The organism is Ornithinibacillus massiliensis, from assembly GCF_018310345.1.
GTDB classification, from domain to species: domain Bacteria; phylum Bacillota; class Bacilli; order Bacillales; family Amphibacillaceae; genus Ornithinibacillus; species Ornithinibacillus massiliensis.
The window spans coordinates 461,372-576,714 of sequence record NZ_JAGXBY010000003.1 but is presented as its reverse complement, the minus strand read 5'-3'; the positions used below and the strand labels follow the sequence as shown (position 1 = coordinate 576,714).

Sequence of the window (115,343 nt, the reverse complement as noted above, 5' to 3'; positions counted from 1 at the left end):
TTCACTTGATATGTTCGGTCACGTGGTAACCATAAATCTATAAATCCATTGGCAAATGATGTAAAGGTATCATCCACCACGACATTGCCTTCTTCATCTTCAATATAAACATTAAATTCTTTTTCCACTAACTCTCCCTGGCAGCTTGTTAAGCTATGGATCGCACATTCATGAGTTGACTCTTCAAATGGAGCAATAGAAACAAAAAACTCGTCTTCTGGAAGAGGATATGTTTCTTTCTTTTGATTATGATCTGTCACAATCAGTTCTTGTGAATTGATAGAAGCAGATACATCTTCATGACTTCCTACACTATACTCATGGACTAATTCCTTAATATCCTTCTTATCTTCCTGCGATGTATCACCACAAGCTGCTAGTATAAGAACAAGTAATATACTGCTTATGCCGATTAGAGCTTTTTTCATATTTTTCAACTCCTGCTTATCATCTAATACGTATTTTACTATATTAAGGCTCCGTGTACTGCCCAATTCACGAAAAGTTCATACTTATTTCAGCTTTATGGTACTATTATTATCGAAAGAGATAGAGTCTCATACAGGTAAAGGAGAAATGATCATGCGTATAGGAATTATAGGTCTTGGTGCAATTGGACAACGACTCATTAAGCGCTTTGCAGAACATAAGGAAGTTGAAATTGTTGCGGTATGTGATCAAATGGAACCATTAGCAATGAAAACAGCAAATGATTTAGGTGGAATTAACGCTTATACAGAATACCAACAGTTAATTGCAGATGAGAAAGTAGAGCTAGTTTATGTGGCAGTACCACCAAAACTTCACCATTCCATCGTTATGGAGGCATTGAAAGCAGGAAAGCATCTCCTCTGTGAAAAACCTTTAGCTAATTCGTTAGAAGAGGCAGAAGAAATGTTCCATACTGCCAAACAGGCGAATGTTGTACATGCGATGAATTTCCCATTAAATTACGAGCCAGCAACCAATAAATTTGCGGAAATGATGCAAGAAAGATACATTGGAAAGTTACGTCGATTACAGCTTTCTATGCACTTTCCACAATGGCCACGAGCATGGCAGCAAAACAACTGGGTAGGCGGCCGTGAACAAGGTGGGTTTGTATTGGAGGTTGGCGTTCATTTTATCCAGCAAATAGTAAAGATGTTTGGCGATGTTAATGATATCCGAACACAACTAGAACTACCAGAGGATCCTTCTAAATGTGAAACAGGTATTATAGCAACCGCAAAACTTGCAGATGGTACCCCAGTCCTCATTGAGGGGTTAAGCCAAATCCCAGGTAAGGAATATATTGGATTCACAGCCTATGGTACAGAAGGTTCATTATCCTTAGATAACTGGGGTATTATTAGAGCCGGGAAAAACGGTGAAGAGCCGAAAGAAATTTCCTTTGAACATCAACCATATAACAATCTAATAGATGAGTTAGTAAAAGCAACAAAAGGGGAAGAAGCAGAGATTTATGATTTTGAAATCGGCTTTAAGGCACAGCGTGTGTTAGAGCAATTAAGGAAAATGTAAAAATCAGTCCTACCTACCAAGTGTTTCGTTAACATTTGGTAGTTTTTTGTGATGAAAATGAAATACCATAATTACTCTAGAGAGTAAGTAGAACGTTAAAATTTATTATGTCGTGTTTAAATTTTTCTATATTGGATAAACATATAATAGATATAATTCTATTTTGACATAGGAGGAATTCATCATGGGTTTCATTTGGAGTTTAATTGTTGGAGGTATTCTTGGTTGGATTGGTAGCCTTATCGTCGGCAGGGATGTACCAGGTGGAGTATTTGGTAATATTATTGCTGGAATTATTGGAGCATGGATTGGATCGTTTTTACTTGGTGATTGGGGTCCAGAAATAGGTGGATATAACATTATCCCGGCACTAATTGGAGCCATTATCCTAATCTTTGTGATTAGTTTAATTATGAGAGCAATGCGTAAGGCTGATTAATATAAGAACACCCACGCTACAGGGCTGGGTGTTCTTTCAATTATTCAAGGAATACAGTAAAAAAAATCCTAGTTGACATATTCTTCAGGATTTCACACTATAACTTCAGGATTTGAAGGGGGTCTTTCAGGATTTCTCCCCTTATCTTCAGGATTTACAATTTATGAAGCAGAGATATTGCAAAGCCTCTCCATTCTATATAAGATAAACCTATTAGTAAATTACTTGGAGGAATGGTAATCGTGAAAGAAATTACAGCAAAGGAACTAGAACAAAAGCTAACGGCAGGGGAAGCATTGAATATCATTGATGTTCGTGAGGATGAAGAGGTAGCAATGGGGAAAATTCCAGGAGCAAAACATATCCCACTAGGTCAAATTCCTGAACGTCTTGAAGAATTAGATAAAAATGACCATTATTATATGGTATGTCGTTCTGGCGCAAGAAGTGGAAACGCAACAGTTTTTTTAACAGAGCGTGGCTATAATGTTACGAATATGGTTGGTGGAATGCTGGATTGGGAAGGAGAAGTCGAGTAAGCACTCTGCTTCTTTATAAATACGGTTTTTTCTCCTTTCGAATAGGAAATGGTAAAAAATAAGCAGTTCAATTTGTTATAAATTGAACTGCTTTTGTATATCCCCACAATAAGTATGGGAATCACCATATATAAACACTCTCACATGTATCAGCCTGTGGCTCATAATAGCAATGCTGTTTAAACTGGCCAGCAAATGGCTGATCATACCAGGTAGGAGGGCATGGAGCATACGGATTAAAGTACCAAAGCGCATACTTAGAAGGATGCTCTCTCCAATAGTCTAGTGTTTGTTTGGCCAATCTTTTTTCTGATTCTCGTGCTCTATTATAGAAAACATTCCCTTTTTGTACTGCTTCAAATGAGTAGTTTCCACCCTGCACTTGATAAATGACATCCGGTATTGATCGTAAATCTACAAAGTCTAAACAATTCGCTTTTAATCGATTGACAATAACATTTCCAACCATTAGCATGCCAAGCTTTCCTTCGCCTTCTGCCTCCGCACGCATCATTCTAGCCATTAAATCAATATCATTATCGTTATACTTCACTCTTGCCATTTTCATCACCTCTTAAAATAGTATGAAAAATATTGGCAATGGTTCATTTGGACGAAAGGATATTTTTAAAAAATTATAAAGTCAAGGATTAATCAATCCCGATCAAACCAAAGCAGTTCTTGATCATCTGCCTCTCCGTTGTAATTGATTAAAATTTCATCACCGGCTTTGATATCTTTGTATGCATAAAAGTCAAATGTATGATTATCAAAGTTAATTTCATAAATTGCATTTGGTTCATAGGAATGATTAAATAGCATGCCATATCCAAGAAGAATGGCTGTATGATTTATGCCGTATTCAAAGGCATAATCGGCGAGTAATGTTTTTTCAATAAATTGATGCTGGTCATTAGGATAAGCGATAACAGGTGCCTCATGTAATAGCTCTCCCTTTTTAATTGCACGTGTAGCAAATACTCCTCTATTAAACTCTCCATCACTAACAGAAGATGTTTTGATTTCAATCATATTTGTTCTCCTCAAGATTTTGTCTTCTTTTATACTGTAACATTAATCCAGCACTTGGACCTATAGTTTAGGTAAACTAAATGTAGCAAACTTTGTAATCTTTAGTGTACCCGTTTCGAACTTATCCTATTGCGTCAAAGCAAAATCGATTGAAAAATAAGTCCTTTGGTTGAAGTACATAAAATGAAAAGTGCATCGGATACAGTTTATTCATAGCATTCACTAGTGATGAACATAAGTTTACATTGCTCATGTGAACTACACAGTGGAGTTATGCTACACTAGAACTATATGGATGTTTTAGAGAGGGGTCCAGAGCTTGGATTTACAGAAGGAAGTATCAAAGCTAACCAAAAAGGAATTAGTTGAATTAATTATGGAGCTTGTTGAGGGCGATCAGGATATTGCGAAGAAAATCGAATTTAAATTAGTTACGCCTAATGATGAAGTAAAAGCAAGTAAACAATTAATTCGTAAATATATAAATGAAAATAAACGGCAAGGTTTTATTTCCAGACGTAATGTACATGCTGCTCTACAAGGTGCTGAGATGGTGCTTGATAAAGGACGGGATAAGCTGGTAAATGGGGAAGAGGAGCTAGCTGTTGAACTAGGAATTACGGTATTATCAATCGTGATTGATATGCTTCAATATACGGATGATTCTAATGGAGAGATTGGCTTTGTTATAAATGAAGGTATCACCCTACTTCAGGATGCCTCATCCCTCGTACTGCTTTCCTTAAATCATCGTGGACAGGAAAGGGCTTTTGATCTAATTCTAAAGGAAGCGATGCACAAACGTTATGATGGATGGAACGATACTCGTTATGAGCTATTAGATGTTTGTACAATCTATTCTGCTCGTTCTTCAGAAAGAAGGAAGCTGGAGGAAACATTAGAAAAGCTGTTAAGCCAAGTTTGTGATATGTCTTCTCTTTCATCTGATTATGATAAACAAGCCATCCTACAGCTTCAGTTAAAGATAATGGAACGGAATGGTGAAATGGAACAGGCTAGCCAGTTTGTTCATCACCACATAGAATATGATGAATTTCGGAAAATGGCTATTGAAAAAGCAATTGAAAATGAAAATTATGAAACAGCCTTACAGCTTTGTGAAGAGGGCGAAGAGAATGACAGTAAATATCCAGGTCTAGTAAAGCAATGGAAAGAATATCGACTACAAGTCTATGAGATTATAGAAGATATGGAAAAGCAAAAAGATATACTGATAGAATTTGTATTAGATAATGAATATGAGGCATATGGAAAGCTAAAGGATTTGTATTCTCCAAGTGAATGGCAGACTGCCCTAGAGAAGATATTTGAATTATTGGAAGGGAAATCGTCCAATTACCTTCCCCATGTATATGAGTACATCGCAAAGCTTGAGAATCGTAGTGATAAAATATTAAAGTATGTGGAGCAAGCGCCATCTACCATTATGGAGCTTTATCCATATTTAATTGCCGATTATCGGGATAGAGTGGAAGAGATTTTTATGCAACATATTTTATTGGAAGCAGAGGATGCAGCTGATAGAAAGAAATACCGTCAGGTATGTAGGAGGCTAGTCGTCTATAAAGAAGCTTGTGGAGACGAAAAGTTTACTAGCATAGTTCAGCAATTAAAAGATACTTATGAGCGAAAACCAGCATTTGTGAATGAACTGGAGAAAGTAGAAAAATAAATTACAAGATAAATCCCCCCTGTATGTACCGTCCAGGGGGGATGAATGATTAATAGCGTTGGAGCATCTTGGATGATGTAGGGTTAGCTAATTTAAGTCTTGCATACCCAACTAAAATCAGTACGACCATTCCAATTAAAAACGCAACAAAATAAGGAGAAATAACATCACGAGTAGCCCCCGTAATGAACGAGCTTGTTATCATACCAAGTGAATTGACTGCAGACATAATGCCAAAAGCCCGACCATGTCCTTCACTTGAGACCGCATTAGTAATGGCGGTTGCCATTGCTGGCATCATCACTCCTAAAAAGAACCCTAGTAAGAATAACGATAACGGAAGGGCAACTAAGGCATTTAATATGGTAAAAATACTCAAAGCCATGCCAAATAATCCAAACAGCATCCGTTTCGTCGGATCAAAGCGATTAAGGAAAAATAATACTGATGAGGCAAAGGTTCCCACCCCCATAAAACTAAATAATACACCTGTCGTTGCAGTAGAAAGCCCTTGTTCAACTGTTAAATACGGAACCTCATAAATTATTACCCCATGAATATACATCACAGCAAAAGCAGTAAGAAATACCATCTGTAAACTCGGCATCTGTAGTACTTGTCTAAAACCTAGTTGTTGTTCATGATTAACCCTAATAATACTCTGCTTTTCCTTTAAAAATCGAGCAGTATAAAGAGCTGTTAGTAAGAGGGAGGTCCCGATTACATAGTACGTATTCGCATAGCCAATTTGAGCTCCTAACTGTCCACCGATAATAGGTGCGATAATACTAGCAATCGTACCAAGAATCCCCATAATCGCGATGTTTTTCCCTTGTTGGTGACTATTTTTTGCATACCCTGATAGCAAGGCCAAAGCAGAAGGAATTAAAAAGGCTAAGGATAGCCCATTGAGCGTTCGAACAACTAGTAAACTAGTAGAGTCGGAAACAAGTGCATGTCCGAGAAAGAGGCAGCCAGATAGAAATAAAGACAAAGCAATAAATCCTTTCTTACCAAACCGATCGGATAATGGACCTGCTATTAAATTCCCTGTTAAATTAGCAAATGCTGCAATACTCAACATGACGCCGATTAGCACACCGGATGCTCCCATACTCGCTGCATAAGGTGCAAAGATAGGGGATTGCACACTCATCACCAAGCTAACGAAAAACATAATAACAAAGATGTGTAGTTTATCTACTGATGTTCTCAATTTTCTTCACCTCAAGAAAAATATATGCTGGACAAAGCATATTAAGACGAGCTTTTCCGTGAAGTGAATGTAAAATTCGTATGATTGATATGTATATAAACGTAAAAAAGCCAGAAATCATTGTTTGATTTCTGGCTTTAACTATCATTTCTAAAGTAGGTAAGCCTCTATCTACATGATACAAAAAATTAAATTATAAGTCTATAATTAATTTTTTGTCTATGGGAGAATGAAGTTGTGCACAGGAACGTAACGTTACGGAAATTATTTGACTTAAGGAGGTCCTATGATGAAACGGACAATGCCAACAGAGGAAGCCATTAAGCGGTGGAATCTGCATGCAGAAAGGTTTACTGCTGGATATAGTGAATTTGGTGACCGCAGTCGTGTATTATTCTTAAATCCTACTATCTTTTCCTTGTTAGGGGACGTAGATGGGAAGTTGATATTGGATGCAGGCTGTGGAGAAGGTTATCTTAGCAGAATTTTAGCAGATAAAGGGGCAAGGATAACGGCAATTGATTACTCAGAAAAAATGTTAGAACTGGCTAAAGCACGAACCCGAGAAGATTTGGAAATCGGCTATTATCACGGAAATTGTGAAAATCTTAGTTTTCTAGATGATGAGCAATTTGATACCAGTGTTTCGAATATGGTCATTCAAGATCTAGAGGATTATGAAAGCTGCTTACAAGAAATGTACCGCTTGTTAAAACCAGGTGCAAGCTTCGTCTTCTCCATCCTTCACCCTTGTTTTATCACGCCGGATAGTGGTTGGATTCGTAATGAACAAGGAGTGAAAGAATACTGGAAGGTGTGCAGGTACTTTTATGAAGGGGTATATGATCAGCGTTTACCAATTCAGTCCAATAAGCCAATCGTATATTATCATCGAACACTTTCAAGCTATGTGAAAGCTATAATAAGTGCCGGATTTACGATTGAGGATATAGTGGAACCGAAGCCATCAAAGGAGGTATTAAAGGAGTATCCTGGATATGAAGAGGATTTGAATTGTGCTACCTTTATGGTGTTTAAGTTGAGAAAGTAGTCATAACTAGGGGCTGGGATATAACGAAAAGATTGTAAAACCGAATGATACACGATACTTGCTCACCATTCGGTTTTCCTTTAAGAAAAATTTCTTTTGTCCCAGCCTCCATTTCATCATACAATCCTCATGTGTAATACCTTTTTATCGCTAGAGGCATGGTATACACAAACCATAAATAGGAAAATGGAGGGGAAGTGTTGTTATGCAGTATGGAACAGTAATCACAGGAGTATTACATAGAAAAGTAAATCGATTCATTGCCGAAGTCATCATTGATGGTGTGATGGAGCATGTCCATATTAAAAATACAGGTCGTTTGAAAGAACTGCTTGTACCTGGAGCGGAAGTAGTCATGGAATTAAGTACGAATCCCAATCGAAAAACAAAATTCTCTCTTATTGCGGTTTGGAAGTATAGTCGGTTAGTTAACATTGACTCCCAAGCACCAAATAGAGTTGTCTTGGAGGCAATTAGGAAGGGAAGAATGAAGGAGCTTGGAAAGGTAGACGTACTGAAGCGAGAAGTATCCTATGGCGCTTCTCGGTTTGATTTTTATTATGAAAAGGGCAGTGAGAAAGGGTTTATCGAAGTAAAGGGAGTAACATTAGAAGAGCGGTGATTAGCCATGTTTCCAGATGCACCAACAGTTAGAGGGACAAAGCATGTACAGGAGCTGATAAAAGCAAAGAAGGAAGGATATCAGGCGACTATTTTATCATCAATAGGCGAGAAGACTCCCACCTCAAGGAATGGGAAATGCGTAGGTGGGAGATAAATCGCCTTCGGACAAGAGATGGCTCACTTGCCATCTCGATTGTTCGACTATTCAAGTGCTTACATTCTTCCCTGAAATGACCTATCCACCATGCAACATATGGTATAATAGAGGTATCGTGATACAGAAAGAGGTGAAAGCAATGCTCGTCAAAAAAGCCTACAAATTCCGTATCTATCCAACGAGAGAACAGAAAAGACAGATTGTGAAAACCCTTGGCTGTTCTCGTTTTGTCTTCAACCATTTTTTAGTAAAGTGGAACGACACCTACAAACAAACCGGAAAAGGACTGACGTATAACGCTTGTTCTGCTCAACTACCTCAGTTGAAAAAAGAAGCAAGCTGGTTAAAAGAAGTAGACAGCATTGCCCTCCAATCTTCACTCCAAAACCTCTCCGATGCCTTCTCCAGATTCTTCAAAAAGCAAAACAAAGCCCCGCGATTTAAGTCCAAAAAGCATCTGGTTCAATCCTACACAACGAAGCAGACCAACGGAAATATCTCCATGGAAGGGAACAAAATCAAACTACCTAAATTAGGACTCGTTCGCTTTACCAAAAGCCGTGAAGTACATGGTCGTATCATCAATGTTACCATTAGACGTAATCCAAGCGGAAAATATTTCATTTCTATTCTTGCAGAAACAGACGTACAACCATTAGTAAAAACAGAATCCGCTATCGGAATCGACTTAGGCATCACGGACTTTGCGATTCTTTCTGATGGTCACAAGATTGACAATAACAAGTTCACTTCCAACATGGAAAAGAAGTTAAAACGAGAACAACGCAAACTATCCAGACGTGCTTTGCATGCGAAAAACAACGGAATCAACTTACTCGGTGCCAAAAACTATCAAAAACAAAAACGAAAAGTAGCAAGATTGTATGAAAAAGTGCTGAATCAACGTGCCGACTTCCTGAATAAGTTAAGTACAGCCATCATCAAAAACCACGATGTCATCTGTATCGAAGACTTGAACACGAAAGGAATGTTGCGCAATCATAAACTAGCGAAATCTATCTCTGACGTATCATGGTCTAGTTTTGTGACGAAATTACAGTACAAAGCGGATTGGTATGGTAAAACCCTGGTGAAAATAAGTAGAGGCTTTCCATCCAGTCAACTATGTTCTGCTTGTGGACATCACACTGGCAAGAAGTCGCTTGAGGTAAGGGAATGGACTTGTCCAGCTTGTCACATGCATCATGATCGAGATATCAATGCGAGTAACAATATTCTAGCTGAAGGATTACGAATCGTAGCTTCAGCTTAAGCAACCTATAAAACCGTAGGGACTACGGGGATAGCTTGGTAAAGAAGAGAAACCGCTGTTAGTTAAGAAAGACCACGAACAAGTACGCTCTGTTCCCAAGAATCCCCCACTTCAAACATCCTGAAAGGAGGTTAAGTGGGGGTAGTTCAATTGTTGTACAAATGAAAGGATGTGACCGACTGATCCCTCATTTTAAGATGGATGAAGCATTTGCCAACGTATTAGTAAGCGCAGCTGAATGTGGAGTACAAGTTTTAGCGTATGATACGGTGGTGAAGGAGGACGAATTAACTATAGATCAAGCTGTTCTAGTTTCATTGTGAAACTCCTATTAGAGCTAGTATTAATTTTCTAAAATATATAAATTTAATATTTTGCAAATGAATATAATGATAAGATAAATGAAGAGATTATATTCGTAAAGGAGAATGGCCATGAAGGAAATTCTATATAAGTATATGGCTAAGCATACGAATCTGCGTGAAGCGGAGCAAGAAGCTATTATCAATGAAATCGTGGTGGAGCGCTTTTTGAAAGGAACGGACTTAACGAAGCAAGGATATCGACTAGACACCACTACGGATTGTTATTTCGTACTAGCAGGCTGTGTGAGGCAATTCTATATTGATGAAGACGGTAAAGAAATCACCTCCAATTTCTACACAGAGGAACAGGCAATATTATTAGCGAACTTTGGCGATTCTAGCCAAGTTTCTAACTACTCGTTAACTTGTGTAGAGGATTCCGTGTTAGTTGTTTCTGACATGGTGAGAGAAGAAGAGATGTATCTTGACTTTCCGGAGCTTGAAACGATGACCCGGCGTATGATGGAAGGATATCTTGGTCAGACTCAAAATGAACTTGCTCAATTCTTTCGTTTATCCCCAGAAGAGCGCTACAAATCTGTCATCACAAACAGGCCAGACCTCATAACCCGTGTTCCCCAGCATCAACTGGCAAGCTATCTAGGAATTACACCAGAGTCATTAAGTAGAATTAAAAAACGAATTCAATAATATTTTATCCATATCACCCTCATCTTAACTTAAGTCAATGCCTGAAGGATGAGTGTCCATTATGATAATCTAAAAAGGACTGAGGGTGGATGAAGATGAAGGCAATTATTACTTCGAAATATGGAGCACCAGATACGCTAGAATTAAAGGAAGTGGAAAAACCGGCGCCGAAAGCGGATGAGGTACTGGTGAAAATTCATGCGGCATCCGTGAATTATGGCAATATTGTATTACTGAGAGGAAAGCCTTATATCGCTAGGCTTGCATTTGGACTTCGTAAGCCAAAATTCCCAATTCCAGGAGGGGATATGGCAGGAACGATAGAGGCCATAGGGGAAAAGGTAACAGAGTTTAAGATTGGCGACGAGGTGTATGGTGACCTGTCTAGCTGTGGATGGGGGACTTTTGCAGAGTACGCAACAGCGCCTGAGAAGGCTGTTGCACATAAACCTCGTAATCTATCATTTCAAGATGCTGCAGCAGTACCTATGGCGGCGACTACCGCATTACAGGCAATCCGTGATATTGGCAACGTAACAGCTGGACAGAAGGTGCTTATTCACGGGGGATCAGGTGGTGTTGGAACATTCGCGGTTCAAATTGCAAAAGCTTTGGGTGCAGAGGTGACAACGGTTGTCAGTACAAGAAATGTGGCCATTGCACATGCACTAGGTGCTGATCATGTAATAGATTACAAGAAGGAAAAACTGGACGATAAGGAACAGTTATATGATTTGGTCATTGGAGTCAATGGTTCTCAGCGTCTTTTAACCTATAAACAAATACTTCAGTCCGGTGGTCGATTTATTCATGTAGGTGGTACGGAAAGCCAAATGTATAAAACAATGCTTTTCGGACCATTTATTTCGATGACTGGGAATAAAAAAATAGCTACTTTTTTGCAACGACCGAACCAGGGGGATTTAATCAGGATGAAGGAGCTAATTGAAGCGGGGCAAGTAAAGCCAGTTATCGATAGAAGCTTTTCACTACAAGAAGTCCCAGAGGCGCTCATGTATTTTGAAGAAGGTCATAGTCAAGGTAAGGTTGTCATTACGATTTGTTAAGGAAGAGCAGTCCCGGGTGACTGCCCTTAGCTATAGGCCTATTCTATTTTTCTCCTCCTGACTCAATATCCATGCCAACTTATAAGCATATACATATCCTAATTGGAATAATGTGTATGTAGGTGGCAATCATGTCACCCTGAAAATTTTAGAATGGATTCAAGAAGGGACTTTTACTAGACGCCTTCAAGGAGGATTATGATGAGTCAGGTGATTACAGATTATTTCCAGGAAACAAGAGGAGCGCTACTGCGATTGATTGAAGGATTAAGCTTTGAGCAATTTAATGCGACACCTAATGAAGAAAAGTGGAGCGTTGCTCAGGTTTGCCATCATCTAGCATTATTCGAACTTGCAACGATAAAAGCGGTGAAGTATGGGTTACGGGAGGATAACAGTACGAAGAGTGATCCGAAAGATATTAAGCTAATTTTAGATCGGTCGAAGAAGGCACATGCACCAAAGGTAGTAGAGCCAGGTGGTGGCCCGTTTGAGTTGCAAGAGATGGTTGACATGTTGAGAAATACTAGGAAAAAATTACATGAAACGATGGATAGCTTGGAAGATTGTACTGTACTAAATGAAAAATCAGTTGTCCATCCTAGGTTTGGTTTACTTTCCTTACACCAGTGGGTTGAGACAGTACCATTGCATGAACAACGGCATATTGAACAAATTAAAGAGATTATGGGAAGATGGGCTTACGGAACACGCTAGAATTTCGTTGTAGCGTGTTTTTAAATGGAAATGGAAAGAAAAGCTACCCTCAGGGATTATATATCTGCTTCTACTCTGAGGGTAAGTCTTAAATTATTGCTAAAATATCATCTGGCGTTTTGGCTTGAAAGTCGGGCTTTAGCTTTTCAATCGCTTCAATGGAATCATATCCCCAGCCAACCCAGATAATTTTAATCCCTGATTTTTTACAGGCAAGGATGTCTCTTTGTTCATCCCCGATATAAATTACTTCAGACGGATGTAACTTATGTTCACTAAGATATTTATCGATGAGCTTATCTTTACCAAGGATACTACTAGAACATAAGACACGTTCGATCGTTGTGACCTCATTGCGTTTTAAGAAACGGATAATATTATCTCTTGAATTAGAGGAGATGATACTAGTTTTATAGCCTTTACGATCAAGCTGTTGTAAGGTAGACTTCATTCCATCAAATAAACGTAGCTCGTGTAACGATTCTTGATATAATTTATATAATTTCGGTGCGATAATAGGTAGTTTAAACATCGAAAAATTTACATGCTTCATCCTTTGCTTAAGTGAAAGTTGTTTGAGGACAGGTATTTCATGATGCTTTATTTCTTTTAGATTATGTTTCTTACAAAGACTATTCCAGCTGGATATTAATACTTCAAGTGAATCGACAAGTGTTCCGTCAAAGTCAAAAATTACATGTTTGATCACCATTTACACTCCATTCCAAAACGGTAGAAGGAGAACAACGTATTTACCTACCTTCCTCTAGACTATAGCATATGCTCCATCATATTAAAAATAATGCCCAAAATAGCTTAAGCGGCAATTTACTTTAGGTTGAAAGAAGAGCCATCAACCACTTCAACATCATCCCGATTTTTAATTTCCTCCATTAGCTTAAACAGCGCTTTATCCTTTTGCTTTGCTTCAATCATACAATCAATTTGGGGGATGGACCCCTTTATTTCATGTAAAAAGTCAAAAAAGAGCTTGCTATCGATGTAATCAGCATGGTGACGAAAACTTTTCTCACTTTTTGGACTAGATATGTGCATCTTAATAGGCAGTGGAGAATGTTCCCATGACTGTACGATACTATCCCAGTGCCGCTGCCAATTCGAATCTTGATGTAGGGCTAGATGGTGGTGGTAGTCAAAGACAAGTGGGATATTAAGCTTCTGACAAAGGTAAAGCATATCCTCTAATGTAAATGAGGTATCATCATTTTCTAACATAATTAGCTTCTGGATACCTGTTGGAACATCCATCCAGGTTTCTATAAACTGCTCCAAAGATTTTTCCTTATCCATATATTTGCCCCCAACGTGTATAACACAGCGATGGGTACGGTCTATTTTCATTGCCTTTAAAATCAAATAATGCATTTTCAAGGTTAGGATTGATTGGTGAAACACATCTTTATTAGGGGAGTTAAGTAACACAAAGTGATCTGGGTGGAAATCGACCCGTAACTGGTGCTCTTGAATATATGTACCAATTTCCTTTAATAAATCTTTTATTGGCATGATAAAATCCCAGTCCAAAAGCTCCCGATGATATGCTAGTGGAATCAGTCTTGAAGTTAATCGGTAAAAGTGGATTTCGGATGCAACAGTATGTTTTAGTAATCGCAATGTATTCGTTAGGTTTGAGCGTGCAATTCGTTCTAATTTTCGAATGGCTGCATCTCGGTCCGCTATTTTTTGAAATTGCGTAAAAGTCATTGTTTGAGATGGAGATGCGTTTTTCAATTCCATGCTCATGGCTACATAACCAAGTCGTACAAGTGTCATGATGTGTCACCTCTTGTAAAAATATATTGTTAAAAGAGAACGAATGTTCTATAATGAATGTGGAGGTGCATAGTTTGAGACCGAAATTATCAAAAAAATTGCATGTGGATAGGTATAAAGATTTTTATTGGCTAAAGGAAGAGTTACAAGTATTCTGTAGAGAACATGGGATAAGCGCAACTGGTTCTAAGCTCGAGATTTCCAATCGAATCGAAACTTTCCTTCGTACAGGGGAGATACTAAAGCCTGATAGAAAGTCGAGACAAAAGGCAGAGGGAGTCCTCAGTTCCCAGCTATCTCTAGAAACAGTTATTACAGAAAATCACCGTTGTAGTCAAACTGTCAGAGCATTCTTTAAGACGATTATTCCCAATTTTCATTTCTCTACTCATATTCAAAACTATTTTAAGACGAATGTCGGTAATACATATCGTGATGCAGTAGAAGCTTGGTATGAAGAGGAAGAACGAAAGAAAGACCCTTCCTATAAAAAGGAAATTGCACCTCAATTTGAATATAATCGGTTTATTCGTGATTATTATGCTGATCCAAAAAATCAAGGGAAAAGTCGCGAAAAGGCGATTGAGGCCTGGAATGAAATAAAAAAACGCCCAGGAAGTAACCAATATAATCCCAGTTAAATTAGATATATTACCAAACTATCGAGGCTCCTGAGGTTCGCTTTACTCCACGGATTTTGGCAATATCATCAACTAATTGAAGCATAGCAAGATTCTTTTGTTTTGCTTCGATCATGATGTCAAAGTCTCGATTTAGGGCCTTTGCGATTTTTAAAAATGGAAGTATAAATTCAACATCAACATAATCAGCATGTGAACGAAAGGCTGATTCTGATTTTGGTGAAGAGATATGTACTTTTGGCGGAATGTCTCGGTGATTCCAAGTATTAAAAACCCGAGTTAAATAGTCTTCCAGTTCGGCGTCCCCTTTATTGGCCATGTAATGATGGTAATCCAGGATCATCGGAATCTCTTCTTTTTCACAAGCATCTAATGTTTCCTTGATATTATAGGTTTTGTCATCGTTCTCTAGTGTCATGAAATATTTAATGTCATCAGGCAGACTCCTTAAATTTTTGTGAAATCTCACTAAACTATGCTCTTTATCTCCATATGCACCACCAATATGAATATTCATAATGGATGTTTCTAGGATATCCATTGCTTCAAGCATTTTATAATGATACTCTATATCCGCCGCTGCATTTAACGTAACCTCCTTTCTTGGACTGGTAAAGAGGGTATATTGTCCGGGATGGAAGCTTGTTCGTATCTTGTATCTCTTGATTAGTTGACCTAATTCTTCCCACTCATTCTTAAAGGGCGTAATGAAGTCCCAGCGTACATCGGGATGTGTAGCCAAAGGGACAAGCATACTTGAGAAACGATAGAGCTCAATTTCGTGTGCAATATTATAGTATAGAATTCGCTTCGTGTGCTGTAAATTCTGTGCTGTGACTGCTTGTAATGTAGCTAGCCGTTCATGCTTAGGAAGAGCAGAATATCGTTTAAAGGTCAGTGTTTTAGAAGGGCTAGCATCCCATAAGCCAAGTGCGTTTGCAACATAACCAAACCGGATTTTCATGTAAGACTCCCCTTGATTGACAATATATAGTTTATGCTTTGTTATAAGGTTTCTGTCTATACAGCAAAATTTACTTGGATAGAGAAAAAGAGGAAGTTCCCATAGACATGGAACCTTCCCGTTTGCTGTTCAATTAGCTATGCTTATATTTAAGATTATTAATCCATACATAAATACCTATCCCAACTATTAAGATAATGTTACTTGCGATTAGTTGCATTTCAGCATCTAATGCCGTTTTACTAAGTAAATAATCTGGTAAAACAAGTAAGGCAACAATTGCAATTAGAATTGCTGTTTTAGCCCAAATGGAAAGGCAAATGATAAATAACACCATTATTCCTGTTATAATCATTGTCCCAGTTTGTCCAATTTCCATAACTGGAGTTTCTACTGAGCGATTAAGAAAAATTAACCCAACATACAATCCGATAGGGACTAACGTTACAATCAGTAACAAGAGAAACTGGTTCAGGTTTGAAAGATAATGACTAGCGATATATCGAAATGCTAGAAAAAGAGTGACAATAAAAATTCCTGCAATTACGATATGACCAATTATTTCTAGTATGGAATAGGATAACGAACCTGCCCCTGCTAATGCATCTTTAAAAATAGTAAAAGAGAATGAGCCAACGATGATCATAAAGATGTATTTTAGCCATGACCGTAAGTCGATCTTCATTTCATCGGCAATCATCTGCATATATTCCTTCGGGGAGTTACCAACTATTTTTTCAATAGGTTTTCCTCTTTTTTCTGCTTCAATTAAATGTGTTTCCAATTCCTCTATAATCGCTTCGATTTCTTTGGACTTCTTTCCACTAGAAAATAAATAAACCCGTAGATCTTCTATGAAGGTCTTGCTTTTGTTTGATAGTTCATGCATGGTTATCTTCTCCTTTGAATTCATGTTTAAGTACTCTGTTTACATTGGACTGTAAGTAGTCCCAACGCTCCATAAACTCTGCCAGTTCCAGTTCGCCCTTAGGCGTCAAAGAATAATATTTCCTGCGAGGTCCAGCTGTAGATTTTCTTAATGTGGAGGTGACCAGCTTTTCTTTCTGCATACGCATTAATAATGGATATATGGTACCTTCACCGAAGGATTGAAAGCCGTATTCCTCAAGCTTTTCGGCTAGTTCGTAACCATATACCTCCTTATCTTTTATGATTGCAAGAATACAACCATCTAAAATGCCTTTTAGCATTTGGGTTGTTGACATATTACGTGACCTCCTTTGCTATATTGTAATACAAGGGTTGTAGGATTTAAAAAAATACCTTGCAATACAAAGTATATGTGTAGAATAACATATGCTATCTTGTAATGCAAGGGTAAAAAATCTTCTTATTACATGGAGGTCATCTAGTTAAGTGAAGACAAACCTCCCAAGCTACTATTTAATTGGCACGCATATTTCACAGTAATGGTTTTTCAATAGGTCCGCTTTGTATCGTTCCATAATCGGTTTGTTATCCATCTGATATCCACTTTTTTGTATCCAAGTATGCAGCTTAGTATATGCCTCTTGTATTGCTTCCGTTGTATGCCTGATTTTAAACATAAGGTATCTTCCACCAAGGAGGTCACGTTCGCTAATTGTATTATCTAATGGGTAATTGTTATCGATTACGATGCAAGCATCAAATCGACAGTCTTCAGGTTTTGTAGACTCTGGATTGTCTAATGGGACTGCATACAGAATAGATGATTGAAGAAGATTTCTCGCACTAGCCCAACCTTTTAATTCAGTCATCACGTTAATATTTTCGGGTCCATATGGACCAATCCGCCTCTTATAAGCAATCCGATAATTGGGGAGGGTTTCTATTTTATATTCCATTACTAATTCTTCCTTTCCTCATATATTATTTGGTACATTTCGAATGTAACATGCTTTAAAATTTTTTTCATAATATTTTTTAAAATTATCAGGAAGTTTTTAATAGAGCGTAATACGAAAGCAATATCTTTGATAAAACTGCCTTCTTTTGAAACAATATAACTATCCATAGTGAAGGGAGTTTTCAAACATGAAAGTATTTCTTATCGGTTCAAATGGTCAGGTTGGAAAACATATTGTGAAGTTCCTTCAAGAAAGTAATAAGCACGAGTTAACTGCTATGGTTCGTAGCGAGGAGCAGGCAGAGCAATTGAAAGCATCTGGTGTGAAGGCGGCTATAGCGAATTTGGAAGAGAGTGTAGAGGAGCTTGCAGAAGTGATGCGAGGTTCTGAAGCGGTAATCTTTTCGGCTGGATCTGGTGGACACACTGGTCCAGATAAAACATTGCTCGTTGATTTAGATGGTGCGGTGAAGTCGATGGAAGCAGCTGAAAAGGCTGGAATCAATCGATATATTATGGTTAGTGCTTATAAAGCATATGACCGTGAATCGTGGAAAGATAGTCCGATTAAACCATACATGGTGGCTAAACATTATGCAGACAGAATGCTTGTAGCAAGCGATTTAAACTATACCATCCTAGGTCCAGGACTGCTACTCAATGAACCTGGTACAGGGAAAATTGCAGTTGGCGAGGAAATTCAAAAAACATCAATACCGCGTGAGGATGTAGCAAGGACAGTGGTCGCAGCATTAGATGAGGAAAAGACGTACCGGAAGACATTAGAAATTATGTCTGGGCATACACCAGTTGAAGATGCATTAAAGCGACTATAGTGGTAATAAAAATAGGGCGAACAAATGGTTTTGTTCGCTCTACATACTTTAATCTAGCTATTATAAAAAATCTGAAGGCGTATCGAATGGCTTATACATTTTTTCGATAAAATTGATATTATACGTATCATACCAGTTCTCTGGTAGCTCTAACTCCGTTAACAAATGAATGAACATTTCTACTAAATTCCCGTCAAATTGAGTCCATGCGCATCTTGTTAATTCTTCAAAAGCCTCATCATGGGACATTTTCGTTAGCTTGTAATTTCTCTCATCGTAAGTCATCGTATCAAAGGAATCACAGATTCTAATAATTCTCCCTTGAATCGAGATTTCTTCTCCAACTAATCTTCTCGGATATCCTGTCCCATCCCAATTTTCATGATGGTCTCGAATAAATGCAGCTGCTCGCGTTTTACCTAGCTCTTTTCGAATGATCAGGTTACCAATATGGCTATGACTTTCAATTATGGTTCTCTCAATTGGATTTAACTTTCCAGGTTTCAATAATATTTCTTTTGCTATACCAATTTTTCCGATGTCATGTAAAAATGCTGCAACTCGCAAATCATCATCATAACAACCAGCTTCTTTTGCAAGCATGGCTGATAGATACATAACCCGTAAAGAGTGATGCTTAAACAATTGCAATACTTCATGATCCTGAGCGATGTTTTCAAATAGGGATTCCGGAGTTCGAATCATTTTATAGCTCCTTTATCAGCTTATTTGTATGTTTAGTATAACAGACTATTGTAAGTTTTTTGTTTATTTTGACTGAACATACTATACTAGAGTTCAACATATTCTATTTATTAAACTGATAGATTAATAAAATGGGGGTATTACCAACTATGGACAAGACTGAGCGGAAGGCTTGGAATGCAAACCACAAAACGCTAAAAGAAATGCTAAGAAGACCTGAAAAGCATGAGGAGGCAGTTCAACTATTTCTTACCCAACATTCGCTTTTACATACAATTTCCAATCAGGAAAGCCTAGCAGCTGCGTTATTAGATGATTTAACAGAGTCAACATTTCGGAAGTACCCTGTGAAAAGACCAGATACAAAAAATTCCATTGCGTGGCATTTATGGCATGTTACCCGTATTGAAGATATGACGATGAATATTTTAGTGGCAGGTAGAAAGCAAGTACTCAGCACAGCAAATTGGCTGGAGCAACTTCATATCCCATTTGAACATTCGGGAAATGATATGAGTGAAGCGGATATTGCAAAATTAAGTAAGGAAATCGATTTTAAGGCCCTACTATTATATAGACAAGCTGTAGGCAAACATACCCAAGAAATCATATCGCAATTGGAAGCCGGACAATTCAGGTTGAAGGTTGAATCAGATCGAATCAACCGGTTGTTTACGGAAAAAGCAGTAACAGAGGATTCTACCTGGTTGGCGGAGTACTGGAGTAAAAAAACAATAGCAGGGTTGGTATTAATGCCTGCTACGAGACATATCTTTTTGCACTTAAATAAATGCATCCGCATTAAGGAAAGGCATCAAAAAATGGTGGATTTAAGGGATGGAAAGGAAGCGGTAAAAAGAATATAATAGGTTATCATATCTACCAAATGATTAGGTTACTAGTGAACATGGAGGAATGAATATGGAAAGCAGTGTAACCTTATGGAACTTCGATGGGACTTATCGTAGACAATCTTTCTATCTAAGAAGCAATTATACATCGATCGATTTGGAATATATGCGGAATATTAGTTTGTTCTGTGAAAAAGCTGTCTTATGGGAACTGCGGATAGGATAAGGAATCATCCAAGCAGCAACATTCATTATTTAGGTAGTGGAAACTATCATTATATCTCGTATATTCTACAATCCCAGATCAATGAGCCCTATACATTGGTGTTATTTGATCATCATACAGATACACTTCCAGCTCCAAGCGAGAGCCTGATTTCTTGTGGCTCATGGGTTCTGGAGTCCATTCATAATCTTCCCATGCTGAAGAAGGTATTTATCATTGGTGTGAGTGAAGACGCCTATCTCCATATCCCGAAAGACGTACAGAACAAAGTAGCAGTCTATACGGAACACTCACTCCAATCTAACCTACCAACGATTATCAAATCTATCTTAACTAATCTACCAACTAAATCTATTTATATCAGCATGGATAAGGATGTTCTTCTTCAGGAGGAGGCTTTGACTGCATGGGATCATGGGACACTCCGACTAAAGCAAATGATGGGCATGGTAAAGGCACTCTATCGCACTAAATCTATTATCGGTGTTGATATTTGTGGTGAGTATCCTGTAAATCCTTCTACTGAATATCATAAAAGGACAAAAGAGGCATTGGAGAAAAATGATCGTGCTAATGGCTTTATTCTCCAATCCATCCAACATTGGAACGCTAAACGTCACAAGCCTTCGAGATTATTGCACGCATAACATTTGGTAACTTTTTACCAATTATTTGATATACTATTTGGGAATCAATGAATTGGAGGCAGCATGACATGCGAAAATTATTGTTACTAATGATACCATTACTCATTCTAGTAGGTTGTTCTAATTCAACTGTAGAACAATCAGAATCAGATATGGTGAAGGATAATCCTTTATCAGATGATGCGGATGTGGAAACGAAGGAAGAACAAGAACCAGAAGGGAATGCTGATACGAATGAGGAGCAAGGGAATGGATCTGTAAGTGCTCAAGAAGAGAAGGTAGTAACGAAAGCAGAATACGTCAGAAAACTAGCAGTAGTAGAAGCTAGCCTAGCAGCGCAGCGTGAAATCATAGAGACGGGTACACAAGTCGATATGGAGGAAGCAGCAGGAGAAATGTATAAAGCATGGGATAATACCTTAAATGAATTATACGGTATCTTACAAAGTCAGCTTTCTGATGAAGTAATGCAAACCTTAAGAGAAGAACAGCGTAATTGGATTGTTTTACGTGATGAAGTGGCAGAAGCGGAGGCAGCTAACTACAAAGGTGGCTCAATGGAATCCTTTGCTTATACATCTAAGCTTATGGAGATGACAAAGAATAGATGTATAGAATTAGTTGAAATGTATATGTGATAAGGATGGAACGTAATGCAAAGAAGAAAGCGGAAGAGTGTCAACAGTATAAAACGGTTCCTATGGATTTTCCATCTATTATTATTCTTTGGGGCACTGGGGAAGGCCTATTTCGATACGAATGTATTTAAAGTAAATAGAGTCCAATTTCGAACGAAAAAAGTTCCGGTGAAAACGAAAGTATCGATTTTACAAATAACAGACCTTCACAATAAGGTTTATCCAGATCAGTATGAAAAGTTGATAACGACAGTAAAAAACGCAAATGCTGATATGATAGTATTGACCGGAGATTTTATCAGTCGGAATACAGATGATTTTACAAATGTGTATGTCTTTATGGAGAAAATAAAACGAGCTCATCCCCATGTGTTTTTCGTAACTGGAAACCATGAATTGGCTAACGAAAATGTAGGGAGATTTTTGTGCGGAGTTCGTGATCGGGGCATTACTATCTTAGATAATCAAAACATCACATTTACAAAGGATAACACCGTAATTAATGTAGTGGGCGTTGATAATGCATCCACCGATCATGAAAATCTAAGCCAGGCATTTGCTGGTATAAAGGATAATCAGTATACGATATTACTTTCCCATTCACCGAGTATTGTCGATAAGTACAATAGGATACCAGCTGATCTAATCTTGAGTGGGCATACACACGGAGGTCAAATTAGGCTCCCTATCATTGGGGCTGTTGTAGGCCCAGAAAGAAGTCTTTTTCCAAGGTGGGAGAAAGGAATATTCGACTTGGGCCAGGGGCAGTTTTTGTACGTCGATAGCGGTCTCGGTACAAGTGGATATCCAGTACGTTTTTTGAATCAGAGTCAAATTAGTTTAATAGAGATAGTTGGGGATGGTTTAGGAGAGAGTTAGATCCCCCTTTAGCCCCAAATAGTTTTATTTGGGGCTTTGTTTTAATGGGAAGTTTATGAATTTTTGTTTCGGGAGAGAAGAGAAAAGACTGTTTTATGCCAAGGAGAAAGAAGAAAAAGTTTACAAATGTATTAGAGGCAATTCTAAAGGTTCACATCTTTAGGGTTGCCTCTTCTTGTTTATAAGCCCTATACCAAAATAAGCCCCTAGACCTAGTTCAAAATATAGCTGAGGCTCATTATCCAAAATCCTTTTTCTCGGTAAACTTAACTCATGATAAAGAAAGGAGGCAATCAGATGAGAAAATTTATGTTGTTTGTAGGAGGGCTAGTTGCCCTACTTGTATTATTAGTTAACCTAGGTCCAATGGTTTTATTAGGTCTTAGTGTTTGGTTGCTATATATCGTCTTCAAAAAGTTCGTGAAGAGTGATTCAGTTGCAGCTAAAATTGGTTGGATTATTCTAGGGCTCATTATTCTAGGAATCGGCTTTACCAATATTTACTCTGTCATTGGAATTGCAGCTGCATTTGCATTGTATTGGATAGTGAAAAACTGGAAAAAAGATGGAGATTCCCCCGTTATTCCTACTGATGACGGTGATCCATTTACAAACTTTGAACGCCAATGGGCAGATTTGAATAATTAAGATTTATGGATAAGTGGTGGAGCTTGGAGCATGAGCCCGAAAGCAAGAAAGATATCCCGGAAAACCAGCACATACGCCCTCAGACTACAATTCAAAAATAAAAGGAGAGAACTTATTATGACAAATGTTTTCACACGGATTAAAGATTCTATAGAAGCGGATTTACATGATTTACTGGACAAAAAGGAGAAGAAAAACCCAGTTTCAACGTTAAATCAATATTTACGCCAAGCAGAACAAGAGGTAGAGAAGGTGCGTAAATTAATTGAGCGTCAATATAAGTTGAAGGATGAGTTTTCAAGGGAATATTTGAAAGCAGCGGAAATGGCTGAGAAACGTGAAAAGCAGGCTTTTATTGCTGAAAAAGCGGGCGAGGAGCAAATGCATGCTTTTGCACAAAAGGAAAAGGAAGAATATCAAGCGCGTGCGGAAAGAATGAAGGCATCTCGCCAGGAAGCAATGGAGCAATTAGAAGAGCTGGAGCAAAAATATGAAGAAATGAAGCACCGGGTTAAAGATATGCGCCTTCGTCGGATGGAATTGATGGGACGTGAGAATGTTCTTCATGCCAATCATCAAATTAATCGCGTGATGGAAGAGGTATCTGATAAACCATTCTCTAAGTTCGCTGAAATGGAACGTTACATTGACAACCTGGAATACATGGTCAATAGTGCTTATTATAAGAGCACATTTGATAGTAAGATTGCTAAATTAGAAAAAGAAATGCAGGAAAAGGAAAAAGCGAATTAATTGAAATGCGCAAAAACGCATTAAAAATGGTATACTCATGACACAGGCCCAAGCAATTGGGCCTGTGTGAGTTGATAGGGGGGATTCCTGCTATGTTCAAGAAATTAAAAACAGATACACTCAACTGGATTATGATCGTAGGAGTAATCCTCCTTATTTTGGAAATTATCTTCCATTTTGGTGGGGCTGTTATACCTGCTATATTTTCCGCTATATTTGCTTATATAGGATGGAAAAACTTCCAGCATTTATGGGGGAAGGTTCTATTTTGGATTTTTATCGTCTCGTTTGTTTTCTGTATTTTAAACCTATGGGCAGTTCGTTTTCTGATTGTCGTGGTAATTGTACTGTGGCTTAAAGATTATTATGAGTCAAAAAATAGTAAAAGCTTAAAACCGACTCTCCCTAACCATGTCATTAATAATGATAAGCTCATTAAAATGAAGCCACTTTTTCAAAATAAGCTCTTTGATGATATGCAAACAGAAGATATGGCTTATCAATGGCGAGATGTTAATATTCATGGTGGGATTGGAGATCGGGTGATCGACCTGAGTAATACGGTACTTCCTAATGATACAGCGGTAATCTCTATCCGTCATTTAGTTGGCAATATCGAGATTTATGTTCCTTATGAAGTAGAGGTTAGTATTCATCATAGCTCGGTATTTGGTAGGGCACACATCTTTGATGAGAAAGATATGAAACTGGTGAATAAGTCACTCTTATTCCAAACAGAACATTATGATTCCACCTATCCTAGAGTGAAAATTATAACCTCTATATTTTCCGGTGATATCGAGGTGAAGCGCATATGATGACAGTACTTCGCCATATGATGATCGGGATTATGTATAGTTTAGTATTAGTAGTACTCTCGGTAGGGTTAACCTTTTTCTTACAGGATGAATTTAGTTGGTCCATGCTTTGGGAAAAGCAAATTGGTGATGTGTCCTTTCTTCTGACCGTCCTTGGAATTGCAACAATCTCTGGGGCGATTTTGGGAATCTCGATTGGTTGGTATTGGAAGCAACGAATTCAATATGTTGAGCGAAAGCTGGATAACGTAATCAAAGGTCAACATACTGATATAGATACGGATTCGTACAAGGAATTAAAAAGATTAGAACAGAAAATAAAGCAATTACAAGAAAAGATAAATAAGCAAGCGGAGCATTTCCAAACCCTTGCGACAAAGCGCGCGGAAGAGAGAGAACAAAGCTTACAAGAAATTGTTGTCCAAGAGCGTAATCGTTTAGCAAGGGAGCTACATGATTCAGTTAGTCAGGAATTATTTGCTGCCTCGATGATGATGTCTGCCATAAATGATACGGCAATCGAATTAGATAGCAAAATAAAAAAGCAACTTAGACTAGTTGAAAACATGATTCAACAATCCCAGCTAGAAATGCGGGCATTGCTGCTCCATTTACGACCTGTAGCACTAAAAGGAAAATCACTTCTGGAAGGTGTAGAAGAACTGTTAAAGGAGCTTATACAAAAGGTTCCGATGGACATCTCCTGGAAGGCAGAGGATTTCCAGCTTGATAAAGGGGTGGAGGATCAATTATTCCGTATTTTACAAGAATCGGTATCCAATACATTAAGACATGCAAAGGCAACAACTCTTTACGTGATGCTAATAAAGCGAGATAATATAGCGATTCTGCGGGTAAAGGATAATGGTGTTGGATTTGATATGAATACAGTAAAAACAGGGTCATATGGCCTACAGAATATGAAAGAACGTGCATTAGAAGTCGGTGGAACGATTAAAATTATTTCATTACCAAACCAAGGAACACAGTTAGAAGTGAAGGTTCCTATTATACGGAAGGAAGGTGAACATGGTGATTAAAGTCTTATTCGCAGATGATCATGAAATGGTAAGAATTGGTGTAACATCTTATCTCTCTGCTCAGCCAGATATTGAAGTGATTGCTGAGGCGAGCGACGGTGCCCCTGCTGTTAAGCTTGCGTTAGAGCTTAGGCCAGATATCATCCTAATGGATCTAGTAATGAAGGAAATGGACGGAATTGAAGCAACGAAACAAATTATAGAACAATGGCCAGAAGCAAAAATTATCATCGTCACTAGTTTTCTTGATGATGAGAAAGTATATCCGGCATTAGAAGCGGGTGCGACAAGCTATATGCTAAAAACATCGAGAGCGGAGGAAATAGCTAAAGCGATTCGCTCGACTTACCAAGGACAATCCGTCCTAGAGCCAGAAGTAACGGGAAAGATTATGACTAAAATGCGTGAAAAGCCTGTCACACATCTTCATGATCAATTAACCGATCGGGAAATGGAAATTCTTCTGCTAGTCGCGCAAGGTAAATCCAATCAAGAAATTGCCGATGAACTATTTATTGCACTAAAGACGGTGAAGGTGCATGTAAGTAATATTCTTGGCAAGCTTGGGGTTCAGGACCGGACACAGGCAGTAATTTATGCCTTTAAGCATGATCTAGTTAAGTAGGGATAGTGCCTTAGTGGCAAATAACTATTACCCTTTGTTCTCGAGTTATCTTATGATATAAATAGGCTGTTTTATCAAAAGCATGTAGGGGGGATTATGAATGAGGAAAAGGGAAATTATTATCTTGTCATCTTTACTATTTTTAATTGGTGCACTGGTTGGATTTTTAGCTTCTCCAATTAAGAAAGGTGTTCGTATCCATATTGCAGGTGTCACTACTACTAATCATCATCGTTTGAGAGAAAATGAATCAAAGGATACGTAGAGAAACAGGTTATGGATTGAATTCTAACTTTGGCGTGCTATAATAAACAATTAATTGTACCTATTTACTCATATAGTAGCAAGAATATGGCTTGTTTTTCTACTAGTTTACCGCAAATAAACTGACTATGAGTAGCATTATATCGTCACTCTATTATTATCTTTTCAGGCATGAAAGGCTCGGAAAAATGGTTATACTCGTAGAATTTAGAGTGTAGTCATTCTTCCCGAGCTTTTTTATTCTGTACACTAGAAGTTAGGGTACTGTGGAAAATAGAATAATAATTCGATTTAATAGCCGTATGTTAACTAATCCGTCCCAACAAATCGAACGGAAGCTATATGCGTCTGTGCTAACCGGATAACCTCCTCAATAAACTCTTCCTGAGAAGCCTCAAATTCTGTATTTATCCAGTGGGATATTAGCCCATAAAATCCATACGCCGTATAACGTGTAAAGTAATCCATATCTACTGGTAAATGGTCTATAGTTTCGAATTGGAACTGGTCTTGATAGATTTTTAGAATGGTTTGCGGAAATCTTGTATGCAATTCTGGAATCGTATCTTGATAGGTAATCAATTCAAAGAAGTTACCATTCTCATAAATATAGGAAATAATATTAAAAGAACTTTTAGTGAGATGAACGGTACTTATCTTTTGTTTAGATTGAAACGGTTTCCCGACTGCTTCTTCTAATCCGAGAAGCATTGTCTCTAGTAAATCCTCTGCCAACTCATATTTATCACGATAATGGGTGTAGAAGGTGCTTCGGTTATATTTGGCGTATTCCACAATATCTTTGATTGTGACATGCTGGAAGCCCTTTTCTTTGATTAACGCAATAAGTGCTAATTGGAAATGTTCTTTAGTTCGGTTTTTACGTGGAGTGGAGAGCAGTTCAGTCATTACGATACCCCCTGTAATAAACAGTTTACTAATATCTGTATAACTAATAGACAGTTACGTATAATATGTCTGCCTAATAGACAATAAGGACAGTATTGATGGTTGGATAGCAAAAAGTTACGTACTACAATTAAATTGTAAGCATTTAAATAAATAATTGTCTAAATACATTATAACAGGAGGAATGGATTATGGGGAAACTACAAGATAAAGTAGCAATCATCACTGGTGGCGTATCTGGAATTGGGGCTGCAACAGCGCGCTTGTTTGCTGCTGAAGGGGCAAAATTAGTGTTAGTAGATTTTAATGAAGAAAAAGGAACTACGTTTGAAGCAGAATTAAAATCGGAAGGCACTGAGGCTATCTTCGTAAAAGCGGATGTAACGAGTGAAGACGATGTAAAAAATATCTATGATAAAACATTATCAACCTTTGGTAAAGTAGATATTCTCTTTAATAATGCTGGTATCGGTGCTGTAAAACCTACAGAAGAATTAACGTATGCTGAATGGAGAAAAACAGTAGAAGTTGATTTAGACGGTGTATTTTTAGTTGCACAAGCAGCAATTAAAGAGTTCTTGAAGGCAGGTAGTGGTGTTATCGTCAATACAGCTTCTATGTATGGTTGGGTTGGATCGCCTGGTAGTGCAGCATATAATGCGGCAAAAGGTGGAGTGGTTAACTTAACTCGTTCTCTTGGATTAGAATATGCAGATCGTAATATCCGTGTCAATGCATTATGCCCAGGATTTATTGATACACCAATCTTAGGTGAAACAGATAGAGGCTTTTTAACTAATTCAACACCAATGAAGCGTTTAGGTAAACCAGAAGAAATGGCAAAAGCTGTATTATACTTGGCAAGTGATGATTCTAGTTTCATGACTGGTAATAGCTTAATTGTTGATGGTGGCTATACAGCTCAATAATAAATTTATCAACTTAAAAAATCCATGCTGAAATTCGTTCGGTATGGTTTTTTTATATATCCGTGGAATTAGTTATCGAAAGAATTTTTCTATTGAAATCTAATTACGGAGTGCTATAATACTAATAATTGCATACATCTATTCACTCATATAATAGCAAGAATATGGCTTGCGAGTTTCTACCAGTTTACCGTAAATGAACTGACTATGAGTAGCATTACATAGTAACAGATTTACATATCTATTACTATCTTTTCAGGCATAAAAGGCTCGGAGGTATTGCTATACTCGTAGATTATAGAGTGTAGTAGTCTTCCGAGCTTTTTTTGTAGATAGGAAAGTACAAAATTTTTCTTGAAAGCATAAGAAACACTACTACGCCCGTTAAAAGAAGAGTGAATGCTAGTTTTTCTAATTTTTTCTAAAGACAGATTGGATCCAAATTCAGAGATGGGGGAAGAAAAATTGAAAAAAAGTGAGCTAACAAAATTGATAAATGTTGCAGCAGGTCGCGAGGTTGCGGATCTTGTGTTAAAAAATGGGAAAATTATCGATGTTTATCAAGGCAGTATCCTACATGGTGACGTCGCGATTATAGATGGAAAGATTGCCGGGATTGGTGAAGCATATGAGGGGAAGGAAACGGTTGATTTAGAAGGGAAGTACATTGCACCTGGTTTTATTGACCCGCACATCCATGTAGAATCGTCTTATGTGACCCCAGAAGAGTTTGGCCGATTACTTGTACCACATGGAACAACTACCGTAATGGCAGACCCTCATGAAATCGTGAATGTAGCGGGGCTAAAAGGATTGGATTATATGATTGAGGCGGCAAAGCATACTGCATTAGATATTCAATATATGCTACCTTCCTGTGTACCTGCTACCAATATGGAAAACGCTGGTGCTGTGTTAACAGCATCGGATATGGTGGCTCCTTTGGAGGAGGGGAAAGCAGCAGGACTTGCTGAATTTATGGACTTTCCTGGGGTGATTCAAGCCCAAGATAGTGTTATCGATAAATTATTAGTTGCTAGAAATTTAAATAAACGAATTGATGGACATAGTCCAATGGTGAGTGGTAAGGAACTAAATGCATATGTCGCTGCTGGTGTTGAAAATGACCATGAATGCTCCACTGTAGAGGAATTACAAGCTCGTATTTCAAGAGGGATGTATGTTTTCTTAAGAGAAGGGACTATTACCCATAATTTGCGTACATTGTTAAAAGGAGTTACACCGCAGAATGCGCATCGCTGCTGTTTATGCGGAGATGATGTACAAGCAAAGACGATTTTAGAAAAGGGGCACCTAGACAATTCCATCCGTATTTGTATCGAAGAAAACATGGATTCAATTACTGCAATTCAGATGGCGACGATCAATACGGCAACATGCTGCCAGTTACATGATCGTGGAGCAGTAGCACCAGGATTGAGAGCAGATTTGGTTATTTTTCAAGATCTTGACAATTTGGTAGTAGAACAGACGTATATTAATGGGGAACTAGTAGCAAATCAAGGAGAATATGTACTTCCATATACGAAAGCAGTTACTTCTTCTGTGCAATCTAGTGTCCATATCGGTGATTTTTCGATTGAAAAGCTACGTTTGCAATTAACTTCTAATAAAGCAAGAGCGATTCAATATGTCCCAACAGAGGCATTGACGAATGAAGCAATTGTAGAGGTTGAACGGGATGAGACGGGAGAGTTTATATACAATCCTGCAAAACCAGTCGCAAAAATCGCTGTTGTGGAGAGACATAACAATACGGGAAATGTGTTTGTTGGTTTATTTAAGGATTACGGTATTCAAAGAGGTGCTATTGGAATTTCTATTGCCCATGATTCCCATAATTTGATTGTCACAGGAACGAATGATGCGGATATGGCCATCGTCATTGAGAATTTAAAACAACAAGATGGTGGTGTCGTCTTAGTTAACAATGGTGAAGTCATCTCCAGAATGGCACTTCCAGTAGGTGGATTGATGAGTAATTTATCAGGTGAAGAAGTAGCAGCGGAGCAAACCATAGTAAACAAAGCAGCACGAGAAGTTCTAGGCATATCGGATGATGTAGATCCAATCATGACGTTAGGCTTTATGTCTTTAGCTGTTATTCCAACATTAAAGATAACAGACATGGGGCTTGTTGACGTGACAAAGTTTGAGTTTGTACCGGTTTCGGTTGAGGAGAACTAGTATAAAGAAAGAACTGATTTGATTACATGGCCTACTACTTCTTGAGGTGATTTTTAGCTCCACTAGTGATTATTTTTAAAGCGTAATAATAGGTTGATATGGAATCCATTTTGATGAGAGTCACTATGGATTCTTTTTAATTAATTACTTTGTATCCCATTCATTCTGTTATTAGTGTTGGCTCTACCATTATTTCATAACGGGGAATTTTGCATATCGGTAACCATATGATGGGAGGAGAAGAAAGAAGTACCTTTTAAAAATAATTGATGAAACAAGAAGTAACCGCTAATCTTATGTAGTGGTTATTTATTATATACAAAAATAAATGCAACGATTTCTCCCCCCTCATTCGTCATGTATAGGAAAGGAGGACGACATGTACACCATACGCGATGTAAATAAAGCCAAAAAGGGAAACAAAAAAGCTTTTGCAAAAATAATTCAAGCTGAAAAACAAAGGCTATACCGTATTGCTTTCCTTTACGTTAAAAATGAAAATGATGCTGTTGATATCGTTCAGGAGGCAACCTATAAAGCGCTCCTATCTATTGGGAATATGAAAGAAATTAATCAAGTAGCGGCATGGCTAAAACGGATTACCATCAATTGTGCGATAGACTTTCTTAGACGCCAGAAGAAAGTTATCCCATTTGAAGATGGAAGTGTAGAAATTGTGGAACAACGAATGGTTCATACCGAGGAAAAACTAGATTTATATGACCTATTAGATTACTTAAATGAAAGAGACAAGACAATTATTATTCTAAAATACTATGAGGATTTGACTAGTCGCGAAATTGCAGAATTCCTAGATTGTCCGGAGGGGACTGTGAAATCATCTTTACATCGGTCATTAAAATTATTAAAAGGAAAAATAGAGGAGGACTATATGAATGGATAATGAGATACATAACTTTAAGCGTAAAGTTCATGCAATTCCTATTCCTGAAGATAAACTGGATACGGCCATAACTAAAACTATTTCCACCTCTAGAAAGAAGAATAGAAAGCTCTATTATCTAATTGCTACGGCAGCCACCTTAATGATTATTTTATTTAGTTCTGCATTTGTTTCTCCTGTTATGGCGAAGATTTTAAGTCAGGTACCATTGATTGGGAGTGTACTATCCTATTTTGATACTGGGTTGGAACATGCCTCTAATGAAGGCTTCGTAACAAAAATAGGAGAAACATATGTCAGTCAAGATATTCCAGTAACGATTACGGAAGTTTACTATGATGATTTTCGATTAGTAGTAGGATACACGATACCAAATGTTGATGATTTGGGAGTATTCGAAGCATTAGATACTGAGGTGAAATTGGGAATTGATAATCAAACTGTTACTAGCATGAGTAGCCATAGTACATTGAAAGGTGACCAAGTGATTGGAACAATAGAAACTACTGCCACATTGCCGAATAGTTTTGCATTAGATGTGAGTTTTAGTGAGATTTTTCATACGAAGGGAGATTGGAACTTCCGAATCCCTGTTACTAAGAATACCAATACTTTAGCTTATGAAGTTGGTAAAACAAAAGAAGCGAATAACTATAAATTTGAAGTGTTTACTATTCAACTAGGACCAAGTGGGACAAAAATCCATATGGAATTGGATATGCCGTTGGGGGATGATACAGCTTATGATTTTCTTGTTTATAACCATTATGGCAATAGGTTGGAGAGCATTGATTATACGAAGAAAATTATCCCTCTCTTAAAATTTGATAAGCAGGTTCTGAAGATGAATGCTTTATTTGAGCCATTACAAGATAACCTGATAACTATTGTACCAGTCATAGACGAAAAAGGGACTATAATTGAACTGGAAGAATTAGCGATTGAAGTTGATCTGAGTACGATAAAGGGACAAGAGGTCTCTAACAAAATTATGGGTTTTGGATTAAGAGAGGATAAGGTGGACAAAAAAACCTACTTTATGGATTATATGGTAGAGGAAGTCGCTAGTGAAATGGGACTACAACTAGGAGAATATTTCAAAGCAGAATTACCAATATTTAATCTTGATTTAGCAATGGACTTCCAAAAAGAACAAGAAATTAATAATCAGACTGTGGTGAATCCTATTGTAATTATAGAGAAAAAATCAGGTGAGAAAGGTTATGTTGTTTATAAAACAGAAGATGGAGTAAACCATATTTTCCAAGTGCAGCTAAAGGATGAAAACTGGATAATAGAGGATTCGTTTACATTGCAAGGGAAAATGATAGGTGATTTAGAAATGAGTTATAACAAAGAGTAATAATAGGATTATGTTATGCTAGGACATCTTTTTGTTCTCCCATTCTTATTGTAACTAGGGGAACTTATTCTGATATCAATAAAGGAAATACTTTTTCTTGGAATCAAAAAAATCACATTAGTAATGCCTCCTCAAATGATAGAATCGCAACTATCTTTTGGGAGGCATTACTTTACGTGAGTAATCTAAAATAAACCTTTTAGATTTTGGGTAGCTTTATTCGTCTCTTGAATTAATTCAGTAAGCTGTTCCTTATAATTAGTCTGTGATTGAACAGTAGCTGAAATCTCTTCTAGAGAAGCTGATGCTTGCTGTAATAAGGATGCAAATTCATTTACAGCACTCTCAATGGATACAGTCTCTTGGTCGATATTTTTAGCAAGTGTCCCAAAGGAATTCACTTCTTCTTTTAATTGGACAATGGATGCTTGAATAGAATCAAAGATAGATTGGTTTTTCCTTGTTCCTTCGATATTTTCATCCATTTTTCTTGCAACGGTATTCATTTGATCCTGTGTTTCTACATTGTTACTATGTATTTCATGTAATGTAGTAGAAATTTGAACAGCCGTTTTATCAGAAGTCTCTGCTAGTTTGCGGATTTCATCTGCTACGACGGAGAAGCCTTTTCCTGCTTCACCAGCTCTTGCTGCTTCGATGGAAGCATTGAGTGCAAGTAAATTGGTTTGGGAGGTAATTCCTTGAATAGCTTGAATGGAGCTTAAGGACGATTCAATTTTCTCACTTAATTGTTTCATATTCTCTTCAGTAAGTTCAAGAAACTCCTTGAACTCATTCATTTGCTCATTCAATACATGTGATTGTGTACGACCTTCATTAATCTGATCCGTGATTTGTGTCGTGAATTCACTGATTTGCTCAACTTGACTATTCATGGAAACAGCTTGCTTAGCAGTGGTTTCTACGGCTTCCGTGATATCGTTGATAGCATTTCCTTGTGACTGTGCCCCAGCAGCAATTTCTTGGATAGCAGAATTAAGTTCTTGGGTTGCTACTTTCTCAGCTTCTGACTGCTTTTCAATTGTGTACATATTATCTGCTATTACTTTAGAGTTTTCTGCTAATACAATACGTTGATTGGATTCTGCTTCTAATTTTTCCTGCATGGCCACTTGGCTAGAAGCAAGGTTTTTTTCCAAGCTACCCATAATTTTTTGCTGGAAAAATAATACAATAATAGCTAAGGAAAATAGTAGTAAATACGTGCCAAGATCAGATGAATAAATATCACCATTTAATGTGAAAGCAAAGATTAGTAATCCTAATCCAAAACATGTTCCGATTACATATAGAATTAAATTCATATATAGGGCAGAACAAATTAATAAAAAGTAAATTAATGATAGGTTATTCTCCGAAGGGCTAATTAAAATAATGGCACCTAACAGAATGACTAAACCGATTATAGACATATAAGAAATTAATTTTGTTAGGCGGTTCGTTATATGTAAGAAGGCAATAATAGCACACAATATTCCTCCACCAATGGCAATTGTCCATATGAGCAATAACGGTTTATTTAGGCTCATCTCCACTACTGTACCGAGAATAACGGAAAGTATTAACATAATGAGTATAATTTTATTCTTTTTCCGCAATGTTTCGTTGTTTAATTGTTCAAGTGTCATGTGAAATCTCCTTTATTTTATCATTTCCATTCATTATCTTAGCATAAAAAGTAGGTAAATGTATCTATATTTGAATGCTAGATAGTAAACTAATAATGCGGTCAATGCAGATGATTTAAGGAATGTTCAATCATTCCGGGTAAAAATCGATAGCATGTCTACATAGGATAAAAGTCCTTATTGAATTAACTTCTCTCACCAAACCTTCCTGAAACTGTGAAATCACTCTTAATTAAGTACCTATTTTAGCAAAAGCTCATTGAAACAAATCCGTTAATACTGACGTCCTATAGATAAAAAAGGAGGACTTCAATTGAAAAGGTTGTTATTTTACTTTGTCGTGTTAGCTTTTGTACTAACAGGTTGTAATACTAGTGCCGCTACTAAAGAGGGAGAGGAGGTCGATAAACCGCCTAAAATGTGGGTTGAAATTTCAGGTCAACAATATGAAACAGTACTTGGTGCCTATTGCTGGAAGTCGAATTCAACTGCTGAATGTGTGGATGTTGCTGGATCTGAAGTATTGCTAAAAGATAAGGAACCAATTGAGATAGAGGCAGGTGAAACCGTGACATTCGGAATGGACTACGAACCGCTACCGAATGAAGTTCATCTTACACAAACGAGTAATAAGGAAATTAAAGATGTCGCTGTAACGAATTTTACTTTTACAGCACCGGAAGAAGAAGGAGTCTACTATTATGATATTGGTGTTTGGTGGATGGATGAAAGTAATGAAGATGTTTCCGATGGTAATGCAATCTATGCAATTGCCTTAAAGGTGAAGTAGTGTAAAACACTTACCATTCAGCATTTTAATCCAAACTTTTGACCAACTTGATTATTCACGAGATAATAGCTGAAAAGGTGGGAGTTACATGAAATGTGGTACTAAAAGGTATGTAGTCGAAGCGGAACTTAATGGAACCAAATGGTTAAAAACGGTTATGGCAAGATCGCCTGCAGAAGCTAGGAAGAAGTTCCGTTTTTCCTATGGAAGTGATGCCTCAATAATCGCTGTTAAGCAAGTAAAGGGGCAGTTAGAATACCTGTAATAAATTGATAGCAATTACGCCATGACGAGGCTGGGACAAAACAAAAAGAATTAAATGTAAAACCGAATGATACACGATACTAGCTCCGGAAATATACGTAGACTCCTGCGGGAGGCTCACCAGCCGCCCGCGGAAAGCGAAGTATATTTCCGAAGCGGGGTCCTTGCTCATCATTCGGTTTTTCCTTTCAAATAAATTCTTTTGTCCCAACCTGTTTTTTTATTTTTGTATTGCACCTACAGTTACGTGAGGTCTTATAATGAAAGTACGAACTTTAGAGAGGGATTATAATGGGAAAACAATCATACCTAATAGGGGAATTCTCTAAGCGTACTGGAATTTCAATTAGAACTCTACATTATTATGATGAGCTTGGACTGCTTCGGCCCGAGAAACATCCGAGTTCTGGACATCGCTTGTATAAGGATGAAGATGTGGTTACCTTGCAAAAAATTGTAAGTCTGAAGTTCCTAGGGTATAGTTTGGATACAATAGGTGAGATGTTAAATCAGAAGAGCTTTACAGTTAGCCTTAATAGCACCCTAAACCTCCATGTGAAAAAGTTAGAAGAAGAAAAAGAAAATATAGAAAGATCACTAGCAGCGATCAAGAGAACGATTATGATTTTGGAGGAGGAAGGAGAAGTAGAAAGTTCTGTATTACTATCATTAATTAGTAGTATACAAACAGAACCACACCAGAAGGAATGGTTGGAAAAATATCAGTTGGAATCCGTGGCAGAGCTTATAGAAAGTAAGACAGAGGATGAAAAATTAGCGATCGATAAAGAGTATATCAAAGTGTCAAAAGGTCTCAAACGCTTATATGGGAGACCGTTTGAGGATAAGGAAGTAAAAGAGCTAGTTGAATCGTATATGGAAGCAGTTTTCAAATTTTTAGGAGAAGATGTTGTGACAGAATTAGGGGAAATAGATTTAGAGGAAGAAAAGATAATGGAATTAGAGACAATGGTTCCATCTCCTTTTTCAAAAGAAGAAGAGGAATGGCTTGCCAAAGCGATGGAATATTATATGGAAAGATCAACGTAAAAACGTAGAATATAGGAGATAAAAACGATGGAAAAAAATAATGGTTTTAAACCTTTTCTTACACTCATAAAATCGACTAATGTCCCGAAATTAGCTCTCACGATAGGGTTAATTGGGAGCGTCATTACGACGCTAATCGGATTGACAATCCCGATGTTAACGGGTGGATTAGTCGACGGCTTTTCGTTAGAATCCTTGAGCATATGGATTATTATCGCGATTGTTGTGGTGTTTATTTTGCAGGCTGTCGTGGACGGGGTGTCTACCTATTTACTTGCAGCAGTTGGGCAGAGGATTGTTGCTCGGATGCGTGAGATGATGTGGAATAAAATGATTCGTCTCCCGGTTCGCTACTTTGATAAGCAGGCAAGTGGGGAATCGGTGAGTCGGGTAGTGAATGATACTGGTATTGTAAAAGATTTAATTTCCCAGCATTTCCCTCAATTTATTGGGGGCATTATTTCCATTATTGGAGCCGTTACGATTTTACTTATCTTGGATTGGAAAATGACGTTAATGATGCTACTGGCGGTGCCAATTACAGCCGCAATCATGATTCCGTTAGGGACTAAAATGGCTAAGGTATCTAAAGGATTACAGGATGAAACGGCTACATTTTCTGGGATGATACAACATACTATCAGTGAAATTCGCTTAATGAAAGCATCGACAGCAGAATCCGTTGAGAAACAAAAAGGCGTAACAGGAATTGGTAAGCTCCTACGATTTGGATTAAGAGAGGCGCGCATTTTTGCTTTGATTGGTCCTCTGATGTACACGGTAATGATGCTTGTTATTGTGGTGATTATTGGGTACGGTGGTATTCGCGTAGCAGAGGGATCGATGACAACAGGATCATTAGTAGCATTTTTACTGTATTTATTTCAGATTATCTTTCCGATTACGTCGTTCGCGATGTTTTTCACACAGTTACAAAAGGCAAAAGGGGCGACAGAGAGAATTATTACGATTCTGGATTCGGATGACGAAGCCGGGCAAAAAGGAATTGAAATGGATATAACGGATAAATCAATTGAAGTATCGGATGTTTCCTTTGCCTATGAAGATGGAGAACCCGTTCTTCATCATGTATCATTTCAAGCTAACCCTGGTGAGATGATTGCTTTTGCGGGTCCAAGTGGTGGTGGGAAGTCTACCATGTTTGCTTTGTTAGAGCGATATTATGAGCCGACCACAGGTGAAATCAGAGTTGGCAATACATCCATTCACCAATTATCATTAGCGTCATGGCGCAGTCAGATTGGATATGTATCCCAAGAAAATGCGATGATGGCTGGAACGATTCGAGAAAATTTAACCTATGGGTTACCTGAAGCCGAAAGCATTCCGGATGATCGCTTATGGGAAGTGGCGAAAATGGCTTATGCTGACGGATTTATCCAGGAATTCAGTAATGGAATGGATACAGAAGTCGGCGAGCGGGGAGTAAAGCTTTCCGGTGGACAACGGCAGCGGATTAATATAGCACGTGCATTTTTACGAAATCCAAAAATTTTAATGATGGATGAAGCCACTGCAAGCTTGGATAGTCAATCAGAGGGAATTGTTCAAGCGGCATTAACAAGGCTAATGGAAGGTAGAACAACCTTTGTTATTGCCCATCGACTATCCACGATTGTTGATGCAGATAAGATTATTTTTATTGAAAAAGGGACTGTCACTGGAGTTGGTACACATCAGGAGTTAGTGGAAAACCATGAACTGTATCGAGAGTTTGCCGAACAGCAGCTAACGTAAAAGAAAAGGAGAGCTCTTCTAGCGCTACCCAAGCGTATAGGAGCTCTCCTTTAGTTATATTAAATCAAGATTATTACTAAAAAGAATGACAATTACTAATAGCAGAATGACTAAGCTAACAAACAGGATTGATCGTTTTCGTGAAGTTTTCGCTTTCTCTACTTCACTCCACCTAACCGGACGAATGCCACTTAAAGAAAATACAATGATACCTGCCAAAATAACGGAGGTAATATTCCCTACTAGTAATAGAAGTGATCCATAGGCTTCCTTCCACAATCCAGATCCTATGGACATCCCCAAGACAACATTAGGTGGTATAAGAGCTACAGCGACCATGACACCTACTAATGATCCTGGAAGTCGATTCAAAATGGATAAAGCACCAGCAATTCCGGTGACAAAGGCTAATACCATGTCGGCAATGTTCACATGAGTTCTCGTTGCAAATTCACTGCTGTCTAATGGTACTGGGAAAAAGAAGGTAAACCCTATGGATATTGCTATAACAATTGCAACTGCATATAACAAGGTAAAGGAGGCACTCCGTAGTAAGGAGAAATCCCCCAGTATAGATGAAAAGGCAATGGATATTACTGGCCCAAGCATTGGGGCAATTACCATCGCCCCAATAATCACGGCAGGACTATTTTGAATAAACCCAATTGTGACAACAACGGCTGCAATCATCATCATTAACGTATAATTTAGCGTAATATGGCTTGATTTAGTAATGGTACCTAGTAATTCCTGTCTGCTGACACGTTGTAATTTTCTCGTGTTTTCCTCGGTTTCTTGCTGTCTCTGTTCTTTTTCCTCCTTAGATAATTGCTTCATATATGTATGAACGGGAAAAAGCAGCACTTCAAATCCTTCCGTAAGCTGTGCTTGTTTTTCCAGATAGTTTAATATTTCTTCGGTATCCTTTGTTCGTACGAGCACACGGATTAATGTACGATCCGCTGTTTCCTTTGATATCCAATAAGAAACATGGGGATAGTTTTTCAAAGCTTCATCTGTCCGGCCAAAAATTTGTTCTGGGACATATGCCTCAATTAACTGTAATTCCATCGTTAGTTCTCCTATGCGTAATGTTTAGTAGTATCTTTTCCATAAATAGCTTGTATTAGAATAGATTGGGGTTTTATAGGTGTGTGGTAAAAAATTCTAAATATTATGTTATGATGAGTGTGAGTATATATTAGAATAGTAGAGGTCTAATGGAAGGATTGACTCGAATCGGCTAATGATGTGGTCATCGGAATAAAGTTAGTAAACTGAAAATAGATGATAGAGAAGAGGAAAAAATATGATTTCAGAGTTAACTAGAGATGGGTTTTATATGTGTAGGGATCTCTTATATGAAGACGGGCAAATAGAAGCGAAAGCAATAATAGAAGGGATCAATCCCGGTCGTGTATTTGTGGATGATCGTAATTCTCCTACTACTGGACTTATTTGGTTAGGCAATAATGATGGATTTATTTTTATTGGTAATGAGAAAAATGATAGCTTTAATTCCGAATTAAACCAATTCATTGATTCGGTAATTCGGATAGAGGCAATGAAAGTGGGCTTGGACTTTTTTGAAGGAATTGGTAATCATCCGAAGTGGAATGAGACAATTCAAAAGCTGTTTGAACATCGGCAAGTAGGTAACTGGAAGCAAAGAGTTTATATTCTGGAACCAAAGCACTACAGGAAAATCTATGAGCCCGATATGGAACCAGGATATGATATGGTGAAAATAGATGAATCTCTCTTTGAAAATAAAGATGGTTCGATTCAAAATATAACGGAAATACAAAATAAAGTGAGTGAAAATTGGGCATCAAGAGAGATTTTTTTTCAAGAAGGAATTGGTTATGGCATTGTCCATGAGAATAACATAGTTAGTACATGTCTTTCTGGTTTTGTTGCAGAGAAAACACATAGTATCAATATTGAAACGCTAGAAAAGCATCGAGGAAAAAAGTTAGCGCAAAAATTAGCTCATGCCTTTGTTCAAGCGTGTTTGGAGAGGGAGTATACACCTTATTGGGATTGTATGGAATCAAATAAGCCTTCTATTGCCATTGCTGAAAATGTAGGATTTAAAAAGGCATTCACTTATCTAGGGTATGATTTTTACTTTTAATTGACCTTATCTAACGGAGAAGACAAAGTATTTAAGTGTTCTATGAAGGAGCGGCGTAATGATATGACGATAACGATAATTAAATGCACCATGGAAGATTTACACATGCTTCAAGAAATTAGTTATGAAACGTTTAATGAAACATTTAAACATCAAAACACAGCAGAAAATATGAAAGCCTATTTGGAAAAGGCATTTAATTTAAAGCAATTAAAAAAAGAATTATCTACGATTTCCTCTCGATTCTATTTTGTCTATGTAGATGGAAAATTAGCTGGATATTTAAAGGTTAATACAGAGAATGCTCAATCAGAAGATATGGGTGCTGAGTCACTAGAAATTGAGAGAATTTATATTAAGCAGGATTATCAAAAACATGGTCTTGGTAAATATTTAGTAAACAAAGCAATCGAAATTGCAATGGAACAGAACAAAAAGAAAATTTGGCTAGGTGTTTGGGAGAAAAATGAAAATGCAATTGCATTTTATAAAAAGATGGGGTTTGTTCAAACGGGATCCCACTCCTTTTATATGGGAGATGAAGAACAAATAGACTTTATTATGACCAAAACGCTTATATGATGATTTATAAAACAAAAGTTTATGATGGACTAACTTAGAAAATTATACTACAAGGACTCGACGTAAGGGATTGATTCGGAATGAAACAGGACTTGCTAAAAAAGGGAAAAGATAGAACGGTGAATGCTGAAAATCTGTACAATTTTATAAAACAACATGCTATTTCTTATTGGCCAAGATTTGAAATAGTAGCTTTTGCGCTATATGATAAAGACGGTGTTTACCTCTATAATCATCCCAAGTTTGATTGCGATAATGAGCCGTATTGTTATGTCGAATGGGATGAACAATTCAGGCGGTGCAGATACACTTATTTTGTATGAGGATTATCCGACAGCGATCGTGAATGTAGAACATTACAGCGATATGGAGCGTATTTATTCGATTGTCGTGCATGAGTTATTCCATGGATTCCAACACCTTCAAGGAGAAAAACGATTCCCTAATGAGTTACTAGGAATGAACTATCCATTACTAAAAGAAAATATAGAATTACGTAATAGAGAAAGGCAGTATCTTTATCATGCAATGATGGCTACTACGAAGGAAGAACAATATCGTTCATTAACACAATTTATTGCTGCTAGGGAAAGTAGAAGAACGGTGATGGGGCAGTATTTAGATTATGAGCTTTCTATTGAAACAGTAGAGGATCCTGCTTTTTATGTAGAATCACAGGCTTATCGTCATATGAGCCATAAGGCATATGCGGATAGTTTAACGACATATCGTAGTAGTTTACTAAATAATAGCGAGTCGTCGAGGATGCTGCGCAAGAGTTGTTATAGCTCTGGGTTGTTTCTCTGCTTGTTGCTAGATGAGATTGCTCCTAACTGGAAAGAAACGTTTTTTGAGTCGGATAATATGTTATATGACATGTTAAAGGAACTGGTGGAATGGGAACCTTATCGTATCCATGACTTAGAAATTAGTGACGAGAGCATTTCAATTATAGAAAGTATTACAAAAGAAAAAGAAGAAATCTTTCTTCAATTTGAGCAAACAAAGGGGTACCATGTTTATTTAAAAGGTGACATGGTTTCAAAAGGGTTCGACCCGATGAATGTGATAGTTAAGGACAATAAACGTTTACATAAGCATTTTATTTCGGTTGCGATTAACGACAAGGTTTTTCAAATTAGTCAGCCTGTTATTGTTGATAGTGGTGATACGTTTAGTGCGATAGAACAGCTACACCTAGTGCTAGATGAAAAACCGATTATACGTGATGGGGTAATCTTTATGGAAGGAATTAGGGAAGTGAAAGGGAACCTGGTGGAGAAAGATCATATGTATTATATTGTTTTAGAATAGAGCGTGCTTCCTATTCGTCTTTGGACATGCTCAGGGATTCCCTGAGCATGTGAGGCTTTTTCGTGTTGTCTAAAGATTTTCCGTATCAATTCGAGGGTATTCTTTTTCAACTGCTGACTCCATGGCATTTCTGCTATGCCTTTCTTCGCTCGAGGTTTGATCATTATCTTGATAATTATTGATTTTATTAGGTGTAAAACGATGATTACGGTGGGATTGCTTATTGCCTTGCTTCACAATACAAACACCTCCTTCTACTACTATGTCCAAATCAAACAAAAAAACCAACACTCCAGGTGAGGTTGGTTTTCCTTTAGTTAAGGAACACATGCTTATCATATAGATCTATCTTTTCTTCTAATAGTGTTTCATCATTCATGTCGTACCAGTTTATAATCAAATAAATAGTGTTCATTTTATCTGGTAAGATAGTTGTTTCCCCAGAGCTTTCTGTAATTCCAGTCGATATTTTTGCTATATTTTTATCAACATTATATTTAAATGTATCATTTTGAAGCAAATACTTCTTTACCATCTATTTCAGCAAATACCTGAATCTGGTATGAATTAGTTAGGAATTCTGAAGTATCCTTCATTGTTAAGACTGCATTTCCTGCTTTTACCAGTTGATAGGAATTAATGCTCCAACTTTCACCTTCACCTGTTAAGGAATAGTAATAATGATTATTTACTACCTGTTCATTGCTACAACCGACTAATGTTATGACCAATAAAACAATCCCTAATACTTGCTTCATTTTCTATTGTCCTCACTTCAGCGATCATTGGTTTTTATTGGAATTTTCTATTTCATCATACCATATTGTTCAAGTCGGTGGGGGTTAATTATTCTCCGCTAATCTTCCTAATGGACCATCTTCCTTGATAATATCTTGAATATCGTAAATAGATATAGGAAACATTGGGAAACCAAACACATATGGCGTAATGTCGTATAGCTGGAAATAAATGACCAGAGTTTTATCAGCTAAATAGAAATCCTGGTTAGGGCTTATTACGGTAAAATCATCGATTAATTGGATATCGCGTTGCTTAATTTGTACATGGATGATCTCGGAGAGCCTTGTGATATAATCGCTACCTGGTTTAAAGAGGTCTTTTAGTTCAAGCCTTTTCCCAGTTTTTAAATCAAAGGATAGGGATCGTTTAAATGTCATCCCATGTGCCGCTCGATCATGGTAGGTATAATTGGTTAAAAAGATACTGAGAATATCGCGTTGGTTGTTTTTGATTTCATATGTCCCAAGCATTTCTACCACGGTTTGTGGGTTATCGCCGGTTTGTAGATTGATTAAGGATTGCGTTTCTTGAATAATGGATTGATTGATAAAGTGTTGTAGATGTAGATTGTTCATTTGTACTACTTGAGGATAATAGACTATTTTTTTCGGACCTGCACTTATTTGTCGCGTTCTTATTTGAACGGGGAATGAATTAGGCATATATCTCACACCTTTTTGATTAGTTTATTCATAGGTGGTTGCGATGTGATAATAAAGATGTTGAGAGAAGTGAGAATAAAAACTTTATCGGAGTAGATTAGCGGAGTAAAATAGAATAAATAGTGGATTTTGGGAGGTGGATCAAGTGAACATTCAGTTGCAGGAAATCGTTTCCAAGTCAATATTGACTGAAGCAAAAGGCTACTTAGATGTTGGATTTACCCATTCATTAAATCCTTATAGTGGCTGTGGCTTTGCGTGTTTATATTGTTATGTTCGAGAAATGCCCATCCAACGATTTAAAGACATTCCATGGGGAGAATGGGTCAATATTAAAAAGAATGCGGCGGAGAATTACCGGAAAGAGATGCAAAAATTGCGTAAAAAGGATACAGCTGTCAATATATTTATGGCGTCTGCTACAGACCCATATCAGCCTATAGAGCGGGATGCCCAAATTACACGAGGAATATTGGCAGAGATGATAGAACATCCACCTGACTTCCTACAAATCCAAACACGAGGACCGCTTATTGAACGGGATATGGATTTGCTTTTACAACTTAAAGAAAGATGTGATGTCCTTGTATCGATGACGATTGAAACGGATCGAGAGGATATGAAGCGGATTTTTGCCCCCTATGCCCCTGGTGTAACATTGCGCTTAAAGGTATTAAAAAGATTGCATGATGCAGGGATACCAACCCAGGCATCTGTTTCACCAGTGTTACCATTTACTCCAAACTTTGCAAAGGTTTTGGAAGATAGGGTTGATCATGTTTGGATTGATACATTACGTATTGGGGATGGTTCGATGGGGCGACGATCAGCTAGGTTAGGGATGCCGGAATTGTTTGAGAAGCATGGCTTGTCCGAGTGGTATCGTCAGGATATTCATGTTGCGGTTGAGAAATATTTTAAGAAGTATTTTCCTGATGATAGGGTGCGTGTTTCGAAGGACGAAGCTTTTCTGAAGTGAAGAAGGCTAATAAAAACACTTATAACGGCTAAGATTAGCGCGGTTATAAGTGTTTTTTTATCATCTATGGGCTTTGTTTTTCTCGTTTAAGATTTCCATTGCACAACACATATCGATATCTTTTCGTATATGCTCTGGTGTCCATGGAATGTAAATTTCTGATTTAATTCCAGGTTCTGCACCAGGCTTCCGTTTATCGAGCTGATTTAATCTGGATGTTGGATACATCAATTGGAATTGGTTGTTCCACTTTATATCAATTAAATTAGAGTAATCATTGACCCCCATCGTTGGTCTACCGAGTACGGTAATCTTCGGTGACTTCTTACACAGCCAGACAAATATGTCCCCAGCACTTCCACAATAATTATCAGTTAATACAACGATATGCTTTGGGGATTTCGTTCCGGTTATTTCGTATTCTTCCTCGTCCTCAATGGAAACTAAACCTTTCCCCCTATGTTTAACCCAGACTTCTTCTTTCCAGCGGGTTAAACTATTACGATATTCCTCGTTATCTATCTTCGTAAGCTCCTCATTAATGGATTGAATCATGAAGTCTGCATTTCTATCTGTAATGTTGAAATTCATGAAGTAATCTTGCATATCTATCGTTATTTTATGGTCAGGGAAAAGATATTTTTCTAGAGATTGGTATGCAAGTGTACTTCCGCCATAATTAATTCTAACATCAATAATGAGATTTTTCGTAGCTGCCAGTTCCTGCTCATGCTTTGAAAGGAGTGTTGTCAGTGTATCTGGTTCATTGAAATCGGTTAGTGTCATGCATAATGTATCTTCAGCTACTTTCGTTATGGTGTGTTGTGGCACATATTCAGGCTTCTCATACTCTTTTAATTCCATGAACTCCGTAGAGCCATCTAGGTGGATAATTTCAGCTACATCATAGTTTCGGATAATTTTTCGCCAATCCTCACGTTCTGCTTTCATTTCCATTAATTCACGTTGATGTTTTCTTACTAGCTCCGGAATGGGCGTGTTGTTAAGGGATAGGATTGCATCGCCAGGCTTTAAACGTTTCTCTCCCGATAGTGTGGTGACATACAATTTATCTTGGTATCGCCTAACACGAAATCCATTATCCAATTTCTTTTGTGTTTCAGCTTGGATGAGGTTGAAAAAGATATGTGGGTCCTGAAAATCTAGTAAATAGTCTTCCACGATTTTTAGAAAGGAGTGAGGCGTTAGGTTAGAATTTCTTTCTAGTTCCATAATCTTACTTTCAAATTCTTCTGGGTTATGCCAGCCTTTTTTATCAAGATAACCAGCATAATCATGATGCATAATATCGACTAGTTCACGAAATATATCTGTATACAATGGTTTGTCCCCCTTGACCGTGTTGGTTTACAATAATCGTAGTATAGTTAGAAAATTATTACAATATGTCATAGGACGGACTTTTGCCTCAGTCTTAGGGTGGAGGGGGGTGTTAATGTAATCTTGCCTAAGAAATCAATTTAAATTCAATAATAAAGTACCATCCAACACAAACAATTAATCTATTCAACCCCAGGTAGCGTAGTCATTGGTGATGCTGACCATCCTTTAATCAATGAAAGTACGTCAATAATTGGGATGCTGAATCCAATGGTTCCAACTTCGGAGGCAGCGGAGTTAATGCCGATGACTTCTCCTGTTTCACTTAAGAGGAGGGGACCACCGCTATTTCCGGGAGCAATGGGGGCGGAGATTTGGTAGGCATCGGAGTACGTATATGGTGGGAGCTCAAAGTCTCTTCCAACCCCGCTGATGATGCCGGTTGTTACAGTGTTGTCTAAACCAAGGGGATTGCCAAGTGCTAGTACGTCCTCACCGACTTCTACCTTATCCATTCGTATGGATAAGGGTTCAAGACCTTGTAACCCTTCGACTCTTACTAAGGCGATATCGATATCACTACTAATGCCGATGACAGTTCCGGTAAATTGTTGTTCATCGGAAGTAACGATCGTCACCTCCTTCACACCATGAACAACATGGGCGTTGGTAATCACATCGCCCATGTCGTTATATAAGAACCCAGAACCGATGGAGCCATCGGCGAGTTCAATTTTTACTACTTTCGTTTGTGCTTCTTGAATAATATCCTTTAACGCGGTTTCACCTGCTTTATCTTCTTCAATTGAAGCGTTATTCTCTAAGAGAATGCTAGACGGTTGGTCAAGCTGACCAGGTATTGTGCCCTTGATCATGAAAAAACCGGTGATTCCAATTCCCAAAACGACAGCGGTTAGGACTAGACTAATAATCCAATGTTTATTCATTTGCTCCACTTCCCTTCATTACAAATCGAAGTACCAGGTAATATTAGTGATTTCAATATAAGCCTCATGGTTCACATCCTCAATGACACCTTCGAATATTCCTTCATCACCTGGGTTTAATTCATATGGCTCAACAAATAATATGTCTTCAAAGAGAAAGTTCCCTTCTTCATCAAAGATAGCTAAATAAACGGTTAACGAATAGATTGGAACGGTGGCTGTACTAATAAGAGTACCGGAAATGGTGATGTCACCATTCTCTTCAAGCACTGCATCGAAGTAGGTAACTTCTACAGCTGCAGTGCGATTATGCAGGTCGTCTTGTACCGCCTGTTCTTCAAAGGCAGTGATTGCCTGTTCTATTTCATCTTTAAAGGCTAATAATTGCTCGTTATTGGAGCTATAATTTAATCCTTTATTCAACATAGCGAGTGCTTCTTCAAAATATCCATCCGTATAAAGTGTACTTGCCTCCTCGAAAGCAATTTGAACAATTTTATCCATAATCTCTGTTTTTACAGCTTCCGCTTCGGTATTGGATAATGCCTCTAGCGTATTGAGTTTATTGGCTAGCTCATCGATGTTCGTTATGGTAGGGAGCTCCAATTTTATTTTTTCAATCGTGATAGTTTCCTCTTCTGCCGTTATAAGGACTTCAAAGGAAGTGAAAAGCGGACTATTTTCGGCTGCAAGTTGATTGGTTAATGTAGTCAGCTCTTGTTCAGCCTGATCAAACTGTTGATTCGCTGACAGTGTCAAGGCAGCATCAAGCTGATCGGCAAATGTTTGGGCACGATTAACTTCGTCTAGGTTTTGTTGTAATACGTCATAATCTGGTCTGATTTCGATTGCATCTTCTAGCAGTTTAGTGGCTTCTGTAAAATTTCCTTCTAAGGCATTTGCCTCTGCCGTTTGTTGTAATTCTAGTACCTGATCATTTTTCCTTTGCTCTGATAAATAAGTGAAGATAAGGAAAACAGAAATTAATACGAGACTTATAAGGGGGATAACGTAAGGGAATAGCGAATGAGTGATTAATGTTTTTTTACCATTTGTTTCAACCTGGGGTGGGCTAGTTTCATGAGAGTGTATCGAAGTATTCGGTGTTTCCGGTGACTGGATTTGTTCTGTAATTTGATTATCTTGGTCAACCTTTGCCCCACAATTTATACAAAAAGTAGATTCGTCCACTAATTTATCGCCGCATTGATGACAAAACATGTGATTCCTCCTAACTGGTAACAGTAATAGCAATTATCCTATCCTATTAGAAATTCCCGGAGAAGGTGCTTGGGTAGCTTGGTTTTTTATTTGCATGATACGTAAATTATGCTTGTGGGATGTACCTTGTTTGATGGGAAAAGTATCGTTTGTTTGTTATGATAGATGTAATTGTTTTATAGATTTTTTTAGCAGACAGACCTTAAATACTCTACATAGACGAATACATTTGGTATCATAATACATATTCGTTAGGTATGGAGGACAAACATGGAGGATTTTATTACGAATTGGGTTGCAGATTTTGACTTGGAACCAGCGACTACAAAATATCTTACTATTAGTCTTAAGGTTTTAGCTATCGCTTTAATCTGTATCATTGCAAATTTTATTACGAAGAAGATTGTTGTAAGGATCATTACAAGGGTCATTAGAAACAATAAATATACATGGGATAATGTGTTTATAGAACGAAAAGTCTTTCACAGGCTATCACACATTGTACCGGCAATCATCATTTATCAATTTGCGACGAGTTTTCCAAACTATGTAACATTGATTCAAAAGGCGTCTAATACATATATCATTCTGATTATGTTATTGGTAATTAATAGTACATTACATGCAATTAATGATATTTATCGTACTTTTGAAGTCTCTAAAACTCGACCAATTAAAGGATATATTCAAGTAGCTAATATTATTTTCGTCATAATTGGAGCTATATTAATCATTGCGAATTTAATTGGAGAAAGCCCGCTAGTTTTATTAGGTGGTATTGGTGCGTTATCAGCGGTTATTATGTTAGTATTCCAGGATTCCATTTTAGGGCTTGTTGCTGGGGTTCAGCTAACTACGAACGATATGGTCCGTGTTGGGGACTGGATTGAAATGCCGAAGTATGATGCAGATGGTGATGTAATAGATATTACGTTAAATACGGTAAAGGTGCAAAACTGGGATAAAACGATTTCGATGATCCCTGCTTATGCGTTAGTTTCGAATTCCTTTAAAAACTGGAGAGGAATGCAGGATGCAGGGGGAAGAAGGATTAAGCGTTCACTATATTTGGATACGACAAGTATTGGGTTCTGCTCTCCAGAGATGATGGAACGTTTAAAACAGATTCAGATTCTTTCTGATTATATAACGGAGCGAGAAGCAGAAATTGAAGAATACAACCGGAAACATAAGGTCCGTCGAGAAAATCCGGTGAATGGAAGAGCAATGACAAACATCGGTGTGTTCCGTGCTTATGTTGAAAATTATTTAAAACGCCACCCTGGAATTCGTCAGGACATGACCTTAATGGTAAGGCAATTAGATCCGACAGAAAATGGGCTGCCACTGGAGATTTATGCGTTCACGAATACGACAGAATGGGCGGCTTATGAATCGATTCAATCCGATATCTTTGACCACCTATTCGCTATAGCGAAAGAATTCGGATTACGCTTATTCCAAAATCCAACAGGGAATGATTTAAAATATTTCCGCGCAATGGAGAATGAAGAAGTACACACTAGAGCTCCTGGACAAGAATAGAGATATTAGAGGGAGCAGCACGTCAGAAAAATAGCGATTCTGAGGTGCTGCTCCTATTTATTTTACAAGGTTTATCTGCCTAGGCGAACCCTAGTCCAGCTATTCAATCTCAGAATAGTCGACTGGAAGTTTTACAGTACTTTCCGTTGTTGTCCTATTTACTCCTAAATAACGTGCTCATATTTCGGTTCAGAAATCTTTCATTATATTCAAAATCATACTATGATAAGGACAGAAAGAAGGGAAAATATGATACGTTTTATTCGTTGGTCATTTTATATGCTAGGATTGTTAATTTTTAGTTATGGGATTACCATAGCCTTGAAAATGCAGTATTTAGGAATTCATCCATGGGATGTGTTAAATGTAGCGCTCTTTGATAAATTTGGCTTGTCTATCGGTTCCTGGGCGATTATTATTTCGGTATTATTAATTATTGTCTCGTTAATCTTGGATAAGAGCTATGTGAAATTAGGGACCTTTTTAAATGGAATTCTCGTAGGTGTATTTGTTGATATGTTTCTATGGATTGATTTCCTTCCGAATGCGACACATACATGGACGGATTATCTAGTAATGGTTGTGGCGATAATTACGATGGGCTTCGGTGGCGGACTATACAATTCAGCTGAAGTAGGGGCAGGGCCGCGGGATGGATTTATGTTATCGATTTCCGATAAACTGGGTAAGTCAATTGGAACCATCCGTATCCTAGTGGAGACACTTGTATTGGTGATTGGTTTCCTTTTAGGAGGACCTGTATTTATCTTTACGTTTATTTTTACATTTGTTCAAAGTCCTGTATTTGCTTTTACGTTTAAAAAATTTAAAGCATTCCTAGGGATTATAGACCAAAGGTACCAACAAAAGCATATTACGAAATCTAGTGCATAAATAAGAAGACAGGTACCCATAAGGGAGCACCTGTCTTTATTTATAATTTTTCTGGCGGGAGAGGTCTGGCGAAATAGTATCCTTGTCCTATAGCGTTAAAATCCTTTAAAACTTGAAATTCTTCTTCCGTTTCAATACCTTCTATGACAACGGGTCTGTCCATGGACTGGATAATCGCCTTTAATACATGCATCTTTCTTTTATTATGAATATCGACAAGTGTTTTATCGATTTTCAGTGTTTCAAAATCGAGACTAGTAATAAGGTGTAAGGATGAATAGCCTGTTCCGAAATCATCAATTGCGATTTTTAAACCAAGTGCATGTAATTCTTCTACTATAGAGGTTGAGTCTTCTATGTCCATCATGACACTTTCGGTTATTTCTAGCTTCAGATATTTAGGGTCAATGCTTTCTTCCATTAATATTTGATAGATTCTTTTAGTAAAGCTTGGCTCGACTAATTGTCTAGCAGATACATTGACAGAAACAGGGACATGAAGATAAGGATGATCCTTCCACCTGCTAATTTGGCGACAAGCCTCCCGGAGAATCCACTCTCCGATAGGGACTATTAGGCCAGTCTTTTCGGCAATTGGAATAAATTCAGCTGGAGAGACGTGTTCATCTTCCAGGTTCCATCTAAGCAATGCCTCTAATCCAACTAGCTTTCTAGTGCTTAATTCTACTTGTGGCTGATAATATAATGTAAGCTCATTATTTTCGATCGATTTTCTTAAGGCGTTTTCTAAATAAAGTCGTCTCTTCACCTTTTCATTTAACTGGTCATTGTAAAATTGATAGTTATTTTTTCCTTTTTGTTTGGCTAAGTACATTGCTAAATCTGCTTGTTTGATTAATGTCTCTACTTGGATGGAACAGTTGTGATGGATACTAATGCCGATAGAGAGCGTTATGATTAAGTCGTTACCTGCTAAGTCAACCGGTTGATTCATTACGTCGAGTATTCTTTCTGCAACTTGCTCCGCTTCTTCTCTAGTCACATTTTCTAAAGTAATGATAAATTCATCTCCGCCAATCCTTGCTATTTGATCCTGTTCTCTAACACTGTTTTGTAGCTTTTTAGCAACATGCTTGAGGAAGGTATCACCCATATGATGACCTAATAAGTCGTTAATATCTTTAAAATCATCAAAATCGATTACTAGAATGGCTAATGAATTCGGGTATTCTTCAGAGCGGTTAATCACTTCTGACAAGTGCTGATAAAACCATCTACGATTTGGGAGTCCTGTCAATTGGTCGGTATATGCTAGATGCTTGATTTGACGTAGGGCTTCCTTCTCTTTCGTAAGATCCTTTGAAATACCAAATATACCAGTAATCTCGCCTTCAATCGTAATTGGAATGGTAGTAATGTTAACGGGAATGATACTACCATTTCTCGCCTTCACATCTAATTCAAATGCTTGTGGCTTACCTGATATGGTTTTTTTAAATTTATCTATTGCGACATCTAAATTTGCTGTATCAACTACTTCTTGATATGACATTTGAAGTAGCTCTTCTTTTGTATAGTCTATTAAATTCCCACCAGAAGCATTTACATCCTGGAAAATGCCATTCGAATTTAGTAAAAATACGGGGTCTGGATTATTATCAAACAAAGAGGAATAGCGTTGTTGTTTATCCTCCAATTCTCGTTTTACTTTTTTTTGTTCTGTAATATCCCGGACGATTAATTGAATCGCTGGTTTATGCTCAAACACAATTGGAAAACTTTTCATTTCAACATCAATTAATGAACCATCCAGTGCGACGAACTTCATTTCGGTAAAATCTACCTGCTTTTGATCGGATAGATTTTTTACATGCAGCTTTGCAATTCGGTGGTAATCGGGATGAATGAAATCTTCCATTGGTTTACCTATGATTTCGTATTTATCCGATGCTCGTAAGCATTTTATACAAATATCATTAACGAATAGTATTCGTTTTCCATCATGAACAAGTAAGGGCTCAGGGGAATATTCAACTAAATCGCGGTAACGCATTTCACTATGCTTAATTTGATTGATTAGCTGCTTCTGTTTTTGTAAGGAACGATAATCAAACCAGGCGATGAACAAGGTGATAATAATAATCAAAGAAGATGTACTCGATAAAATGATACCTAATGTAAATGTGTCAATATCTGTAGGGCCTCTTTCATAATGATCATGAGGGAGAATTTCGATTGCTCCCATTCCAACATATTGTAGGGCAAATATCGTAATTCCTAATAGGATTGCATTGCCTCCTGCCCGTGTAAACGTATGAGCGGTCCGATCTCTTATTTGCTTGAACATCATAACCGTTAAGATGGCAAATACGGAAGCCAAGACAATCGTTAATCCAAAGGATAACGAGCTAAATTGAATAATAAGTGGTTCATCCATCGCAAGTATTGCAGAATAATGTAATAGAAATATGCCGGAAGCAATAATAAACACACAAAGGCAAGTTTTTGCCTTTGTCAGTTGCGAAACATAAAGTGTTAGAAAAGCAGCAAACGATGACATTAGGGCAAATAGAAAGGACATGATTAGTATTTCTAAATTATAGTTTAGTGGAAATGCAATGTGATGGGCGATGATGGCAATAAAATGAAAAGAAAAAAGACCAGTTGCCATCACAAATGCCCCTGTTATGATCCAAAATATTTTGTGTGAACGAAGTCCATCAAGGATTCTTTCTACTAAAATGAATGAGGTGTAGATAGATAGAATAAATATAATCACTGAAAAAGTGATTAAGATAGGGCTATAAGATGAATGCATCATGTTGCTGTCACTCCTAAATATACATGTTCCATTATTGTTAGTATTTCCAACATAGTACCACTTAATCTTATAGCAGACTATCTTAAAATGAAATGGAATAACAAGGTGGATTTGGCTATTATTGGAATAAGAAGAAAGAAGTGGAACGATTTGTTAGAGCGTCCCACTTCTTTCTATCTTTTTCGAAAAGTCATTTTCCAGAGAACGATGGTTAGAATTGCAACTAATGCTAAGTAGATATAGATCCCAATCGTTATTAGGGAAACGAGGAAATGAATGAGTGCCAAGACCCCAACTATAAGCATTAATACGATGATAATCCCGGCAGTAGCACCGCCCTGCTGTGCAGATTCAAAAGGCCGCGTAAATGGAAACTTTCCAGTATTAAATACTTTATAGGAAAGGAGTACTTGTAAAATCGCCGTAAAAAGGATAACGAGAATGTCTGGTATAATACGGATTGAAAAAATCCAACAATACACTACCGATAATATAAGAAAAATCGGTAAATATAATTTTACGAGAAAGGCTTTTAAGGTCGCACTGTATACACTAGATTCACTATGTATTGGTGTTGTTTGGAAAATCCAGGCACCTTTATACTTACTAGAAAATTGTAGCATATAGACGACAGCACCGATAATAATATTGGCGAAATAAAGTGTTAAATAGGCTTTGCTATTTCCCCAGTCGACAGAATCCATTAAACTGATATTATTGTAAAGAAAGATAAATGGAAAAACCAATGCCATTCCTAAGGAAGGATACACTTTTAATTTAAAATCTCTCTCCCGACTAATCATGATGGAGGCAAACCGATAAAAGGTACGTTCTTCTTTGTTGAAGCAAATTAGCCTTTCAAACAGTCTGTCTAGACTCCATGTTTTCTTTTTCTTCTTACTCGATTCCTCCATTAATTTCTGTAGGTTCTTCTCAAATGAAGGCATTAACCAGTAATAAAGCATAATAGACAGTAACGGAACAATGATAGCCATTGCCGATAGAAGGATAATTTCTGGCGTATAATTATGATTTAAGAGAAGCTCAAATGGTGCACTGAACCATAATGGTGGCATGAAGACGTGCCACCAGCTAAAGGCATAGGTAACATTCATATCCATGAAGTCAAATACACGAATGATGACTTGATAGCCAATAACAATACCGACCGCGAGGAAAATCTGTACATAGTTAATAATATCCTTTAATTTTTCCCCATCAAAAAAACGCAGAATCAGAATGTAGGCTAATGCTGTTAAGGCCATAATGAATAAATCTAGTAAAATAATCTCTAGAATAAAAATGAGAAAATACCAGGCACCATGTACAAAGAGCATAACGATGGCTGGTATGCCGATAAAGGCACCGGTCAGTATAGATAGATAAATGGCAATATGTACTAGCTTAGCTGCATTGATGGTCCTTGTGTTGATTGGTTTCGAATTCAATATGACCTTATCACGAACATCTAATAGTACGGAGGAATAGTCGGAAATCATTGAAGTCATCAGAATAAACATTGCAATGGCTAGCATGATGCTCGATTGAAGCATGTAGCTATTCCCCATAAATAGAAATGGGATAAGCAGAATACCATATAAGGCATATATCCAGAGAGATTTTAAAAACTGATTCCCTTCCTTTTTCTTCGTATCATTCAATATTGTTGGAACACGTCTAGAATCCATGGTAAGCTTGATTTCTACGATTTTTCGCATGACAGGGTAATCAATATCAAGCTTATTAAAGACAATTTGGAAGCGATCAAGTAGCTTTAATGTACGAAAGTTACTCATGAGGACCATCCTCTGTCACGATGGATACAATGTTCTCCGCTGTTACTTTATGTACATCAAATCCAGTTAGCTGATTGAATATCCCCTCTAGTGAGCCTTCATGGCTTTGCGCTTTCAATTCATCGAAGGAGCCATCGGCTGCAATTTTGCCATTGACTAGTAAAACAATTCGGTTACTGATTTTCTCTACCACATCCATGATATGGGAGGAGTAGAAGATGGTTTTTCCTTGGTTAGCTAAGTCTTCTAGCATATCCTTAATGACCATAACACTGTTGGCATCGAGTCCACTCAGTGGCTCATCAAGGAAAATAATATCGGGATTATGTAATAGACTGGAGATGATTAATACCTTTTGCCGCATTCCTTTGGAAAAGGAGGAGATTCTAGCGTGAAAGACTTCTTCCATATCGAATTGTTGAAGTAATCGTAATGCTTTATCCTCTGCCTTTTGTCGTTCTAATCCGTAGAGCTCTCCGATGAAGGTTAGGTATTCGGCTGCAGTTAACGTATCATAAATCTCTGCATTTTCTGGGACATAGCCGATTTTTTGTTTATAAGAGTCATTATTAGAAGCAATATTTTTACCAAGTATTTCTACTGTACCACCATATCCTTCAATTAGGCCGAGGATGATTTTCAATGTCGTGCTTTTCCCAGCACCATTTGGCCCAATATAGCCGATTATTTGTCCCCGATAGACATCTAGATTGATGCCGTTTAACACAGTTTTTCCTGAGTAACTCATGGTTAAGTCGTTTAGTGATAATACTTTCTCATTCATCCCGAAAATCCTTTCTATTAATCTGGTTACTTTTACCATATCAATGTGGGGAAAGGAATGCAATAGGTGAAAAAAGCTCCCTACTTTTGTAGAGAGCATGATTACAGATTAAAATTCTTCATATACAGCTGGGTCTTGTCCTTTAAGGCGACCATCAGGACGGGTAAAGCTAGCGATGGTTTGCATATCATCTGCATCTAAGCTGAAATCAAAGATGGAGATGTTCTCGAGCTGACGAGTAGGATTAGCTGATTTAGGAATTGCAACAGCTCCTAATTGATAATGCCAGCGTAGGACGACTTGGGAAACGGTTTTGTTGTGTTTTTCTGCGATTTTCTTCAACGTTTCATGTTCAAATACATCATTAGCACGAGCTAATGGACTCCAAGATTCGGTCACAATACCATGTTCCCCATGCCATTTACGTTGTTCTTCTTGGTTGAAGAATGGATGAAGTTCAATTTGGTTAATTGCTGGTAATACACCAGTCTCTTTTTCAAGCTTCGTTAGGTGCTCAGGTAAGAAGTTACATACGCCAATAGTACGGATTAAGCCCCATTTTTTCGCATCGATTAATGCTTGCCAAGCTTCCACATATAATTCACGATTCGGATTTGGCCAGTGAATCAAGTAAATATCATAGTAATCTAAATTGGCGCGATAAAGGGATTCCTGTACAGTTGTCACCGCATCCTTATAATTATGATATCTTCCAGGAAGCTTTGATGTGATCTGTAGTTGTTCTCGAGGGACTGAAGTTCTAGGTATTGCCTCCCCGACAGTTCCTTCATTTTCATAATTATAAGCAGAGTCAAGCAGGCGGTAGCCATGATTAATCGCACTTTCAATTGCTGATACGCCTTCATTTCCTTTCAGTTTGTATGTACCAAAACCAACAGCAGGAATGCGATTACCATCATTTAATGTGATTTCTGGGATCATTGTGTTTGTCATGAACATCACTCCTATGTAGTTATTATTAAAGCTCTAGTGAAAGCTTATCATAGGAGTGGGAATTAATCGATTCTGTTGCTTGGTTTAACGAGAAGTGAGGAAGCATAATAGCAGAATGAGGGGGATGAATATGAAATCAAGCTAATATGAAAAGCAGCTATATCAATTGAATAAGCTGCTTCTCGTCATGCCTATTTCGGACTAAATTCTGCAATTCCAAATGCTAAACGATCTCGTAAAATGCTAATCACATCCTTTTTTTGATGCTCTTCACATTCTACGACAAGTATTACTTCAGAATTCTTTCCTCTTAATTGCCTTTGTTTCTTTTTTATCACTTTTTTCATCAATAAATCGTAACCAAACCCGATAATCATCCCGATACCAGCACCGATTATACCCCAGATTATCGGTCCCCATTCCCAGGCAAATCCTTTTGCTGCTGCTAAGGTTGAAATGAGAAATGCCAATATCATTGCTTTCGATATCATGGATACGCCATCAGATTGGTGAAGATTATCGAATAGCTTTCTTTCTTCTGTGCGATTCTTTAATGGTAATGCCAATATATTTTTAACACCTTGTTCCTCCAATTCAGCTATAGCTAATTCTAGATAGGTTGAATGTTCGAATGTAGCAAATATTTGCATGTTACCCACCTTACCTGTGTTAGTTAATTTAAATGTATAATCTTGATAATGACTTTTTAAATACTTTCTTTGTTCATCTTCAAACAGTTTATTATTCTCAACAGTACTTGTGTACGAATCATAAATAGAAAAAAAGTAAAAAGAAGGAATATATAAGAACCACTGGGCATCTAATACAGCATTTGATTTACTCAAATCCCCGTTTACCAAGTAAATGGCTGCCTCAAGAAAATGGGAATTGTATACAAAAATAGCGGTCCATATTAGGGTAAAGCTAGCAAGGATAATCCGATGAACATAAAGCTGACCGACACTCGGGATAGCCATAGCCCATAAGGTAGCTAATATTGGGCTTCGTTTATCCAAGTAATTAATCTCAAAGTTACCGATAGTAAATGAATTAAACGGACTATCCTCTTTTTTTGCTAGTATATAAATGTTGTTTATGTCGACAGTAGTACGATAACTATCCCAAATTGCAAAAAGGTAAACAGGAAGATACATTAGAATCATTCTCAAATCTAGGACTTCCTTGGCTAATTCAAATTGACCTGTAAAGGAATAGACAATGGCTAAGTTAATACTTGCTGTTTGGTTGATAAATATTTCCCAAAAAAATAAAGCAAATCCCCTAAAGTATTTATTTAAAAGAAAGTGGCCAAAGCCTGGGAAGGCAAAAGACCACATGGCAATGGTCCAAGGGTTTCGTAAATGTAATTGGGTTGTCCCAAAAATACTGACATGCGCCTTGTAGCGTCTTGTCTTGTTTGTATTTTGGTAGTTCTCCATTTTCTTCCTCCAATAAATTCTATATTAACGTTATTATTACCCATTGGAATTATTTAACTACAACTTCTGAAAGTTATTTAGGAGGAAAAGAATAATCGGAGGAGTGTGGTTGGAATATAAGATAAAGGAAGTATCTACCACTTGTCAGTAACTTCGTATGGAGGTTAAGGAATTATTAGGTTGCACTAGAATGATCTGACAAAGGCAAAAAGGAGCCTGAATAATTTCAGTACTCCTTATAATGTAGCTCGACCTCCGTTTGCAATTAAATCCAAAACCCCATTTTCTTCGCTTCATATGTTAGCTCATCACGGAACTTTGGATGGGCAATATCGATTAAAGCTTTTGTACGGGCAAAAATGGACTTACCTTGTAGTTGGGCAATTCCATATTCGGTTACGATATAGTCGACATCATTTTTGGATGTGGTCACAACTGAAGCCGGGCTTAATATCGGTTTAATCCGAGAAATGGTGTCATTTTTGGCGGCTGAATAAAGACAGATAAATCCTTTTCCGTTCTTCGCAAAACGAACACCAGAGCCAAAATCAGTTTGTCCACCTGTAGAGCTATAGTACTTGCCAGCGACTGTCTCAGAAGCACATTGGCCATAAAAATCAATCTCCGTCGTAGCGTTTATCGCTACCATATTATCCTCTTTGGCTATGACTCGTGGATCATTCACTTGATTGACAGGTAATATTTCGATTTGCTTATTGTTGTTCATGAAGTCATAAAGTCGTTGGGTCCCAAAAGCAAATGTTGCGATTATTTTTTCTGGGTGAGTATGTTTCTTCGTACCAGTAATGACACCGTTTGTCGCTAGGTCATAAACACCGTCGGTCAGCATTTCAGTATGAATTCCTAAATCACGATGGTCTTTTAATAGACTTACTACAGCGTTCGGAATCCCACCGATCCCAACTTGAAGTGTGGAACCATTCTCAATTCGCTCTGCAACATATTCCGCTATTTGTTGGTCAATATCACAGATGGGAGCGTTCGGTAGTTCTTGTAGTGATTGGTCATATTGGATAAATCCAGCTACTTGAGAGATGTGGATTCTATTTTTTCCATGTGTTTTTGGGACATGGTTATTTACTTGTAGAACAAATGGCGCTTTCCCAATAAAATGTGCTGTATAATCACCTGACGTACCTAATGAAAAATAGCCTTCTTCGTCCATTGGAGAGGCTTGACTTATGACCAATGGGTTGGGACAACGTTTTTCTAATAGGCGTGGCATTTGGTGAAAATGATTAGGAATTAAGTCACATGTTCCATTTAAAAAGGATTTTCTTGCATGTTTACTTAGAAAATAGGATACATAACGGATATTCGGGTATTCTCCTTGAATATAACGGCGATCCTTCAATTCTAGCATTTGGTGAATGGTGAGGTTAGTAAAGGCCTCTGGATGCTCATCAATCAAGTTAAGAATATAATCGGGTTCTCCATTTGCCATAGAGACGATGATATGTTGATAGTTTGATAGAAGTGATAATATTTCTGATTGTGTATTGTCTAATGCTATTATTTCGTGAGGAAGCATGGTAGGTTCCATCCCTTCTTGATGTGTGAACAGTAGTAGTTTACTAATAGGAATTATAACAACAGGGGAAACAGCGAGTCAATCAATATTAAAGCGTTTCCAAATAGAGGCATCTAATTACTATCGAAATAAGAAAATTAATATTGAAAATATTAATAAATTTTAGTTGTAATAATGGTAAAATATTGGATAGGAAATTTTTTACTTTATAGGGGGATTCGATATGAATGTGGTAACCCGGGTCAGTGAAATTGTACTGGGGTTGATTTTTCTTGGAGCGGGTTTGAATGGTTACTTTGTATTAGTTGGATTAGAACCATTTGCCCCAACAAGTCCTGCAGCTATGGAGTTTCTAGGTGATGGGTATCTCTTGGCCATGGAAAAAGGTGTTGAGATTATTGCTGGCATATTACTTCTAATTCGCCGCTTTGTGCCACTAGCAATCGTTGTATTGGCAGGCATTATTGTGAATATCTTGGCATTTCATATTTTCGTCGACTCAGAGTTATTATTCTTGGCGGTGTTAGTTGTCCTATTAGAAGGTTTATTAATGTGGCAATACCGTCATAGTTTTAAAGGGTTAATGGAAAGTAGACCTGAGGGAATGTAGGGCGGATAGTGCCGATAAGGAGGTTGTGAATGAAAGAGAAGAAGCCTATTAAATACGCCTGTATCTTCGGTATTTCAGCGCTTTTCATTAGCTTGTTCCTGAACATATATTTGCTAACTAAAGTAAATGAGTTAGGGAATAGGATAGGTCAAGTTATGTCGGACCAACAATATATGTCGAATGAATTAGAAAATCAGACCAGTGAGATAATGAGTTTATTAGATGACATTCAACAACAACAAAGCTGGCTTGAGAATATCGATACAGAGGTTATTTTAACTAGTGCTGGTGATGGTGAATTACGGTTTAAATGGCTTATAAAAGAGTTGGCGGGTGAATCTGATGTGAGGTTTCATTATGCACTTAGAGAGGATGAGCAATTCACGAGTATTCCTGCAACCGAAAGAGAACGAGGACTATTTGAGGCTTCTATTCCACTTGAAACAGGTATGGGGCCCATTTGGCAACCTACTGAAATATATGGTGTAACAAGTCATGTAGAGGAATTGGACGATGTACCAATTAATGAAATAACAGATGATCTATACGATAGCACTCAATTTCAATATTATGTTTCCGTAGTAAAAGAGGATGGTTCATACAAGAGTGGTGATATTCAAACTGGATACTTATATGATTTCTTAACCGAATTGTATGGCTATATGGAAACTGGTGTTTATTTAGAGGATAAAGTGTTTCAGGTGTATCTACACCATTATGTAGCAGAAGGCTTGGACAATGTCATTGAAAACGTATCGCTCCTAAAATACCAACAAGGAAAGCTTATTGGTGAGGATGAGTTGGATAGGATTGAAGAAGGACCGAGCAATAGCTCTTTTGAGAAACATAATATCGATATCTATGACGATATGAGGCTTGTGTTAAAGGTTGTTTACCGAAAAGGAGAAACGTTTGAGAGAGAGATAATAAATGAAGAATAAAGGGGGAGCAATAACATGGTAGCACCGAAGCATATAGTATCAGCGGCGGCAATTGTGCTGAATGATAAACAGGAAATCTTATTGATTAAAGGACCACGAAGAGGATGGGAAATGCCAGGAGGTCAAGTAGAAGAGGGGGAATCGATAAAGGCGGCCGCGATTCGCGAGACAAAAGAGGAATCTGGTATTGATATAGAAATTATCAAGTTCTGCGGAATATTTCAAAATGTAGAACGATCCATCTGTAATACGTTATTTTTAGGAAGGCCTATTGGAGGGGTACCAACTACTAGTCCGGAAAGTTTGGAGGTTGGTTTCTTTCCGATTGAAGAGGCGCTTGAGATGGTGACGGTTTTAAACTTTAGACAGCGAATTGAATATTGCTTGGACGAAACGATGCAGCCGTTTTATGTGGATTTTTAATCGGGATAAAAGCTAATTGCTAGTTCCCTTGTGGCGCACAACTCTCTAATCTGCTAAAGGGGGTTATCAACAAATGGAATTTGATTTCGGGTTTGTAACGATTATGTTACCGCCTTTGCACATTACCTTAATCATCATACTAATGATTTTTCTTTTAGTTAGGTGGAGTAAGAATTTAGAAACGAGACGCATTACGGTTTTCTACTATTTTCTTATTAGTATTATTATTTATCCTATTTTTTCATACGGTACAAGAGAGGGTATGTTTCAATTATGGGTTCCACTGGGGTTTATCGTCGTTTTTCTATATATGTTACTGTATAAAAAGTATCATCCTTCTAAAATGAAGGCGAGTCTACTAGGCCTGTGCATCGCGATTTATTTAATGGTGTTAGAGTATGTCGGGTAGCTAATGAGCTTGGTAGAATATAACTATGAAAACAAGTTAGGTGAGACAATGAAACGAATGGAATTAGGCTCTTGGATTATTGAGGTAGACGTCATGAAAACAAAAGAATTCTATAATCATTATCATCTGATCACGGAGGACTGTGATTGCGAGGACTGTGCTAATTATGTTTTAGCATGTGAAACCTTCCCACATGAGATAAAGGCTTTATTTCATTCACTTGGAATTGATCCGCGCAAAGAAGGGGAAATATCTCATTACATAGCCAATCAGGATGGAACACATGTATATGGTATTTTTTATCATATTGTTGGTCGAATCATCGATGGTCCAGAAAACTGGCCGTCGAATGTAATAAGTACTGAGGTACTAACCCCATATTCAATCGAACAGTGTGAGGCTGACGTATGGTTTACACAGGATTTGGCATTAGTACCTGAGGGGTTCCCTAAGCCAATTATTCAGGTTGAGATAAAGATGAATGTTCCATGGCTATTAAAGTAGAGGCAACTGGACTGGATAGGGTGAAGATTTTTTGCACGTGATTTTTGTGAATTCAAGAACATAGATATTGAACGTTTACAAAGGAGAGGACATGGATGGAAACAAGTGAAAAAGCAATGTTAATACAGAATAGCGAGCATCATTTTCAATTATTATTCGAAATCATTGAATCGGTACCTAGTAGAAAAAGGAGTATTTCAATTGAAACGAACGAAAGAGATAAGAATTTTCGTGATGTGATCATGCATCTGTATGAATGGCATGCCATGCTAGAGAGATGGTATCGAGAAGGGATGGATGGCGATACTCCTTCGATGCCAGCACCGGGGTTTAAATGGAGAACGCTCAAGCAGCTTAATATGCGTATATGGGAAAACTATCAAGAGGTTACATTAAATCAAGCTATCAAAAAGTTGAAGTTAAGCCATGAGAGAGTAATGAAGCTCATTAAAGCCCATACCAACGAAGAAATCATGACGAAAAAATACTATAAGTGGACGAAAACAAGTAATCTATACAGCTATTTTGCGGCAAACACTACGAATCATTATGTTTGGGCTATAAAGAAGTGTGAAGTTATAGCGGATTCTATACGTGAAGCAGAGGAGAAGGTTGTATAGGAAGGATTGTTTCAGGAAAAGATTTCAGAGCAATAGATTTGATCGTTGGATAGGTCATACGATTTAATGGGATTCTTATATGTCCACTGAAAACGGCATAAGCTTTGGAGATAGGTTGAGATAGTATTCTCTTCCCTTTCTGTGCTATCTTTGGTTGAGACATTCTATCGTACACATTAGAGTATCTAAACATGACAAAAGGATGAACAAGATGAAAAATAGATTTTCTATTGGAGAAATGGCTAAACTTCATAATACTACTATAAAGACTCTAAGATACTATGATGAAATTGATCTATTGAAACCAGTAGAGATCGATAAGAACAATGGATATAGATACTATTCCACGGAGCAGTTCGAACAATTAAACACTATCCAGTATTTAAAGGAGATAGGATTTACCTTAAAAGAAATTAAGAGCCACTTATATCATCGGGACATTGACGACTTCTTGGCATTATTAGAAAAACAAAAAGAATTAACAGAAACAAAAATAAAGGAATTAGAACGCGTTCAGCGCCGATTTCAAAACCGAATAAATGATATTAAACTGGCTCGAAATATAATGGAGTTAGGTGTACCAACTATAAAGGAAGTTAGTGAAAGAAAAGTAGTAAGATTAATGGAAAAAATAAGCTCAGAACCAGAATTGGAGCTAACACTTAGACAGCTAGAGAACTCGGCGAATATGAAATCTTCCATATTTATTGGCGGTGTTGGACTTACCGTGAGCATAAATAATGTAGACGATAATAAGTTTGATGAATACAACTCCATTTTTATCTTAATCGAAGAAGGAGATATTGAAAGTCCCCTTGTTAAAACGTTTCAGAAGGGGATGTATGCCTGTATTTATTTTAGAGGAGAAGAATTTGATTCAGCTCCGTATTACCATATTTTATTACAATACATAAAGGATAACGGTTTTCGTATAATAGGCGATGCTATAGAAAGAAGTATAGTTGACCATTATATCTCAAATAATAGAGAAGATCATCTTTACGAAATACAAATACCTGTTTCCTATTGACCCTCCCCTTACAGGAGGGTTTATTATTTGTAAGTGGTTTTCAGCATGAATGTTTATAAAGGAGAGAAAACGTATGACACATACAAATAATAAAATCTGGTCTTTATCTTTTATTTTTGTACTAGTATCAAATGCTTTAGTTTTTATGATTTTTGAAATGTTATTACCTACCCTTCCGTTATTTGTTACGTCTTTAGGGGGGGAAGCAAATCAGGTTGGTTTAGTCACAGGAATTTTCATGTTATCTGCAATATTAATACGCCCATTTGCAGGAAGTCTTGCAGCTAAATTTGATAAAAAAGTGCTTTTAATTTTAGGGATTATAATAATTGCATTATCCACAGGTGCTTATTACCTTTCCACGAATATAAGTGTGTTATTAATCATTCGTTTGATTCATGGGGCTGGATTTGGACTAGCTACAACGTATTTTGCAACTCTTGCAGCTGAAATAATCCCTAAGGATCGTCGAGGAGAAGGGATAGGTTACTTTGGCGTCGGGGAAACAATAGCTATATCGGTAGGTCCTATGATTGGAATTATGACATTAGAATTATTTGACTTTCAACGCTTATTCCTAGGAGGAATGTCCGTTCTTTTTCTAGCTGTAATTATGGCGATATTTATCAAAAGAGCACCAAAAGGAAAAGTGTTAGATAAACAAGAGAAACATAACGTGAAAATACTCGAAAAACGAGTCCTATTCCCATCCTTGCTTATTTTGTTAATTGGAGGGGCTGCGGGGGGAATTATGTCCTTCTTTTCTCTATACGCAATTGAAAAGGATTTTACTAACGTTGGACTGTTTTTCTTATTGATTGCAGTAGCAAGTTTTGCTATTCGATTAATATCGGGAAAATTGTTTGATTTATATGGGCCGTCTATTATTCTAATACCAGGTTCTATACTAGCGATTATTGGAATGATTATGCTATATGCTGCCAACAGCAACGGCATGATTTTAACAGCAGCTATATTCTATGGGTTTGGATTCGGGGCGATATTCCCAGCAGTGCAGACATGGTGTATGAACTTAGTCGAGGAACATGAACATGAGGATGCGATGGCTTCATTCTTTAACTTCTTTGATTTAGGTATTGGTGGAGGTTCTTTACTATTAGGGTTAGTCGCTACAGCTGCCTCTTATCAAGCAATTTACCTTGTTGGAACAGCTGTTTATGGTGTGTTTCTAGTTATATACCTTGTCCATTTAAGCATGAAAAAGCGGTTGATGGATAAGAGAAAGGTAAATAACATTGCCTAGTATTGTTAGATGAAGTATAAATAGTGGGGTATTACAAGATAGTTAGGAGAAGGTATTCCCATTCCACATTAAAACGCCAGTTAAAGATAAAGGGAACCAATTCTATTTGTGATGATTAACAACAAGGTAATTTATTCTAGTAGATTACCTTGTTTTTTTATAAATGAAAATATATTGGAACATTATGGTAGTATTAATGTTGAAGCAAATTAGTAGGATAGTTTTTTCCGACGCAAGGATGTGAAAAGGATGTTTCAGCACGGATTTCCCGAGCATTTACAGGATGATGTCATAAAAGTAAGTAGGCTAATAGCGAAAAAAACGTATCATCATGCTGCAATAGATGTGTCCCAGGATCGGGTTCAATATGTTCAAAATAACCAGGTGATTTGGTTTCCATATCGTATGTACAACGTGGATAAATCGGATAGGATAATAGATCAGTTAAGTTTGCAGCAAAAAATGATTTTGCATTGTATATATTCCAGAAGCTGTGATGGATTTGTTCGTCAAAAGCATATCGACTTGTTGCTGCAATTGGATTATGAGGCATGGGCTATCCCTTATATTGTTAAAGTATGTGATGAATATGTGGTTGAAATACTAGAAATGACTTACGAGAAGTTAAAAAATCAGGACACTAAGCAATTTGAAAATTTTTGTCTTGAAAATGTAGAAGCCTTTTGCAAAAGCTATAATAGAATGATTAGCTATTGGAATGAATATTACCGAGATAGATATAACCAATTTCACCATTATATTGGTAGGAAGTTATTTAGAGAGTGTTTCGGATACTCCAGATCATTGGAAAGAAGGAAATAATTTTATCTGTGTTATAACAGAAAAACAAACCAAATGCTTCTATATGCTCCCCATAAGGTAGACAGGTAAAAAAACTGTTTGTACTTAGGGGGAGTTTTTTTGACTTCAATCCAATTTGAATGAAAGATTGGTAGGAACTTGAGAAAAAATAAAATGTGTTACTGTTTGTGCGATTGGGCTTACTTCATCGATGAACTTTTCTGCATTAGTGAAGCTGTCAAACTGAATTTTAATCATATAACAGGCGCTTCCTGCAATTCGATAACAAAATTCTATGTTTGGAAGCTTCTCTATGAACCGTTTAAAAGATTGATAGTCTCCATTTTTTACAGTTGCTTCAATAATACACTGAATCGGTAAGCCTAATTTCTCATAATCTACCTCTACTGTATATTTTTTTATGATTCCAAAGGATTCCATTTGTCTTACTCGTTCTGTTACAGATGGTGAGGAAAGATTGACCCTTCTTCCAAGCTCGCTCATCGATAAACGACTATTTTTATGGAGTTCGTCGATTATTTTTAAGTCAATATCATCTATTTTCATGTTTTAAAGTTATCCTCCTTTAATAGTTAAATTTATAAATAGATTTGTCAATAATCATTTTGGATTTAATGTTACTTGTCGAATATATTTTATATAATTTTACCATATTGATAGAACATGGAGGAACTGATATGGCAAGAATTGTAGAATCAACATTCGGGGGAACACCATTTCAACGATTATTAGGACATAATAAGGATGTAATGGAAAAGTGGAGTCAGTTAGGTGATGTGTTAGAAAAAGATGGGAAGCTAACGGCTGCATTAAAGGAACAAGTAAGAAGAACACTAGCTCAGCGTAATGGATGTGCCTATTGTAAGGCTAAAGGAAAACCAGATCCAGCTAGCTTTGATGAAAAAACATCTATTGCGGTAGGATTTGCAGAAGTCTTCTTAAAACAAAAAGGGGATATAGCCGATTCAACGTTTGAGGTATTGAAAGAATACATGACAGTAGAGGAAATAAGTGAATTATGTGCATTTGTCACCTTTACTACTGCCTCTCAATATTTTGGGGCAATGATGAAATTAGAACCAGGTGAGAGTGTATAGTAGTAAGTGAATATATGGGATAACGTATAGGAGCAACGCATAGGTAATGCCCTTCGGAAGGTAGAGTAGAAAATCTAGCTTTTGGGGTATCACTGCTGCGTTGCTCTTTGCTGTTACTTTCTCCGAACAGGGATCCAAACTTCGCTGTACGCATAATCTTTTTGATGCTCATCCATTTTTGTAAAGGAAAAGGTTGGTGCTTGAATTAGTTCATAATCGGAGGACGGAAGCCATTCTGAATATGTTTTTGCCATGGTTTCTTGTAATGTCGATGGAAATGGTCCTTCATTTGGAAATATTGCCCAGGTACAGGCTTCGACTGGTACTTTTTCTAATAGTGGACTTACGTCATTTTCAGTAGTTAAAATCCCGATCATGTGCGTTAAATCGCCTTCTTCTTTTTTGAAATTAGCATCAGCGTTGCAGGAAGCATTGATGATTTCATACGGTTCTATATTTTGAAGGGAACGCATTTCTTTTCTTTGCTCGTCTGTTATACTTTCTGCAAGCTTCACAATCTCCTGATTAACCCCTTCGAATTGTATAGGAACGCGTTTACTTACACCAACCAAATTAAAGGCTGGTTTTTCCTCGATTCTAAATTCCATACTATTTCCTCCTTTAACCGTTATGACAAAAGAAATTTTCGGAAATGATTTGCTTAATCCTTTTCTTATTACATCGGAAGGTAAAAATCCACTCCACCGCTTAAATGCTCTAGTAAAGCCATCCACTGACTGATAACCATAGTGAAACGCAACCTCGGTAACGGTTGCTCCTTGCAATAAATCCCTATTTGCTTCTGACAATCTTCTGTTTTTTAAATATTCATTTAGTGTAATTCCTGAGAGATAAAAAAATATTTTTCGAAAGTGATAATCGGAAACCCCAGCAAATTCAGAAACCTTTTCTAAAGATAAATCATCAGTTAAACGCTCCTCTATATAATCCATCACTTGATTTAATTCTTTTAACAATATATCCCTCCTTTTCTTGTCTACATCATAGCAGAGCAGCTTATCAAATACTCGACATTTTTAACATAATAAATATCGAAGTGTGATGAGGAGTTAATGTGGTTTCCCTTTGTTAAATAGCTATCATTGGATTTAGGGGAATATACTGAATATTTTTGTGATTTGGAGGTTTTATTTGGTAATTAATGTTAAAATTGGGGTGGGTTGTATGTGAGATGATTTTAGACATAAAATTTCTATGATTCTATTTAAAAGGAGGAATATAGTTTGTCTCGTAATAAGCTATATGGAATTATTATTATTAGTATTTCATTATTAGTTTCTTCATTAGTTATCATGATTTCGGTATTAGCACATTATATTGACCAAATAGCGTCTCCAAGTTTTACTTATTGGGACTTGTATTATATCCCTACTCCAGTCTACTTTCTATTATTAATTCCATTATTTATTGGGGCTTTTCTATTAATTTATGAATCAGACGAATGGAAGAAATAGTCTTCTAATAGTAAGTAGCATCGCTATAAATTTTATTTAACCGAGGTGAATTAGATGTCACAAGTTGCGCTTTTAGCAGTTACACACGATCCAAAGGGTAAAAATTTGGCTCTTTTTCAATCGTTACAGGATGCCTTGAAGGATATATATGGGGAGCTTTTCCTTACGATTAGTGAGGAATCATCACCCGAACTGATTAATGTAGTGGAAAATAGTGAATTTAATGTGAAGAGGATACCTAAGCAAGGAGCAGCCCATGCTCGCAGGGAAGTGGTGAAATTTGGACTGACCGGTCAAAGCTCCTATTTCCATTACTGTGATTTTGACCGGCTATTAACTTGGGCGAAGAACTATGTAAAGGAATTAAAGCAATTAGTATCGCTTATGCCCTCATATGACTACCTTATTTTGGGGCGTACGGAACGAGCGATGAACACCCATCCAATGGAATGGATCGAAACGGAAAAAATAACAAACAAGATTTGCTCGCTGGAGCTTGGGAAAGAAGTAGACATAACAGCAGGCTCCTGTTCCTTTTCAAGGGAAAGTGCGAATTATATTCGTGACCTTTCAAAGGCAAACATGACAGATGCAGAATGGGCGATGATTGCACACCGAATCGCCAAATTACATGTTGAATACTTACCAGTAGAAGGACTGGAATACCATGAAGAAACAAATGGTGTGATAAGAAGTATGAGTGAATCGGAGAAGTGGTTAGGACGTTTGAAACTGAGTCTAATGATTAGTGAATCAGCACGTATGACTGGAAGGGGATGAAGGCTAAAGGTGAGGAATACTATGTTCTATAGTGTAAATTAGATAATTCAAATAGATTGAAGGTGATATGGTGTTGCTAACCCCACTTGGACCAATTAAATTGTATGTCGATGATGAGGAAATAGAATATAAAGCAATTCGATATATTTTTGATAAAAGATGTCGTGATGCGAATGGTAGATATTTAATTGAATACAAATACAAGAAGGAATATAAGGCGCAAAAAATTAAATGCTGCATTCCCTCGCTTCGCATAGAGGGAGATATTGAGTCTGGAGAAAGGCTTGAAGCAATTTCATTTTATAAAGAATTTACCAAGCTCACCATAGGAGTAGAGGCAGATTTTGCTCTGGCTGAAGAATACGGATATGACTTTAGTGGTGGATATGTAGATAATGGAATTGAATATGAAACAAATTCTTGTACGGAAGATCGCACATTTAAATTTGGAATCAGTTGGATTCAACCATATACGGAGGAGAATGATCATCAAACTTGGTATGCAGCAGACCCAGCCTACATGCCAACTACTCCAATCAAGGCGCCGATTCTCAGTATAGATGAGCTTGGGATTTGGGAAAAAATTTTATGGGATATTACTGACAAAATGAATAGGATGTTTACTTACTATATTAATGTTGGATTGAACTATAAACAATTCCCCTTAAAGATTGTGGTGATTGTAACGTCAATAGAAGAAACTGTTCATAAAAAGGAAATAAACAGTATCATAAGAAACATTACTGACCGGTATGAGATTCCTAATCACGAATACTATGAAATTGTTTACCAGGAAAGTGGTAGGGGATAGGGAAGGATGCGCCCGAGTGAGAAGGGGATGAGCCCGAACGAAGGAAAGATGCGCCCAAATGAAAAGTACATGCCCCTATCCTACGAGAAACTGCTCCTACCCACCTAATCCGTCTTAAGTCTGAGAACATTTCCTTCCCTAGTTACTAGTTTCTGCTTGTAAAAGCTAGTACAATTTAAGTAGTTATTAATTGAAGAGGGTGTGGAGTTAATGAGTAAGGAGAAAACGGCTGATTCTATTTTAAACCGGATTGTGGACAGTGCGAGAAGTACCTTTGTGAAAAGAGAAGTGGTAAGAAAGGAAGTTTTAGGTGTCACGAGTTTAAAGGAAATACATATTGCTGGATCGGATATCGATGTAGAAGTAATGAAACATCAGGAAGCGAATATAACCATTGTCTTTACTTCATATGAGGATGGGCCTGAAATGTTAGTTGATCATACGGATGATGTGTTGGACATTACTTTTATGAAACCGAGTAAGGAACGGTTCATCATTGAATTTTCCCCCTCGGTAAAAATGCAGTTATTTGTCCCGGCTGATATAGCGGAAGGATGGAAAATTAGTACAAGATCAGGTGATATTACGGTCTCGAAACTAAGTGCTAAGGCTATTTCGGTTCATACTGCATCAGGTGATGCGAGCCTTTCAGACATTAAGGCGAATAAGATTAAGCTTCATTGTACATCTGGTGATATTCAAGCGAATAAATTACGTGCAGAGGAATGTCATTTGCAGACTAGTTCAGGGGATATTGAAATCGATAAGCTAGTTGTTGGCTCTACGTATGCAAAGGTTGCTTCAGGGGATCTTACGTTAACGGATATTCGAGGGGAGTATATAGAGATTGCGTTAGCCTCCGGGGATGTGGAGCTAGAGGATGTAATCATGGTTAAAGGAGTGATTGACGTTAGCTCTGGAGATGTAGAGGCGATTCGTATTCAGGTGGATAGTTTAACAGTAGATACGAAGTCTGGAGATGTTGAGCTGAACGAGTTCTCTGGAGGATTAAATGGAAAATCCATTTCAGGAGATTTTGACCTTGGAATAGTGGATTATGCTACGGTTCAGTTAGATTCATTGAAGGGGGATATTGCGGTTGAAATTGATCAGGAAATTGGATTAAATGCGGCATATGATATCGCTTATACCTCTGACATGGAAACCAATCTCCCCTTTGAAATGGATGGACAATCGAGGCGATTGACTGGTGTGACTGGAGACGGGGAGAATTCCATTCGAATTAAATCGTCATCTGGTGATATTAGAATTTATACGAAAGCACCTGTGAATGTATAAGGCGTTTTTCCTTAAGTGGCGTAATGGAGAAAACCTTGATTAGGCTGCTTTGGCATATAAAGGTTATTTTAAAAATGCTTGGAGTTTATCCCGAGCATTTTTTCTTACTAATGGTGTATTCAAGAAGTTCTGCTAGGAGACGAATAACATGGGGAATACTCTCGCTTTGCATTAAAAAGTAATATACGAATGAAATCAAATACCTTTACAAGGATATTCATTTTGGTTATTTTTGAATTATATAAAAATACAGACTTTTACTAAAGGGGGATGGCAATGGAGGAGCGTGTGATGAGCTTGATTCAAGAGAAAAAGCGGATGGTCGTTCCTGCTATGATTATGGTTTTTATCTTTTATTTCATGCTGCCATTGTCACTTCTTTTCTTCCCGGATAAGATGAACCAAATTAGTGTTATTCCAGGGGTGACCTGGGCTTGGTTATATGGGTTCCTACAAATTCCAATGACTTGGCTGATGGGATGGTTGTATCATTGGAAGTCGAAAAAATTTGACCAAAGAATAGACGACCTCGTGCAGGAGGAGTTGTCGTGAATTTAACGTATTTCTTATTTTTTATATGTATTATTATCTGTACGTTGATTATTACCTATTGGGCAGCAAAGCGTAGTAACACGACCAATCGGTTCTATACGGCTGCTGGTAGTTTGACAGGCTTTCAAAATGGTATGGCTATTGCAGGGGATTTTATAAGTGCGGCATCCTTTCTTGGTATTGTTGGGATGATTGCGATAAGCGGGTTTGATGGCTTTTTATATTCCATTGGCTTTCTTGTATCTTATTTAGTTGTGTTGTTTATAGTAGCGGAGCCAGTGCATCGTCTTGGAAAATATTCGCTTGGGGATGTAATTTGCTCGCGATTTCCGGGGAATCATATGCGGCTGATTATGGCGATTGGTGCGTTCATTATTTCGATTCTTTATATGATTCCACAGCTAGTCGCTTCGGGATTTCTCTTGCGATTATTATTAGATATAGATTACTCGATTTCGGTACTAATTATTGGTGGGTTAATGACTATCTATGTCGTGTTTGGTGGAATGGTGGCAACTTCTTGGGTGCAAATAGTGAAAACGGTGGTGCTCATGTCGGGGACATTTCTGCTTTCTCTAATCGTGTTATCAAATTTCAACTGGGATGTCACTGCTCTTGTTAATAGGGTGAAGGAAGGAACGCCACTTGGGGGAGATTTTTTCTTACCTGGTCACCAATTTGACAATCCGATGGAATTCTTTTCGCTTCAGCTCGCCTTAGTACTAGGTACGGCGGGGCTTCCACATATTTTAATTCGACTGTTTACAGTACGAAATACGTTTGAGGTTCGTCGTTCCTTGATTAGCTCGACTTGGATTATTGGGCTTTTTTATTTGATGACACTCGTGTTAGGGCTTGGGACGGTTGCGTTACTAGGGTATGAGTCGCTAGTTGCGACAGACCCTACTGGGAATCTCGCGGCGCCACTGTTAGCTCGAGAGGTTGGGGGAGACTTCTTATTGGCGTTTGTGTCTGCTATTGCCTTTACTACTATTGTTGCAGTAGTGGCAGGACTTGTCATTTCAGCAACGACAGCTTTTTCTCATGATATTTTCCACCATATTTGGAAGAAGGGAAAATCAACGGAGAAGGAGCAACTAACGGCTGCACGCTGGACGGCTCTTGGGATTGGGTTGATTTCTACGTTATTTGCTTTACAGCTCGAGGCGATTAATGTGACATTTCTTGTTTCACTAACTTTTGTCGTGGCAGCAGCAAGTAACTTTCCCGTTTTGCTTTTAACGATTTATTGGAAGCGCTTTACTAAATGTGGAGCAATTACAGGAATGATAAGTGGACTAGTGGCGGCAGTATTATTTGTGCTACTAGGGCCACATATTATGAATCTGGATGGTGGATGGATTGAGAGGGAAGCAGTCATACCACTTTATAATCCAGGAATCATTGCGATTCCTATAGGCTTTATCGGTGCGTTTGTGGGAACGTTCTTTTCACCGAAACAAAAGCAGACAGAAGCCGAATTTAGGCAGTTCGATATACAAGCACAAACTGGTATTCCGCCAAGGAGAGAGAGCTCATGAAGGATTTAACGATCATATTATTTGAGCGATTAGGGATATTGCTTGTGATTGCATTTGTGTTAACTCGTACTCCTGGGTTTAAGTCCTTATTGTACCGAGAGTTTAGTTGGAAAATGGCGGTTGTTCATGCGGTAGTATTTGGTTTGTTTGGCATTGCTAGCACGGTAACTGGGGTTATTATTACAGGACAAGGTGAGATTACGCATGCTTTTGTAATTTTTCCAGTAGACGATGACAAGCTCATTGTAAGCTTAAGTCTTGTCGCGATTGTTATTGCTGGACTCCTAGGTGGACCAGTTGTTGGGCTTGGGGCTGGACTGATAGCTGGAATTCATTTGATGTGCTTAGGAGGAGTAGGCTGGATTGCCAACGGATTAGTGAACCCGATTACCGGGATTCTTGCCGGAATGACAGCAAGGTTTTTTTCTAATGAGCGGGTTATTTCACCTTGGAAAGCATTGTTTATTGGCGTTTTTCCACCAATTTTGCAGATGCAATTGCTTCTTATTATGTATACCAATGGTGATGGAATGGTAGAGGTGGTAGACCAAATTGGTTTGCCACTGGTGTTATCCAATAGTATTGCCATTGCTATTTTTACGACGATGATTCGTGTTGTGATGAAGGAGCAGGAGCATGAGGCTGCAATTGCAACGAAACAGGCTTTAACGATAGCGGAGGAAGCACTTCCTTATTTGAAAGAGGATTCGCATATGGATGTGGCCAGCGGTCTTGCTACCTTGCTGTATGATCGCTTGGAGCTTGCTGCGGTATCGGTGACAAATAGGCAGGAGGTTCTTGCCCATGTCGGATTGGGAGATAGCCATCATCGGGTAGGAGATGCAATTAATACGCCACTAGCAAAAAAGGTGTTGGAAACAAAAAGAATGCAAGTTGCCTATATGAAAGCAGAGGTCCCGTGTGTAGAGGAAAAATGTCCACTCGAAGCGGCGATCATTATCCCAATAATAGAAGCAGATGAGGTTGCGAATCTCATTACCTTTTATTTTCGCAAAGGACAGCAAATTACCCCAGTCGAGTTGATGCTTGCCGAGGGGCTAGGTCAATTTATTTCGAATCAATTAAATGTCCTAACAACAGAAAAATTAAAAGAACATATTCGTGATGCGGAATTACGAAATCTACAAGCCCAAATTAATCCACATTTTCTATTTAACACCTTGCAGTTAATTGCTTCGTTATTTCGAGAGGAACCGAAGACAGCGCGACACCTTACCCTCCAGCTTGCGAGTTATATGCGGTTCAATTTACGGCTTGTATCAAGGTCTTTGGTGGAGCTGGAGAAGGAGTGTGAGCATGTGCAAGCCTATGCTTCGATTATACAAGAGCGATTCAAAAATCGGCTGAAAATATCGATGGATATTCCAGTTGATATGACAAATATTTATATTCCACCATCCACCATTCAGCCACTAGTAGAGAATGCCGTACAACACGGACTGAAAAATGTGACAGATGGTGCTACAGTAGAGATTAAAATGAAGAAGACAGATGATTTGCTAACCGTTAGGGTAAGGGATAATGGGAGTGGATTTCCTGAGCATATTTTACCCCTAATTAGTCATAAACCGTTAATAAGCGATCAAAATGGTGGAACTGGCTTGTATAATGTGAATCAACGTCTAGTTCATTTGCTTGGTGATTCGGCGGGGTTACATGTTCGAAATTTACCAGGTGGCGGTAGTGAAGTAAGGTTTTCAATTCCGATTCTAAATCAGATGGAAGAAAAGCAGGTGATGGGATGAATATTCGTACGATGATTGCTGAGGATGAAATGATGGCAAGGAAGGAATTACTTTATTTATTAAAGGATGAAAAAGATTTTATTCTCACACCACATGCAGAAACTGGTGAACAATTGATCGAGTTATATACCGAGCATAAGCCGGATGTGATTTTTCTTGATGTGGAGATGCCTGGGTTTACCGGGGTGGAAGCTGCAAAATACATTTCCGAACAAGCGGGTGATGAGAAACCATTATTTATTTTTACGACTGCTTATGATGAGTATGCGTTAGATGCGTTTGAAATAGAGGCAGTGGATTATTTATTGAAGCCTTATGATGAAGTGCGGTTTAAGAAGGCAGTGGCACGAATTCGAAAGAGTGTTGTGAAGAAGGTGCAGGACGGAAAGCAGGAGGTGAAGACGACTACTTCTAAATTGCTGGTGGATGATGGGGAAAGGATGGTTGTCTTAGCCCCGGATTCGATTTTTTATGCCGTGCCAAACAATCGACAACTGGAAATCCATACAGAGGATAAGGTGATAATGAGTAAGATGACATTACAAGAGTTAGAGGATAAGCTTTCTGGTCATCAATTTTTCCGTGCACATCGGAGCTACTTAGTGAACCTGAATCATGTGTTAGAGATTACACCATGGTTTAATGGAACGAGTAATTTGACGTTGAAGGATAAGAGTCGGACAGTGATTCCTGTGAGTAGGTCAGCGAGTAAAAGTATATTGAATACATTCCAAGTATGATTTGGTTATTCTGTCACTACTTATTGGAATAGTATCGTATGGTATGTAGAGGAGTTTCACTATTGGGGTAGTGGACTCTTTTTTTATGAATCATCTATCGTTTCGTATGCTGGAAAGAGACTTTGGTGGGCAACTCGTTTTCGAACATGTTTTCATGACCGTTGACCCCAGAATCAACACCATTCATCCTCAAAATCCTACCGTTTGCGCTAACTTTATATTTTGAATGTCCAAAATAATTATAATATTTAGTAAGCGCTTACAGTATAAGGGGGATGGATAATGGCTGAACCGAAATTAAATCAACAGAAGAATAGCAACATTGATTTTGAGAAAGTGGAAAGTAGTCCAGAGTTTAAGCAATTTATGCAAAATAAGAAGAGATTTATTGTCCCGATGACCATTTTCTTCTTAGTGTTTTACTTTTTACTACCGATCTCGACTTCATATGGAACGTTTTTAAATACACCGGCTATTGGTGATATAACATGGGCTTGGGTATTTGCAGTTGCTCAGTTTGTTATGACGTGGGTTATCTGTACACTTTATGTGAAAAGGGCGGCTTCCTTTGACAAGCAGGCAGATGAGATTATCGCTAAACAGATAAAAAAAGGAGGTAATGCCTAATGGATCCAATTGTTATCATTCTATTTCTAGCCATTGTTGCCTTGACTTTATTTATTACGTATTACGCAGCGAGACGGACAAAGTCTGCAGGTGATTTTTATACTGCTGGTGGTGGGTTGACTGGTTGGCAAAATGGTCTTGCAATTGCTGGGGATTATTTATCGGCAGCATCCTTCTTGGGAATTGCAGGTGCTATTGCCCTACAAGGATTTGACGGATTTTTCTATAGTATTGGATTTTTAATTGCTTATTTAGTGGTGTTGTTATTAGTTGCTGAACCTCTTCGGAACCTTGGAAAATATACACTAGCTGATATGATTAACTCCCGCTTTGATGCCAAGAAAGTAAGAGGGGTTGCGGCTCTTAGTACGATAACCATTGTATTGTTTTATATGATTGCACAGCTTGTTGGTGCTGGAGCACTTATCCAACTTTTATTTGATATTCCATATTGGATTGCGGTATTAATTGTTGGGGTTATGATGACAATTTATGTGTTGTTCGGTGGCATGATCGCGACGAGCTGGGTTCAAATTACGAAGGCAGTTCTTTTGATGGCTGGTATGGTCATTGTCTCTTTCATCGTATTATGGAAGTTTAACTTCAACATTGGGGCTATGTTTACCGAGGTGAAATCAGCAACAAGTCATGGGGCAGATTACTTAAATCCTGGGATTAAATATGATGACCCATTAGGGACGATTTCATTGATGCTTGCCTTAGTACTTGGAACGGCAGGTCTACCACATATTCTTATGCGCTTCTTCACGGTAAAGGATGCGAAAACAGCAAGAAGTTCGGTTATTACAGCTACTTGGACGATTGGAATTTTCTATATTTTAACCTTATTCTTAGGTTTCGGGGCTGCAATTTTTGTTGGAGAGAGTAATATTTTAGCTGCAAACCCTGGTGGGAATATGGCTGCACCGCTACTTGCAGAGGCAATTGGTGGGAATATTTTATTCGCCTTCATATGCGCAGTAGCCTTTGCAACGATTCTTGCGGTTGTGGCAGGGCTTGTATTATCCGGGGCATCTGCATTTGCACATGATATTTACGGGCAAATTATTAAAAAAGGGAATATTACTGAACAGCAACAAGTAAAAGCAGCTCGTTATGCAGCATTAGGCGTATCGGTCCTATCAATTCTGTTATCACTTGGTGCACAATATTTAAATGTTGCGTTCTTAGTTTCACTTGCTTTCTGTATCGCAGCAAGTGCTAACTTACCAGTTATTCTATACACCGTGTATTGGAAACGATTTAATACATCTGGTGCTGTCTGGGCGGTTGTTTCCGGACTAGGATCAGCGTTAATTTTAGTATCGATTAGTCCAAGTGTTTTCTCACCAGTGGAAGGTGCTGCATTATTTGTTGGAAACCCAATTTTCCCACTTGATAACCCAGCATTAGTCAGTGTGCCATTAGGGTTCCTAGGTGGTTATCTTGGTACAATGTTCTCGAAGGAATATGATTTGAAGCGCTATGCAGAGGTGAAGGTAAGAGCCAATACTGGATACAGGGAGTAAAGATCAAAATATCAACTGTTTACCTCTATTACCTATAGTTGGAAGTACTAGAAAAAAGAAGCAATGACGTATAAGTGTACGTGATTGCTTCTTTTTTATTTTGGGAATATGATTATGAAATATGATTTGAAGTAGGTTTTAGCATGCGATAGAAATGATTACGTACATTATTAAGTGATTTGTAAGAGGGGAAACGTATGATTATTCTTTGGGTGTACCTTTCAGCGTAACTAGTCCGAAATAATCATTTTCTGTTTCGTTGATATAAAGAATAAAGGGTGAAATTCATATGAATTATTCATATAACTACCATAAAGAAGAGCCTATTCCATATGCTGAGCTGTTGAAAATGGCTTTTACAGATGAATTAACCGGTTTACCGAATTTAAGGAGCTTTCGAGCATGTATACAGGAACGAATCCAACAAGCTAACAAGACGAAAAGTACTTTTGGCTTGTTATTTATTGATATTGATAATTTTAAAACCATTAATGATGCTTATGGGCATGTATTAGGTGATAAATTTCTTATCGAATCGTCTAAACAAATAGCAGCATCGGCGGAGTCAACTGTCTTTCGTAAGTCAGGGGATGAGTTTTTAATTTTATTGAAGGATTCTGGCAGGTTAGAGAGAAAAGTGCAGGCCTTTCAGGACCAACTCCCGGACGTAATTGAAATTGGTGAGCTACAATTACCCTTACATATCAGTATTGGATATAGTGTTTATCCTAATCATGGTGAATCGGAAGAAGCGCTGTTGCATTATGCGGACAAGATTATGTATTTAAACAAAAGGAAGTACAAGCTACAGCTAAATAGGTAATGAGCTTGTCTTGCTAGCTATAGATGGAGTAAGAGGTGACGGTATTGAAGATAATAAAATTAATCATCATCATAGGGATTGTACTAATTGGCTTTATTATCGTAGTTAAAATGGTTCCATCCGAACGATTCTATCCGAAAGAAGCACTTTCTGGTGAAAGGTTCGTATATGAACATCTCTATGAAAAGAATGGACTATTAAAAACTGATTTATCCGATCAATCCGATACTTACTTGTCCGAATCCATTGGGTTGTGGATGGATTACCTAGTAGAAAAAAATGATCAAGAGGCGTTTGATGAGCAGTTTGATGTGTTAACAAACCATTTTATGAAGGAAAGTACATTGATTCCATGGTTAATAAAAGAGGATTATTTGGCTCCAGCCAATGCATTGATTGATGATTTACGAATCATGAAGGCCTTATACCATGCTGGTGAAAAGTGGAATAACAAGACCTATCTAAAAACGGCAAATAAAATCGGTGAAGCATTAGTTCAATATAATATGCAAGATGAAACATTTATTAACCATGTCGATCTATCTAGTCATGTTAAGGGAGACTTCCTTACGTTAAGTTATTTGGTTCCAGAAGCATTGGACGAGATGCATAATCAAAATATTATCTCAGAAAACCAATATAAGGTAAACCGCTCCATTTTATTAAACGCGCCCATCTCAGAGGCAGGCTTTTTTCCGCAGAACTATTATCCCAATGACCAGCGCTATGAATATGATTCGGAGGTTAATTTAATCGATCAATATTATATCGGTTATCACCGTGCGTTATGGGGTGGTGATGTTTCTTCCTTGATTACGTTTACAAAAGAGACCTTAAATCAATATGATGGCAAATTATTTGGGCGGTTTTCTAGTGAGACGAAACAACCTACTGTTCAATATGAAGGGACTTCGGTATATGCACTGGCCATTCTTATGTGTCTAGAGATAGGGGAAAAGGATTTGGCAAGGGAATTGTATGACAGGATGAAAGAATATCAGATTCGTGATGAATCAAGTGAATATGATGGAGGATATATCGAGCTTACCAGTTTAAAAACACATGCTTTTGATAATTTGCTTCCATTAATTGCAGAAAGGAAAGGAATAGATGAGGGAGTTTTTGAGTGAAGAGAAACAGTTATTGTTAAAAATTTGCCTACTTGTGGCTAGCTATTTAGTAATGTTTGATTTTTTATGGACAAATGGTCAGGTAGGTAAATTGTTATTCCTATTATATGTTGGGATAACCTTTATAGCATTATTTATGGGAACACTTGTGGGACTGATCATCAGCTTATTCTTCTTATTTGTAGTTGGATCGATTCTTTTATATAACGGATTTCAGAGCTTAGGATATCGTGAAGTTTACACGGAATTCTTAACGATAGAACATTTTGTTTTTTATGGGGTGGGGTTATTAATCGCGGATTTGATTAGTGGTTCCATTCAGGAGCAGCATCGAAGAATAGTTCTAGAAAGAAATCGATTTAGACAGGAAGTAAAGCAGTTTGTTGCTGTTGACCCGGATACGTCCTTTGATAATAGAGAACGCATGGAAATCGAGATTAAACGAGAAATGAATCGGGTTATCCGCTATGGTGGAAAATTTACTTTTTTAGTTTTGGAATTAGATTATTACCAAGAGTTTCTCAAGACTTATGGTCGGAAAGAGGTAGAACATCTGATGAAAGTAATGGGGGAGAAAGTAAGAAAATCCTTACGCTTCTCAGATCGTAAATATAGATACCGCGATAATAAGTTTGCTTTTTTACTAATGGAGACTGGGAAGGACAAGGTTGAAATCGTAGCAGATAAATTAGCAGAACAATTGCGAAATCATCAACTGCTAAATGGGAAAACCGTAACCCTGACCTTTCATATCAGTTTTGAGGAATATCATGATCAAATGAAAGAAGTAGCGTATTTGGAATTTGTCCAGGAAGTAGATAGGGAGACTGTGTTTTATGCGTTATAAAAAGTTAAGCCTATGGAGCGTTCTATTCCTTCATTTTTTTGTATTACTACAACCGGTTGTTACAGAGGCTGGGAATTCGCTTCCTACATTGGATGAACGAAAGGTATTACTCACGTATTATGGGACAGATGATACGACGATGGCTAATATTCATTTTCTAGATAGCTCGTTAAGTGGCTTATTTGAACAGGTTGACATGATAGAACTAGATAAGTTGAAAGAAGAAGATTTGCATCATCATGATATTGTGGTTTATTACGCATCAAAGGAAGGTGCCAGCAAAAATAAATTAGAATTATTTGCTCCCTTCCAGGGTGAAATAATCGGTGTTGGAAAGGATGCACAAGCCTTACCACAATTTCAGGATTGGCAGGTTTTAGGAATGAATTCGGTGCATCGTGTGGGAGGTGTTGACTTGGGTTACCCGATTCAGCTCTTGAGTGTTACACCGCCCGCTAAAGCCAAAGTCATCGTGGAAGGGCAGAAGCATAGTCAATCCTATCCGGTTGTCATCCAAGATGGTAAAGCCTCGCTCATCACCATCTCAAATGTATTTGCAGAGGCAAAATATGCCATATCTGCGTCATTCTATGATTTGTTTCAGCTTTCAAAGCCGACTACACATCCAGCATATATCCGATTAGAGGATATTTCACCAGTATCGGATCCGGAGCTCGTGTATGAAACGGCCAATTATTTGTTGAACAAACATATTCCGGTATATTTAGCGGTTATCCCTACTTATGTTGACCCAACAACAGAAGAGATGGTCACACTAGCAGATAAACCGAAATTGTTAGCGGTACTCGATGAATTAGTAAGTCGAGGGGCTTATATAATCGCACATGGTTATACCCATACATATCGGTATCAGGAAACAGGGGAAGGGTTTGAATTTTGGGATTCCGAATTAAATCAGCCTATTACTACATTAGACATTAAGGAAATACCAGAAAAGCTCAAGCCAGAAGATCAATTCCAAAACCGGGAAGAGTATGACCAATATATTCAGGGGAATACAATAGTGGAAACCGAATATGTTACCGCAAAATTAGAGAAATCAATCCACGCATTGACGAAGCTCGGCTTTCCCCCTATTGCATTTGAAGCTCCACACTACACGATGAGTTCAAATGGATATCAGGTGGCATCGCAATATTTTTCAGCGATTTTTGGTCAAATCCAAGCTTCTGATCGAGACTGGCAGGTTATGTTTAGTCCATTATTTATCAGCAAGCCTACGATATTGAGCGGGATGACTTTATATCCTGAAACGATAGGATATGTAGACCCTAACTCGATTAATCCAATGCTTGAAATCGAGGAAGCGATAGACCATGTTTCACAGGTACCTGGATCCGTCATTAGCGGATTCTATCATCCGTACTTAGGATTGGATTATTTGAAAGAGATGATCGCATTGATGGAAGCTGTTCCTAATATGGAATGGATTCAGCTATACAATGAAACACATTATGTTAGAACAGATGCTGTTGAAATCATAACTAGTGGTAATGGTGAGATATCGGTAACAAGTGAATTATCCTGGAAGATGGATATAATGGACAAGTTAGCTGAGAAGTCATTGGTAAAATATTTATGGCTCATTGTATTGGTTACCGCGATATTTGTTTCTTTATTTATCATTCATATCGTGACATTAAGAATGCGTTATCGCAAACGTTTATTTAAGGAGAGAGTACATGGTTAATCTATTATTTTATATCTCATTAAGCATTATCTGGATCATGTTACTCTATCATATGTTTCTTGCCCAAGGAGGCTACCTACACTTTAAACGTTATGAGCGAGTAATCCCTTCCTGGGAAAAGAAAATGAGAAATATAGAAATTCCAACTGTTAGTGTATTTATTCCAGCTCATAACGAAGAAGTTGTTATCAAACAAACATTAACTGCCATGTCGCGACTCTATTATCCTAAGGATAAAATAGAGGTTATCTTAATTTGCGATAATTGCAGTGATCGCACAAAGGAGATTGGGGATCAATTTGCAGAACAGTTTCCATTTATTCGCGTTCTGGAAACAGAAGGTGAGTGGAAAGGGAAAGGAAAATCTAGTGCGTTAAATTATGCCTTACAGAATTCTAATGCGGAAATCATCGCCGTTTATGATGCTGATAATACACCTGAGCGTAGAGCCGTCTGGAACCTTGTAATGGGTCTAGTTAATGACCAAAAGGCAGGGGCAATGGTTGGAAAGTTTCGGGTTATCAATGCTAATCATACTTGGCTTACTAAATTTATTAATATTGAAACCATATGCTTTCAGTGGATGGCTCAAGCTGGGCGTTTTCATTGGTTTAATATTACAACGATACCGGGTACGAACTTTGCTATACGACGAGAGATTATGGAGCAATTAGGTGGTTGGGATACCTCTGCTTTGGCGGAGGACACGGAGCTGACAATACGAGTGTATAACTTAGGCTATACCATTCGTTTTTTCCCAGCAGCCATTACATGGGAACAAGAGCCTGAAACATTAAAAGTATGGTGGAGACAGCGAACGAGATGGGCTAGGGGTAATCAATATGTTGTTCTCAAGTTTTTAGGAAAGATGTTTAGTCTTAAACAGAAGAAAATTATGTTTGATATTTTTTATTTCTTCTTTACATACTTTCTCTTTTTCTTTGGGGTTATTCTATCTAACGTCATTTTTGTATGTAATTTAGTTGTAGACCTAGATCTTCATATTGGCAATGTCGCATTGGTATTATGGGGTATGGCGTTTTTACTATTTTTAACCGAAATTATGATTAGTTTAAGTATCGAAAAAAATCAATTAACGATGAAAAATATGTTCTATGTCATCCTTATGTATTTTACGTATTCCCAAATGTGGATAGCCCTTGTGATCTATGCACTAGTTTTAGAGACAAAAAGAGTATTAAAAAAAGAAGAACAAGTTTGGTATAAAACAGAACGTTTTAAAGTAGGAGAGGGAGGCAATAAATCTTGAGTAAGAAAAAGATTTATTATGTAGTCATTATTGTTTTATTTTATTTATCTAGTTCGTTTCCGATAGAAGTATTTGCAAATAAAATGATAGAAATAGATGAACAGTCTATTCAAATTGTCCATAAAGAGGTTACGGAACAAACATTAACGAACGAACCAATTGAATTATACGGTCCGTATGCGGAAGCTCAATTTTATTATGAATTAGATGCGGATGTTACGGCTGAGAACCAATATATTCAATTGGAAATCGCCAAATCAAGCTTACTGATCGATCCTTCGTCAATGACGATTAAGGTGGACGAGGAGCCTATTTATACGGAATCTTTATCTGATGATGATATCGAAACGGTTAAGGTTCCATTAGAAGGTGCAGCATTGGCTGAGGGTGGTCATCTTATTACGGTGAGCTTTGATGGTTTTGTTAAAGAGGGGATCTGTGTTCCGCAATATACAACAGGGAATTGGATGACGATATTAACCGATTCGTATTTGCATATCCAGTCATTACCAAATAATACGGGTGATCTTTCTTTATCCCAGTATCCAAAGTCCTATATTGGATCGTTAGAAAATCAAGTATTAGTGGTTATTCCAGAAAGTCCTTCGATGGAAACCTTGCAAAGTGGACAAATGATCGCGAATTTCTTATCGAACCAATCGCTGGAGGATACCGTTGCAGTGGTTTCCGAGCAGGAGGTTGATCAGATTAATGGGAATGTGATTATCGTAGGCGGTACTGAGGAATTTGAAACTGCATGGGTTAAAAAAGCTATAGAAGGTGAAATAGAACAGGTAGAGCCGGAATCACTTTATCTTTCCCAAGTTCAGCTTCAGCAAGAGGATCGGGCTGTCCAGGCACTAATAGTCCTAGGGGATAATACCGATACGATTCTAAAGAATGTAGAATTATTAACCAATAATCAATACTATGAGCAATTCTCTGGTGAGATAATACAGGTAAGTGAACTACCTACAACCATGGATGACGAATCGGAAGATGGTGAGGTAACTTTTAGTGACATTGGTATGCCGGACGTAGAATTAAATAGTTTGCATACGAAAACCGAGACCTATTATTACGCTCTTCCTATGGAGACGAGCACGATTCAAAATCCATCCATTGAACTTAATTTGAAGCGTTCTGCTACATTAACCTCCGAAAAAGATACGGAGTTGAAAGATGAGGTTGAATTGCTTGTACTAATCAATGAAATACCTCATTCCGTGGATGTTCGCGCTTTGGAAGAGGATGAGAATGGTAATATCCATGTGGTGATACCTATCGATCTAGAAACGATTAAATCACGAAGTTTACTGACACTTCGAGTGGAAACAACTGGTTTACGAATGGATCAATCCTGTGTCGCACTTGATCAAAATAGATGGATCTATCTATTTAACGATAGCAAGCTAAATCTCAAGGCAAGTGGGGATAGGGAGAGTGAGGAGAAATATTTTAATTATTTTCCTAAGCCTTTTGCCAATCGAAACGAAGAATTAATCCTTGTCCTTCCAGAACAAGGAATCGCAAATGGAGATTTACTAGCTTTATTTAATGTGCTATCAACCAGTAATAGACTTCCAGTGATGAAGCTTAAACAAACAACGGAATTAGAAGAGGACGAGTTGAAAAATGGTAATGTTATTTTTATTGGCTCCTTGGAGGAACATAAACAGTTAGTGCCATTCAAAGAGGACCTAATTGTTCATTATGAAGAGGGGGTTCCTCAATTAAGTGAGCAAGGTTTTATTGCCTCTGAAGTTCGTAACTATGGATTTATCCAAGCTAATCCGTGGAATGAATACTATTCTATGGTAGTCTTAGATAGTTTAGATGGAGAAAATCAATACTTTTCCAAGGATTTCTTATCTTATTTACAGTATACAGAGAATGTAGCATCCGTTGCAGTTCAAACTGGTCCAGACCAGTTCTTCACGAATTCCATGCAACTAGAGCAACATAAAACAGACAAAAGAGAAGCAAAGCACGAAGCAAATGATACGAATACAGTTGTATGGGCAATTGGATTTATCGGATTACTCCTCGTGATTGGTATCTTGATTGTTTATTACATGAAGAGAAGAAAAAGGCTTCATTCAGATAACGAGCAGAATGAGTAAGAGAAGAGGATCATTTTTATCATAGGAATGTAGCAAATTGCTAGTGTATGTTGTATGATTCACTAGCAATTTGCTATTAACTAGTTAATAAAGAATCGTAGACTTTCTTTATCGAATCAGAGGGATCTAGACCTAACTCCTCAGCCATTAACTTACAATAATCAAAATATAGCTTTATCGCTTCAGAACGATTATTTTGCTTGAGAAGGATTTCCATGCTCTTCTTAATATTTTCATCTAAATAAGGCTCTATCTTACGCTGAAACTGTAAGTAATAAAGTGCTTTCGTTAAATCTTTTTCTTCATAATATTGGATAATTTCGTTGAGTAATTGCATGATGATGTGATGATATTCCTGGGTTTTTTCATATGCCCATTCGTATCCATTCAATTCTAGATAAGGTTCTTGATATAAGTGTACTGCCTTTTCTAATTTCGTAATGTTTGATTCGTCGACACGCCCTAAATTATCTACTACATCATATAATTCATAGGCATCACAGGATTTTAGTTGGATCCTTAAACAATAATGCTGATCCTTAAAGTTAATATCTCCAGTAGGATCTAGTTGTTCTAGCATTTTTCTTAAATGGGAAAGACAAGTGTGTAAATGTATCTTTGATTTTTTATAATCGTGATTTGGCCATAATTTCTCAATCATAACGTCTCGATGAATATAAGTGTTTCGATAGGTGATGAAAAAGGCGAAGAGTTCTTTCACCTTGGCTGTTTTAAATGAGACAGGATGATCGTTGTAATACACAACCAGCTCTCCAAAACACTTGACAATAAGCTGATTCTGGTGAGTTTGGTTTACCACTTGATTTGAAATAAGCAGATGATGCTGCTTTAGTCGATGAATGGTATTATCCAATCGTTTGGTTGTAACAGGTTTTAATAAGTAATCGATGGAATTAAGCTCAAAAGCTTGTATGGCATATTCAGAATGAGCTGTCACAAATACAATTTGAACATTCGAATGAATAGCTAGTATTTCCTTGGAAAGGGTTATTCCGTCCATCTTCTTCATCTCGATATCGACAAATACGACATCGAATGAAAGAGCTTTCAAGTCTTGGAGGACTTGAGTTGGCTCAGTATATGTTTTTACGATTTCAATTTCCTCGTACTGTTTTAGTTTTTCTATGATTGGAATGAGAGATAATTCCTCATCATCAACTAATATGGCGCGTATCAAACCAAATCATCCTTTGTTAGTTATTCACCCAAATGTTAAAAAATGATGTATATTGATTAATATACATAATAAATGTTGAAAAATGAAATGTTTTTTGAAAAAGGATGTTGCTTATGAGGCAAAAAGCTTCGATTATGATAGCTAGTGCCATTGTTATCGTCACGGTTATGTTGCTTTTTATGAATGTTAATGGGAAAAGTACGCAACAATTTGAGAATGGAAAATTAGATTTAAGTGACTGGGATGGTCATGGCATCATCCAGTTAGATGGGGAGTGGGAGTTTTATAAGGATGTTTTTTTAAATCCTATTGATAGTCTTTCTAGTGATCCTGAATTTATTAAGGTTCCTTCTATCTGGGATGATTATTTTAATAATTTGGACGATAGAATTAATGTCGGGTCGTATCGGTTGGTTGTTACGGTACCGGAGGAGGATGAGTATGCTATCAGTGTCCAGTCCATCCGACATGCAAGTCAAATATATATAAACGGTGAGTTAGTGGGCGGCCTAGGTACACCTGCATCGAATCGGGGGCAATATGAATATCGTGAGGGAAAATATATTGTTCGTGGGAAGAGTGAAAATCACCAATTGGATATAGTGGTCCATGTTGCGAATTCCTCCGTGATAAAAAATGGCGGAATAGTAAAATCTATATTGTTTGGTAAAGTAGACCCAGTATACGCTAATTCTGCTAAAGGTAAGTTCTTTGATGGTGTTGTTGTAGCTGGTTATCTCTTACTAGGTATTATCTTTCTATTTCAATTTTTACTGAATAAAAACGCTCGTAACGAATTGTATTTCTCTATCTTTTGTTTCTTACAAGGTATTTATGTATCCACACAGAATGAAAAGCTATTATATTTATTTTATCCAGACATTCCAATGAAAGTGTTATTAAGTATTCAATTGTCTTTCATTAGTCTATCTGTTCTATTTTTCTTTTTATTCATTCGACATACCTTTCATTTTAATACGTCACCTCGGTTAGTGAAATGGATGAAGTGGATTCTTCTAATTCAAACTATTTACTTTGGAATTCCCAAGTCGACTAACTATTTGAAGGAATTATCGTTCATCGTACAATGTACCTATATCGCCGTACTTTCGATTGTGTTTATTTACATTATTGTCATGATCATAAAGGCTTTCCGGCAAAAGGTAGAGGGATCTGAATATCTATTAGTCGCGACTACCTGTTTCTCAGCTTATGGTGCTACTTTAGCATTGGAGTTGCTATTCCAAATTAAAGTAGATCAGATTCCGGTGTTCTTATTTTTAATGATGACCATGACGTTTTCATTCTTTATCGGCTATCGTAGGAAGTTATCCTATGAGAAAATCGATAATCTGTCGAAGGAATTACTAGTGTTAGGGCAATTCAAGGATCAATTCTTAGCTAAGACTACAGAAGAGTTGAAGAAGCCCATATTTCAGATTACCCAGGATACGAATGCATTGATAGAGGGAAATAACGGTCCATTAAAAAAAGACCAGTATGATCTAGTTTATCGAATGCATTATGCCAGCAAACGTTTACGTAAATTAGTGGATGATTTTAATATTTTACGTGGGGAATATGAGCATTTGAATCTGGATGTAAAGCCGATTCGGTTAGATGTTATCAATGAGATAGTAGAGGAACAGAAGTATTTTCTAGGGGTCCAAAATCGGATTATCATAAAAAATCAACTAGCCCATGATTTACCCTATGTATTAGCGGACGAAAATGGGTTACGGCAAATCGTCTTTCAACTTTTACAAAATGCGATTACCTATACGGAAGAAGGAACGATAACGATATCTGCCATCTATAAAGCAGATAAGGTCTTTGTATCGATTGCAGATACTGGGATTGGGATAGAAGAGCAATATCAGGAGCAAATTTTTGAGAGCTTCTTCCAAATAGCACAGCCGAACCGTATGCAGCAACAAAATTTAGGGTTGGGCTTGAGTATTACGAAAAAAATAGTGGAATTAATGGATGGAGAAATTTCGGTTCACTCTACTCCGGATAAAGGATCATGTTTTACATTTTCTTTACCAGTCTATCAGGCTCAAGAAGTAGCCGCATCTGTTACCTATGAATCCACTGAGGAAGATCGCTACCCGATAAAACAGTATCAACAGCAACAATCGAAAATCATACTCCTGTTAGACCATGATCATCAGCATCTTCGCTATATGATGAAAGTGCTGGTGAAGAATGGTTATTCAGTTATTGGGTGTACGAATAGTAGTGATGCGTATACGTTCTTCAAGCAGGAAGCAATTGATTTAGCAATCATTGACGGAGTGGCTCAGGACGGAGTAGGTCAAAAATTAACAAAGCAAATTCGAGATGAATATGCGTTAGCAGAATTACCGATATTAATGTTATCTGTTACAGGTCAAAATATGCCGTATTATATTCAATTAGGTGCGAATGACGTGATAGCGAAGCCAGTGGAAATGAGGGAATTTATTTCAAGAGTTCAATCGTTATTATTAATTAAAGATTCATTTCGTGAGAGTATCCAAAGTGAATTGAAATATTACAGGGGACAAATAGCTCCACATTTTCTTTATAATACGTTGAATACCATAATCGCATTGAGCTATGAAAATCCAGAGAAATCTCGTGAGGCCTTGGAGCATTTGTCCATCTATTTCCGCTCGAAATTAGATTCTCAAATCCACCAGGAGCTAATTCCGTTAGCTAATGAAATTGAATTTGTTCAATCGTATGTAGCAATAGAGAAGCTTCGGTTTGGGGACCGACTACAGGTTATCTATGACATAGATGAGGAAATCGATATGATGATTCCAACGATGACGATTCAACCATTAGTTGAAAATGCCATTACTCATGGAATTTCCAAACAAAACCTAGGTGGAACCCTAACTTTCACTGTGAAGCGAGAGGATGGAATAGTCCTCATTATAGTCGAAGATGATGGGATAGGCATTCCAGAGGAAATACAAGCAGAATTGCTTTACGGTAGTAGTAACAGATTAGGCTTTAAAAATCCATATGAAAAAATGAAATTAATTAAAAATACTACCTTTGAGTTAATCAGTAGTGAAGGTAAAGGAACGAAAATAATTATTCGAATTAAACTATGATGAAAAGCGGCTACGTTCAGGTTTTATGACCTGAACGTAGCCGCTTGTTTGTAATTTAGTAGCGATTTATTTTTTGTTCCTAACGGAGGATTCATAATTTGCTGCAACATGTAAAAACTAAACGTGGAGGTGTTCTTATGAGCAAGAAGAAGCTAAGTAGTGGTGGTTTTAGTGATGAGCAGGCAGCAAGAAAGAAGCTATCGAAGCAGTTCGATCATGAGTTTGCTAATGAGCCACTGACACCGAATGAGAAGTATAACAATAAAAAGACTAAAAAGCGTCAATAAAGGAGTAATTACATGCCACGTCGTTATACGGAATCCATACCACATTACGATGGGAAACTAGAAAATTTGCTATACCAATCATATGGTACACAAATTGGGATGACCTCCCAAGTGGGAATGACTACCAATATTAATCGAAATGCCCTCGCTTCCTTCAATCAAATTAAGGATGAGAAAATGAAGCGATTTGAGGAAATGCACCGAGATAAGCGGTTTGAATATTAGTGGGAGTGCTTGGCGTAAAGCCGAGCACTTTTTCTATTAGGAATGTCTTATCATTTGCTTTGACTAATAACTTTGATGTATGGTAAAAATCAATTATGCTATCTCATTAAGGAGTCATAGTTTCGATGAAAATTACAAAAGTATTGAATAATAATGTCGTGATAACGGAAAATGACCAAAAGGAAGAATTGGTCGTGATGGGCAAAGGACTTGCTTTTCAGAAAAAGGTCGGGCAATCCATTGATCCGTCAAAAGTGGAAAAAACCTTTGTACTTCAAAACACAGGTATTTCCGAGAAGCTAGATCAATTGTTAAAGCATACATCAGAAAAATACTTGGACATTGCATATGAAATACTGCAATATGCCCAGTCTAAACTCCCATATAAACTGGACGAATATTTGTATGTTGCCTTAACCGACCATATAAGCTTTGCGATTAGTCGTCATAATCAAGGAATACGTCTTAAAAATGCTTTATTATACGAAATTCGTAAAAATTATAAGCAAGAATATGAAATCGGTTTAAAGGCTATTGATTTTATTGAAGAAGAAACGAAGATACGTCTGGATGAAGATGAGGCGGCTTCGATTGCCTTGCACTTAGTTAATAGCGAAATTTCCGGAGAAAATATGGAAACTGCTATCCTTGTAACGGAGATGGTCAATAATATTCTTAATATTGTGAAATATACCTATCAAATGGAATTAGATGAGGACTCCATTAACTATGAACGCTTTCTTACTCATCTAAGATACTTCTCCATCCGCTTTATTCGGAAAGAAAAGACGGAAGATACTGTTGATGACTTCTTTGTGGAACAAATCCGTCAAAAGTATGTGAAAGCTTACCAATGCACAAGAAAAATAGCAACCTATCTTCAAAGTGAATTTAATTGGGAAATATCGAAGGATGAAGAAATGTACTTAACCGTACATATTCACCGTGTTACGTATCGCCAAAAAAATGGCTAACTATGAAAACGTTTAAAAAATGGTTGACTTAGGTTAAAAGTCATGGTAAATTGTAATTGTTAATTAATTAACACTAATTTAATAATAATTTTAGGAATGTTACCTATTTTGGGCATAACCTGAATTAATTTGATACACACGATAGCTATGCGTGTTTTCAAATTAGTTCAGGTTTTTTATTTACCAAAATAAAATTGAACATTCCGAAGTTTCAAAAATAAAATAGGGGAAAGAGAAGGTGGCCGATTATGAAATACGAACAATTGGCAAAAGACATTATTGCTAACGTTGGTGGAAAAGAAAACGTTAACAGTGTCGTACATTGTATTACAAGACTTCGCTTTAAATTAAAAGATGAAAAGAAAGCGAATACAGATGTGTTGAAAAATATGGATGGTGTCGTAACCGTTATGAAAAGCGGTGGCCAGTATCAGGTCGTGATAGGAAATCATGTGCCTGATGTGTATAAATCTGTAGTAGCTGTAGGTGGATTTGATTCTGCACAGCCAGTTGAGGCAGACAGTGGGGAGAAAGGGAGTCTATTCAACCGATTTATCGATATGATTTCTGGAATCTTTACGCCAATTCTTGGTGTGTTAGCAGCTTCCGGTATGATTAAAGGTTTCAATGCTTTGTTTGTAGCAATTGGTTGGCTTGATGAACAAGGTGGAACTTATGAGATTTTAAATGCTATAGGTGATGCACTATTTTACTTCTTACCGATTTTACTAGGTTATACTGCAATGAAGAAGTTTGGTGGAACACCGTTCTTAGGAATGGTTATTGCAATGGCACTTGTATATCCTGCACTGGAAGCAATTCCAAACGCTGGTGAGCCATTATACACCTTGTTCGCAGGTTCTATGTTTGAATCACCAGTTTATATTGAGTTCTTTGGAATTCCAGTAATCTTAATGACGTATTCGATGTCTGTTATTCCAATTATCCTTTCAGCATTTTTCGCAGCTAAGCTAGAAAGATTCTTTGCAAGAGTCATTCCAGACGTAGTAAAAATGTTCCTTGTTCCAATGTTTACACTATTGATTATCATTCCACTAACATTCATAATTATTGGACCTATCGCAACATGGGCAAGTCAATTACTTGGTCAAGCAACAATTTGGGTCTATGATTTAAGCCCAATTATTGCAGGGGCATTCCTTGGTGGATTCTGGTTAGTATTTGTTATGTTTGGTCTTCATTGGGGACTTGTTCCAATTGGAATTAACAACTTTACTAGCCAAGGCTGGGATCCAATTTTAGCGTTAATATTTGTTCACTCCTTTGCACTAGCAGGGGCAATCCTAGCAGTTTGGATTAAAACAAAAAATTCTAATACGAAAACACTAAGTGCACCAGCATTGATTTCTTCTATATTTGGTGTAACAGAACCGGCTATGTATGGTATTGCATTACCACTTAAAAAACCATTTATCTTTACCTTAATCTCATCTGCAATTGGTGGAGCAATGTTAGGGTTCTTCGGTTCAGTAGGTTATGTGATGGGTGGTTTAGGGATTTTCCAAATTCCTAGTTTCATATCCCCAGACGGTATTGATATGTCACTGATTGGCGCAATTATCGCGGCTGTAGTAGGATTAGTTCTAGCTTTCGTATTAACATTCTTCTTCGGAGGAATTAATAAAAATCAAGACGAAGCACCAACAGAAAAAGGAAATACTACGATAACTAACCGTAAAAGTGAATCTATTGTAAGTCCTTTAAATGGGGAAGTAAAAAACTTAGCAGATATTCAAGATGCTGCCTTTGCATCTGGAGCATTAGGTAAAGGGGTAGCGATTGAGCCAACAGAAGGTAAGTTATTTGCACCTGTATCTGGTACGGTTTCTGCATTATTCCCAACGAATCATGCGATAGGTATTACAACAGATGGTGGAGCAGAAATCTTAGTACACATTGGAATGGATACTGTTCAATTAGAAGGTAAATATTTCACTGCCCACACTACACAAGGTAACCGTGTAGAAAAGGGACAATTATTAATCGAATTTGATGCTAATGCTATTAAAGAAGCAGGATTTGCCTTAACAACACCTGTTGTAGTAACCAATCAATATGACTATGAGATTACACTAGTAGAAGCAGATAAGATTCAATCACAAGATCCATTATTAGAAGTAATACCTAAGTAACAACAGTTCTGGCATTCGCCACTAGTAGACGAATGCCAGGTCTATACATGATGAGGGAGGAATACAAAATGACAAAACAATTTCCAAAAGGATTTTTATGGGGTGGCGCTACAGCAGCGAACCAATTTGAAGGTGCCTATCAAGAAGGTGGAAAAGGGCTAAATCTAGCAGACGTTTTACCAGGAGGAAAAGCGAGATTACAACTATTATCTCAAACAGGTTTTGACTTTGAAATTGATAAATCAACATATTCGTATCCGAATCATGAAGGAATAGATTTCTATCACCGTTATAAAGAAGATATCGCATTGTTTGCTGAAATGGGCTTTAAAGTATTCCGTATGAGTATTGCATGGAGTCGTATCTTCCCTAATGGGGATGAATTAGAACCAAGTGAGGAAGGCTTAGCATTTTATGACCGTGTATTTGACGAGCTAAATAAGCATGGAATTGAGCCTTTAGTAACGATTGCCCATTATGAAACACCATTACATTTGATTAAAGAATATGGCGGCTGGAGAAATCGTGAATTGGTTGGTTTCTTTGAGCGCTATGTAAGAACAATCTTTACTCGCTATAAGGATAAAGTCAAATATTGGTTAACATTTAATGAAATCAATGGTGCAACCCATATGCCATTATTTGGACTTGGTTTCTCTCCTGAAAGTGAAGAAACACGCTTACAAGATAGCTTCCAAGGCTTACACCACCAATTCGTGGCAAGTGCACAAGCTGTAAAAATTGGACATGAAATTATTCCAGGATCTCAAATCGGGTGTATGCTTCTTTATGCTCCTGTCTACTCATTTGATTCGAACCCGAATAATGTCATGCATGCTAGACAAGAATCGGATATTTTTAATTTCTTCTGCGGAGATGTTCAGGTTCGCGGGGAATATCCTTACTTTGCTAATCGTTACTTCAAAGAGAATAATATTGAACTAGATATTCAAGAAGGTGATTTAGAAACAATTAAAGAAGGAACAGTAGACTTCATCTCCTTCAGCTATTACATGTCTCGTACGGATAAAAAAGAGAAAACACCAGAAGAGCTAGGTGCAGGTAACTTAATCGGTGGCGTGAAAAATCCATTCTTAAAAGCAAGTGACTGGGGATGGGAAATTGATCCTGTTGGCTTAAGAATTGCTTTAAATGAGCTATATGGCCGTTACCAAAAACCACTCATGGTTGTGGAAAATGGATTAGGTGCTTATGACAAAGTAGAAGAAGACGGATCAATCCAAGACGATTATCGTATCGATTATCTTCGCGAGCATATTGAGCAAATGGGCGAAGCAATTGAAGATGGTGTTGACTTAATAGGATATACAAGCTGGGGCTGTATTGACTTAGTAAGTGCATCATCAGGGGAATATTCGAAGCGTTATGGATTCATTTATGTAGATAAACATGATGATGGTAGTGGTACACTAGAACGTAAACGTAAGAAATCATTCTTCTGGTATAAAGATGTCATTTCTTCTAATGGAGAAAACCTATAAAAATAATAAAATGAGGGAGGGGATTTCCTCTCTCTGATTGATTATGAGGAGGAGAAAAAATATGTCTGGATTTCCAAAAGGATTTTTATGGGGTGGCGCTATTGCAGCGAACCAAACAGAAGGAGCTTATTTAGAGGATGGGAAAGGATTAACAACAGTCGATTTACTCCCAACTAGAGATAAACGTTTTCCCGTAATGCTAGGAAAGCTTTCTTCATACGAACCTTTAGAGAGCGAATTCTATCCATCCCATGAGGCAATTGATTTCTACCATCGTTACAAAGAGGACATTGCACTATTTGCTGAAATGGGATTTAAAACTTTGCGTTTATCCATCTCATGGGCTCGAATTTTCCCAAATGGCGATGATGCTGAGCCGAATGAAGCTGGACTACAATTTTATGATGATGTATTTGACGAATTAAAGAAACACAATATCGAACCACTAGTAACACTTGCTCACTTTGATGTTCCTGTTAATCTAGTAAAAGAATACGGTAGCTGGAGAAATCGCAAATTGGTAGATCTTTTTGAAAAATATGCGAGAACCGTATTTACTCGTTACAAAGATAAAGTGAAATACTGGTTAACCTTTAACGAAATTAATATGCTACTCCATTTACCATTTGTAGGTGCTGGACTAGTATTTGAAGAAGGCGAAAATGAGCAACAAATAAAATATCAAGCAGCACATCATCAGCTTGTGGCAAGTGCTCTAGCAGTAAAAGCTGGCCATGAAATTATTCCAGATGCCATGATCGGATGTATGCTAGCTGCTGGGATGACTTATCCATATTCTAGTAATCCGGATGATGTAATGGATGCGATGGATAAAGACCGTGAATCCTTCTTCTTTATCGATGTACAGTCAAGAGGGGAATACCCAGGATATGCTAAACGCTTCTTCCAGGAGAATGGAATTGAACTAGAAATGGAAGAAAATGATGCAAACATTCTAAAAGAAAATACAGTCGATTATATTGGCTTTAGTTATTATTCAAGTCGTGTCACTAGTACTGATCCAAAGGTTCAAGAAAATCAAACAAGTGGAAATGTATTTGGCTCAATTAAAAATCCTTACTTAGAAACTTCAGAATGGGGATGGACAATTGACCCGAAAGGACTTCGTATTACCGCTAACCAATTATATGATCGTTATCAAAAGCCATTATTTGTCGTCGAGAATGGACTAGGTGCAGTAGATGTACCGAATGAGAATGGGGAAGTTATCGATGACTATCGTATTCAATATTTACAAGCGCATTTAAAAGAGATGAAAGAAGCGATTCAAGATGGTGTCGATATCCTTGGTTATACGAGCTGGGGACCAATTGACATTGTTAGTGCCTCCACAGGTGAAATGAAAAAACGCTACGGCTATATTTATGTAGACCGTGATAATGATGGGAATGGAACATTAAAACGTACCAAGAAGAAAAGCTTTGATTGGTATAAGCAAGTGATCAAGACAAATGGAGAAGAGCTATAAGCAGGTAGTATAAACGGATAAGACCCCTATCATGTATAGGGAATCTTATCCATTTTTTAAAGGGGATTTTTACGTGAAATTAATTGCACTTGATTTAGATGGAACGACGTTTAACTCGAAAAAGGATATTAGTGAAGAGAATAGAAAAGCAATCCAAATGGCACAACAACAAGGACATATTGTGATGGTTCTATCAGGGCGTGCACCAAATGAGATTTTTCCTAGTTTGGAAAAGTATGGTTTACATTGCCATGTCGGAGCTAACAATGGCGCGTCTCTATACATTGACGGTCAACTAGTTAACTTGGTCAAGCTGCAACCAGAACAATGCTATAAAATAGCAAAGGAACTAGATAAAGAATACATTCCCTATACGATTTCTACACAGAAGGGTGTGTTTGCTCCTTTGGACTGGGAGCAGCGATTAGAAAGTATGTTTTCTTCAAGTACACGAAAACATGATGTTGACGATGGATTCGATCTAGAATTAATCAAAAACTTCCCCCTTGAATACGGGCATAAACATTTCAAGCAAATCGAGGATTTGATAAAGGACGAGACCAATACGATACAAAAATTTTTCGGCATTACACTAGATGTGCACCAAAAAGAGAGAATCGAAACGTTTCTCCATAAGCTAGATGATATTTCGATTGCTTCTACTTCTTTATACTTCGATATCATGCATCGTCACGCTAGTAAGGGAAATGCGCTAAGCTATATGGCAACATATTTTGAAATTCCACTAGAAGATACAGTAGCGATTGGGGATGAAAGTAATGACATTTCGATGTTTCAGACTGCTGGTCTAGCAGTTGCCATGGGAAATGCGAGTGACGAAGTGAAAAAGCATAGTGACGTTATTACGCTAACGAATGACGAAAATGGGGTTGCTTTCGCCCTGAATAAGTATGTGTTAGGTAACTAGAAGGGTTGATAAAATGAGGAAAATTATTTTTATGGATATTGATGGAACCTTGGTTAATGATAACGGTGTTATTCCAGAAACGGCCAAGCTTGCTGTACAACAGGCTCGGAAGAATGGGCATCTTGTTTTTATTTGTACTGGTCGGTCGAAAGCTGAGCTTTTCACCGAAATACTAGAAGTTGGATTTGATGGGATTATAGGGGCTGCTGGTGGCTATATTGAAATAGGGGAACAGGTCATTTTTCATAAAACAGTAGCAAAAGAGGATGTCACACATCTCGTAAACTATTTTAATGAACACAAGATAGACTTTTACCTAGAATCAAATGGTGGCATATTTGCTAGTAAGCACTGTAAACAACATCTTGAGACGATTATTGAGGAAATCCTCATCGATAATCCTGATGCAAAGGAAGAAGTAGAAAAAGGGATACGTCCCTTTTATCATGCACTAATTGAAGGGGAAAGTCTAATTCGTGAGGACATTAATAAGATTTCATTTCTCGGTTCTGCTATTCCTATCGATACCATTAGAAAGGAATTCGGCACGAAATTCACTGTCCTATCGAGTACGGTTCCTGTGTTTGGACAGAATAGTGGAGAATTATCGGTCCCAGGCATTAATAAGGCGACAGCCATCACAACAGTACTAGAGTATTTAAATTTAGATAGAAACGATACATTTGGCTATGGTGATGGAATGAATGATTTAGAAATGATTGAATTTGTCCAGCATGGAATTGCCGTGGGAAATGCGAAAGAAGCTCTAAAGCAAGCAGCCGATGATATTACGGATACACATGATGAGCATGGTATTTTTAATAGTTTTAGGAAATATGGATTGATTTAGCACGGCTATCGTGTGATTTCTAAGAAAAGGGTATTATAAAGCGAAAAAGCGATATTATAATGAAGTAAAAGAAGTAGTTAACGGCACCTCCAGTTTTTACACAAACAGGAGGTGCTGTTTTTCTTTCGTGCTTATTCCTTTTTAGGCACTAATAAATAGGTAAGTATCCTCGATTGATCTGGATGGAAAATTGCATTTTATAAGAATGAATCTATCAAGTAGCCATCTCTCCCCCTCTTGACTATGGGGTTACTCCATACTTTAGGATATTCATAGTGATGGAATGAAGGAGAGGGACTTATATGGAAATGACAAGAGGATTAGAAAAACAATACACACGGAAATCATTACTCGCATTCGCAGCTCCAACGATTGTAGTTATGCTATTTGTTTCTATTTATACGCTGGTCGATGGCATTTTTGTTGCACGTTATGTCAATGCAACTGCCCTGTCAGCTATTAATATATTTATGCCTATCTATACCGTGATATTTGCTATTGCTTTAATGATTGGTACTGGAGGAAGTGCCATTATTGCTAAGAAAATGGGCGAGAATAACTACCAGGAGGCAAGAAGTAATTTTACATTTATTGTACTCTGTGGAATTACTATTGGAATATTGATCATGTTCTTAGGATTATTATGTATCCATCCTTTACTAGAACTTCTAGGGGCAGGCGCAAGTAGTCAGCTTTTTGATTATACGTTAGCCTATGCGAAGATTCTATTAGCGGTTAGTCCATTGCTAGTTATCCAGATGATGTTTGAAAACTTTTTTGTCACCGCGGGAAGGCCAAAATTAAGCTTAGTTATTACCCTTATTGGTGGATCAACTAATATTGTGCTAGATTACCTTTTTATTGTGAAAATGAATATGGGGGTTGAAGGAGCAGCACTGGCCACGGCAATTGGTATCGTGATTCCGGCAATAATCGGAATCGGATATTTTAGCTATTTCAAGGGAAGTGGTCTGTATTTTGTTAAGCCAAAGGTAGATGGGAAGGTTTTCTTGAAAACCTGTATCAATGGTTCATCGGAAATGGTGACAAACCTTTCATCTTCTGTTGTAGTGTTAGCGTTTAACCTATTAATGCTACATTATATTGGGGTAGACGGTGTAGCAGCTATTACGATCATGCTTTATGTCATGATGTTCCTAACTCCTATCTTTATGGGCTATTCAGTTGGCATTGCACCAATTATCAGCTATAAGTATGGGAGCCAAGATGTCGTGCAATTACGGTTTATTGTGAAGAGCAGTTTACGTGTGATTGCGATTTGCTCCGTTGTAATTGTTGGACTATCCTATTTGTTAGGACCATTTCTAATTGAAGTGATGGTGGAAAAGGACAGCAATGTCTATCAGATTGCTATAGAGGGCTTTCACATCTTTTGTATTAGCTTTTTATTTATGGGAGTAAACATTTTTACCTCGATGTTATTTACGGCACTTTCAAACGGAAAGATTTCCGCGATTTTCTCATTCCTAAGAACGTTAGTCTTTGTCTTAATTGGATTATTGGTACTCCCATTACTCTTTGGTGTTACTGGAATTTGGATTGCCTTACCTATAGCGGAATTTCTATCTATATTAGTGTGTATTTACTTTATTAAAAGATATAAAAGCCAGTATCAATATGTGTAATCGAATAGAGGGGGGATGTTCTATGCAGATCAATCCACAAATTCATTTAACGACCGGCCAATTTGCAAAATTAATGAATGTGAATAAGGATACGTTATTTTACTACGATAAAATTGGGATTTTCTCTCCAGAAATCGTGACGTCGAATGGATATCGGTACTACTCTGTATATCAATCGGATGTTTTAAATGTGATTTTGACCCTTAAGGAATTAGATATGCCACTAAAGGATATTAAAAAGTATCTAGATAAACGTTCTCCAGAGAAGTTAATTCACTTAATGGAGAAGGAAGAGCAAGTACTAAATACGAAAATCAAGCAGCTGGAAGTAATGAAAAAAATAGTAGCTGAAAAAATAGCGATCACGAAAAATGCGCTCTCTGTCAATACTTCAGAAATTACGATGGAATACAGAGAGAAGGATCAATTTATTGTGGTAACGGACACGAAGCCATTAACAAATGAGAAAAGTCTCTATGACTCCATACAGCGCCACAATACGTATCTAGAGGAAAATAATATTTTATCCTCGACGGAGGGGTGGATGATTCGAGTGGAGAAAGTGTTAAACGGTGATGCAGTTCAGTATGATTATCTTTATACGAAAGTGGAAGAGGCCACCTATGCGAATCAGAAGATGGAAAGAGGACATTATTTGGTTGCTTATCATGCAGAAGGTTATGCTACGATTGAGCAAACCTATAAAAGGTTAGTCGATTACGCGAAGGAGTATAATCTTATGCTAATAGATTATTTCTATGAGGATATCTTATTAGATGAGTTATCTGTTGAGGGGTTTGAGAAGTATTTAATAAAGCTTTCTGTTCCGATAAAGAGTTAGTAGAAACGAAACTAAAAACGAATCATTGCTATAGAAAAGTTGGTAGTATGACAGTAAATTCGTACACTATTTTTGGTGTAGATTTGCTGTCATACTGCTCCTTTAGGGTAGAAATGAAACCAACCACAGTGAAAAACTATCTAAAAATAACGAATACGGGTAACAAATAGAAGGATAGATGATATACTTACAATTGTCGGCTATTTCTCTTTACATTTTATAACTGTAATGGATAGCGTAACCAGTATAAAGAATAGCCTAAAAAATCATACGAGGAGTATACATAATGAAGAGAATTTTTTGGCTAGTGTTGCTAGCGGCTTTATTGTTTATGATTAGTGCATGTTCCGCACAGGATGAAAATCATGAGGATCATCATTCGGCATCGGATGAAAATACCGGTACAGAAAGCAATCCAAGCGATGAATCAGAAAGTGAGGAAAAAGCCTCAACATCGACACCTGACTCGGCAGACGGTGGATTTGATGTAGAAAGTTATTTAAATGAGCATTATGCAATGGAAAACCTACATTATGTAGCAGAGGCATGGGAAGATGCCGAGGTGGACAAGATGAATTATACTGTTAACATTCTTCCTGATACGAAAGAATTTGGGCAAGAGATAGATGCTATTTTTAAAAGCGGCTCGCCTAATGTCGATGATGAACGAACAATAGAAATGTTTGCTATGGCGGAGAAGATAATGGATGATATGCCTACAATTGACGAGACGATTCACATCGATTCCGTTAATTGGGTGTCATATGATGGAAGTAATTCGATTATGTTAATACAAGATTATGAGAATAGTAATGTACAAGTAGGGAATCAGGGTGGCGTACTAACGCAATACTCTAGTGAACAAATCGAATACGCTCGAGTTTGGTTGCAGCTTGGACCTAATCAAGATATTGAGGGATTAAATGTTCACCATATTCCAGCTGGTACACCAATTAACCCTAATGATGAGACCAGTGTTAGCTATCCAGAAGATGTTATTCAGCTAGCGGGTTCTCGCTTAGTGGATGGTTCGGTAACGTATAGTGGTAATGGAGATGGAACGATTAATATATACAATGTTCCTTTACGCTGGGATGGCCAGTACCCTGCAGGTGAGAAATTCTATACCGATATCATCGACAATACAGCATTAGTGTATATTGACCCAGGTAGTGATGAAAAGGTGGCGGAGCTCATCAAGTTGCTACAGGTTAGTGAATAAAAAAAGCTGGAGGATTACTCCTCCAGCACTAAAGCAACAAGCTGATCCCCCTCATCGAGCGTGAGTTTTTCCTTCAACGTAACCAAGACAATGTTGCCATTTTTCTTTTTAATACATAATGGAGTACCTGTAAATGGCAGGTCTTCCTTAAGGACAGTCTTTTTCTCTTCAATAAAGAAATTCTTTAGTTGATAGCCAATATTAACCTTTTTGTTTAATTCGGTAAAGCTTTCTCCCTCGCCAAATAATAGGTTGGCTTTAATAGAAGGTGGGAGCTCTGCCCCTTTGGAATTCTGCCTTTTAGCAGGGAGGGCAAAGATATTTTGGTAGCCAAACTCTGGAATATACGATTGGCAAACGAGTGCATTGTATGCGACATCGCCTGTCATCGCTAGCATCCTATCATACGGAGTCATATCAATATCGAATTCGCTTTGCTCGGATAAAATTTCCCCATGATATGTTTCTATCCCTAATGTTCTTGCTTGGTGTAAGCGAGTATTAGACGTATCTGTAATTAATACAGGTGTCCCCATCTCTTTTAAATGAGCGGCTAATGCAATGGAAAAACTGCTTGCCCCAATCATCACGACACCAGTTGATTCATTATTAGCCAAGCCTAGCTTTCTCGCGATTGGACCAATTGAAAATCCATGTGCACAAACCGTGATTAACACAAGTGCTAATGTTAATGGTGTTAAGATAGTAGCATTGGAATACCCATCCTCAACCAGTATACCTGCAAAATAACCTGAAACCGTCAGTGCTACAATCCCTCTCGGTGCAATCCACCCAACTAGTGCTCTTTCTTTTAAGGTCATTTCCGTACCAATGGTGGAAGTCCAAATAGAAAACGGCCTTACGACAAACAACATGACAAGTACAAAGGCAATAATTGGCCATGTGAAGACATCAAATATTGTTTCTCTTGTAAGGGAAGCCGTAAGCAAAATAAACACGGTTGATGTAAGCATGACAGAGATGTTTTCCATGAAATGGGTCACACTACTGATAGAGTGAACATATTTTTTTGTTCTTGCGAGTGTTAATCCCATCACCGTTACAGCCAGCATCCCGGTTTCATGCATAATCGATTCCCCGATGGTAAAGCAAATGAGCACGAAACAAAAGATGATAGGAGACTTAAGATATTCAGGGAACCAACCTTTTCCTGCTAGAAAACTTACTACTATTCCAATCACAATCCCCACTACTACCGCTAAAAGGGAGTCAATAAAGAATGGAATAAAATTATGAAAGCTAAACGATTCTAATGATGTAATCTTAATAATCTCATATGCAAAGAGGGCAAGCAACGGCCCGATTGGATCGACAATAATGCCTTCCCACTTTAAGACAGAAGATACCCGTGATGTTAATTTTGCTTGTCTTAATAAAGGAATAATAACGGTAGGACCTGTTACGACAAATAGGCCACCAATAATAAACGATATTTCTAGACTAAGTCCTGCAATGAAATGAGCAGCTAAGGAGCCACCAATCCAGGCTAACGTAGTACCAAACGTGACAATTCGGAATACCGACTTCGATATTCCCTTTAATTCTCGTACATCTAAGCTTGTACTACCTTCAAATAAAATTAATGCCACTGCAAGCGAGATAATGGGACTATAAAGACTCCCAAGCGCTTCTTGCGGATTAATTAATCCGAATACCGGACCAATTAATAATCCAGCAACAGACATGATGACAATAGATGGCCATTGAATTCTCCAGGCTAACCATTGTGATAAGATACCGAGTGAAATGACAATAACAATACTAATGAGTACAAATTCTGTATGAATATCTAGTCACCTTCTTATGTTATATGTAAATGATTGGAATAAGCGTATTTTATCACTGGCTTGCTTTATTAGCTAATGTAATGTTTTATTTTTTTGCTAACATAGAAAAATGAATACGACTACTAACATCTTATCCCCAAATTCCTTTTCTATTAGGGTGAAAATAGAAAAGGAAACAGGGCAGACGAGTTCTTTCGTTAGTTCTTTGCAAATTCACCATCAATTTCAACGGTTTGAAAGATGTTAATAAACGCTTTGTCATCGTGTTGACGAACGATTTCTTTTATTTTCACGGTCTCATAACGGGTCACGACCATCATTAGAATTTGTTTCTTTTCTTCTGTATAACCACCGAATCCCTCCGTAATCGTAATCCCACGATAAACGGATTGCAGTAATTCTTTTCTAATTTGATCTCCTTTTGATGTCACAATCTGCATGGTCAGTTTGATATGACTTGTGTGAATCGCATCGATAACTTTCCCCGTCAAATAAATAGATAAAAGGGTATATAATGCAATGTCCCAGCTGAAGATAGCACCAGATAGCAGGACAATGACACCATTCATTCCGGTAAGGAGTAGCCCTACACTAATATTACTATTACGGGAAATAATAATCGCGATAATGTCCAACCCACCAGAGGTTCCGGAATATTTCAGTATGATACCGACTCCAATTCCACCAATAATTCCTCCAAAGATGGTTGAAAGCAAAATATCATCAGTTATCGCAACTACTGGTAAAATATATAAAAAGAAAGATAGGGACACGACACAAATCAGTGTATTCACGGTAATCCTCTTCCCTAATTTAACATAGCCCAATAAGAGTAACGGTAAATTAAAGATAAAGGTCAGAATTCCGATATCAAGTGGCGTAATGAGTCCAACTAAAATAGCTATACCACTAACGCCACTACTTAAGATACCAAAAGGGACCAGAAAGAAATTAAAGGCAAATGCAACAATAAAGGATCCGATGATGACGATTATATTTTTCATGATGTAACTCTCCCTAGTGTATGTAAATTAGTATCTTTAGCTAAAATTCTGCTGAATCATCTAAATGGGCGTTGTCTGCCTGTGAACTACTAATTTACAGAAATAATCAAGCTGTTTTCTTGCTCGCTGTATGGTTTCCTCATCTACTATTGGTATTTCCCTCTGTTTATTGATTGTTTGATCCAATAGGTAGAGGCCTTTTAAATTATGCGCCTTTAATGTGGCTAATAGTGGCTTCAGTGTATATTCGAGGGCTAAAAGATGGGAAGGACTCCCACCAGTCATAATCGGAAGGACTGGCTTATGCTTCAACACATCCTGTGGCAGAAGATCAATGAATGCTTTTAACACCCCGGAATAAGCTCCCTTATAAACCGGTGACCCAATCAGGATACCGTGGGCATTTTCGATTAATGCTGTCATTTGTTTTATTTTTGGACTGTTTATATTCATGTCAAAAAGATCTTGATATGGTACATCTCTTACCGAAATATGGGTTACTGAAAATTGTCTCTCATGTAATAGGCTCCCGAAATAACGTAATACCTGCTCAGAGCCAGATAATGTAGCAGTACTACCAGAAAATATAACGATCTCACTCATTCCTACTCAACCTTTCCTATTTCCTTGCATCGATTCATTTGAAAAATGGACATTCGGTCCTTTTTGCGATTGTGTTTTTTCCTAGCATTTACTTCCTATCAGCAGAAAAATCCCTTATTCTTCTGGTGAGAATAAAGGGATTTTACATTGTTGTATGTAATCTCTTATCTCTCAAGAATAATCTCGTCGGAATTAGCACCTTTCTGACATGATATATCAGAGGTTGCTGAAGCGTCATCGGGCCTGTTCCCTCGACTTCTCTTGATAAGAAGTAGTGGTGTGCAATTATTGTTATATTCTATTCGAACAATTCCTATCAGTCAAGTAGGAATTAATGATTGACAAGGTGGAAAGGGTTACTTTATGATAGAGGAAATAATCAAATAATTTTTGATCTTATCAAGAGAGGTGGAGGGACATGGCCCTTTGAAGCCTCGGCAACAGGTTCTTTCATAAGAATACTGTGCCAATTCCATCAAGCAATTGCTTGGAAGATAGGAGAGTGCAAACTTATTTTTAGTAGTTATCTCTTTTCCTATCTAGGGAAGGAGATTTTTTTATGTTTTACAGATAGAACACAAGTGGATGAGGAGGAAGTTTTATGAAGTACGGATTTTGGTTACCGATTTTTGGCGGGTGGTTACGTAATGTCGAGGATGAAAAGATGCCACCAACGTTTGACTATGCAAAGAAAGTAATTCAATCAGCAGAAAAATGGGGCTATGATACTACCTTAATTGCGGAGCTTTACTTGAATGATATTAAAGGTACAGACAAGGATTCCTTAGAGGCATGGTCTACTGCAGCAGCTTTAGCAGCCGTAACAGAAAAAATCGAGATCATGACAGCGGTTCGTCCCGTGTTTCATAATCCAGCTGTTACAGCAAAAATGGCGGCAAACATCGACCATATTAGTAATGGACGCTTTACCTTAAATGTTGTTTCTGGCTGGTGGGCCGAGGAGGCGAAGCAATATGGTGGTGATTTTACCGCACATGATGAACGATATGACCGAACAGCAGAGTTTATTGAGATTCTGAAAGGATTATGGACGGAGGAAACCTTCTCCTATCAGGGCCAGTTTTATCAAATAGAGAACACCAAGCTTTCCCCTAAGCCAGTCCAACGGCCAAACCCAATTTTATATGCGGGTGGCGAAAGTGAGAAAGGGAAACAGGTCATTTCATCGCTTTGTGATGCGTATGTCATCCATGGACATACGGTGGAGGAAGCACAAGCCAAGATTGCTGATATGAAACAGCGTAGACAAGAAGCAGGACGAGAGCCTTTCCGCACAATTGGGATGGCAGCCTACGTCATTTGTCGTGATACAGAGGAAGAAGCACAGGAAGAATTAAAACGAATCACAACCGTAAACGACCTAAGTGGATATGCAGGATTTAAAGACTTTACATCGAAATCAGAGCTGGAACAGCAGATTCAACTACAGGATTATTCCGTATCCAATCGAGGAATTCGTCCAAATCTGATCGGCACACCGGAGCAAATCGCGAAACAAATCATCGCCTTTGAGCAGGTAGGGGTAGACTTACTATTGTTACAATGCTCCCCACAGCTAGAGGAATTAGAGCGATTCTCACAACAGGTAATGCCTAAGGTAGAAGAATTACGCTCCGCATTAACAAATTAGAAGCAGGGGGTTTTTATGATGAGTAAAATTTATGTGATACATGAGAATAGTGAATGGACAGAGCATTTATTCAAGCGATTGGAAGAGTTAGATTTACCCTATGAAGATTGGAATCTAGTACATGGCACGGTGGACCTTACCTCCGTTCCACCTGAAGGAGTTTTTTATAGCCGTATGAGCGCCTCCTCCCATACAAGGGGACATCGCTTTGCCCCAGAATTAACAAGTGCGGTTCTTTCCTGGTTGGAGCATCATGGCAGGGTCGTCATTAATGGAAGTCGTGTGCTCCAGCTAGAAATAAGTAAGGTCCTACAATATTTGGAGCTTGAGAAATTCGGAATTAAGACCCCGAGAACGATTGCCGCAGTAGGAAAAGCTGACATTTTAAAGGCAGCGAAGACATTTGAAAGAAAGAAATTTATTACCAAGCATAACCGAGCAGGGAAAGGGCTTGGTGTACAACTTTTCACTTCAGTGGAGGCATTAGAGCAATATTTAGATGGGGATAGCTTTGAAGAACCAGTGGATGGCATTACATTACTTCAAGATTATATCGAGTCCCCGGACTCTTTTATCACTCGTTGTGAATTTGTTGGAGGGAAATTTCTCTATGCTGTTCGCGTTGATACTTCGGAAGGCTTTGAATTATGTCCGGCAGACGCATGCACAATAGATGATCTCTTCTGCCCAGTAGGCGAAGAAAGCTCCCAACCAGCAAAATTCCAGATAAGAGAAGGCTTTAACCACCCGATCATCGAAAAATATGAACAACTACTAGCAGCTAATCATATTCATATCGCTGGAATTGAATTTATTGAGGATAAAGATGGCAATATTTTTACCTATGATATTAATACGAATACAAATTATAATAGCGAAGCAGAAGCAAACGGTGGGGTATATGGAATGCTTGCGGTTGCAGAGTATTTAGGGAAGGAATTGGCAAAGGTAGTAGAGTAGATTTGTAGAGTGTGTGGGTAGGCTTGGGCTCGCGCGGGTGTAGGTGTATTTCGCGCGAGAAAGGATAAGTGTCGCGCGAGGAATAGTGAAAAAAGCGCGAGCCTGGAGTGAAATCGCGCGGGGTAGTGAATGTGGCGTGAAAAGTGATGGGAGTCGCGCGAAAATGGTAGAAAGTCGCGCGAGAGTAAGTTTGATTGAGAACGGAAAGTAGAGTTCGCGCGAGGAGAAGTAAAAAAAGCGCGAGCCTGGGGAGAAATCGCGCGGGATTGTGAATGTGGCGCGAAAAGTGATGGGAGTCGCGCGGAAAAGGGAGGAAGTGTCGCGAGTTTAAGAGATTCCTGCGCGAAAAGTGGTAAGTCTCGCGCGAAAAGGGTAGAAAGTCGCGCGAGAGTAAGTTTGGTTGAGAACGGAAAGTAGAGTTCGCGCGAGGAGAAGTAAAAAAAGCGCGAGCCTGTGGTGAAATCGCGCGGGGTAGTGAATGTGGCGCGAAATAGGATAAGGTTCGTGCGAAAAGGGAGAAAGTGTCGCGAGTTTAGGAGATTCCCGCGCGAAAAGGAATGGATCTCGCGCGAGTTAGTAATATTTCCGCGCGAAGTAGTAGTAGTAAAACTTCGCGCGATTTCTTTCCATGTATAAGTGAATTAAAATGCTGCGGTCCATCCACCATCTGCGGTGATGACTGTACCATTTACGAAGCTAGATTCGTCGGATGCTAGGAATAATGCAACTTGTGCTACTTCTTCAGGTTTTCCAATGCGTGGGATAACACCTTGGACTGGTTTGGTGCGCTCCATTCCAAATGGGTTAATGTTTTTCATGGATGCAGAAATGTTGGTTTCTACTGCACCTGGAGCAATTGCATTACAGCGGATGCCTTTTTGTGCATACATGTAGCCGGTGTTTTTAGTAAGACCAATTACCGCGTGTTTAGAGGCTCCGTATGTTGCACCAGCATGGGCACCATTCATGCCACCTGTTGAATCGGTGTTGATGATGTTGCCTTTTCCTTTTTCTAGGAAAATAGGGATGGCTTTGCGCATGGCGCGCATAACACCCTTCGTATTAATGTCGAAAATTAAATCCCAACGCTCGTCCAAAATATCGCCAACTGGTTCAAAGCCATCCATAATACCAGCATTGTTAACTAAAATGTCTAATGTTCCAAATTCATTTACTGCTGTGTCAATCATGTTATCGATGTCTTCTTGTTTAGCAACATTTACTTGAATAGCCTTCGCTACTCCACCGTTTTCTTTGATACCCCTTACAACCGCTTCCGCACCGTCCAGGTTTAGATCAGCAACAATCACTTTAGCACCTTCACTAGCATAAAGCTCTGCGATAGCCTTCCCCATTCCAGATGCTGCACCGGTTACAACGGCTACTTTGTCTTTTAATTTCATGTAATCTCCTCCTATACTTGTCAAAAATAATGAACATGTGTACAGTAAAATTATACGACAGCTCTTCATGATTAACAAACAACGAAAAGTCGGAAAAACGTTGATTAGTCAACACTTTTGGAAGCATATGTTGATTTTAGGGGTGAAAAAATTTTGAAACATGATTTAAGAGTGATCAAAACACAGGAAAGTTTACGCCATGCTTTGTTGGAGTTATTGAAAAAGAAGCCTTTAGAGGATATTTCGGTAGCGGAGTTATGCCGCTTAGCACAGATTAATCGTGGGACGTTCTATTCGCATTACAAAGATGTGCATGAAGTTTTTAAGCGCTATTTAGAAGTGATTGTGGATGATTTTAGGCGCGCCTACGAGGAACCGTATATTAAAACAAGTTTTAAGATAGAAAAAATGAGTGCAGACATGATCCAAATTTTCCATCATGTGAAAAAGTATCAATCCTTCTATCAAATTGTCTTTGACCGACAGATTCCGATGATGTATTATTATTTACTTTTTGATACGGTGCGTTCGTTTATGCAAGAATCACTTGAGCAGTCCAAGCTAGTACCGGATAGTACGGTACATATCGATTATTTAATCAGCTACCAGTCCAATGCCATCCTAGGATTGTTAATGGAATGGCATCGACAGGATTACCAGTCATCCGCTGAAGAATTAAATGAACAATTAATCATGATTCTCTCGCTTAATAGCCCGTTTCGAACAGGGCGGGGTTAGGATATATTTGTTTTTAAAAATTCCATATCTTCTTTGGTCAAGGGCTGTTGGTTAATGGTTAGGGAGCTTGGCTTGGTGATGTATCCATTCTTTAAATCTTTTTCTGATAGGTAGCTAGGAATGGGGTAATCGACCAGTTTTCCGGCAATATCATAAAAAAGATAGCCCTCTTTTTCGTCGTAAAGAAATGAGTTAATTTTCATATTTGGTGTTATAAATAAGGTCATTTTCTCCTCATCATTCCAAATCATCTTGATGAGGACTTTTTTCTTTAGTTTCTTTTCTACTAGTGCTTTCCATGTGGTTAATGAGATTTCCATTGTTGTTCCTCCGAGTTATTGATGTGTTTTAGTTTACCACGAATGAGGTAATTATTCTCTTCTCATACTATAGATGAATCAATTTAGAGGATACCCCATTACGGTTTTAAGGAAGAGGAACTGATGGAAGAATTCAAATTAACAGCAAACGACGGGCTAGAACTATCTGTAGCGTTGTTTGAGGCAGTAAGTCTACGTGAACATGAAGAAGATGCACCCGCCCAGCGGATAAATGAGCCCAAAGAGGAAGAAGATGCGCCCATCCCGCGAGAACATGCGAAGGAATTAAAAGCAATAGTACAAATAATTCATGGTGCGAACGAGCATAAGGAACGGTATTATGATTTCGCTAACTATTTGGCTAGGCATGGGCTAACTGTCATTATTTCCGATACACGTGGGCATGGTTATTCTATTAATAAGGATTATCCATTAGGGTATATGAATGGTTTGGAAGAGATTGTTGCAGACCAGCTTCTTATTACGCGCTATGTGAAAAAGCGCTTTCCTAATCAGGATGTCTATTTAGTTGGTCATTCTCTTGGGTCTATCTTTGCTAGATGTTATCTGCAGGAGCATGATCATGAGATAAAGAAGCTAGTATTAAGTGGAACCGCTAATTATGTACCAGGGGTTAGCCTTGCCCTTATGATTGGTAGAGTGCTTACGTTTTTCTCTGGTAAGCATGGCTATAGTAAAATTATCCGTGATATGGGTGGAAATAGTGAGGACAATTCCTGGCTTAGTTATAACGAGGAAAATATCGAGAATTATCTTCTTGATCCTTTGTGCAATTATGAATATCAAAACAATGCCACCTTAACGGTATTTAGCGCAGATCGTGAGCTACATAGTTTTCACAAGTATCAATGCAGAAATCCAGAGCTGAAAATTTTGAGTATCACTGGGGCTGAGGATCCGATTACAGGTGGAGCGAAAGGGTTGAAGGATTCTTTAGGTTCTTTGCGAAAAGTGGGGTATAAGCATATTACGAGTAAGGTGTATCCGAGGATGAAGCATGAGGTGTTGAACGAGGTGGAGAATGCGGTTGTTTATGGGGATGTGCTGGAATTTTTGTTGGGGTGAATTTTCTTGATGGTGTTAGATGGGGCTGTCGGTTTTCTCTGCTAATGTAGTCGCTACAAGCCATCTAAAGAGTGGTTGGTCATTTTGATGTATTATGAAAAAAGAAGTAATCGCTATCCATTGGACTTGGGGCAGTTACTTCTTTTTATATAGGATATGGAATTTCCCGTAAAAGCTAGACAAAATTGAACACCTAGGATTCGGAATTATCTTTTCCTCGCTTCTTCTCGATAAAAATCCAAGCATAGTAGAATACCCAAAATAATAGGACTACTAGTGTTGCGAAATATTTTTGACCTATAGGAAGATAAATTCCCAATAGAACAGCAATGATGAGAAAGGGTGGTAAAAGTATTCCGTATTTTTTCCAGTGCATATGATGTTCACTCCTTTATCATCATATTTTACCACGAATAAACAGATTATTCTTTCATTATCCTGAGAACTTTTCTCTAAAATAAGCCGCAGCCTGTATCATCTTAGCCCCATACCAAAACATCTCCCCGTCGACAATGACTGGTTTTACATCGGGTAACATCGCTTGAAATTCTGCTATATGTTTTTCCCGGAATGGGTATGGTTCGGTGGCTAATAAGATGAAATCAAGCTCTGCTTGGCGAAAATCTTCTTCTGTGACTGCTGGATATCTGCCTTCCAGTGCTGTGAAGGGATTAGTAAAGCCCATTTCCGTAAGTAACGATTGAATGTATGTGTCTTTACCCACGACCATGTACGGCCTTTGCCAAATGACATAGGCTGCACGTTTGCACTTTACATTTGGTATATGTAAGATTTCGCGTTGAATTCCTTCTACTAGATTGGTAGATTCCGCCTCTCGCTCCGTTAATCTTCCCACATCAGCAATCATCCGATAAACATCTGTAATACTTTTCACTTCAAAGACAAAGACAGGGTAAAACTGCTCAAGCGTCTCGACAATCTCTTTCGTATTCTCTTCTTTTTCCGCGATAATAAGATCAGGCTTCAATTCATGAATCCGGTCAAGCTTAATCTCCTTTGTTCCCCCGATGTTTATCGCTTGTTGGACTTTGTCTTTTGGATGAATACAGAATCTTGTGCGTCCAACGATTTTACCCTCCAGCCCTAGGTGGTACATTGTTTCGGTGATGGCTGGGACTAGGGAGATGATTCGTTTTGGTGGGTGGGGGAGGGTTAGGGTTCGGTTTAGGTGGTCTTGGATGGTTTGCATGGGTGGGACCTCCTTTCGTCATTAAACTTAGAGATATTATAGCAAAATGATAAATGGAAAAGTAGGCTTTTTAACTACAAGGTACAATATACCGTTAAAAATATATGCATTACTTTTTTTGCTTTTATCCCATGGGTTTTCTTAATATTATACGATTAACATGAACGGAGAAACTGAATTATTCTCCATGTTTTTTGTTGAAGCTAGATGGAAGAGGTTAAGCAGGCTTTATTGTAATTAGTTCATTGTATTTGGTTAGAAGAAGGTCATGTCCCTGAGCCTTTTCATATATATTTCAAGTATTCTTCCTAATAAGTTATAATGTTTTTATACGTAATAAGAACTATCAGGAGGAAAATATGAAAAAAGATATACATGTAGTTGGAGCAGTTATAGTAAAAGATGGAAAAATTTTGTGTGCGCAAAGAGGTCCTGGTAAATCGTTGGCATATAAGTGGGAGTTCCCTGGTGGAAAAATAGAAAAAGGTGAACTACCTAAAGAAGCTTTACAAAGAGAAATTAAAGAGGAAATGAAATGTACAATTGAAGTTGGAGATCAAGTCGAACATACAAGTTATGAATATGATTTTGGAATTGTTCACCTAACAACTTTTATTTGCAAGCTTAATGAAGGAAATCCTATATTAACTGAACATGTAAATATAAAGTGGTTGCAACCCAGTGAACTCCAAACTTTAGACTGGGCACCAGCTGATATTCCAGCAATAAATAAATTAGCTGAGGAAGTTAATTTATAGTCTATTCACTATAATAAGTTAATCTCGTATAAGGTTATGCTGGAGGAAGGATGGTATTAATGGAGCAACTAATCGATGATTTAAAATCAGCATTACATAAAGGGTTTATAGATAGCAAAATTAAAAGTTATGGTAGTCATTCTCCTAAATTATTGATGAATAACCAGCAAAATAATGAGAACGTTTTAACTTCAATTGTAGAGGAGTTAGATTATTGTAAGAGTTTTTTATTTTCAGTAGCATTTATTACTGAGAGTGGCTTAGCTACATTGAAATCACATTTATTGGACTTGAAGAAAAAGGGCATTAGAGGACGTATCTTAACGTCTACATTTTTAAACTTTAATCAGCCTAAAGTATTTAAAGAATTACTAAAGATTACAAATGTAGAGGTACGATTAGCTGAAGTAGAAGGCTTTCATTCTAAAGGGTACATATTTGAAAGAGAAAATTATTACACATTAGTGGTAGGTAGTTCTAATTTAACTGCGAAGGCATTAAAAGTGAATCACGAATGGAATGTCAAACTTACATCACATGAAAATGGTGAATTAAT

At 37.7% G+C, this 115,343-nt stretch carries 119 protein-coding genes and 4 riboswitches (2 of these 123 running past the window's edge); of the genes, 82 read left to right on the top strand and 37 right to left on the bottom strand.

Going from position 1 to position 115,343, the window contains the following annotated elements:
* Nucleotides 1-428 carry the 5' portion of a CueP family metal-binding protein gene (locus tag KGF86_RS11510; protein WP_211741946.1) on the bottom strand. 88 nt of this gene lie to the left of the window's left edge, so only the first 428 of its 516 coding nucleotides appear in the window; the start codon lies at nt 426-428; its stop codon lies beyond the left edge, outside the window.
* A 154-nt stretch (nt 429-582) separates the two neighbouring features.
* On the opposite strand from KGF86_RS11510, the gene KGF86_RS11505 reads away from it, so the two are divergent.
* The 3 genes from KGF86_RS11505 to KGF86_RS11495 all read left to right on the top strand — a co-directional run bounded on the left by KGF86_RS11505 (nt 583) and on the right by KGF86_RS11495 (nt 2,502).
* Complete coding sequence (locus tag KGF86_RS11505; protein ID WP_246521483.1) at nt 583-1,524, top strand: Gfo/Idh/MocA family protein; 942 nt, start codon at nt 583-585, stop codon at nt 1,522-1,524.
* A gap of 184 nt (nt 1,525-1,708) precedes the next feature.
* Nucleotides 1,709-1,963 (top strand): GlsB/YeaQ/YmgE family stress response membrane protein, encoded by a 255-nt coding sequence (locus KGF86_RS11500; RefSeq protein ID WP_186870796.1) that lies wholly within the window; start codon nt 1,709-1,711, stop codon nt 1,961-1,963.
* Nucleotides 1,964-2,205: 242 nt separating this feature from the next.
* Nucleotides 2,206-2,502: a rhodanese-like domain-containing protein gene (locus tag KGF86_RS11495; RefSeq protein ID WP_425516485.1), complete on the top strand. Its 297-nt coding sequence runs from the start codon at nt 2,206-2,208 to the stop codon at nt 2,500-2,502.
* 121 nt (nt 2,503-2,623) lie between these two features.
* On the opposite strand, the gene KGF86_RS11490 is transcribed toward KGF86_RS11495, so the two are convergent.
* Nucleotides 2,624-3,064: a cell wall hydrolase gene (locus KGF86_RS11490; RefSeq protein ID WP_211741944.1), complete on the bottom strand. Its 441-nt coding sequence runs from the start codon at nt 3,062-3,064 to the stop codon at nt 2,624-2,626.
* Between the two features lie 92 nt (nt 3,065-3,156).
* Entirely contained in the window at nt 3,157-3,534 is a 378-nt protein-coding gene (locus KGF86_RS11485; RefSeq protein ID WP_186870799.1) for an SET domain-containing protein, read from the bottom strand.
* Nucleotides 3,535-3,853: 319 nt separating this feature from the next.
* Here KGF86_RS11485 and KGF86_RS11480 point away from each other — a divergent pair, with 319 nt between their 5' ends.
* Entirely contained in the window at nt 3,854-5,227 is a 1,374-nt protein-coding gene (locus tag KGF86_RS11480) for a hypothetical protein (protein WP_211741943.1), read from the top strand.
* Nucleotides 5,228-5,276: 49 nt separating this feature from the next.
* Here KGF86_RS11480 and KGF86_RS11475 read toward each other — a convergent pair whose 3' ends face one another.
* A complete protein-coding gene (locus tag KGF86_RS11475) occupies nt 5,277-6,443 on the bottom strand; it encodes an MFS transporter (RefSeq protein ID WP_246521481.1) in 1,167 nt (388 codons plus the stop codon).
* 289 nt (nt 6,444-6,732) lie between these two features.
* Between KGF86_RS11475 and KGF86_RS11470 the strand changes: the two genes are divergently transcribed.
* From KGF86_RS11470 to KGF86_RS11440, 8 genes are all read left to right on the top strand, one after another.
* A complete protein-coding gene (locus KGF86_RS11470) occupies nt 6,733-7,494 on the top strand; it encodes a class I SAM-dependent methyltransferase (RefSeq protein WP_211741942.1) in 762 nt (253 codons plus the stop codon).
* 205 nt (nt 7,495-7,699) lie between these two features.
* Nucleotides 7,700-8,116 carry a DNA/RNA nuclease SfsA gene (locus KGF86_RS11465; protein WP_246521479.1) on the top strand — a complete coding sequence of 139 codons (417 nt, stop codon included), beginning with the start codon at nt 7,700-7,702 and terminating at the stop codon, nt 8,114-8,116.
* A 6-nt stretch (nt 8,117-8,122) separates the two neighbouring features.
* Nucleotides 8,123-8,272: a DNA/RNA nuclease SfsA gene (locus KGF86_RS19330; protein WP_186870802.1), complete on the top strand. Its 150-nt coding sequence runs from the start codon at nt 8,123-8,125 to the stop codon at nt 8,270-8,272.
* Between the two features lie 142 nt (nt 8,273-8,414).
* The gene (gene tnpB, locus KGF86_RS11460; protein WP_211741941.1) at nt 8,415-9,548 is read left to right on the top strand and encodes an IS200/IS605 family element RNA-guided endonuclease TnpB; all 1,134 of its coding nucleotides are present in this window, start codon (nt 8,415-8,417) and stop codon (nt 9,546-9,548) included.
* A 161-nt stretch (nt 9,549-9,709) separates the two neighbouring features.
* A complete protein-coding gene (locus tag KGF86_RS11455; RefSeq protein WP_186870804.1) occupies nt 9,710-9,871 on the top strand; it encodes a DNA/RNA nuclease SfsA in 162 nt (53 codons plus the stop codon).
* A 111-nt stretch (nt 9,872-9,982) separates the two neighbouring features.
* Nucleotides 9,983-10,564 carry a Crp/Fnr family transcriptional regulator gene (locus tag KGF86_RS11450; protein WP_186870805.1) on the top strand — a complete coding sequence of 194 codons (582 nt, stop codon included), beginning with the start codon at nt 9,983-9,985 and terminating at the stop codon, nt 10,562-10,564.
* Between the two features lie 95 nt (nt 10,565-10,659).
* Nucleotides 10,660-11,631, top strand: coding sequence for an NAD(P)-dependent alcohol dehydrogenase (locus KGF86_RS11445; protein WP_211741940.1), 972 nt, complete (start codon nt 10,660-10,662; stop codon nt 11,629-11,631).
* Between the two features lie 201 nt (nt 11,632-11,832).
* On the top strand, nt 11,833-12,348 hold the full coding sequence (locus KGF86_RS11440) for a DinB family protein (RefSeq protein ID WP_186870807.1): 516 nt from the start codon (nt 11,833-11,835) through the stop codon (nt 12,346-12,348).
* Nucleotides 12,349-12,436: 88 nt separating this feature from the next.
* Here KGF86_RS11440 and KGF86_RS11435 read toward each other — a convergent pair whose 3' ends face one another.
* Together KGF86_RS11435 and uvsE (KGF86_RS11430) are read right to left on the bottom strand one after the other, a co-directional pair.
* A complete protein-coding gene (locus KGF86_RS11435) occupies nt 12,437-13,060 on the bottom strand; it encodes an HAD-IA family hydrolase (RefSeq protein ID WP_246521476.1) in 624 nt (207 codons plus the stop codon).
* 116 nt (nt 13,061-13,176) lie between these two features.
* On the bottom strand, nt 13,177-14,142 hold the full coding sequence (uvsE, locus tag KGF86_RS11430) for a UV DNA damage repair endonuclease UvsE (RefSeq protein ID WP_211741939.1): 966 nt from the start codon (nt 14,140-14,142) through the stop codon (nt 13,177-13,179).
* Between the two features lie 74 nt (nt 14,143-14,216).
* Between uvsE (KGF86_RS11430) and KGF86_RS11425 the strand changes: the two genes are divergently transcribed.
* Nucleotides 14,217-14,783 (top strand): DUF6434 domain-containing protein, encoded by a 567-nt coding sequence (locus tag KGF86_RS11425; RefSeq protein WP_211741938.1) that lies wholly within the window; start codon nt 14,217-14,219, stop codon nt 14,781-14,783.
* 10 nt (nt 14,784-14,793) lie between these two features.
* On the opposite strand, the gene uvsE (KGF86_RS11420) is transcribed toward KGF86_RS11425, so the two are convergent.
* The 4 genes from uvsE (KGF86_RS11420) to KGF86_RS11405 all read right to left on the bottom strand — a co-directional run bounded on the left by uvsE (KGF86_RS11420) (nt 14,794) and on the right by KGF86_RS11405 (nt 17,594).
* Nucleotides 14,794-15,747: a UV DNA damage repair endonuclease UvsE gene (gene uvsE / locus KGF86_RS11420; RefSeq protein WP_186870810.1), complete on the bottom strand. Its 954-nt coding sequence runs from the start codon at nt 15,745-15,747 to the stop codon at nt 14,794-14,796.
* A 133-nt stretch (nt 15,748-15,880) separates the two neighbouring features.
* The gene (locus tag KGF86_RS11415) at nt 15,881-16,636 is read right to left on the bottom strand and encodes an HAAS domain-containing protein (RefSeq protein ID WP_186870811.1); all 756 of its coding nucleotides are present in this window, start codon (nt 16,634-16,636) and stop codon (nt 15,881-15,883) included.
* A complete protein-coding gene (locus KGF86_RS11410) occupies nt 16,629-16,973 on the bottom strand; it encodes a PadR family transcriptional regulator (protein ID WP_186870812.1) in 345 nt (114 codons plus the stop codon). Before KGF86_RS11410 ends, KGF86_RS11415 begins: the two co-directional genes overlap by 8 nt.
* Nucleotides 16,974-17,147: 174 nt before the next feature.
* The gene (locus tag KGF86_RS11405) at nt 17,148-17,594 is read right to left on the bottom strand and encodes an AraC family transcriptional regulator (RefSeq protein ID WP_186870813.1); all 447 of its coding nucleotides are present in this window, start codon (nt 17,592-17,594) and stop codon (nt 17,148-17,150) included.
* 190 nt (nt 17,595-17,784) lie between these two features.
* Here KGF86_RS11405 and KGF86_RS11400 point away from each other — a divergent pair, with 190 nt between their 5' ends.
* Entirely contained in the window at nt 17,785-18,432 is a 648-nt protein-coding gene (locus tag KGF86_RS11400; RefSeq protein WP_186870814.1) for an SDR family oxidoreductase, read from the top strand.
* A 60-nt stretch (nt 18,433-18,492) separates the two neighbouring features.
* On the opposite strand, the gene KGF86_RS11395 is transcribed toward KGF86_RS11400, so the two are convergent.
* Complete coding sequence (locus KGF86_RS11395) at nt 18,493-19,137, bottom strand: HD-GYP domain-containing protein (RefSeq protein ID WP_211741937.1); 645 nt, start codon at nt 19,135-19,137, stop codon at nt 18,493-18,495.
* A gap of 149 nt (nt 19,138-19,286) precedes the next feature.
* Here KGF86_RS11395 and KGF86_RS11390 point away from each other — a divergent pair, with 149 nt between their 5' ends.
* The 10 genes from KGF86_RS11390 to KGF86_RS11345 all read left to right on the top strand — a co-directional run bounded on the left by KGF86_RS11390 (nt 19,287) and on the right by KGF86_RS11345 (nt 26,527).
* Entirely contained in the window at nt 19,287-20,003 is a 717-nt protein-coding gene (locus tag KGF86_RS11390) for a DinB family protein (RefSeq protein WP_211741936.1), read from the top strand.
* 189 nt (nt 20,004-20,192) lie between these two features.
* Nucleotides 20,193-20,861 (top strand): arginase family protein, encoded by a 669-nt coding sequence (locus tag KGF86_RS11385; RefSeq protein ID WP_211741935.1) that lies wholly within the window; start codon nt 20,193-20,195, stop codon nt 20,859-20,861.
* Nucleotides 20,862-20,929: 68 nt separating this feature from the next.
* Entirely contained in the window at nt 20,930-21,499 is a 570-nt protein-coding gene (locus KGF86_RS11380) for a lysozyme inhibitor LprI family protein (protein WP_211741934.1), read from the top strand.
* A gap of 15 nt (nt 21,500-21,514) precedes the next feature.
* The gene (locus KGF86_RS11375; RefSeq protein ID WP_211741933.1) at nt 21,515-22,378 is read left to right on the top strand and encodes a metallophosphoesterase; all 864 of its coding nucleotides are present in this window, start codon (nt 21,515-21,517) and stop codon (nt 22,376-22,378) included.
* A 297-nt stretch (nt 22,379-22,675) separates the two neighbouring features.
* Nucleotides 22,676-23,026: a lmo0954 family membrane protein gene (locus KGF86_RS11370; RefSeq protein WP_186870820.1), complete on the top strand. Its 351-nt coding sequence runs from the start codon at nt 22,676-22,678 to the stop codon at nt 23,024-23,026.
* A 117-nt stretch (nt 23,027-23,143) separates the two neighbouring features.
* Nucleotides 23,144-23,779 (top strand): PspA/IM30 family protein, encoded by a 636-nt coding sequence (locus tag KGF86_RS11365; RefSeq protein ID WP_186870821.1) that lies wholly within the window; start codon nt 23,144-23,146, stop codon nt 23,777-23,779.
* Between the two features lie 92 nt (nt 23,780-23,871).
* Entirely contained in the window at nt 23,872-24,597 is a 726-nt protein-coding gene (gene liaF / locus KGF86_RS11360; RefSeq protein WP_186870822.1) for a cell wall-active antibiotics response protein LiaF, read from the top strand.
* Complete coding sequence (locus KGF86_RS11355; protein ID WP_186870823.1) at nt 24,594-25,637, top strand: sensor histidine kinase; 1,044 nt, start codon at nt 24,594-24,596, stop codon at nt 25,635-25,637. Before liaF ends, KGF86_RS11355 begins: the two co-directional genes overlap by 4 nt.
* Nucleotides 25,630-26,262: a response regulator gene (locus KGF86_RS11350; RefSeq protein WP_339217818.1), complete on the top strand. Its 633-nt coding sequence runs from the start codon at nt 25,630-25,632 to the stop codon at nt 26,260-26,262. Before KGF86_RS11355 ends, KGF86_RS11350 begins: the two co-directional genes overlap by 8 nt.
* A gap of 100 nt (nt 26,263-26,362) precedes the next feature.
* A complete protein-coding gene (locus tag KGF86_RS11345) occupies nt 26,363-26,527 on the top strand; it encodes a hypothetical protein (RefSeq protein WP_211741932.1) in 165 nt (54 codons plus the stop codon).
* A 48-nt stretch (nt 26,528-26,575) separates the two neighbouring features.
* Nucleotides 26,576-26,675: riboswitch (purine riboswitch) on the top strand.
* Nucleotides 26,676-26,835: 160 nt separating this feature from the next.
* On the opposite strand, the gene KGF86_RS11340 is transcribed toward KGF86_RS11345, so the two are convergent.
* Complete coding sequence (locus KGF86_RS11340; protein WP_211741931.1) at nt 26,836-27,435, bottom strand: TetR/AcrR family transcriptional regulator; 600 nt, start codon at nt 27,433-27,435, stop codon at nt 26,836-26,838.
* Between the two features lie 191 nt (nt 27,436-27,626).
* Between KGF86_RS11340 and KGF86_RS11335 the strand changes: the two genes are divergently transcribed.
* The 4 genes from KGF86_RS11335 (at nt 27,627) to KGF86_RS11320 (ending at nt 32,839) form a co-directional block, all read left to right on the top strand.
* A complete protein-coding gene (locus tag KGF86_RS11335; RefSeq protein ID WP_211741930.1) occupies nt 27,627-28,364 on the top strand; it encodes an SDR family NAD(P)-dependent oxidoreductase in 738 nt (245 codons plus the stop codon).
* 126 nt (nt 28,365-28,490) lie between these two features.
* A riboswitch (purine riboswitch) is annotated at nt 28,491-28,592 on the top strand.
* A 237-nt stretch (nt 28,593-28,829) separates the two neighbouring features.
* Nucleotides 28,830-30,572, top strand: coding sequence for an adenine deaminase (ade, locus tag KGF86_RS11330; RefSeq protein WP_211741929.1), 1,743 nt, complete (start codon nt 28,830-28,832; stop codon nt 30,570-30,572).
* A gap of 379 nt (nt 30,573-30,951) precedes the next feature.
* The gene (locus KGF86_RS11325) at nt 30,952-31,476 is read left to right on the top strand and encodes a sigma-70 family RNA polymerase sigma factor (protein ID WP_211741928.1); all 525 of its coding nucleotides are present in this window, start codon (nt 30,952-30,954) and stop codon (nt 31,474-31,476) included.
* A complete protein-coding gene (locus tag KGF86_RS11320; RefSeq protein WP_211741927.1) occupies nt 31,469-32,839 on the top strand; it encodes a DUF4179 domain-containing protein in 1,371 nt (456 codons plus the stop codon). Before KGF86_RS11325 ends, KGF86_RS11320 begins: the two co-directional genes overlap by 8 nt.
* A gap of 185 nt (nt 32,840-33,024) precedes the next feature.
* Here KGF86_RS11320 and KGF86_RS11315 read toward each other — a convergent pair whose 3' ends face one another.
* On the bottom strand, nt 33,025-34,488 hold the full coding sequence (locus KGF86_RS11315; protein ID WP_211741926.1) for a methyl-accepting chemotaxis protein: 1,464 nt from the start codon (nt 34,486-34,488) through the stop codon (nt 33,025-33,027).
* Nucleotides 34,489-34,801: 313 nt separating this feature from the next.
* Here KGF86_RS11315 and KGF86_RS11310 point away from each other — a divergent pair, with 313 nt between their 5' ends.
* The 4 genes from KGF86_RS11310 (at nt 34,802) to KGF86_RS11295 (ending at nt 38,350) form a co-directional block, all read left to right on the top strand.
* Nucleotides 34,802-35,278 (top strand): hypothetical protein, encoded by a 477-nt coding sequence (locus tag KGF86_RS11310; RefSeq protein WP_211741925.1) that lies wholly within the window; start codon nt 34,802-34,804, stop codon nt 35,276-35,278.
* 88 nt (nt 35,279-35,366) lie between these two features.
* Nucleotides 35,367-35,543, top strand: a complete 177-nt coding sequence (locus KGF86_RS11305) for a hypothetical protein (RefSeq protein WP_186870832.1) — start codon at nt 35,367-35,369, stop codon at nt 35,541-35,543.
* Between the two features lie 290 nt (nt 35,544-35,833).
* Nucleotides 35,834-36,592: a MerR family transcriptional regulator gene (locus KGF86_RS11300; RefSeq protein ID WP_211741924.1), complete on the top strand. Its 759-nt coding sequence runs from the start codon at nt 35,834-35,836 to the stop codon at nt 36,590-36,592.
* Nucleotides 36,593-36,619: 27 nt separating this feature from the next.
* The gene (locus tag KGF86_RS11295) at nt 36,620-38,350 is read left to right on the top strand and encodes an ABC transporter ATP-binding protein (RefSeq protein WP_211741923.1); all 1,731 of its coding nucleotides are present in this window, start codon (nt 36,620-36,622) and stop codon (nt 38,348-38,350) included.
* Between the two features lie 54 nt (nt 38,351-38,404).
* Here KGF86_RS11295 and KGF86_RS11290 read toward each other — a convergent pair whose 3' ends face one another.
* Nucleotides 38,405-39,421, bottom strand: coding sequence for a TIGR00341 family protein (locus tag KGF86_RS11290; protein ID WP_186870835.1), 1,017 nt, complete (start codon nt 39,419-39,421; stop codon nt 38,405-38,407).
* Between the two features lie 238 nt (nt 39,422-39,659).
* On the opposite strand from KGF86_RS11290, the gene KGF86_RS11285 reads away from it, so the two are divergent.
* The 3 genes from KGF86_RS11285 (at nt 39,660) to KGF86_RS11275 (ending at nt 42,383) form a co-directional block, all read left to right on the top strand.
* Nucleotides 39,660-40,487 carry a GNAT family N-acetyltransferase gene (locus KGF86_RS11285; protein WP_211741922.1) on the top strand — a complete coding sequence of 276 codons (828 nt, stop codon included), beginning with the start codon at nt 39,660-39,662 and terminating at the stop codon, nt 40,485-40,487.
* Nucleotides 40,488-40,550: 63 nt separating this feature from the next.
* A complete protein-coding gene (paiA, locus tag KGF86_RS11280) occupies nt 40,551-41,069 on the top strand; it encodes a spermidine/spermine N(1)-acetyltransferase (RefSeq protein WP_211742032.1) in 519 nt (172 codons plus the stop codon).
* 255 nt (nt 41,070-41,324) lie between these two features.
* The gene (locus tag KGF86_RS11275; protein ID WP_211741921.1) at nt 41,325-42,383 is read left to right on the top strand and encodes a hypothetical protein; all 1,059 of its coding nucleotides are present in this window, start codon (nt 41,325-41,327) and stop codon (nt 42,381-42,383) included.
* Between the two features lie 69 nt (nt 42,384-42,452).
* Here KGF86_RS11275 and KGF86_RS11270 read toward each other — a convergent pair whose 3' ends face one another.
* The 4 genes from KGF86_RS11270 to KGF86_RS11255 all read right to left on the bottom strand — a co-directional run bounded on the left by KGF86_RS11270 (nt 42,453) and on the right by KGF86_RS11255 (nt 43,846).
* The gene (locus KGF86_RS11270; protein WP_186870838.1) at nt 42,453-42,620 is read right to left on the bottom strand and encodes a hypothetical protein; all 168 of its coding nucleotides are present in this window, start codon (nt 42,618-42,620) and stop codon (nt 42,453-42,455) included.
* A 76-nt stretch (nt 42,621-42,696) separates the two neighbouring features.
* Nucleotides 42,697-42,918 carry a hypothetical protein gene (locus KGF86_RS11265; RefSeq protein WP_211741920.1) on the bottom strand — a complete coding sequence of 74 codons (222 nt, stop codon included), beginning with the start codon at nt 42,916-42,918 and terminating at the stop codon, nt 42,697-42,699.
* A complete protein-coding gene (locus KGF86_RS11260; RefSeq protein ID WP_186870840.1) occupies nt 42,890-43,141 on the bottom strand; it encodes a hypothetical protein in 252 nt (83 codons plus the stop codon). Before KGF86_RS11260 ends, KGF86_RS11265 begins: the two co-directional genes overlap by 29 nt.
* A gap of 84 nt (nt 43,142-43,225) precedes the next feature.
* Nucleotides 43,226-43,846, bottom strand: a complete 621-nt coding sequence (locus tag KGF86_RS11255; protein WP_211741919.1) for a DUF3298 and DUF4163 domain-containing protein — start codon at nt 43,844-43,846, stop codon at nt 43,226-43,228.
* A gap of 145 nt (nt 43,847-43,991) precedes the next feature.
* Here KGF86_RS11255 and KGF86_RS11250 point away from each other — a divergent pair, with 145 nt between their 5' ends.
* Nucleotides 43,992-44,825: a radical SAM protein gene (locus KGF86_RS11250; RefSeq protein WP_186870842.1), complete on the top strand. Its 834-nt coding sequence runs from the start codon at nt 43,992-43,994 to the stop codon at nt 44,823-44,825.
* A 60-nt stretch (nt 44,826-44,885) separates the two neighbouring features.
* On the opposite strand, the gene KGF86_RS11245 is transcribed toward KGF86_RS11250, so the two are convergent.
* From KGF86_RS11245 to KGF86_RS11235, 3 genes are all read right to left on the bottom strand, one after another.
* Complete coding sequence (locus KGF86_RS11245; protein ID WP_211741918.1) at nt 44,886-46,166, bottom strand: S41 family peptidase; 1,281 nt, start codon at nt 46,164-46,166, stop codon at nt 44,886-44,888.
* Nucleotides 46,167-46,348: 182 nt separating this feature from the next.
* A complete protein-coding gene (locus KGF86_RS11240) occupies nt 46,349-47,113 on the bottom strand; it encodes a S1C family serine protease (RefSeq protein WP_186870844.1) in 765 nt (254 codons plus the stop codon).
* A gap of 18 nt (nt 47,114-47,131) precedes the next feature.
* Nucleotides 47,132-48,334, bottom strand: a complete 1,203-nt coding sequence (locus tag KGF86_RS11235) for a zinc ribbon domain-containing protein (RefSeq protein ID WP_211741917.1) — start codon at nt 48,332-48,334, stop codon at nt 47,132-47,134.
* Between the two features lie 270 nt (nt 48,335-48,604).
* Between KGF86_RS11235 and KGF86_RS11230 the strand changes: the two genes are divergently transcribed.
* Nucleotides 48,605-49,879 (top strand): mechanosensitive ion channel family protein, encoded by a 1,275-nt coding sequence (locus KGF86_RS11230; RefSeq protein WP_186870846.1) that lies wholly within the window; start codon nt 48,605-48,607, stop codon nt 49,877-49,879.
* 249 nt (nt 49,880-50,128) lie between these two features.
* A complete protein-coding gene (locus KGF86_RS11225) occupies nt 50,129-50,773 on the top strand; it encodes a YczE/YyaS/YitT family protein (protein WP_186870847.1) in 645 nt (214 codons plus the stop codon).
* Nucleotides 50,774-50,813: 40 nt separating this feature from the next.
* On the opposite strand, the gene KGF86_RS11220 is transcribed toward KGF86_RS11225, so the two are convergent.
* From KGF86_RS11220 to KGF86_RS11190, 6 genes are all read right to left on the bottom strand, one after another.
* Nucleotides 50,814-53,555, bottom strand: a complete 2,742-nt coding sequence (locus tag KGF86_RS11220) for an EAL domain-containing protein (protein ID WP_186870848.1) — start codon at nt 53,553-53,555, stop codon at nt 50,814-50,816.
* A gap of 173 nt (nt 53,556-53,728) precedes the next feature.
* Entirely contained in the window at nt 53,729-55,351 is a 1,623-nt protein-coding gene (locus tag KGF86_RS11215) for a hypothetical protein (protein WP_211741916.1), read from the bottom strand.
* Entirely contained in the window at nt 55,344-56,174 is an 831-nt protein-coding gene (locus tag KGF86_RS11210; RefSeq protein ID WP_425516484.1) for an ABC transporter ATP-binding protein, read from the bottom strand. Before KGF86_RS11210 ends, KGF86_RS11215 begins: the two co-directional genes overlap by 8 nt.
* Before the next feature lie 69 nt (nt 56,175-56,243).
* Nucleotides 56,244-57,089, bottom strand: coding sequence for an aldo/keto reductase (locus tag KGF86_RS11205; RefSeq protein ID WP_211741915.1), 846 nt, complete (start codon nt 57,087-57,089; stop codon nt 56,244-56,246).
* A 191-nt stretch (nt 57,090-57,280) separates the two neighbouring features.
* Nucleotides 57,281-58,528, bottom strand: a complete 1,248-nt coding sequence (locus KGF86_RS19590) for a hypothetical protein (protein WP_343221451.1) — start codon at nt 58,526-58,528, stop codon at nt 57,281-57,283.
* 265 nt (nt 58,529-58,793) lie between these two features.
* Nucleotides 58,794-60,092, bottom strand: a complete 1,299-nt coding sequence (locus KGF86_RS11190) for an acetyl-CoA hydrolase/transferase family protein (RefSeq protein WP_246521473.1) — start codon at nt 60,090-60,092, stop codon at nt 58,794-58,796.
* Nucleotides 60,093-60,303: 211 nt separating this feature from the next.
* Between KGF86_RS11190 and KGF86_RS11185 the strand changes: the two genes are divergently transcribed.
* From KGF86_RS11185 to KGF86_RS11145, 9 genes are all read left to right on the top strand, one after another.
* Nucleotides 60,304-60,690 (top strand): hypothetical protein, encoded by a 387-nt coding sequence (locus KGF86_RS11185; protein ID WP_186870853.1) that lies wholly within the window; start codon nt 60,304-60,306, stop codon nt 60,688-60,690.
* A 29-nt stretch (nt 60,691-60,719) separates the two neighbouring features.
* Entirely contained in the window at nt 60,720-61,631 is a 912-nt protein-coding gene (locus KGF86_RS11180; RefSeq protein WP_211741914.1) for a hypothetical protein, read from the top strand.
* A 15-nt stretch (nt 61,632-61,646) separates the two neighbouring features.
* A complete protein-coding gene (locus KGF86_RS11175; RefSeq protein WP_211741913.1) occupies nt 61,647-62,054 on the top strand; it encodes an NUDIX hydrolase in 408 nt (135 codons plus the stop codon).
* Nucleotides 62,055-62,127: 73 nt separating this feature from the next.
* Nucleotides 62,128-62,463, top strand: coding sequence for a hypothetical protein (locus KGF86_RS11170; protein ID WP_186870856.1), 336 nt, complete (start codon nt 62,128-62,130; stop codon nt 62,461-62,463).
* A gap of 3 nt (nt 62,464-62,466) precedes the next feature.
* On the top strand, nt 62,467-62,967 hold the full coding sequence (locus tag KGF86_RS11165; RefSeq protein ID WP_186870857.1) for a hypothetical protein: 501 nt from the start codon (nt 62,467-62,469) through the stop codon (nt 62,965-62,967).
* Nucleotides 62,968-63,062: 95 nt separating this feature from the next.
* The gene (locus tag KGF86_RS11160; RefSeq protein WP_186870858.1) at nt 63,063-63,587 is read left to right on the top strand and encodes a ClbS/DfsB family four-helix bundle protein; all 525 of its coding nucleotides are present in this window, start codon (nt 63,063-63,065) and stop codon (nt 63,585-63,587) included.
* Nucleotides 63,588-63,798: 211 nt separating this feature from the next.
* The gene (locus tag KGF86_RS11155; RefSeq protein WP_186870859.1) at nt 63,799-64,617 is read left to right on the top strand and encodes a MerR family transcriptional regulator; all 819 of its coding nucleotides are present in this window, start codon (nt 63,799-63,801) and stop codon (nt 64,615-64,617) included.
* 73 nt (nt 64,618-64,690) lie between these two features.
* Entirely contained in the window at nt 64,691-65,881 is a 1,191-nt protein-coding gene (locus KGF86_RS11150) for an MFS transporter (RefSeq protein WP_211741912.1), read from the top strand.
* A 249-nt stretch (nt 65,882-66,130) separates the two neighbouring features.
* Nucleotides 66,131-66,703: a hypothetical protein gene (locus KGF86_RS11145; RefSeq protein WP_186870861.1), complete on the top strand. Its 573-nt coding sequence runs from the start codon at nt 66,131-66,133 to the stop codon at nt 66,701-66,703.
* A 105-nt stretch (nt 66,704-66,808) separates the two neighbouring features.
* Here the strand turns inward: KGF86_RS11145 and KGF86_RS11140 are convergent, their stop codons facing one another.
* Nucleotides 66,809-67,249 (bottom strand): Lrp/AsnC family transcriptional regulator, encoded by a 441-nt coding sequence (locus KGF86_RS11140; RefSeq protein WP_186870862.1) that lies wholly within the window; start codon nt 67,247-67,249, stop codon nt 66,809-66,811.
* A gap of 131 nt (nt 67,250-67,380) precedes the next feature.
* Here KGF86_RS11140 and KGF86_RS11135 point away from each other — a divergent pair, with 131 nt between their 5' ends.
* On the top strand, nt 67,381-67,800 hold the full coding sequence (locus tag KGF86_RS11135) for a carboxymuconolactone decarboxylase family protein (protein WP_186870863.1): 420 nt from the start codon (nt 67,381-67,383) through the stop codon (nt 67,798-67,800).
* Between the two features lie 113 nt (nt 67,801-67,913).
* Here KGF86_RS11135 and KGF86_RS11130 read toward each other — a convergent pair whose 3' ends face one another.
* Entirely contained in the window at nt 67,914-68,777 is an 864-nt protein-coding gene (locus KGF86_RS11130) for an AraC family transcriptional regulator (protein WP_211741911.1), read from the bottom strand.
* Nucleotides 68,778-69,044: 267 nt separating this feature from the next.
* On the opposite strand from KGF86_RS11130, the gene KGF86_RS11125 reads away from it, so the two are divergent.
* The 16 genes from KGF86_RS11125 (at nt 69,045) to KGF86_RS11050 (ending at nt 86,824) form a co-directional block, all read left to right on the top strand.
* Nucleotides 69,045-69,275 (top strand): hypothetical protein, encoded by a 231-nt coding sequence (locus KGF86_RS11125; protein WP_186870865.1) that lies wholly within the window; start codon nt 69,045-69,047, stop codon nt 69,273-69,275.
* A gap of 54 nt (nt 69,276-69,329) precedes the next feature.
* Complete coding sequence (locus KGF86_RS11120) at nt 69,330-70,055, top strand: hypothetical protein (RefSeq protein WP_211741910.1); 726 nt, start codon at nt 69,330-69,332, stop codon at nt 70,053-70,055.
* A 70-nt stretch (nt 70,056-70,125) separates the two neighbouring features.
* On the top strand, nt 70,126-70,866 hold the full coding sequence (locus KGF86_RS11115; RefSeq protein WP_211741909.1) for a hypothetical protein: 741 nt from the start codon (nt 70,126-70,128) through the stop codon (nt 70,864-70,866).
* 210 nt (nt 70,867-71,076) lie between these two features.
* Complete coding sequence (locus tag KGF86_RS11110) at nt 71,077-72,165, top strand: DUF4097 family beta strand repeat-containing protein (protein ID WP_186870868.1); 1,089 nt, start codon at nt 71,077-71,079, stop codon at nt 72,163-72,165.
* A gap of 276 nt (nt 72,166-72,441) precedes the next feature.
* Complete coding sequence (locus tag KGF86_RS11105; protein ID WP_186869116.1) at nt 72,442-72,717, top strand: DUF485 domain-containing protein; 276 nt, start codon at nt 72,442-72,444, stop codon at nt 72,715-72,717.
* A complete protein-coding gene (locus KGF86_RS11100) occupies nt 72,714-74,258 on the top strand; it encodes a solute symporter family protein (protein ID WP_211741908.1) in 1,545 nt (514 codons plus the stop codon). The genes KGF86_RS11105 and KGF86_RS11100 overlap by 4 nt, the downstream gene beginning before the upstream one ends.
* Entirely contained in the window at nt 74,255-76,024 is a 1,770-nt protein-coding gene (locus tag KGF86_RS11095) for a LytS/YhcK type 5TM receptor domain-containing protein (RefSeq protein ID WP_186869118.1), read from the top strand. The genes KGF86_RS11100 and KGF86_RS11095 overlap by 4 nt, the downstream gene beginning before the upstream one ends.
* Nucleotides 76,021-76,764: a LytR/AlgR family response regulator transcription factor gene (locus tag KGF86_RS11090; protein WP_186869119.1), complete on the top strand. Its 744-nt coding sequence runs from the start codon at nt 76,021-76,023 to the stop codon at nt 76,762-76,764. Before KGF86_RS11095 ends, KGF86_RS11090 begins: the two co-directional genes overlap by 4 nt.
* A gap of 282 nt (nt 76,765-77,046) precedes the next feature.
* Nucleotides 77,047-77,391 carry a DUF485 domain-containing protein gene (locus KGF86_RS11085; RefSeq protein ID WP_186869120.1) on the top strand — a complete coding sequence of 115 codons (345 nt, stop codon included), beginning with the start codon at nt 77,047-77,049 and terminating at the stop codon, nt 77,389-77,391.
* Complete coding sequence (locus KGF86_RS11080) at nt 77,391-78,920, top strand: solute symporter family protein (protein ID WP_186869121.1); 1,530 nt, start codon at nt 77,391-77,393, stop codon at nt 78,918-78,920. Before KGF86_RS11085 ends, KGF86_RS11080 begins: the two co-directional genes overlap by 1 nt.
* Before the next feature lie 289 nt (nt 78,921-79,209).
* The gene (locus KGF86_RS11075; RefSeq protein WP_186869122.1) at nt 79,210-79,743 is read left to right on the top strand and encodes a GGDEF domain-containing protein; all 534 of its coding nucleotides are present in this window, start codon (nt 79,210-79,212) and stop codon (nt 79,741-79,743) included.
* Between the two features lie 44 nt (nt 79,744-79,787).
* Nucleotides 79,788-80,873: a glycosyl hydrolase family 8 gene (locus KGF86_RS11070; RefSeq protein WP_211741907.1), complete on the top strand. Its 1,086-nt coding sequence runs from the start codon at nt 79,788-79,790 to the stop codon at nt 80,871-80,873.
* Nucleotides 80,866-81,720 (top strand): GGDEF domain-containing protein, encoded by an 855-nt coding sequence (locus tag KGF86_RS11065; RefSeq protein WP_186869124.1) that lies wholly within the window; start codon nt 80,866-80,868, stop codon nt 81,718-81,720. Before KGF86_RS11070 ends, KGF86_RS11065 begins: the two co-directional genes overlap by 8 nt.
* Nucleotides 81,710-83,431, top strand: coding sequence for a DUF2334 domain-containing protein (locus tag KGF86_RS11060; protein ID WP_211741906.1), 1,722 nt, complete (start codon nt 81,710-81,712; stop codon nt 83,429-83,431). The genes KGF86_RS11065 and KGF86_RS11060 overlap by 11 nt, the downstream gene beginning before the upstream one ends.
* On the top strand, nt 83,424-84,701 hold the full coding sequence (locus KGF86_RS11055) for a glycosyltransferase family 2 protein (protein ID WP_186869127.1): 1,278 nt from the start codon (nt 83,424-83,426) through the stop codon (nt 84,699-84,701). Before KGF86_RS11060 ends, KGF86_RS11055 begins: the two co-directional genes overlap by 8 nt.
* Complete coding sequence (locus KGF86_RS11050) at nt 84,698-86,824, top strand: cellulose biosynthesis cyclic di-GMP-binding regulatory protein BcsB (protein ID WP_211741905.1); 2,127 nt, start codon at nt 84,698-84,700, stop codon at nt 86,822-86,824. Before KGF86_RS11055 ends, KGF86_RS11050 begins: the two co-directional genes overlap by 4 nt.
* A gap of 76 nt (nt 86,825-86,900) precedes the next feature.
* On the opposite strand, the gene KGF86_RS11045 is transcribed toward KGF86_RS11050, so the two are convergent.
* Nucleotides 86,901-88,022: a response regulator gene (locus tag KGF86_RS11045; RefSeq protein WP_211741904.1), complete on the bottom strand. Its 1,122-nt coding sequence runs from the start codon at nt 88,020-88,022 to the stop codon at nt 86,901-86,903.
* A 113-nt stretch (nt 88,023-88,135) separates the two neighbouring features.
* Between KGF86_RS11045 and KGF86_RS11040 the strand changes: the two genes are divergently transcribed.
* The 12 genes from KGF86_RS11040 (at nt 88,136) to KGF86_RS19675 (ending at nt 103,246) form a co-directional block, all read left to right on the top strand.
* On the top strand, nt 88,136-91,129 hold the full coding sequence (locus KGF86_RS11040) for a hybrid sensor histidine kinase/response regulator (protein ID WP_211741903.1): 2,994 nt from the start codon (nt 88,136-88,138) through the stop codon (nt 91,127-91,129).
* A gap of 137 nt (nt 91,130-91,266) precedes the next feature.
* On the top strand, nt 91,267-91,416 hold the full coding sequence (gene sspO / locus KGF86_RS11035; RefSeq protein WP_186869131.1) for a small acid-soluble spore protein SspO: 150 nt from the start codon (nt 91,267-91,269) through the stop codon (nt 91,414-91,416).
* Between the two features lie 12 nt (nt 91,417-91,428).
* Nucleotides 91,429-91,641: a hypothetical protein gene (locus KGF86_RS11030; RefSeq protein ID WP_186869132.1), complete on the top strand. Its 213-nt coding sequence runs from the start codon at nt 91,429-91,431 to the stop codon at nt 91,639-91,641.
* A gap of 125 nt (nt 91,642-91,766) precedes the next feature.
* Complete coding sequence (licT, locus tag KGF86_RS11025) at nt 91,767-92,615, top strand: BglG family transcription antiterminator LicT (protein ID WP_186869133.1); 849 nt, start codon at nt 91,767-91,769, stop codon at nt 92,613-92,615.
* Nucleotides 92,616-92,863: 248 nt separating this feature from the next.
* Nucleotides 92,864-94,768: a beta-glucoside-specific PTS transporter subunit IIABC gene (locus KGF86_RS11020; RefSeq protein WP_211741902.1), complete on the top strand. Its 1,905-nt coding sequence runs from the start codon at nt 92,864-92,866 to the stop codon at nt 94,766-94,768.
* 68 nt (nt 94,769-94,836) lie between these two features.
* The gene (locus tag KGF86_RS11015; RefSeq protein WP_186869135.1) at nt 94,837-96,270 is read left to right on the top strand and encodes a glycoside hydrolase family 1 protein; all 1,434 of its coding nucleotides are present in this window, start codon (nt 94,837-94,839) and stop codon (nt 96,268-96,270) included.
* A 61-nt stretch (nt 96,271-96,331) separates the two neighbouring features.
* Nucleotides 96,332-97,759: a 6-phospho-beta-glucosidase gene (locus tag KGF86_RS11010; RefSeq protein WP_211741901.1), complete on the top strand. Its 1,428-nt coding sequence runs from the start codon at nt 96,332-96,334 to the stop codon at nt 97,757-97,759.
* A gap of 73 nt (nt 97,760-97,832) precedes the next feature.
* Complete coding sequence (locus KGF86_RS11005) at nt 97,833-98,687, top strand: Cof-type HAD-IIB family hydrolase (protein ID WP_211741900.1); 855 nt, start codon at nt 97,833-97,835, stop codon at nt 98,685-98,687.
* 13 nt (nt 98,688-98,700) lie between these two features.
* Nucleotides 98,701-99,537 (top strand): Cof-type HAD-IIB family hydrolase, encoded by an 837-nt coding sequence (locus KGF86_RS11000; RefSeq protein WP_211741899.1) that lies wholly within the window; start codon nt 98,701-98,703, stop codon nt 99,535-99,537.
* A gap of 302 nt (nt 99,538-99,839) precedes the next feature.
* The gene (locus tag KGF86_RS10995; RefSeq protein WP_186869139.1) at nt 99,840-101,183 is read left to right on the top strand and encodes an MATE family efflux transporter; all 1,344 of its coding nucleotides are present in this window, start codon (nt 99,840-99,842) and stop codon (nt 101,181-101,183) included.
* Nucleotides 101,184-101,205: 22 nt separating this feature from the next.
* Complete coding sequence (locus KGF86_RS10990) at nt 101,206-102,024, top strand: MerR family transcriptional regulator (protein WP_211741898.1); 819 nt, start codon at nt 101,206-101,208, stop codon at nt 102,022-102,024.
* 286 nt (nt 102,025-102,310) lie between these two features.
* Nucleotides 102,311-103,246: a hypothetical protein gene (locus KGF86_RS19675; protein WP_425516483.1), complete on the top strand. Its 936-nt coding sequence runs from the start codon at nt 102,311-102,313 to the stop codon at nt 103,244-103,246.
* A gap of 14 nt (nt 103,247-103,260) precedes the next feature.
* On the opposite strand, the gene KGF86_RS10980 is transcribed toward KGF86_RS19675, so the two are convergent.
* The 3 genes from KGF86_RS10980 to ssuE form a co-directional block, all read right to left on the bottom strand.
* Nucleotides 103,261-105,054 carry a cation:proton antiporter gene (locus tag KGF86_RS10980; RefSeq protein ID WP_343221458.1) on the bottom strand — a complete coding sequence of 598 codons (1,794 nt, stop codon included), beginning with the start codon at nt 105,052-105,054 and terminating at the stop codon, nt 103,261-103,263.
* 197 nt (nt 105,055-105,251) lie between these two features.
* Nucleotides 105,252-106,058, bottom strand: a complete 807-nt coding sequence (locus KGF86_RS10975; protein WP_211741897.1) for a YitT family protein — start codon at nt 106,056-106,058, stop codon at nt 105,252-105,254.
* Between the two features lie 60 nt (nt 106,059-106,118).
* Nucleotides 106,119-106,661, bottom strand: a complete 543-nt coding sequence (ssuE, locus tag KGF86_RS10970) for an NADPH-dependent FMN reductase (RefSeq protein WP_211741896.1) — start codon at nt 106,659-106,661, stop codon at nt 106,119-106,121.
* Between the two features lie 161 nt (nt 106,662-106,822).
* Nucleotides 106,823-106,932: riboswitch (SAM riboswitch) on the bottom strand.
* Between the two features lie 122 nt (nt 106,933-107,054).
* Nucleotides 107,055-107,162: riboswitch (SAM riboswitch) on the top strand.
* Between the two features lie 100 nt (nt 107,163-107,262).
* Here ssuE and KGF86_RS10965 point away from each other — a divergent pair.
* Together KGF86_RS10965 and KGF86_RS10960 are read left to right on the top strand one after the other, a co-directional pair.
* Nucleotides 107,263-108,312, top strand: coding sequence for an LLM class flavin-dependent oxidoreductase (locus KGF86_RS10965; RefSeq protein ID WP_186869143.1), 1,050 nt, complete (start codon nt 107,263-107,265; stop codon nt 108,310-108,312).
* Nucleotides 108,313-108,330: 18 nt separating this feature from the next.
* Entirely contained in the window at nt 108,331-109,272 is a 942-nt protein-coding gene (locus KGF86_RS10960) for an ATP-grasp domain-containing protein (protein ID WP_211741895.1), read from the top strand.
* Between the two features lie 641 nt (nt 109,273-109,913).
* Here the strand turns inward: KGF86_RS10960 and KGF86_RS10955 are convergent.
* A complete protein-coding gene (locus KGF86_RS10955; protein WP_211741894.1) occupies nt 109,914-110,675 on the bottom strand; it encodes an SDR family oxidoreductase in 762 nt (253 codons plus the stop codon).
* Nucleotides 110,676-110,828: 153 nt separating this feature from the next.
* On the opposite strand from KGF86_RS10955, the gene KGF86_RS10950 reads away from it, so the two are divergent.
* The gene (locus tag KGF86_RS10950; protein WP_211741893.1) at nt 110,829-111,413 is read left to right on the top strand and encodes a TetR/AcrR family transcriptional regulator; all 585 of its coding nucleotides are present in this window, start codon (nt 110,829-110,831) and stop codon (nt 111,411-111,413) included.
* Here the strand turns inward: KGF86_RS10950 and KGF86_RS10945 are convergent.
* Nucleotides 111,410-111,733, bottom strand: coding sequence for a hypothetical protein (locus KGF86_RS10945; RefSeq protein WP_211741892.1), 324 nt, complete (start codon nt 111,731-111,733; stop codon nt 111,410-111,412). The genes KGF86_RS10950 and KGF86_RS10945 overlap by 4 nt on opposite strands.
* Before the next feature lie 123 nt (nt 111,734-111,856).
* On the opposite strand from KGF86_RS10945, the gene KGF86_RS10940 reads away from it, so the two are divergent.
* Nucleotides 111,857-112,819 (top strand): alpha/beta fold hydrolase, encoded by a 963-nt coding sequence (locus KGF86_RS10940; protein ID WP_211741891.1) that lies wholly within the window; start codon nt 111,857-111,859, stop codon nt 112,817-112,819.
* Nucleotides 112,820-113,012: 193 nt separating this feature from the next.
* Here KGF86_RS10940 and KGF86_RS10935 read toward each other — a convergent pair whose 3' ends face one another.
* A complete protein-coding gene (locus tag KGF86_RS10935) occupies nt 113,013-113,195 on the bottom strand; it encodes a hypothetical protein (protein ID WP_211741890.1) in 183 nt (60 codons plus the stop codon).
* Between the two features lie 57 nt (nt 113,196-113,252).
* A complete protein-coding gene (locus tag KGF86_RS10930; RefSeq protein WP_211741889.1) occupies nt 113,253-114,029 on the bottom strand; it encodes an ABC transporter substrate-binding protein in 777 nt (258 codons plus the stop codon).
* A gap of 359 nt (nt 114,030-114,388) precedes the next feature.
* Between KGF86_RS10930 and KGF86_RS10925 the strand changes: the two genes are divergently transcribed.
* Together KGF86_RS10925 and KGF86_RS10920 are read left to right on the top strand one after the other, a co-directional pair.
* The gene (locus tag KGF86_RS10925; RefSeq protein WP_211741879.1) at nt 114,389-114,787 is read left to right on the top strand and encodes a (deoxy)nucleoside triphosphate pyrophosphohydrolase; all 399 of its coding nucleotides are present in this window, start codon (nt 114,389-114,391) and stop codon (nt 114,785-114,787) included.
* 59 nt (nt 114,788-114,846) lie between these two features.
* A protein-coding gene (locus KGF86_RS10920; RefSeq protein ID WP_211741877.1) for a DEAD/DEAH box helicase crosses the window boundary here: on the top strand, nt 114,847-115,343 show its 5' end (the start). Its footprint extends 2,401 nt past the window's final position; the window shows 497 of its 2,898 coding nt (coding positions 1-497); its start codon is at nt 114,847-114,849; its stop codon lies off the right edge, out of view.

What these genes read in the sequence shown, in the direction of transcription:
- KGF86_RS11505 (WP_246521483.1), top strand. Translation starts at nt 583, where the DNA reads ATGCGTATAGGAATTATAGGTCTTGGTGCAATTGGACAACGACTCATT.
- KGF86_RS11500 (WP_186870796.1), top strand. Translation starts at nt 1,709, where the DNA reads ATGGGTTTCATTTGGAGTTTAATTGTTGGAGGTATTCTTGGTTGGATT.
- KGF86_RS11490 (WP_211741944.1), bottom strand. Translation starts at nt 3,064, where the DNA reads ATGGCAAGAGTGAAGTATAACGATAATGATATTGATTTAATGGCTAGA.
- KGF86_RS11485 (WP_186870799.1), bottom strand. Translation starts at nt 3,534, where the DNA reads ATGATTGAAATCAAAACATCTTCTGTTAGTGATGGAGAGTTTAATAGA.
- KGF86_RS11470 (WP_211741942.1), top strand. Translation starts at nt 6,733, where the DNA reads ATGAAACGGACAATGCCAACAGAGGAAGCCATTAAGCGGTGGAATCTG.
- KGF86_RS11465 (WP_246521479.1), top strand. Translation starts at nt 7,700, where the DNA reads ATGCAGTATGGAACAGTAATCACAGGAGTATTACATAGAAAAGTAAAT.
- KGF86_RS19330 (WP_186870802.1), top strand. Translation starts at nt 8,123, where the DNA reads ATGTTTCCAGATGCACCAACAGTTAGAGGGACAAAGCATGTACAGGAG.
- tnpB (WP_211741941.1), top strand. Translation starts at nt 8,415, where the DNA reads ATGCTCGTCAAAAAAGCCTACAAATTCCGTATCTATCCAACGAGAGAA.
- KGF86_RS11455 (WP_186870804.1), top strand. Translation starts at nt 9,710, where the DNA reads ATGAAAGGATGTGACCGACTGATCCCTCATTTTAAGATGGATGAAGCA.
- KGF86_RS11450 (WP_186870805.1), top strand. Translation starts at nt 9,983, where the DNA reads ATGAAGGAAATTCTATATAAGTATATGGCTAAGCATACGAATCTGCGT.
- KGF86_RS11445 (WP_211741940.1), top strand. Translation starts at nt 10,660, where the DNA reads ATGAAGGCAATTATTACTTCGAAATATGGAGCACCAGATACGCTAGAA.
- KGF86_RS11440 (WP_186870807.1), top strand. Translation starts at nt 11,833, where the DNA reads ATGAGTCAGGTGATTACAGATTATTTCCAGGAAACAAGAGGAGCGCTA.
- KGF86_RS11435 (WP_246521476.1), bottom strand. Translation starts at nt 13,060, where the DNA reads ATGGTGATCAAACATGTAATTTTTGACTTTGACGGAACACTTGTCGAT.
- uvsE (WP_211741939.1), bottom strand. Translation starts at nt 14,142, where the DNA reads ATGACACTTGTACGACTTGGTTATGTAGCCATGAGCATGGAATTGAAA.
- uvsE (WP_186870810.1), bottom strand. Translation starts at nt 15,747, where the DNA reads ATGAAAATCCGGTTTGGTTATGTTGCAAACGCACTTGGCTTATGGGAT.
- KGF86_RS11415 (WP_186870811.1), bottom strand. Translation starts at nt 16,636, where the DNA reads ATGCATGAACTATCAAACAAAAGCAAGACCTTCATAGAAGATCTACGG.
- KGF86_RS11410 (WP_186870812.1), bottom strand. Translation starts at nt 16,973, where the DNA reads ATGTCAACAACCCAAATGCTAAAAGGCATTTTAGATGGTTGTATTCTT.
- KGF86_RS11405 (WP_186870813.1), bottom strand. Translation starts at nt 17,594, where the DNA reads ATGGAATATAAAATAGAAACCCTCCCCAATTATCGGATTGCTTATAAG.
- KGF86_RS11400 (WP_186870814.1), top strand. Translation starts at nt 17,785, where the DNA reads ATGAAAGTATTTCTTATCGGTTCAAATGGTCAGGTTGGAAAACATATT.
- KGF86_RS11395 (WP_211741937.1), bottom strand. Translation starts at nt 19,137, where the DNA reads ATGATTCGAACTCCGGAATCCCTATTTGAAAACATCGCTCAGGATCAT.
- KGF86_RS11390 (WP_211741936.1), top strand. Translation starts at nt 19,287, where the DNA reads ATGGACAAGACTGAGCGGAAGGCTTGGAATGCAAACCACAAAACGCTA.
- KGF86_RS11385 (WP_211741935.1), top strand. Translation starts at nt 20,193, where the DNA reads ATGGGAACTGCGGATAGGATAAGGAATCATCCAAGCAGCAACATTCAT.
- KGF86_RS11380 (WP_211741934.1), top strand. Translation starts at nt 20,930, where the DNA reads ATGCGAAAATTATTGTTACTAATGATACCATTACTCATTCTAGTAGGT.
- KGF86_RS11375 (WP_211741933.1), top strand. Translation starts at nt 21,515, where the DNA reads ATGCAAAGAAGAAAGCGGAAGAGTGTCAACAGTATAAAACGGTTCCTA.
- KGF86_RS11370 (WP_186870820.1), top strand. Translation starts at nt 22,676, where the DNA reads ATGAGAAAATTTATGTTGTTTGTAGGAGGGCTAGTTGCCCTACTTGTA.
- KGF86_RS11365 (WP_186870821.1), top strand. Translation starts at nt 23,144, where the DNA reads ATGACAAATGTTTTCACACGGATTAAAGATTCTATAGAAGCGGATTTA.
- liaF (WP_186870822.1), top strand. Translation starts at nt 23,872, where the DNA reads ATGTTCAAGAAATTAAAAACAGATACACTCAACTGGATTATGATCGTA.
- KGF86_RS11355 (WP_186870823.1), top strand. Translation starts at nt 24,594, where the DNA reads ATGATGACAGTACTTCGCCATATGATGATCGGGATTATGTATAGTTTA.
- KGF86_RS11345 (WP_211741932.1), top strand. Translation starts at nt 26,363, where the DNA reads ATGAGGAAAAGGGAAATTATTATCTTGTCATCTTTACTATTTTTAATT.
- KGF86_RS11340 (WP_211741931.1), bottom strand. Translation starts at nt 27,435, where the DNA reads ATGACTGAACTGCTCTCCACTCCACGTAAAAACCGAACTAAAGAACAT.
- KGF86_RS11335 (WP_211741930.1), top strand. Translation starts at nt 27,627, where the DNA reads ATGGGGAAACTACAAGATAAAGTAGCAATCATCACTGGTGGCGTATCT.
- KGF86_RS11325 (WP_211741928.1), top strand. Translation starts at nt 30,952, where the DNA reads ATGTACACCATACGCGATGTAAATAAAGCCAAAAAGGGAAACAAAAAA.
- KGF86_RS11320 (WP_211741927.1), top strand. Translation starts at nt 31,469, where the DNA reads ATGGATAATGAGATACATAACTTTAAGCGTAAAGTTCATGCAATTCCT.
- KGF86_RS11315 (WP_211741926.1), bottom strand. Translation starts at nt 34,488, where the DNA reads ATGACACTTGAACAATTAAACAACGAAACATTGCGGAAAAAGAATAAA.
- KGF86_RS11305 (WP_186870832.1), top strand. Translation starts at nt 35,367, where the DNA reads ATGAAATGTGGTACTAAAAGGTATGTAGTCGAAGCGGAACTTAATGGA.
- KGF86_RS11300 (WP_211741924.1), top strand. Translation starts at nt 35,834, where the DNA reads ATGGGAAAACAATCATACCTAATAGGGGAATTCTCTAAGCGTACTGGA.
- KGF86_RS11295 (WP_211741923.1), top strand. Translation starts at nt 36,620, where the DNA reads ATGGAAAAAAATAATGGTTTTAAACCTTTTCTTACACTCATAAAATCG.
- KGF86_RS11290 (WP_186870835.1), bottom strand. Translation starts at nt 39,421, where the DNA reads ATGGAATTACAGTTAATTGAGGCATATGTCCCAGAACAAATTTTTGGC.
- KGF86_RS11285 (WP_211741922.1), top strand. Translation starts at nt 39,660, where the DNA reads ATGATTTCAGAGTTAACTAGAGATGGGTTTTATATGTGTAGGGATCTC.
- paiA (WP_211742032.1), top strand. Translation starts at nt 40,551, where the DNA reads ATGACGATAACGATAATTAAATGCACCATGGAAGATTTACACATGCTT.
- KGF86_RS11275 (WP_211741921.1), top strand. Translation starts at nt 41,325, where the DNA reads ATGAGCCGTATTGTTATGTCGAATGGGATGAACAATTCAGGCGGTGCA.
- KGF86_RS11265 (WP_211741920.1), bottom strand. Translation starts at nt 42,918, where the DNA reads ATGGTAAAGAAGTATTTGCTTCAAAATGATACATTTAAATATAATGTT.
- KGF86_RS11260 (WP_186870840.1), bottom strand. Translation starts at nt 43,141, where the DNA reads ATGAAGCAAGTATTAGGGATTGTTTTATTGGTCATAACATTAGTCGGT.
- KGF86_RS11255 (WP_211741919.1), bottom strand. Translation starts at nt 43,846, where the DNA reads ATGCCTAATTCATTCCCCGTTCAAATAAGAACGCGACAAATAAGTGCA.
- KGF86_RS11240 (WP_186870844.1), bottom strand. Translation starts at nt 47,113, where the DNA reads ATGAATAAACATTGGATTATTAGTCTAGTCCTAACCGCTGTCGTTTTG.
- KGF86_RS11235 (WP_211741917.1), bottom strand. Translation starts at nt 48,334, where the DNA reads ATGTTTTGTCATCAATGCGGCGATAAATTAGTGGACGAATCTACTTTT.
- KGF86_RS11230 (WP_186870846.1), top strand. Translation starts at nt 48,605, where the DNA reads ATGGAGGATTTTATTACGAATTGGGTTGCAGATTTTGACTTGGAACCA.
- KGF86_RS11225 (WP_186870847.1), top strand. Translation starts at nt 50,129, where the DNA reads ATGATACGTTTTATTCGTTGGTCATTTTATATGCTAGGATTGTTAATT.
- KGF86_RS11220 (WP_186870848.1), bottom strand. Translation starts at nt 53,555, where the DNA reads ATGATGCATTCATCTTATAGCCCTATCTTAATCACTTTTTCAGTGATT.
- KGF86_RS11215 (WP_211741916.1), bottom strand. Translation starts at nt 55,351, where the DNA reads ATGAGTAACTTTCGTACATTAAAGCTACTTGATCGCTTCCAAATTGTC.
- KGF86_RS11210 (WP_425516484.1), bottom strand. Translation starts at nt 56,174, where the DNA reads ATGGTAAAAGTAACCAGATTAATAGAAAGGATTTTCGGGATGAATGAG.
- KGF86_RS11205 (WP_211741915.1), bottom strand. Translation starts at nt 57,089, where the DNA reads ATGACAAACACAATGATCCCAGAAATCACATTAAATGATGGTAATCGC.
- KGF86_RS19590 (WP_343221451.1), bottom strand. Translation starts at nt 58,528, where the DNA reads ATGGAGAACTACCAAAATACAAACAAGACAAGACGCTACAAGGCGCAT.
- KGF86_RS11190 (WP_246521473.1), bottom strand. Translation starts at nt 60,092, where the DNA reads ATGGAACCTACCATGCTTCCTCACGAAATAATAGCATTAGACAATACA.
- KGF86_RS11185 (WP_186870853.1), top strand. Translation starts at nt 60,304, where the DNA reads ATGAATGTGGTAACCCGGGTCAGTGAAATTGTACTGGGGTTGATTTTT.
- KGF86_RS11180 (WP_211741914.1), top strand. Translation starts at nt 60,720, where the DNA reads ATGAAAGAGAAGAAGCCTATTAAATACGCCTGTATCTTCGGTATTTCA.
- KGF86_RS11175 (WP_211741913.1), top strand. Translation starts at nt 61,647, where the DNA reads ATGGTAGCACCGAAGCATATAGTATCAGCGGCGGCAATTGTGCTGAAT.
- KGF86_RS11170 (WP_186870856.1), top strand. Translation starts at nt 62,128, where the DNA reads ATGGAATTTGATTTCGGGTTTGTAACGATTATGTTACCGCCTTTGCAC.
- KGF86_RS11165 (WP_186870857.1), top strand. Translation starts at nt 62,467, where the DNA reads ATGAGCTTGGTAGAATATAACTATGAAAACAAGTTAGGTGAGACAATG.
- KGF86_RS11160 (WP_186870858.1), top strand. Translation starts at nt 63,063, where the DNA reads ATGGAAACAAGTGAAAAAGCAATGTTAATACAGAATAGCGAGCATCAT.
- KGF86_RS11155 (WP_186870859.1), top strand. Translation starts at nt 63,799, where the DNA reads ATGAAAAATAGATTTTCTATTGGAGAAATGGCTAAACTTCATAATACT.
- KGF86_RS11150 (WP_211741912.1), top strand. Translation starts at nt 64,691, where the DNA reads ATGACACATACAAATAATAAAATCTGGTCTTTATCTTTTATTTTTGTA.
- KGF86_RS11145 (WP_186870861.1), top strand. Translation starts at nt 66,131, where the DNA reads ATGTTTCAGCACGGATTTCCCGAGCATTTACAGGATGATGTCATAAAA.
- KGF86_RS11140 (WP_186870862.1), bottom strand. Translation starts at nt 67,249, where the DNA reads ATGAAAATAGATGATATTGACTTAAAAATAATCGACGAACTCCATAAA.
- KGF86_RS11135 (WP_186870863.1), top strand. Translation starts at nt 67,381, where the DNA reads ATGGCAAGAATTGTAGAATCAACATTCGGGGGAACACCATTTCAACGA.
- KGF86_RS11120 (WP_211741910.1), top strand. Translation starts at nt 69,330, where the DNA reads ATGTCACAAGTTGCGCTTTTAGCAGTTACACACGATCCAAAGGGTAAA.
- KGF86_RS11110 (WP_186870868.1), top strand. Translation starts at nt 71,077, where the DNA reads ATGAGTAAGGAGAAAACGGCTGATTCTATTTTAAACCGGATTGTGGAC.
- KGF86_RS11105 (WP_186869116.1), top strand. Translation starts at nt 72,442, where the DNA reads ATGGAGGAGCGTGTGATGAGCTTGATTCAAGAGAAAAAGCGGATGGTC.
- KGF86_RS11095 (WP_186869118.1), top strand. Translation starts at nt 74,255, where the DNA reads ATGAAGGATTTAACGATCATATTATTTGAGCGATTAGGGATATTGCTT.
- KGF86_RS11090 (WP_186869119.1), top strand. Translation starts at nt 76,021, where the DNA reads ATGAATATTCGTACGATGATTGCTGAGGATGAAATGATGGCAAGGAAG.
- KGF86_RS11085 (WP_186869120.1), top strand. Translation starts at nt 77,047, where the DNA reads ATGGCTGAACCGAAATTAAATCAACAGAAGAATAGCAACATTGATTTT.
- KGF86_RS11080 (WP_186869121.1), top strand. Translation starts at nt 77,391, where the DNA reads ATGGATCCAATTGTTATCATTCTATTTCTAGCCATTGTTGCCTTGACT.
- KGF86_RS11075 (WP_186869122.1), top strand. Translation starts at nt 79,210, where the DNA reads ATGAATTATTCATATAACTACCATAAAGAAGAGCCTATTCCATATGCT.
- KGF86_RS11060 (WP_211741906.1), top strand. Translation starts at nt 81,710, where the DNA reads ATGCGTTATAAAAAGTTAAGCCTATGGAGCGTTCTATTCCTTCATTTT.
- KGF86_RS11055 (WP_186869127.1), top strand. Translation starts at nt 83,424, where the DNA reads ATGGTTAATCTATTATTTTATATCTCATTAAGCATTATCTGGATCATG.
- KGF86_RS11040 (WP_211741903.1), top strand. Translation starts at nt 88,136, where the DNA reads ATGAGGCAAAAAGCTTCGATTATGATAGCTAGTGCCATTGTTATCGTC.
- sspO (WP_186869131.1), top strand. Translation starts at nt 91,267, where the DNA reads ATGAGCAAGAAGAAGCTAAGTAGTGGTGGTTTTAGTGATGAGCAGGCA.
- KGF86_RS11030 (WP_186869132.1), top strand. Translation starts at nt 91,429, where the DNA reads ATGCCACGTCGTTATACGGAATCCATACCACATTACGATGGGAAACTA.
- licT (WP_186869133.1), top strand. Translation starts at nt 91,767, where the DNA reads ATGAAAATTACAAAAGTATTGAATAATAATGTCGTGATAACGGAAAAT.
- KGF86_RS11020 (WP_211741902.1), top strand. Translation starts at nt 92,864, where the DNA reads ATGAAATACGAACAATTGGCAAAAGACATTATTGCTAACGTTGGTGGA.
- KGF86_RS11015 (WP_186869135.1), top strand. Translation starts at nt 94,837, where the DNA reads ATGACAAAACAATTTCCAAAAGGATTTTTATGGGGTGGCGCTACAGCA.
- KGF86_RS11010 (WP_211741901.1), top strand. Translation starts at nt 96,332, where the DNA reads ATGTCTGGATTTCCAAAAGGATTTTTATGGGGTGGCGCTATTGCAGCG.
- KGF86_RS11000 (WP_211741899.1), top strand. Translation starts at nt 98,701, where the DNA reads ATGAGGAAAATTATTTTTATGGATATTGATGGAACCTTGGTTAATGAT.
- KGF86_RS10995 (WP_186869139.1), top strand. Translation starts at nt 99,840, where the DNA reads ATGGAAATGACAAGAGGATTAGAAAAACAATACACACGGAAATCATTA.
- KGF86_RS10990 (WP_211741898.1), top strand. Translation starts at nt 101,206, where the DNA reads ATGCAGATCAATCCACAAATTCATTTAACGACCGGCCAATTTGCAAAA.
- KGF86_RS19675 (WP_425516483.1), top strand. Translation starts at nt 102,311, where the DNA reads ATGAAGAGAATTTTTTGGCTAGTGTTGCTAGCGGCTTTATTGTTTATG.
- KGF86_RS10975 (WP_211741897.1), bottom strand. Translation starts at nt 106,058, where the DNA reads ATGAAAAATATAATCGTCATCATCGGATCCTTTATTGTTGCATTTGCC.
- ssuE (WP_211741896.1), bottom strand. Translation starts at nt 106,661, where the DNA reads ATGAGTGAGATCGTTATATTTTCTGGTAGTACTGCTACATTATCTGGC.
- KGF86_RS10965 (WP_186869143.1), top strand. Translation starts at nt 107,263, where the DNA reads ATGAAGTACGGATTTTGGTTACCGATTTTTGGCGGGTGGTTACGTAAT.
- KGF86_RS10960 (WP_211741895.1), top strand. Translation starts at nt 108,331, where the DNA reads ATGAGTAAAATTTATGTGATACATGAGAATAGTGAATGGACAGAGCAT.
- KGF86_RS10955 (WP_211741894.1), bottom strand. Translation starts at nt 110,675, where the DNA reads ATGAAATTAAAAGACAAAGTAGCCGTTGTAACCGGTGCAGCATCTGGA.
- KGF86_RS10945 (WP_211741892.1), bottom strand. Translation starts at nt 111,733, where the DNA reads ATGGAAATCTCATTAACCACATGGAAAGCACTAGTAGAAAAGAAACTA.
- KGF86_RS10940 (WP_211741891.1), top strand. Translation starts at nt 111,857, where the DNA reads ATGGAAGAATTCAAATTAACAGCAAACGACGGGCTAGAACTATCTGTA.
- KGF86_RS10935 (WP_211741890.1), bottom strand. Translation starts at nt 113,195, where the DNA reads ATGCACTGGAAAAAATACGGAATACTTTTACCACCCTTTCTCATCATT.
- KGF86_RS10930 (WP_211741889.1), bottom strand. Translation starts at nt 114,029, where the DNA reads ATGCAAACCATCCAAGACCACCTAAACCGAACCCTAACCCTCCCCCAC.
- KGF86_RS10925 (WP_211741879.1), top strand. Translation starts at nt 114,389, where the DNA reads ATGAAAAAAGATATACATGTAGTTGGAGCAGTTATAGTAAAAGATGGA.